This window comes from Snodgrassella sp. M0110 (assembly GCF_016101465.1).
Taxonomy (GTDB): domain Bacteria; phylum Pseudomonadota; class Gammaproteobacteria; order Burkholderiales; family Neisseriaceae; genus Snodgrassella; species Snodgrassella alvi.
In genome coordinates this window covers 173,015-288,357 of the sequence record NZ_JACFQM010000002.1, presented here as the reverse complement: position 1 = coordinate 288,357, position 115,343 = coordinate 173,015, and the positions used below count along the sequence as shown (strand labels likewise).

The 115,343-nt window shown below is 40.0% G+C and carries 121 protein-coding genes, 4 tRNA genes and 1 pseudogene (2 of these 126 running past the window's edge); 67 read left to right on the top strand and 59 right to left on the bottom strand.

Annotation, left to right across the window (positions count from 1 at the left end):
- The 25 genes from H3T84_RS04130 to H3T84_RS04010 all read left to right on the top strand — a co-directional run.
- Positions 1-569: the final stretch of a phage tail tape measure protein gene (locus H3T84_RS04130; protein ID WP_198218194.1), read on the top strand. Its footprint begins 1,957 nt before the window's first position; the window shows 569 of its 2,526 coding nt (coding positions 1,958-2,526); the start codon falls outside the window, past its left edge; the stop codon is at positions 567-569.
- The gene (locus tag H3T84_RS04125) at positions 569-1,465 is read left to right on the top strand and encodes a phage tail protein (RefSeq protein WP_198218192.1); all 897 of its coding nucleotides are present in this window, start codon (positions 569-571) and stop codon (positions 1,463-1,465) included. Before H3T84_RS04130 ends, H3T84_RS04125 begins: the two co-directional genes overlap by 1 nt.
- A 2-nt stretch (positions 1,466-1,467) precedes the next feature.
- Complete coding sequence (locus H3T84_RS04120) at positions 1,468-1,689, top strand: tail protein X (RefSeq protein ID WP_025330549.1); 222 nt, start codon at positions 1,468-1,470, stop codon at positions 1,687-1,689.
- Positions 1,677-2,774 carry a phage late control D family protein gene (locus H3T84_RS04115; RefSeq protein WP_198218190.1) on the top strand — a complete coding sequence of 366 codons (1,098 nt, stop codon included), beginning with the start codon at positions 1,677-1,679 and terminating at the stop codon, positions 2,772-2,774. The genes H3T84_RS04120 and H3T84_RS04115 overlap by 13 nt, the downstream gene beginning before the upstream one ends.
- Positions 2,758-3,387: a phage baseplate assembly protein V gene (locus H3T84_RS04110; protein WP_037475427.1), complete on the top strand. Its 630-nt coding sequence runs from the start codon at positions 2,758-2,760 to the stop codon at positions 3,385-3,387. Before H3T84_RS04115 ends, H3T84_RS04110 begins: the two co-directional genes overlap by 17 nt.
- Before the next feature lie 83 nt (positions 3,388-3,470).
- Positions 3,471-3,842 (top strand): GPW/gp25 family protein, encoded by a 372-nt coding sequence (locus H3T84_RS04105; protein WP_198218187.1) that lies wholly within the window; start codon positions 3,471-3,473, stop codon positions 3,840-3,842.
- The gene (locus H3T84_RS04100; RefSeq protein ID WP_037475423.1) at positions 3,839-4,984 is read left to right on the top strand and encodes a baseplate J/gp47 family protein; all 1,146 of its coding nucleotides are present in this window, start codon (positions 3,839-3,841) and stop codon (positions 4,982-4,984) included. Before H3T84_RS04105 ends, H3T84_RS04100 begins: the two co-directional genes overlap by 4 nt.
- Positions 4,977-5,555, top strand: a complete 579-nt coding sequence (locus tag H3T84_RS04095; RefSeq protein WP_037475421.1) for a phage tail protein — start codon at positions 4,977-4,979, stop codon at positions 5,553-5,555. Before H3T84_RS04100 ends, H3T84_RS04095 begins: the two co-directional genes overlap by 8 nt.
- Complete coding sequence (locus H3T84_RS12080; RefSeq protein ID WP_232346101.1) at positions 5,555-6,451, top strand: phage tail protein; 897 nt, start codon at positions 5,555-5,557, stop codon at positions 6,449-6,451. The genes H3T84_RS04095 and H3T84_RS12080 overlap by 1 nt, the downstream gene beginning before the upstream one ends.
- Before the next feature lie 9 nt (positions 6,452-6,460).
- Positions 6,461-7,099, top strand: coding sequence for a hypothetical protein (locus H3T84_RS04085; RefSeq protein ID WP_198218185.1), 639 nt, complete (start codon positions 6,461-6,463; stop codon positions 7,097-7,099).
- 292 nt (positions 7,100-7,391) lie between these two features.
- Positions 7,392-7,991, top strand: coding sequence for a phage protein Gp37 (locus tag H3T84_RS04080; protein WP_174833238.1), 600 nt, complete (start codon positions 7,392-7,394; stop codon positions 7,989-7,991).
- Positions 7,992-8,019: 28 nt separating this feature from the next.
- Positions 8,020-8,199 (top strand): DUF2635 domain-containing protein, encoded by a 180-nt coding sequence (locus H3T84_RS04075; protein ID WP_037475417.1) that lies wholly within the window; start codon positions 8,020-8,022, stop codon positions 8,197-8,199.
- The gene (locus tag H3T84_RS04070) at positions 8,199-9,629 is read left to right on the top strand and encodes a phage tail sheath subtilisin-like domain-containing protein (RefSeq protein WP_198218414.1); all 1,431 of its coding nucleotides are present in this window, start codon (positions 8,199-8,201) and stop codon (positions 9,627-9,629) included. Before H3T84_RS04075 ends, H3T84_RS04070 begins: the two co-directional genes overlap by 1 nt.
- A gap of 59 nt (positions 9,630-9,688) precedes the next feature.
- Positions 9,689-10,075, top strand: coding sequence for a hypothetical protein (locus tag H3T84_RS04065; RefSeq protein WP_037475410.1), 387 nt, complete (start codon positions 9,689-9,691; stop codon positions 10,073-10,075).
- Positions 10,075-10,452 (top strand): hypothetical protein, encoded by a 378-nt coding sequence (locus H3T84_RS04060; RefSeq protein ID WP_037475408.1) that lies wholly within the window; start codon positions 10,075-10,077, stop codon positions 10,450-10,452. The genes H3T84_RS04065 and H3T84_RS04060 overlap by 1 nt, the downstream gene beginning before the upstream one ends.
- A 44-nt stretch (positions 10,453-10,496) precedes the next feature.
- Complete coding sequence (locus H3T84_RS04055; protein ID WP_232346098.1) at positions 10,497-10,679, top strand: hypothetical protein; 183 nt, start codon at positions 10,497-10,499, stop codon at positions 10,677-10,679.
- 117 nt (positions 10,680-10,796) lie between these two features.
- On the top strand, positions 10,797-13,316 hold the full coding sequence (locus H3T84_RS04050; protein ID WP_198218181.1) for a hypothetical protein: 2,520 nt from the start codon (positions 10,797-10,799) through the stop codon (positions 13,314-13,316).
- Complete coding sequence (locus H3T84_RS04045) at positions 13,316-14,644, top strand: DNA circularization protein (protein WP_198218179.1); 1,329 nt, start codon at positions 13,316-13,318, stop codon at positions 14,642-14,644. Before H3T84_RS04050 ends, H3T84_RS04045 begins: the two co-directional genes overlap by 1 nt.
- A complete protein-coding gene (locus H3T84_RS04040) occupies positions 14,634-15,761 on the top strand; it encodes a phage baseplate assembly protein (RefSeq protein ID WP_198218177.1) in 1,128 nt (375 codons plus the stop codon). Before H3T84_RS04045 ends, H3T84_RS04040 begins: the two co-directional genes overlap by 11 nt.
- Positions 15,762-15,818: 57 nt before the next feature.
- Complete coding sequence (locus tag H3T84_RS04035; protein WP_037475399.1) at positions 15,819-16,499, top strand: phage baseplate assembly protein V; 681 nt, start codon at positions 15,819-15,821, stop codon at positions 16,497-16,499.
- An 86-nt stretch (positions 16,500-16,585) separates the two neighbouring features.
- Positions 16,586-16,936: a phage GP46 family protein gene (locus H3T84_RS04030; RefSeq protein ID WP_198218175.1), complete on the top strand. Its 351-nt coding sequence runs from the start codon at positions 16,586-16,588 to the stop codon at positions 16,934-16,936.
- Positions 16,937-16,956: 20 nt separating this feature from the next.
- Positions 16,957-18,009, top strand: a complete 1,053-nt coding sequence (locus H3T84_RS04025) for a baseplate J/gp47 family protein (RefSeq protein ID WP_174833242.1) — start codon at positions 16,957-16,959, stop codon at positions 18,007-18,009.
- Positions 18,006-18,572 (top strand): YmfQ family protein, encoded by a 567-nt coding sequence (locus tag H3T84_RS04020; protein WP_037475395.1) that lies wholly within the window; start codon positions 18,006-18,008, stop codon positions 18,570-18,572. The genes H3T84_RS04025 and H3T84_RS04020 overlap by 4 nt, the downstream gene beginning before the upstream one ends.
- A gap of 3 nt (positions 18,573-18,575) precedes the next feature.
- Positions 18,576-19,559: a hypothetical protein gene (locus tag H3T84_RS04015; RefSeq protein ID WP_037475393.1), complete on the top strand. Its 984-nt coding sequence runs from the start codon at positions 18,576-18,578 to the stop codon at positions 19,557-19,559.
- Position 19,560: 1 nt separating this feature from the next.
- Positions 19,561-20,004 (top strand): hypothetical protein, encoded by a 444-nt coding sequence (locus tag H3T84_RS04010; protein ID WP_198218173.1) that lies wholly within the window; start codon positions 19,561-19,563, stop codon positions 20,002-20,004.
- A gap of 385 nt (positions 20,005-20,389) precedes the next feature.
- Here H3T84_RS04010 and H3T84_RS04005 read toward each other — a convergent pair whose 3' ends face one another.
- Positions 20,390-21,121 carry a polymer-forming cytoskeletal protein gene (locus H3T84_RS04005; protein ID WP_198218171.1) on the bottom strand — a complete coding sequence of 244 codons (732 nt, stop codon included), beginning with the start codon at positions 21,119-21,121 and terminating at the stop codon, positions 20,390-20,392.
- A 1,264-nt stretch (positions 21,122-22,385) separates the two neighbouring features.
- Between H3T84_RS04005 and H3T84_RS04000 the strand changes: the two genes are divergently transcribed.
- Positions 22,386-22,724 carry a hypothetical protein gene (locus H3T84_RS04000; RefSeq protein WP_198218169.1) on the top strand — a complete coding sequence of 113 codons (339 nt, stop codon included), beginning with the start codon at positions 22,386-22,388 and terminating at the stop codon, positions 22,722-22,724.
- Between the two features lie 212 nt (positions 22,725-22,936).
- Here the strand turns inward: H3T84_RS04000 and H3T84_RS03995 are convergent, their stop codons facing one another.
- The 3 genes from H3T84_RS03995 to tsaE all read right to left on the bottom strand — a co-directional run bounded on the left by H3T84_RS03995 (position 22,937) and on the right by tsaE (position 25,811).
- A complete protein-coding gene (locus H3T84_RS03995; protein ID WP_198218167.1) occupies positions 22,937-23,410 on the bottom strand; it encodes a hypothetical protein in 474 nt (157 codons plus the stop codon).
- 635 nt (positions 23,411-24,045) lie between these two features.
- A complete protein-coding gene (locus H3T84_RS03990) occupies positions 24,046-25,338 on the bottom strand; it encodes an N-acetylmuramoyl-L-alanine amidase (protein WP_232346097.1) in 1,293 nt (430 codons plus the stop codon).
- Positions 25,339-25,340: 2 nt separating this feature from the next.
- Positions 25,341-25,811, bottom strand: coding sequence for a tRNA (adenosine(37)-N6)-threonylcarbamoyltransferase complex ATPase subunit type 1 TsaE (tsaE, locus tag H3T84_RS03985; protein ID WP_198218165.1), 471 nt, complete (start codon positions 25,809-25,811; stop codon positions 25,341-25,343).
- A gap of 234 nt (positions 25,812-26,045) precedes the next feature.
- On the opposite strand from tsaE, the gene murI reads away from it, so the two are divergent.
- The 6 genes from murI (at position 26,046) to upp (ending at position 30,522) form a co-directional block, all read left to right on the top strand.
- A complete protein-coding gene (gene murI, locus H3T84_RS03980; RefSeq protein WP_198218156.1) occupies positions 26,046-26,855 on the top strand; it encodes a glutamate racemase in 810 nt (269 codons plus the stop codon).
- Between the two features lie 19 nt (positions 26,856-26,874).
- A complete protein-coding gene (purN, locus tag H3T84_RS03975; protein ID WP_198218154.1) occupies positions 26,875-27,516 on the top strand; it encodes a phosphoribosylglycinamide formyltransferase in 642 nt (213 codons plus the stop codon).
- A gap of 17 nt (positions 27,517-27,533) precedes the next feature.
- Positions 27,534-28,208, top strand: coding sequence for a DUF3108 domain-containing protein (locus tag H3T84_RS03970; RefSeq protein ID WP_198218152.1), 675 nt, complete (start codon positions 27,534-27,536; stop codon positions 28,206-28,208).
- Between the two features lie 8 nt (positions 28,209-28,216).
- Entirely contained in the window at positions 28,217-29,479 is a 1,263-nt protein-coding gene (locus H3T84_RS03965) for an RsmB/NOP family class I SAM-dependent RNA methyltransferase (protein WP_037475588.1), read from the top strand.
- A 23-nt stretch (positions 29,480-29,502) separates the two neighbouring features.
- Positions 29,503-29,814 (top strand): Grx4 family monothiol glutaredoxin, encoded by a 312-nt coding sequence (grxD, locus tag H3T84_RS03960; RefSeq protein WP_037475540.1) that lies wholly within the window; start codon positions 29,503-29,505, stop codon positions 29,812-29,814.
- Positions 29,815-29,889: 75 nt separating this feature from the next.
- The gene (gene upp, locus H3T84_RS03955) at positions 29,890-30,522 is read left to right on the top strand and encodes a uracil phosphoribosyltransferase (RefSeq protein WP_037475542.1); all 633 of its coding nucleotides are present in this window, start codon (positions 29,890-29,892) and stop codon (positions 30,520-30,522) included.
- 283 nt (positions 30,523-30,805) lie between these two features.
- Here the strand turns inward: upp and H3T84_RS03950 are convergent, their stop codons facing one another.
- The 6 genes from H3T84_RS03950 to arsC all read right to left on the bottom strand — a co-directional run bounded on the left by H3T84_RS03950 (position 30,806) and on the right by arsC (position 36,379).
- Positions 30,806-32,194, bottom strand: a complete 1,389-nt coding sequence (locus tag H3T84_RS03950; RefSeq protein ID WP_198218150.1) for an ATP-binding protein — start codon at positions 32,192-32,194, stop codon at positions 30,806-30,808.
- Positions 32,170-32,832 (bottom strand): response regulator transcription factor, encoded by a 663-nt coding sequence (locus tag H3T84_RS03945; RefSeq protein ID WP_100115847.1) that lies wholly within the window; start codon positions 32,830-32,832, stop codon positions 32,170-32,172. The genes H3T84_RS03950 and H3T84_RS03945 overlap by 25 nt, the downstream gene beginning before the upstream one ends.
- 129 nt (positions 32,833-32,961) lie before the next feature.
- Positions 32,962-33,243, bottom strand: coding sequence for a hypothetical protein (locus tag H3T84_RS03940; protein WP_174833254.1), 282 nt, complete (start codon positions 33,241-33,243; stop codon positions 32,962-32,964).
- Between the two features lie 431 nt (positions 33,244-33,674).
- Positions 33,675-34,964: a glutamate-1-semialdehyde 2,1-aminomutase gene (gene hemL / locus H3T84_RS03935; RefSeq protein ID WP_037475546.1), complete on the bottom strand. Its 1,290-nt coding sequence runs from the start codon at positions 34,962-34,964 to the stop codon at positions 33,675-33,677.
- Positions 34,965-35,362: 398 nt separating this feature from the next.
- A complete protein-coding gene (locus tag H3T84_RS03930) occupies positions 35,363-36,022 on the bottom strand; it encodes a YdcF family protein (protein ID WP_174833256.1) in 660 nt (219 codons plus the stop codon).
- Between the two features lie 3 nt (positions 36,023-36,025).
- Positions 36,026-36,379: an arsenate reductase (glutaredoxin) gene (arsC, locus tag H3T84_RS03925; RefSeq protein WP_037475549.1), complete on the bottom strand. Its 354-nt coding sequence runs from the start codon at positions 36,377-36,379 to the stop codon at positions 36,026-36,028.
- Between the two features lie 268 nt (positions 36,380-36,647).
- Here arsC and H3T84_RS03920 point away from each other — a divergent pair, with 268 nt between their 5' ends.
- The gene (locus tag H3T84_RS03920; RefSeq protein ID WP_198218148.1) at positions 36,648-37,166 is read left to right on the top strand and encodes a TlpA disulfide reductase family protein; all 519 of its coding nucleotides are present in this window, start codon (positions 36,648-36,650) and stop codon (positions 37,164-37,166) included.
- Here H3T84_RS03920 and nadB read toward each other — a convergent pair.
- A complete protein-coding gene (gene nadB / locus H3T84_RS03915) occupies positions 37,161-38,699 on the bottom strand; it encodes an L-aspartate oxidase (protein ID WP_198218146.1) in 1,539 nt (512 codons plus the stop codon). The genes H3T84_RS03920 and nadB overlap by 6 nt on opposite strands.
- Positions 38,671-39,894, bottom strand: a complete 1,224-nt coding sequence (gene nadA, locus H3T84_RS03910) for a quinolinate synthase NadA (protein ID WP_174833260.1) — start codon at positions 39,892-39,894, stop codon at positions 38,671-38,673. Before nadA ends, nadB begins: the two co-directional genes overlap by 29 nt.
- A gap of 217 nt (positions 39,895-40,111) precedes the next feature.
- Here nadA and H3T84_RS03905 point away from each other — a divergent pair, with 217 nt between their 5' ends.
- From H3T84_RS03905 to H3T84_RS03895, 3 genes are all read left to right on the top strand, one after another.
- Entirely contained in the window at positions 40,112-41,077 is a 966-nt protein-coding gene (locus tag H3T84_RS03905) for a hypothetical protein (RefSeq protein WP_084554355.1), read from the top strand.
- A gap of 215 nt (positions 41,078-41,292) precedes the next feature.
- Positions 41,293-42,165 carry a carboxylating nicotinate-nucleotide diphosphorylase gene (gene nadC / locus H3T84_RS03900; protein ID WP_198218138.1) on the top strand — a complete coding sequence of 291 codons (873 nt, stop codon included), beginning with the start codon at positions 41,293-41,295 and terminating at the stop codon, positions 42,163-42,165.
- Between the two features lie 127 nt (positions 42,166-42,292).
- Complete coding sequence (locus H3T84_RS03895) at positions 42,293-43,654, top strand: FAD-binding oxidoreductase (RefSeq protein WP_198218130.1); 1,362 nt, start codon at positions 42,293-42,295, stop codon at positions 43,652-43,654.
- A gap of 109 nt (positions 43,655-43,763) precedes the next feature.
- Here the strand turns inward: H3T84_RS03895 and serC are convergent, their stop codons facing one another.
- Positions 43,764-44,867: a 3-phosphoserine/phosphohydroxythreonine transaminase gene (gene serC, locus H3T84_RS03890; RefSeq protein WP_198218128.1), complete on the bottom strand. Its 1,104-nt coding sequence runs from the start codon at positions 44,865-44,867 to the stop codon at positions 43,764-43,766.
- Positions 44,868-45,182: 315 nt separating this feature from the next.
- Positions 45,183-45,998, bottom strand: a complete 816-nt coding sequence (locus H3T84_RS03885; RefSeq protein ID WP_198218126.1) for a molybdopterin-binding protein — start codon at positions 45,996-45,998, stop codon at positions 45,183-45,185.
- A 133-nt stretch (positions 45,999-46,131) separates the two neighbouring features.
- Here H3T84_RS03885 and H3T84_RS03880 point away from each other — a divergent pair, with 133 nt between their 5' ends.
- Entirely contained in the window at positions 46,132-46,950 is an 819-nt protein-coding gene (locus H3T84_RS03880) for an META and DUF4377 domain-containing protein (RefSeq protein WP_198218124.1), read from the top strand.
- A gap of 101 nt (positions 46,951-47,051) precedes the next feature.
- Here the strand turns inward: H3T84_RS03880 and H3T84_RS03875 are convergent, their stop codons facing one another.
- The 5 genes from H3T84_RS03875 to H3T84_RS03855 form a co-directional block, all read right to left on the bottom strand.
- Entirely contained in the window at positions 47,052-47,480 is a 429-nt protein-coding gene (locus H3T84_RS03875) for a hypothetical protein (RefSeq protein ID WP_198218121.1), read from the bottom strand.
- Between the two features lie 160 nt (positions 47,481-47,640).
- The gene (locus H3T84_RS03870) at positions 47,641-48,129 is read right to left on the bottom strand and encodes a type IV pilin protein (protein WP_198218114.1); all 489 of its coding nucleotides are present in this window, start codon (positions 48,127-48,129) and stop codon (positions 47,641-47,643) included.
- Positions 48,130-48,159: 30 nt separating this feature from the next.
- Positions 48,160-48,495 (bottom strand): DUF2288 domain-containing protein, encoded by a 336-nt coding sequence (locus H3T84_RS03865; protein WP_198218112.1) that lies wholly within the window; start codon positions 48,493-48,495, stop codon positions 48,160-48,162.
- Between the two features lie 79 nt (positions 48,496-48,574).
- A complete protein-coding gene (locus H3T84_RS03860) occupies positions 48,575-49,447 on the bottom strand; it encodes a MetQ/NlpA family ABC transporter substrate-binding protein (RefSeq protein ID WP_370524016.1) in 873 nt (290 codons plus the stop codon).
- Positions 49,448-49,521: 74 nt separating this feature from the next.
- Positions 49,522-50,145, bottom strand: a complete 624-nt coding sequence (locus H3T84_RS03855; RefSeq protein ID WP_084554337.1) for a hemolysin III family protein — start codon at positions 50,143-50,145, stop codon at positions 49,522-49,524.
- 179 nt (positions 50,146-50,324) lie between these two features.
- Here H3T84_RS03855 and glyQ point away from each other — a divergent pair, with 179 nt between their 5' ends.
- From glyQ to H3T84_RS03825, 6 genes are all read left to right on the top strand, one after another.
- Positions 50,325-51,242 carry a glycine--tRNA ligase subunit alpha gene (glyQ, locus tag H3T84_RS03850; RefSeq protein WP_025330584.1) on the top strand — a complete coding sequence of 306 codons (918 nt, stop codon included), beginning with the start codon at positions 50,325-50,327 and terminating at the stop codon, positions 51,240-51,242.
- Between the two features lie 23 nt (positions 51,243-51,265).
- Positions 51,266-53,329, top strand: coding sequence for a glycine--tRNA ligase subunit beta (gene glyS, locus H3T84_RS03845; RefSeq protein WP_198218108.1), 2,064 nt, complete (start codon positions 51,266-51,268; stop codon positions 53,327-53,329).
- A gap of 51 nt (positions 53,330-53,380) precedes the next feature.
- Positions 53,381-53,830 (top strand): cell surface protein, encoded by a 450-nt coding sequence (locus tag H3T84_RS03840; RefSeq protein WP_180214728.1) that lies wholly within the window; start codon positions 53,381-53,383, stop codon positions 53,828-53,830.
- Positions 53,831-53,838: 8 nt separating this feature from the next.
- Positions 53,839-54,414 carry a D-glycero-beta-D-manno-heptose 1,7-bisphosphate 7-phosphatase gene (gene gmhB, locus H3T84_RS03835; RefSeq protein ID WP_025330587.1) on the top strand — a complete coding sequence of 192 codons (576 nt, stop codon included), beginning with the start codon at positions 53,839-53,841 and terminating at the stop codon, positions 54,412-54,414.
- Between the two features lie 6 nt (positions 54,415-54,420).
- Positions 54,421-55,182 carry a 1-acyl-sn-glycerol-3-phosphate acyltransferase gene (locus H3T84_RS03830; protein WP_084554333.1) on the top strand — a complete coding sequence of 254 codons (762 nt, stop codon included), beginning with the start codon at positions 54,421-54,423 and terminating at the stop codon, positions 55,180-55,182.
- Positions 55,183-55,382: 200 nt separating this feature from the next.
- Positions 55,383-56,081 carry a M48 family metallopeptidase gene (locus tag H3T84_RS03825; RefSeq protein ID WP_198218106.1) on the top strand — a complete coding sequence of 233 codons (699 nt, stop codon included), beginning with the start codon at positions 55,383-55,385 and terminating at the stop codon, positions 56,079-56,081.
- A gap of 168 nt (positions 56,082-56,249) precedes the next feature.
- On the opposite strand, the gene mfd is transcribed toward H3T84_RS03825, so the two are convergent.
- The 3 genes from mfd to typA form a co-directional block, all read right to left on the bottom strand.
- The gene (mfd, locus tag H3T84_RS03820) at positions 56,250-59,660 is read right to left on the bottom strand and encodes a transcription-repair coupling factor (RefSeq protein ID WP_198218104.1); all 3,411 of its coding nucleotides are present in this window, start codon (positions 59,658-59,660) and stop codon (positions 56,250-56,252) included.
- Between the two features lie 169 nt (positions 59,661-59,829).
- Positions 59,830-60,318: a DUF456 domain-containing protein gene (locus H3T84_RS03815; protein WP_025330591.1), complete on the bottom strand. Its 489-nt coding sequence runs from the start codon at positions 60,316-60,318 to the stop codon at positions 59,830-59,832.
- A gap of 367 nt (positions 60,319-60,685) precedes the next feature.
- Positions 60,686-62,500: a translational GTPase TypA gene (typA, locus tag H3T84_RS03810; RefSeq protein WP_025330592.1), complete on the bottom strand. Its 1,815-nt coding sequence runs from the start codon at positions 62,498-62,500 to the stop codon at positions 60,686-60,688.
- 236 nt (positions 62,501-62,736) lie between these two features.
- On the opposite strand from typA, the gene H3T84_RS03805 reads away from it, so the two are divergent.
- Both H3T84_RS03805 and H3T84_RS03800 read left to right on the top strand, forming a co-directional pair.
- On the top strand, positions 62,737-63,000 hold the full coding sequence (locus H3T84_RS03805) for a DUF1289 domain-containing protein (protein ID WP_037474560.1): 264 nt from the start codon (positions 62,737-62,739) through the stop codon (positions 62,998-63,000).
- Positions 63,001-63,049: 49 nt separating this feature from the next.
- Positions 63,050-63,925 carry a DMT family transporter gene (locus H3T84_RS03800; RefSeq protein ID WP_037474563.1) on the top strand — a complete coding sequence of 292 codons (876 nt, stop codon included), beginning with the start codon at positions 63,050-63,052 and terminating at the stop codon, positions 63,923-63,925.
- 55 nt (positions 63,926-63,980) lie between these two features.
- On the opposite strand, the gene prfA is transcribed toward H3T84_RS03800, so the two are convergent.
- Positions 63,981-65,063, bottom strand: coding sequence for a peptide chain release factor 1 (gene prfA, locus H3T84_RS03795; RefSeq protein ID WP_198218102.1), 1,083 nt, complete (start codon positions 65,061-65,063; stop codon positions 63,981-63,983).
- Between the two features lie 91 nt (positions 65,064-65,154).
- Positions 65,155-66,417 (bottom strand): glutamyl-tRNA reductase, encoded by a 1,263-nt coding sequence (gene hemA / locus H3T84_RS03790; RefSeq protein WP_096765398.1) that lies wholly within the window; start codon positions 66,415-66,417, stop codon positions 65,155-65,157.
- Positions 66,418-66,607: 190 nt separating this feature from the next.
- Between hemA and pdxH the strand changes: the two genes are divergently transcribed.
- The gene (gene pdxH / locus H3T84_RS03785) at positions 66,608-67,240 is read left to right on the top strand and encodes a pyridoxamine 5'-phosphate oxidase (RefSeq protein WP_198218412.1); all 633 of its coding nucleotides are present in this window, start codon (positions 66,608-66,610) and stop codon (positions 67,238-67,240) included.
- 14 nt (positions 67,241-67,254) lie between these two features.
- Here pdxH and H3T84_RS03780 read toward each other — a convergent pair whose 3' ends face one another.
- On the bottom strand, positions 67,255-68,064 hold the full coding sequence (locus tag H3T84_RS03780) for a lysophospholipid acyltransferase family protein (protein WP_198218100.1): 810 nt from the start codon (positions 68,062-68,064) through the stop codon (positions 67,255-67,257).
- A 6-nt stretch (positions 68,065-68,070) separates the two neighbouring features.
- Positions 68,071-68,898: a bifunctional DNA-formamidopyrimidine glycosylase/DNA-(apurinic or apyrimidinic site) lyase gene (gene mutM / locus H3T84_RS03775; protein WP_174833274.1), complete on the bottom strand. Its 828-nt coding sequence runs from the start codon at positions 68,896-68,898 to the stop codon at positions 68,071-68,073.
- A 331-nt stretch (positions 68,899-69,229) separates the two neighbouring features.
- Here mutM and H3T84_RS03770 point away from each other — a divergent pair, with 331 nt between their 5' ends.
- From H3T84_RS03770 to H3T84_RS03735, 8 genes are all read left to right on the top strand, one after another.
- Positions 69,230-72,079 carry a tetratricopeptide repeat protein gene (locus H3T84_RS03770; RefSeq protein WP_198218099.1) on the top strand — a complete coding sequence of 950 codons (2,850 nt, stop codon included), beginning with the start codon at positions 69,230-69,232 and terminating at the stop codon, positions 72,077-72,079.
- Positions 72,080-72,278: 199 nt separating this feature from the next.
- On the top strand, positions 72,279-72,896 hold the full coding sequence (gene lolB, locus H3T84_RS03765; protein WP_174833276.1) for a lipoprotein insertase outer membrane protein LolB: 618 nt from the start codon (positions 72,279-72,281) through the stop codon (positions 72,894-72,896).
- A 15-nt stretch (positions 72,897-72,911) separates the two neighbouring features.
- Positions 72,912-73,760, top strand: a complete 849-nt coding sequence (gene ispE, locus H3T84_RS03760) for a 4-(cytidine 5'-diphospho)-2-C-methyl-D-erythritol kinase (protein ID WP_198218097.1) — start codon at positions 72,912-72,914, stop codon at positions 73,758-73,760.
- A gap of 10 nt (positions 73,761-73,770) precedes the next feature.
- Positions 73,771-73,846 (top strand) — tRNA-Gln (locus H3T84_RS03755).
- A 19-nt stretch (positions 73,847-73,865) separates the two neighbouring features.
- Positions 73,866-73,941 (top strand) — tRNA-Gln (locus H3T84_RS03750).
- Between the two features lie 30 nt (positions 73,942-73,971).
- Positions 73,972-74,047 (top strand) — tRNA-Gln (locus H3T84_RS03745).
- A 557-nt stretch (positions 74,048-74,604) separates the two neighbouring features.
- Entirely contained in the window at positions 74,605-75,591 is a 987-nt protein-coding gene (locus H3T84_RS03740) for a ribose-phosphate pyrophosphokinase (protein WP_100115887.1), read from the top strand.
- Positions 75,592-75,653: 62 nt separating this feature from the next.
- On the top strand, positions 75,654-76,226 hold the full coding sequence (locus H3T84_RS03735; RefSeq protein ID WP_037391835.1) for a 50S ribosomal protein L25/general stress protein Ctc: 573 nt from the start codon (positions 75,654-75,656) through the stop codon (positions 76,224-76,226).
- Between the two features lie 382 nt (positions 76,227-76,608).
- Here H3T84_RS03735 and rnr read toward each other — a convergent pair whose 3' ends face one another.
- Entirely contained in the window at positions 76,609-78,942 is a 2,334-nt protein-coding gene (rnr, locus tag H3T84_RS03730; RefSeq protein WP_198218094.1) for a ribonuclease R, read from the bottom strand.
- An 87-nt stretch (positions 78,943-79,029) separates the two neighbouring features.
- Between rnr and H3T84_RS03725 the strand changes: the two genes are divergently transcribed.
- Positions 79,030-79,116, top strand: a tRNA-Leu gene (locus H3T84_RS03725).
- A 190-nt stretch (positions 79,117-79,306) separates the two neighbouring features.
- On the opposite strand, the gene H3T84_RS03720 is transcribed toward H3T84_RS03725, so the two are convergent.
- The 6 genes from H3T84_RS03720 to H3T84_RS03695 all read right to left on the bottom strand — a co-directional run bounded on the left by H3T84_RS03720 (position 79,307) and on the right by H3T84_RS03695 (position 84,619).
- Entirely contained in the window at positions 79,307-80,608 is a 1,302-nt protein-coding gene (locus H3T84_RS03720) for a threonine/serine exporter ThrE family protein (RefSeq protein WP_198218086.1), read from the bottom strand.
- A 215-nt stretch (positions 80,609-80,823) separates the two neighbouring features.
- Positions 80,824-81,045 (bottom strand): hypothetical protein, encoded by a 222-nt coding sequence (locus tag H3T84_RS03715; RefSeq protein ID WP_198218084.1) that lies wholly within the window; start codon positions 81,043-81,045, stop codon positions 80,824-80,826.
- A gap of 314 nt (positions 81,046-81,359) precedes the next feature.
- Positions 81,360-81,953, bottom strand: coding sequence for a hypothetical protein (locus tag H3T84_RS03710; RefSeq protein ID WP_198218077.1), 594 nt, complete (start codon positions 81,951-81,953; stop codon positions 81,360-81,362).
- Between the two features lie 238 nt (positions 81,954-82,191).
- The gene (locus tag H3T84_RS03705) at positions 82,192-82,785 is read right to left on the bottom strand and encodes a hypothetical protein (protein WP_198218075.1); all 594 of its coding nucleotides are present in this window, start codon (positions 82,783-82,785) and stop codon (positions 82,192-82,194) included.
- Between the two features lie 236 nt (positions 82,786-83,021).
- Positions 83,022-83,615 carry a hypothetical protein gene (locus tag H3T84_RS03700; RefSeq protein ID WP_198218073.1) on the bottom strand — a complete coding sequence of 198 codons (594 nt, stop codon included), beginning with the start codon at positions 83,613-83,615 and terminating at the stop codon, positions 83,022-83,024.
- 38 nt (positions 83,616-83,653) lie between these two features.
- Entirely contained in the window at positions 83,654-84,619 is a 966-nt protein-coding gene (locus H3T84_RS03695; protein ID WP_198218071.1) for an RHS repeat-associated core domain-containing protein, read from the bottom strand.
- Between H3T84_RS03695 and H3T84_RS03690 the strand changes: the two genes are divergently transcribed.
- Entirely contained in the window at positions 84,596-85,063 is a 468-nt protein-coding gene (locus H3T84_RS03690) for a hypothetical protein (RefSeq protein ID WP_198218069.1), read from the top strand. The genes H3T84_RS03695 and H3T84_RS03690 overlap by 24 nt on opposite strands.
- A 242-nt stretch (positions 85,064-85,305) precedes the next feature.
- Here H3T84_RS03690 and H3T84_RS03685 read toward each other — a convergent pair whose 3' ends face one another.
- The 6 genes from H3T84_RS03685 to H3T84_RS03660 form a co-directional block, all read right to left on the bottom strand.
- Positions 85,306-85,758, bottom strand: a complete 453-nt coding sequence (locus H3T84_RS03685; protein ID WP_198218061.1) for a hypothetical protein — start codon at positions 85,756-85,758, stop codon at positions 85,306-85,308.
- Positions 85,751-86,524 carry an RHS repeat domain-containing protein gene (locus H3T84_RS03680; protein ID WP_198218059.1) on the bottom strand — a complete coding sequence of 258 codons (774 nt, stop codon included), beginning with the start codon at positions 86,522-86,524 and terminating at the stop codon, positions 85,751-85,753. Before H3T84_RS03680 ends, H3T84_RS03685 begins: the two co-directional genes overlap by 8 nt.
- Before the next feature lie 138 nt (positions 86,525-86,662).
- Positions 86,663-86,956: a hypothetical protein gene (locus H3T84_RS03675; RefSeq protein WP_025315306.1), complete on the bottom strand. Its 294-nt coding sequence runs from the start codon at positions 86,954-86,956 to the stop codon at positions 86,663-86,665.
- A 7-nt stretch (positions 86,957-86,963) separates the two neighbouring features.
- A complete protein-coding gene (locus tag H3T84_RS03670) occupies positions 86,964-87,785 on the bottom strand; it encodes an RHS repeat domain-containing protein (protein WP_198218057.1) in 822 nt (273 codons plus the stop codon).
- Between the two features lie 374 nt (positions 87,786-88,159).
- Positions 88,160-88,609, bottom strand: coding sequence for an SMI1/KNR4 family protein (locus H3T84_RS03665; protein WP_025315295.1), 450 nt, complete (start codon positions 88,607-88,609; stop codon positions 88,160-88,162).
- A gap of 9 nt (positions 88,610-88,618) precedes the next feature.
- The gene (locus H3T84_RS03660; protein WP_269147127.1) at positions 88,619-88,900 is read right to left on the bottom strand and encodes an HNH/ENDO VII family nuclease; all 282 of its coding nucleotides are present in this window, start codon (positions 88,898-88,900) and stop codon (positions 88,619-88,621) included.
- Between H3T84_RS03660 and H3T84_RS03655 the strand changes: the two are divergent.
- Positions 88,896-89,228 (top strand): annotated as a pseudogene (locus H3T84_RS03655) (integrase core domain-containing protein); the annotation flags it as partial. The gene H3T84_RS03660 and the pseudogene H3T84_RS03655 overlap by 5 nt on opposite strands.
- 122 nt (positions 89,229-89,350) lie before the next feature.
- Here H3T84_RS03655 and H3T84_RS03650 read toward each other — a convergent pair.
- From H3T84_RS03650 to H3T84_RS03605, 10 genes are all read right to left on the bottom strand, one after another.
- A complete protein-coding gene (locus tag H3T84_RS03650; RefSeq protein ID WP_198218052.1) occupies positions 89,351-89,704 on the bottom strand; it encodes a hypothetical protein in 354 nt (117 codons plus the stop codon).
- Entirely contained in the window at positions 89,705-90,028 is a 324-nt protein-coding gene (locus H3T84_RS03645; protein ID WP_198218050.1) for a hypothetical protein, read from the bottom strand. It abuts the gene before it with no gap.
- Between the two features lie 42 nt (positions 90,029-90,070).
- Positions 90,071-90,364 (bottom strand): RHS repeat-associated core domain-containing protein, encoded by a 294-nt coding sequence (locus tag H3T84_RS03640; protein ID WP_198218048.1) that lies wholly within the window; start codon positions 90,362-90,364, stop codon positions 90,071-90,073.
- A 77-nt stretch (positions 90,365-90,441) separates the two neighbouring features.
- The gene (locus H3T84_RS03635; protein WP_198218046.1) at positions 90,442-90,945 is read right to left on the bottom strand and encodes a CPCC family cysteine-rich protein; all 504 of its coding nucleotides are present in this window, start codon (positions 90,943-90,945) and stop codon (positions 90,442-90,444) included.
- Complete coding sequence (locus tag H3T84_RS03630; RefSeq protein ID WP_198218044.1) at positions 90,942-91,874, bottom strand: RHS repeat-associated core domain-containing protein; 933 nt, start codon at positions 91,872-91,874, stop codon at positions 90,942-90,944. Before H3T84_RS03630 ends, H3T84_RS03635 begins: the two co-directional genes overlap by 4 nt.
- Positions 91,875-92,005: 131 nt before the next feature.
- Positions 92,006-92,365, bottom strand: a complete 360-nt coding sequence (locus H3T84_RS03625) for a hypothetical protein (protein WP_198218042.1) — start codon at positions 92,363-92,365, stop codon at positions 92,006-92,008.
- 98 nt (positions 92,366-92,463) lie between these two features.
- A complete protein-coding gene (locus H3T84_RS03620) occupies positions 92,464-92,826 on the bottom strand; it encodes a hypothetical protein (RefSeq protein ID WP_198218040.1) in 363 nt (120 codons plus the stop codon).
- Between the two features lie 64 nt (positions 92,827-92,890).
- A complete protein-coding gene (locus H3T84_RS03615; RefSeq protein WP_198218037.1) occupies positions 92,891-93,055 on the bottom strand; it encodes a hypothetical protein in 165 nt (54 codons plus the stop codon).
- Positions 93,056-93,090: 35 nt separating this feature from the next.
- On the bottom strand, positions 93,091-93,372 hold the full coding sequence (locus H3T84_RS03610) for an RHS repeat-associated core domain-containing protein (RefSeq protein WP_232346305.1): 282 nt from the start codon (positions 93,370-93,372) through the stop codon (positions 93,091-93,093).
- Between the two features lie 16 nt (positions 93,373-93,388).
- Positions 93,389-97,864, bottom strand: a complete 4,476-nt coding sequence (locus H3T84_RS03605; protein WP_198218035.1) for an RHS repeat-associated core domain-containing protein — start codon at positions 97,862-97,864, stop codon at positions 93,389-93,391.
- A gap of 665 nt (positions 97,865-98,529) precedes the next feature.
- On the opposite strand from H3T84_RS03605, the gene H3T84_RS03600 reads away from it, so the two are divergent.
- Positions 98,530-98,955: a hypothetical protein gene (locus H3T84_RS03600; protein WP_198218027.1), complete on the top strand. Its 426-nt coding sequence runs from the start codon at positions 98,530-98,532 to the stop codon at positions 98,953-98,955.
- A 440-nt stretch (positions 98,956-99,395) separates the two neighbouring features.
- Here H3T84_RS03600 and H3T84_RS03595 read toward each other — a convergent pair whose 3' ends face one another.
- The 5 genes from H3T84_RS03595 to H3T84_RS03580 form a co-directional block, all read right to left on the bottom strand.
- Positions 99,396-100,436: a hypothetical protein gene (locus H3T84_RS03595; RefSeq protein ID WP_198218025.1), complete on the bottom strand. Its 1,041-nt coding sequence runs from the start codon at positions 100,434-100,436 to the stop codon at positions 99,396-99,398.
- Between the two features lie 243 nt (positions 100,437-100,679).
- Positions 100,680-100,808: a hypothetical protein gene (locus tag H3T84_RS12295; RefSeq protein WP_255518363.1), complete on the bottom strand. Its 129-nt coding sequence runs from the start codon at positions 100,806-100,808 to the stop codon at positions 100,680-100,682.
- A 269-nt stretch (positions 100,809-101,077) separates the two neighbouring features.
- Entirely contained in the window at positions 101,078-101,509 is a 432-nt protein-coding gene (locus tag H3T84_RS03590) for a hypothetical protein (protein ID WP_198218023.1), read from the bottom strand.
- Positions 101,510-102,471: 962 nt separating this feature from the next.
- Entirely contained in the window at positions 102,472-102,903 is a 432-nt protein-coding gene (locus tag H3T84_RS03585) for a hypothetical protein (protein WP_198218021.1), read from the bottom strand.
- A gap of 479 nt (positions 102,904-103,382) precedes the next feature.
- A complete protein-coding gene (locus H3T84_RS03580) occupies positions 103,383-103,763 on the bottom strand; it encodes a hypothetical protein (protein WP_198218019.1) in 381 nt (126 codons plus the stop codon).
- Positions 103,764-104,124: 361 nt separating this feature from the next.
- Between H3T84_RS03580 and H3T84_RS03575 the strand changes: the two genes are divergently transcribed.
- Together H3T84_RS03575 and H3T84_RS03570 are read left to right on the top strand one after the other, a co-directional pair.
- Positions 104,125-104,358, top strand: coding sequence for a hypothetical protein (locus H3T84_RS03575; protein WP_198218017.1), 234 nt, complete (start codon positions 104,125-104,127; stop codon positions 104,356-104,358).
- Between the two features lie 344 nt (positions 104,359-104,702).
- On the top strand, positions 104,703-105,206 hold the full coding sequence (locus H3T84_RS03570; protein WP_255518361.1) for a WlaTC/HtrL family glycosyltransferase: 504 nt from the start codon (positions 104,703-104,705) through the stop codon (positions 105,204-105,206).
- A 357-nt stretch (positions 105,207-105,563) separates the two neighbouring features.
- Here H3T84_RS03570 and fabI read toward each other — a convergent pair whose 3' ends face one another.
- From fabI to H3T84_RS03550, 4 genes are all read right to left on the bottom strand, one after another.
- Positions 105,564-106,373, bottom strand: a complete 810-nt coding sequence (gene fabI / locus H3T84_RS03565; RefSeq protein ID WP_198218013.1) for an enoyl-ACP reductase FabI — start codon at positions 106,371-106,373, stop codon at positions 105,564-105,566.
- Between the two features lie 156 nt (positions 106,374-106,529).
- Complete coding sequence (gene trxB, locus H3T84_RS03560) at positions 106,530-107,486, bottom strand: thioredoxin-disulfide reductase (protein WP_198218011.1); 957 nt, start codon at positions 107,484-107,486, stop codon at positions 106,530-106,532.
- 134 nt (positions 107,487-107,620) lie between these two features.
- A complete protein-coding gene (locus tag H3T84_RS03555) occupies positions 107,621-107,812 on the bottom strand; it encodes a zinc-finger domain-containing protein (protein ID WP_198218004.1) in 192 nt (63 codons plus the stop codon).
- 92 nt (positions 107,813-107,904) lie between these two features.
- Entirely contained in the window at positions 107,905-108,828 is a 924-nt protein-coding gene (locus H3T84_RS03550; RefSeq protein ID WP_198218002.1) for a branched-chain amino acid transaminase, read from the bottom strand.
- 329 nt (positions 108,829-109,157) lie between these two features.
- Between H3T84_RS03550 and H3T84_RS03545 the strand changes: the two genes are divergently transcribed.
- The 3 genes from H3T84_RS03545 (at position 109,158) to pyrF (ending at position 111,636) form a co-directional block, all read left to right on the top strand.
- Positions 109,158-109,499: a lipopolysaccharide assembly LapA domain-containing protein gene (locus tag H3T84_RS03545; RefSeq protein WP_198218000.1), complete on the top strand. Its 342-nt coding sequence runs from the start codon at positions 109,158-109,160 to the stop codon at positions 109,497-109,499.
- Between the two features lies 1 nt (position 109,500).
- Positions 109,501-110,685, top strand: coding sequence for a lipopolysaccharide assembly protein LapB (gene lapB / locus H3T84_RS03540; protein ID WP_174833489.1), 1,185 nt, complete (start codon positions 109,501-109,503; stop codon positions 110,683-110,685).
- Between the two features lie 222 nt (positions 110,686-110,907).
- Complete coding sequence (pyrF, locus tag H3T84_RS03535; protein WP_198217998.1) at positions 110,908-111,636, top strand: orotidine-5'-phosphate decarboxylase; 729 nt, start codon at positions 110,908-110,910, stop codon at positions 111,634-111,636.
- Between the two features lie 75 nt (positions 111,637-111,711).
- Here the strand turns inward: pyrF and ubiM are convergent, their stop codons facing one another.
- Positions 111,712-112,926, bottom strand: a complete 1,215-nt coding sequence (gene ubiM / locus H3T84_RS03530; protein WP_198217996.1) for a 5-demethoxyubiquinol-8 5-hydroxylase UbiM — start codon at positions 112,924-112,926, stop codon at positions 111,712-111,714.
- Positions 112,927-113,093: 167 nt separating this feature from the next.
- On the opposite strand from ubiM, the gene H3T84_RS03525 reads away from it, so the two are divergent.
- The 4 genes from H3T84_RS03525 to prmB form a co-directional block, all read left to right on the top strand.
- A complete protein-coding gene (locus H3T84_RS03525) occupies positions 113,094-113,720 on the top strand; it encodes a Smr/MutS family protein (protein ID WP_174833486.1) in 627 nt (208 codons plus the stop codon).
- A gap of 419 nt (positions 113,721-114,139) precedes the next feature.
- Positions 114,140-114,463: a DUF2062 domain-containing protein gene (locus H3T84_RS03520; protein WP_198217993.1), complete on the top strand. Its 324-nt coding sequence runs from the start codon at positions 114,140-114,142 to the stop codon at positions 114,461-114,463.
- A 10-nt stretch (positions 114,464-114,473) separates the two neighbouring features.
- Entirely contained in the window at positions 114,474-114,980 is a 507-nt protein-coding gene (locus tag H3T84_RS03515) for a hypothetical protein (protein ID WP_084586806.1), read from the top strand.
- 77 nt (positions 114,981-115,057) lie between these two features.
- Positions 115,058-115,343, top strand: partial view of a 50S ribosomal protein L3 N(5)-glutamine methyltransferase gene (prmB, locus tag H3T84_RS03510; protein ID WP_078475784.1) — the 5' portion only. The gene runs 620 nt beyond the window's last position; only the first 286 of its 906 coding nucleotides appear in the window; it begins with the start codon at positions 115,058-115,060; its stop codon lies off the right edge, out of view.

The window sequence follows — 115,343 nt, the reverse complement described above, 5'->3', positions numbered from 1 at the left end:
CGGTTAAGACCAAATTTGAAGCCGGTATGAATTTTTTCAGAGAATTACCTGCTAAATTCAGTGAATTCGGGCGCAATATTATTGATAGTCTGGTCCGAAGCTTTACTGAAGGTATCAGTAAAGCTGTTAATGCTGTAGGTGAGTTTGCCAGTAAAATTATTAATAAGGCTAAATCAGTATTGGGTATTAATTCCCCCAGCCGGGTATTTAAAAGTATCGGCAGCTCGCTGATGGAGGGAATGCATCTGGGAGTTGATCTTGGGGCGGATAAACCTGTTTCGGCGATAGGTCAGGTAGCTGAGCGTTTACAGCAGAAATTTAAAGCCGGTTCCGGAAAGCTGACTGCACAGTTAAATGAAAAAATGCAGCTAAATGCAGCAGAGTTTGCACAGAACCGTTATCCGGCCGGACATGATTCAAGTGCTGTAACCATTAATTTTAATCCAACGATTCAGGTTAATGGTAATGCTGACCGTTCAGTCATTCAGCAGGCGCTTGCACTGAGCCAGCGTGAATTTGAACAGATGTACCGGCGCATGATGCAGGCAAAAGAATTGAGGAGTTACTGATGTATGCAATGCTAGGGGATATTCGCTTTGAAGTGCTGGATAGTTTCACCAGTTATGAAGAAACGCACAGTGCTGTTTTTGCCAAACATGATGTATTGGCCGGGCGACCGCGCCTGCAGGCTACCGGTAATGATTTGACTACGATACGTTTTGGTATGCTGCTGCATTGGAAACTGGCTAATCCGGATAATGCCTATAATGCGCTGATTAGTGCTAAAGAAGCGCAGCAGGCGCTGGCACTGGTGTTCGGTTCCGGGCGGTTTGCGGGCTGGTTTGTGATACAGCAATTAAGCAGTACAACTCTGATCCAGGATGCTAAAGGGCGTACGGCGGCGCGCGAAATTAGTGTTGAATTGCTTGAATTTGTTGGTGATCCGAATAATCCGTTACCAACACCGGGAATCATGACCGGACAGAATCCGTTGCTTGCTCTTTTACCAGAGTCGGTTAAAGGCGCGGTTAATAAAGTTTCCGCAGCGGTTCAGACTGGTGTGCGTATTTATCATTCTGTTGAACAGAATATTACTGATATTCAGAACCTGATTACGCGCGCGCGTACTGTTCAGCATAATACTGCTGGCTGGATGGGGTTGATTGCAGATGTATTGTCTATAGGTGGTCAGACTCTGGATAAACTGAATACTTTACCTGAGATTGGTGAATGGTTCGGAAATCTGGCCGGAGCAGCAGATTTTCTGTCTTACACGGGTCAGGCAGCCTGTCAGCTGCAAACATGTATTAATTTAATACAAACCGGTTACGATAGCGGAGAGTGGGGCGACTGGCTGAATACCAGTGAACAAGTGTTAGCATCGGTAGAAGACAGTATTGGAAATGCGACTGCAGGTACCCAGTCATTGACGGCATGGCTGGCCGCAAGAAAAGATGAGGTCTGATTATGGTTGATTCAGTCTTGCAATATCAGACCAGTGAAGGGGATCGCTGGGATTTGATTGCACATAAATACTATGGTGATGCCACGATGATTGACAGGCTGATTGCGGCCAACCCGCATTTAGCGCTGGCTGAACAATTTACGGCAAATCTGACTGTACTGATTCCGGTTATCCGGTCTGATACTCATGCTGCTCAGGAGGATATGCCACCATGGATGCGGTAAATATGCTAAAAGGATTATCCGGCTTAAGCAAAACACATCCGGTTACTATGCCGGATTTTATTATCGGATATGAAAAAAAAGACATTACATTAGCAATTAAGCCTTATCTTATCAGCATTAGTTATACGGATTATCTGGGGGAGCAATCAGATGAGCTTTCTGTGTCGTTTGAAGATACAGATGGCAGATGGTTGCGTAACTGGTATCCTGAACAGGGTGATTTGCTGTCATTTTCTCTCGGTGATCAGTTTACCGGTCTGGTGAATCTTGGTAATTTTGAGATTGCGGATATCGATTATGCATTTAAACCAAATGTGATTACTCTGAAAGCACTTTCTACGGGAATTACTTCGGCCAGCCGGACTTTACAGCCTAAGGCATATGAAAAAACCACTCTGGAAAAAATTGTACAGACAGTAGCTGCACGATTACAACTGGTGGTTAAAAATCCGATTGCCAAGCTGGAAATTGAACGTATCACACAGTATCAGGAAAGTGATGTTGAATTTCTGGCGCGACTAGCAAAACAGTTTGGCTATACTTTTAAAATTGTTGATAAGACTCTGGCTTTTATTGCCAATACGGAATTAACTGCACAGGAACCGGTACTGGTGTTGCTGCCAGAAGATATTGAGTCAGCCAGTTTTCGCGATCAGATCAAAGGCGTTCCTAATGAAGTTGTTGCTTCCGGCTACGACCCTAAGGCTAAACAAGTACGTACGGTTAAGCGTAAAGGACAGCCGTTACGCCCGCAAAGTAAACAGGGTGCAAGCGGTGACCAGCTGAAAATTGTGGCTAATAAAGGGGAATCACAGCAGCAATTAGCTGCACGTGCAGATGCTGCATTGGCCGATGCACGCAAGTGTCAGGTAACCGGCAGTCTGGATCTTTTTGGTAATGTCAAGCTGGTAGCCGGTCAGATTATTCGTCTGAGCGGTTATGGCAAAATGTCGGGAAATTACCAGATTAAGCAGGCAAGCCATAATTTGAGCCGCAGTTCAGGTTATGTAACATCTCTGGAAATAAATATGATTGAATATATTGCTGATGACGCAGATGGTGATAAACATGCAGAAACTGTATGAATTTGGTGCGACTTTACAGTTTGGTATTGTTGAATCCATTGATGCCGGACGGCATATGCTTAAAGTCAGTTTACCGGCATTAGAAAATATTCATACTGACTGGCTGCCAATGCTGACTGCTGCTGCAGGCGGAAACAGTTTTTATTCACTGCCTGACAGAGGGGAACTGGTAGCCTGTATTCTGGATGCACGGGGAGAAAATGGTGTGGTTTTGGGAGCCTTATACAATCAGGCTGATAGCACACCGGTAAATAATAATAATGTCTGGATGAAAAAATTCAGTAATGGTACGGTGATCAGCCATAATCGCAATAGTGGTGAAGTATGTGTTCAGACTGGTGGAGCAGTAATTGTAGAAGCAGATACGGTACTGGTTAAAGCAGGTGATATTACTCTTGATGCACCTACTACTACTGCTACCGGCAGCTTACTGGTACAGGGGCAACTGACCTATCAGGGCGGAATGGCCGGTTCCGGCGGTGGTGGTACGGCAGCCTCAATAACCGGCACAATTAAGGTTGAAAACGGAGATGTGGTAGCCGATGGTAAAAGTCTTAAGAGTCATACTCATCCTGATCTGACTTCAGGTGGAAATACGGGCAAACCAAACTGATAATCAGCGAAACGCTCTGCTAATTCTTATTTTTTATATCCCTGTTCATTCTGACAGGGATTTTTATTTTTTGGAAAACCGCTATGACCATAACACCGCGTACCCGCCACTGGCAGCTAGCGCCACTGAATAGTGGCTGCGATATTGTTACCGGTATTGATGATATTAATCAATGTATTTTGAATATTTTAATAACCCGTAAAGGGACAGATGTAACCCGGCCGACTTTTGGTTCAGACCATCTGGACTATCTGGATACACCAGAAGATGTCTTTATTCCGGGTGTAACCCTTGAAGTAATTCTCGCTATTCAAACCTGGGAAAAGCGTGTGGTAGTGGAGCAGGTATCTTTTACTGGTCACGCACCTAAACTGACGATAACTGTTCATTGGCGGATCGCAGAAGAGGTAGCCGGTGAAATTTATCAAACAAATATTGGGTTGGTACAAAAATGACAGATTTAACTAAGCTTTCACGAACAGATGTAAAAATAGTTGAGGACGATCTGGCAACGATTCTGGCCGATACCATAAATGATTATCAGAATCGTACGGGCAAAACACTACAGCCGGCGCATATTGAACGCTTACTGATTAATACTTACGCCTATCGCGAGGCATTAACCCGTCAACAGGTAAATGAGGCTTACCGGCAGCAGCATGTTCGTTTTGCTACCGGCCTGATGCTGGATTTATGTGGTGATGATGTTAACACTCCGCGATTACAGGCCCAGCCGGCACAAACAACACTTCGCTTTCAGGCTGTACTAAAAGGTAAAGAGCAGATTGTGATCCCGAAAGAAACCAGAGTTACAGTGGACTCGCTGATATTTACTACTACAGCAGCAGGTATGCTTACCGCAACTACTCCCAGCATTGAGCTCAATGCTGTCTGTCAGGCAACGGGAATCATAGGAAATGGCTGGTCACCAGGCCAGATAAACACTTTAGCTGATCATTTGACCGATATTGCTGAAATTAAGGTCAGCAATGTCACGATATCAAGTGGTGGAGTAGATGTTGAAAGCGATGATGCTTATCGGGTACGTATTCTGCTTGCTCCTGAATCATTTTCAGTTGCCGGACCTGTAGGAGCCTATGAATATTTTGCCAGACAAGTTAGTCAGGACATCATTGATGTTTTTGTAAGCAATGATACTGATAAACAAGGTAAACCCTTGGGAGGTGTTGTTGCAGTGAATTTGCTTACAAAAACCGGTTTGCCCTCAGCAGAACTAGTTAATCAGGTTCAGTCTGCTTTGTCTGATGAGCGGATACGTCCACTATGTGATCAGGTGATTGTACGGGCTCCGAAAACGTTTACTTATCAGGTAAATGCAATATTAACTTTGTATATTGGTGCCGATGCAAGAACTGTGCTTGCTGCAGCCCGAACTGCCTGGCAGCAATATCAGATTAGTCAGGAGCAACGACTCGGAGTAGATGTAGTTCCGTTAGTTATACAGTCATTATTAAAAGTTGATGGTGTTTATAACGTTGCCACACCGGATTTAGCGTTGACTAAGATTGCTGCTGATACATGGGCACACTGTACTGATCTGACTCTGAGCATAGCTGAGGAGGCAGTGGATGGCTAGGCTGACCTATGCAGCAGTAATTGAGCGTGATCAGCGGATGCGGGCACTGGCTGCTCTGGGATTGCGTCTGGATTTGGTGTCTACACCACAGCTTATGCCCAGGCTAGTAGAACTGGTATTGGCCGATCATCTTGAACTTCTGGCTGAAAGCCATTGTATTCTCGGAGTAAACGGATACTGGCTGGCAGAAAGCGATCAGGCCAAACGGCAATTGATTAAAGGTGCATACGAGCTTCATCGCAATAAAGGAACACCCTGGTCGTTACGGGAGATTGTCCGCCGCCTCGGTTTTGGTGAAATAACGATTATTGAAGGGCTCAATCACCAGAGGCACAACGGTAATATTCAGCGCGGTGGGATATATGTACACGGACATAATAGTTACTGGGCGCATTACTGTATTTTACTGAATCACCCGATTACTAATCAACAGGCAGCTTTATTACGTCAAACTCTGGCTGCTTTTGCTCCGGCACGCTGTGTGCTTTCCAGTCTCGACTATACTGCTGTACCACTACAGCATAACGGAAAGGCACAGCGGGATGGCTCATTTAACAAAGGAACTGCTTAATGGCAAATTTAAAAGAATCTTCGTTCTGGGAAGAAGGTATTTATCAATGGGAAACATCCGATCCGGTATTGGGCGGGGAAAATGGTATCGATAATGTACCGACACGACAGTTGGCCAACCGAACCAAATGGCTGAAAGACAATAAACTGGATAAATCAGCTACTGCTGCCAGTGCAGATTTGGCTAAAAAAGCACAGGTAGCTGACAAACTTAGCAAAGCCAGAAATGTGGGTGGGGTCGCATTTGATGGTTCAGCGGATATTGATTTACCCGGAGTAAATAAGCCCGGAAATCAGGATACATCGGGAAATGCTGCTACTGCTACCAGATTGCGAACAATATGCACAATAAATGGTGTGTCATTTGATGGTAGTGCAGATATTAATGCTACCCCAGCAGGGGCCATACAGTTTTTTGCCATGGAAACTGCTCCTGTTGGCTGGTTAAAAGCTAATGGTGCAGAAGTATCTCGTACACTCTATGCAAATTTGTTTGCCGCAATTGGTACTACATTTGGTGCAGGAGATGAGAAAACAACATTTAATTTGCCTGATTTGCGGGGGGAATTTTTACGTGGCTGGGATGACGGGCGTAGACTTGATAAAAAGCGTTTAATGGGTAGCACCCAAAATCAGCAAATTTTAGACCATTCCCATAATATGGAAGCATGGACGAGTAGTATAAATGGGCTAATATCTAAAGATACCACTATTACTAATTCTATATGGGGAGGAATTCCAGTCGTAATGGGAGATGGAGGAGTAATGTATAGTGATAAAGTAGGTATTTCAATTAATCCGAATTATAGGGTAGTTGGTACTAGGGGTGTACAGGATGGGGCTGGTGAGGAAAATCGTCCAAGAAATGTTGCATTATTAGCCTGCATTAAAATTTAAGGAATAAAGATGGTATCTTATAAAAAAAATCTTTCTGTATGTCAGTTAAACGAAAATAATTATTTTGTTGGAATGACTATCGCTGACTTAGATCCACTGGATAATAATCATTATTTGCTTCCTAGATTCTCTATACTGGCTAAGCAGCCAGAGTCCAAACATGGTTATATAGCCCAATGGACAGGTGATACATGGCAGTATATTGAAGATCATCGCGGAGAAACTGTTTATAGTAAAAAAAACAGGGAGGTATTTGTTATCAATGAATTGGGTGTATTGCCAGCTACTGTAACAACAATACCTTGCCCTGATAAGTATCATCAATGGTCTGATAAAACAAATAACTGGATAGAAAAAGCGGATGCTGAACAGTTACGCTTACAGGATAAGCGCAATAATGCGGGTTCATTATCTCGTACACAAATGCTTTCTCAACTGGAAATTAGTCTCGGTAAAGATAAGGAATCATTGATTGAAATTGCAGGAGCTACCTTATCTCAAATTGAATTGATTAAAACACGTAATTATATTTGTGAAACTTCACAATTTAGATTAGATAGCGAATTGTGGTGGAATTTTCTTATTGATATCTTGCAAATCAAACCAGGTGACATATTTAAAATATGGGAAGAAGCTAAAAATATTTAATATAAAATAAAATATACCTGTATCAATAGTTAAAAAATAATGTTTAATTAATTAAATTTTAAATTTAGATTATTAATAAAAATATATTACTGTTATGCGGATCTATAAATTCTTTTTATATAAATTGATTTAATATTTATAAATAAAATAATTAAATTCTAAAGAATCAAAGATTATTTAAACAATTTTAATTTATTATTTATGAGTATAAATTAATAAAAATAAATAGTCTTTTAGATAGAAAGTTTCATAATAAAAATTGTATGTAAGGAAAGGAGTAAATAAATTTGTTGTGCTAAAAAAAATTCAAAATAAAATCATTAAACGTCTGGAGCAGGGACTAGGTTCAATGGTATTTGAAATTAGTCCATATCCGGGTCCGATAGATAATAAAGAGGCTATAGTCGGATTAAAAAAAGCACCTGCTATTTTATTAACCTTCAATCAGGCACTGGTAAAAGTAAAAGATTCAGGGCGGCAACGTTATGAACTGATTGCCGGGTTCTATATAGTATGTGTATGTAATCGTGTTAAAGATACCACATCCCAGCTCTCTGTTGATATTAATGATTTGGTTTATTCGGTATTACGCCTCTTAGCGGGTCAAAGATTGAATGAAGAGTTAAATAGTTTGGGTTTACAGCCAAAAACGATACGTCCGGTTTTTATTAGTCCTCTTGATAGTAAAATTAAAAATCTGGATATTGTTGCTATCGAATTTGAAGCTGTCTGTGATATTTATGGGATTGATAGTGATGGCTATCCTGAATACACAACTGATAAAAATAATCCTGACTATTTATTCAGTCTCTTCAAAGGGCAAACTTCTGAACCGCCATCACAATTTAATTCTTTAATATTAAATATAAAAAATAAAAATATACCAAGCTGATTCATAACAAGCTTATATGAAAGAACAGATGAAAGTTAAAGCAGCAGACGGTTTACGCGTACCTAAGGAAAATCGTGTTAATTCTTACATTACAAATCAACCAGTTGAAGTACCAGAAAGTCTATATTACCGTCGATTGGTAAATGATGGAGACCTGATAATGGTAACGGAAAACTTAAAAGAAAATGAAATAGGAGTAAATGAATGATTGATAATATTCAGTTTGATACTGTGCGTAACGACATTCGTGTACCAGGCCGGTATATTGAATTTAATACTCGTACTGCAGTAAGAGGGCTACCGGCTAATCCACAAAAAATGCTACTGATCGCACCTATGTTGTTAACAGGTAAACAGCCGCCATTAACCCCGGTACAATTATTTAGTGATGTAGATGCAGCCACTTTATTTGGTGAGGGTTCCTGGGCTCATCACTGTGTTAAACAGGCATTTACCAATAATCCATATCTGGATCTGACTGTTATTGGTATTAATGATGCTGAACAAAGTATAGCAGCGACAGCAAGTGTAAAAATTACCATTTCGAATGCATCAACTAATTCGGGAATTTTTACTGTAAGTATTGGTGGCATTGATTGCCAGTTAGCAGTAAATGGTGGTGACACACCTACATCTATTGCAGAAAAAATGGCTAGAATCATTAATAATGCGGATACGCTTGCTGTTGCGCAAACGGATGGAGGTGTAATCAAACTTACATCTAGAAATCATGGTTTGATTGGTAATGATATTTCCTTATTAGCTTCGTTTAATGCTGATAGTGCCAGCACAGGTGAAGTATTACTCGATATAAATACTTTTCAAGGTGGTCAGATAAATCCGGATATCAGCCAGGCGCTTGAGCAAGTAGCAGGAAAACATTACCAGATTATTTGTAATGCATTTACAGATAAATCAAATGCTAAAAAATTGTCTGATCATATTGATCTGGTTTCTAATGCAATTGAAAAACGTGGTTGTATTGGGGTTATGGGATGGCGTGATACGCTTAGTACAGGGACTACTTTTGCTAATAGTATTAATAGCGGACGTATTACAATTGCATGGTACAAAAATGCTATTGAAGGTAATGCAATTATAGCAGCTGGTTATGCAGCAGTAATTGCCAGTGAAACTGATCCTGCACGCCCGCTCAATACCCTGGAAGTAAAAGGTCTGAGAGTAACCGCCGATGCTGACTGGCCATTATTTGCTGAGTTTAACAGTGCTTTATATAACGGTTTAACTCCTCTGCAGATAGTCAATAACCGTGTACAGATTATGCGTGCTGTATCCACTTATGTAAAAAATTCTACAGGTACGGATGATCCGGCTTTACTTGATATTACTACAATTCGCACACTTGACTATGTTCGCGATGCAGTTAATCAGCGTATTGCCTTGCGTTTTCCGCGTGAGAAACTCTCGGAAAGAACACCCTTAAGGGTACGTTCAGAAATTCTGGATGTATTGAATCAGTGTGAAAATGCAGAAATTCTGGAAGCTGTTCTGGAAAATAAAGATAAATTGATTGTACAGCGCAATCCGAATGATCCTAATCGTCTGGATGCAGTTATTCCTGCTGATGTAGTTAATGGTCTGCATGTACTGGCAGCCCGAGTGGATCTGTATTTATAAATTAATCAAAAAAGGTGTTAATTTAAAAGTTAACACCTTGTCTATATAAAGGAAAAATTATGGCAAATAAAACTGGTGCCAAATATGCCGGTGCGGTAATTATGGAAGTAAATGGCCGTGAAGTAGAAATTACAAGTTTTAAACCTGAAGTGACTACCGGTCGTAAAGTGGTTAAAACCATGAATAAATCAGGTAAAGTACGTGGTTATGCAGATGGTGTAACTGAATACACCATGAGTGTCAGTGCAGCTATTCCATTGGATGAGAGTGGAATTGACTGGGATAATATTACCAATGCAAAAATTACTATTTATCCGCGTAATGCAGATGAAGCCCGTGTTAGCTACATTGGTTGTACCAGCACAAAATGCTCGGAAGAATACAGTGTCGAAAACGAAGCCCGGCGTGATATTGAAATGTTTGCTTTGGATAAAGTGGTAGAATAATGTTAAAAGAGACTGGAAAACTGGTTTATGGTCTGGAATACAATGGCCAGATGTATTTTGATTATACGGTCAAACCATTGACTTTGGCTGATGAACTTCAAGCATTAGAAGTGATTGAGGAGACCAGTTTGATTAAGGATGCTTCTAATGCAAAAAAGGCAATTCTGACTACACTGGCTTACTGGGCTCAGCAGTTAGAGGTTTCTGGCATTACTGCAGAAAATCTAAGCGTTGAATTTTTGTTACACAATCTTGCATCTGAAGATTATCAGTCAATTTTAACAAGTATGGAAACTTTACGTTCAAAATCGATTGCCGCTGGCCAGTCAGACCCAGCGGCATCAGAGCAAGCAAACAGCAACGTAACTTTGAAGTAGCTCATAAAAATTATCGACAGGCATGTATTTTGCTGGCTAAATCGATGATTACACCAGACATGGTTAGTAAGATGTGTCATGCTGAAGTATCTGTCTGGATTGAAAGTGTTTTGGAAAGTATGGGCATAAAAAATGATGATGATAATGTTATTATTTCCTTACGGCAAAGAAAACCAAAACCATATCAACCAGATAAAAATAATTTAGTAGCTAAACAGTCTGATTGATTTAAAGCCCTGTCTGCGGACAGGGCTTTTTGTATGGTCTTGCTCTGGCTTGTTCATTTGAAAGTCTTTTAAATTATCCAGAACAAATATAATCAACAATTAAGCGAAAGTATTGACATGTCTTCAAATCAGGAGACCTCCATCATAAAAATGACTGAGGAGGTAAAAAAATTAGAGCAGCAAATAAAACGTACTTCTGCAGTTGCAATTCAAGAAGGTGAAAAAGCTGGAAAATCACAAATCAGAATTATTCAGCAAATTCAGCGTGAATATCAGCGGGCCGCAGATATACGATTAAGAAAGGAAGTTCGTTCCGAACAGGAAATACAAAAAGAAATTGGTAAAACTAAAAAAGCATATAAAGATTTCTCAGCTACAGCTAATGCAGCACAAAGGCAAATGCAGAATGCAACTAAGGCTTCTCGCAATAGCATTCGCGAATTAAATAAAGAGTTAGAAAAAAGTTCTAAAATTCAAAAAAATATTGCAGCACAACAAACAAAATCATCTAAACTGGGCGTTGCCAAAACTGTCGGAAGTGAGATTATCCGAGGTGGAAAGTCTGTCTATACGGCTATTAAACCAGCAATAGATGATGAAAAAAAATTACGTTCCAGCGTAATTCAGGCGGCAGAAAAAGCATATGGTACAGATAAAAATAAATCAGCTGACTGGATTAAGACACAGGGTGTAAAAGAAATTCAGTCAATGGTGCAGGGGCTTGTTGCACAGAATGGCGGTACATCACAGGCTGCCCTTGATCTGATTATCAATATGCTGCAGCAGGATATGTCTTTAGATCAGGTTAAGGCAACTATTCCTTATGCACACCGTACTATGGTCGGATCAGCTACCAATGCAGGGGAGTATGATTATGAAAATACGGCCAAGCTATATAAGTCATTTGCCGACTATGGATTGCAAAATAAAGATTATAGCACTATTTCAGATCATATTATTGCTGCCGGCAGTCAGGGTAAATTTACTATTGCCGAATTAAATGCAGAATTGCCGGATTTATTATTTTCAGGAAAAAATGCAGGAATATCAGGTGCCAGAGGAATTGATTATTTAATTTCAACTCTGCAAGCCAGTTCAAAAAAATCTGAATCGAATGAGGATGCCAGTAAAAGTGTTAAGGCTTTTCTGGATGTTCTGACTAATCCGGATCTGCTTAAGAGTCTGAGTAAGGTTAAAGATCCTAATAATCCGGGCAAATATCTTGATTGGAACAAAATCAGAGAGCAAGGTAACAGCCAAGGTTTAAATGATGCCCAGTCCTTGATAAAAATTTGTAGTGATATCCTTGCTCAAGATAAGAATTATCAGAATTTAAAGCTAAAAGCGGATGCCGGCGATATATATGCACAGCAACAGATGGAGGCTCGTCAGAATAAGCTATTGCCGTTCATTCCTTCTGAAGCAAGAGATGCGGTTAATGCAAATCTGAATAATAATCTGATGTTGCCACAGATGAATGCACTTCAAAATGATGCCGGTGGTCTGACAGCAAAACATTTAGCGGTATTGTCAGCAGATCCTGAACGTCAGCAGGAAAAAAACAAAGCTTTGGCAACATTAGGCAGAAGTGATGCTGTTGAACCATTAGTCAATTTTCAAACTAAATTAACCGAATTATCTGCTCAGTTCCCAGACCTTACTCTGGCTATAACCGCTTTAGCAGCTGCTGCCGGCAGTGCTATTACCGCATTGACAGCCCTTGGTTCTTTGTCTGGCAGCAGAGGTGGCGGAGATATTGATTTGCCGGATGATTTTGACGGGGAGAGAAAAAAATCCAATCGAAATAAAGGTAAAAAAACTGCTCCGGGCAGACGTAAACTTCGTTTGCGAAGCAAAGCTATTCCAGTTAAAACAGCAACTAGAGTACTTGGCAGAGCCAACTGGGCGCTTGCTGTAGCTGAGAATGCCTATAATATTTATGCCATTCAAAACGATGATAGTTTAACTCAAGAAGAAAAAAAGAATGCACAAATTAAAAATACCACCAATGCGGCTGGTGGTTTGGCCGGAGCCTGGGCTGGTGCACAGTTAGGCGCAGGTATTGGAACACTTATTCTTCCTGGTGTGGGGTCAGCTATTGGTGGAATACTGGGTGGTCTGATCGGAGGTATTGGTGGTAGTTTTCTGGGCGACAAAGTTGGCGATGCAGTAACTCAGAATAATAAAACTAATGAGTCGGATAACTCTAATGATGTCTTAAATGATAGGCGATCTTTTTCTTTACCATATCAGTATGCATATGGATTGAATAATGGATTGAGTGACAGAGAGTCGATATTTGCCTGCCAAAAAGATCAGATAATATCTACTGCCAATATGACACCAACTGCATCAATGATGCTTGCGTACAGACAGAATATGGCAACATTGCCTCCAATGGAAGGACAGCCGGGAGCAGTACAGCCACCGCTTATGCAACAAAATGTGGAATTTCAGAATGCTGTACAAATGCTGGTACAGGAGCTTGGTATTCGTTTAGATAAAGTAGCTAATATTCTGATGAGTCAACAGCAGATTATTCAGAATAATTTAACAGTAACTCTTGATGGCAGAGTAATAAGTAATGCGGTTTCACGCAATCAGCTGCAAATGTATAATCGTGGAGGTGCACAATAATGACAATGTGGAAAAATAATCTGCAAAAAGCCAGTTATAAAAATATTGCTTTTGATGTCATTTCCATTAGTGATAAAAATGAAAAAGCGCTGGTAAGGCATGGTCGCCCATTTGCAAATGGATCTGATATTGAAGATATGGGTACGTTTGGAAGACAATGTCAGGTTGCTGCTGTTTATTTTGGCAGCGGTTTTGATACGCAGTTATCACAGTTACTGGCCGTATTAGAAGAGCCAGGTGCCGGTACTCTGGTTCATCCTGTTTTAGGTTTGTTACAAAACATGATTGCTGCAAGCTGGTCGTTTAGAACTGAAGCAGATTCAGTAAATTATGTAGCACTAGATATAACATTTTACGAGGCAAAAGAATCTTCACCAATATTTTTATTTGAAAATCAATGGTTAGTCAAATTAGAACAGTTGCAGAATACATTAGACAAATATACACAACAATTATTAGGTTATTCCGATACGATTTTAAGTGTCCGGGATGGAGTCTCGTCTTTATGGGGAGGTATCAATGGTGTATTCGCCGCATTATGCGGTGTGGCTGGTAGTGTTCGTAGCTTTTTTGATTTAGACCCTGTTGAATATTTGTCAGGTAAAAATTTTTCTTCAGCTTCTTATAATCGTGATGTAAGTAAACTGGTTCAGTCCTTAGTCAGAATGGTAGCAAAAGGGATTGAAAGTGATACTCGTTATGCTACTGGTACTTTAAATACCAGACAGGTTTATGATTCTGTCAATAATCGGGTAAACATTCTCAATCAATTGCCTGATAATATTTTGCATAATCAGAATATACAAGATTCTGAGAAGGAAGTGACAAATCATGTTCAAAAGATTGCAGATATACAAATGCAACCTGTTGCACAGATTGTGAAGTTAATAAGTATCGGTTATTTAATTCAGAATATGGTTGGTGTAATAGAAATAAATAGTGATGTAGTAACAGCTAATGAGTTGCTTTATATTAATAACAGCCTTCGTAAGCAAATTCAGAAGTTGATAGATGATTTACGAGAAACTTATAATTATGCTGATAATATTAAAAGTTCTAATGCGGCAGCTATTTATACTCAGACAACCATAATAAATCAGATACTGGCGGATATAGCTGCACAATTTAATGATTATGTCTTGGCTATTATTAATCAGAAACCGCCAATGCGTACTAAAAAGGCGAATATGAATGGGACAATTCATCAACTGGCATATTTTCTTTACAAAGATATTAACCGAGTAAATGAATTAATGCGTCTCAATCCACATTTGTACCACCCATCATTTATCCAAAGTAGTGATTGGATTAATTATTATGTTAAATGAAAATAATATTTTTCCTTATCCTTATGGTAACGAGGTAGTAGTACGCATAGGAGGAAAAGAACATAAAGACTGGCTCAGTTATGATATTGATAGTGATTTTCTGATTCCTGCTGATGCCTTTAGTTTTGAAACTAACGTTTCACAAGATCAGGGTGTTTTAGCTGATTATAGCTCTTTACAGTGTGAAGTTTTAATTAATAATCAGTTAATTATGACAGGAATTATTGGTCATCAAAATGAAATGGTTGACAAAAGCAATCATAGTATTACCTTTAATGGCCGTGATCTCGCCGGTTTGCTGGTTGATTGCAGTGTTAAACAAATTAATGTTAAAGGAATGAATGTTTTAGCTGCAGCACAAAAAATAGCTGAGCCATGGAAACAAATTAAAAAAGTTATATTAAAGGCAGAAAAAAATCCCGTACTTGATAAAGTGGATATCGAACCGGGAGAAACTGCATGGCAGGCACTCAGTAAAATTGCTTACAAGGCAGGATTACATGTCTGGCTGGAACCTGATGGAACTTTGGTTATTGGCGGTGCTGATTATTCCAGTCCGCCAGTAGCAACATTAAGTCACAGTAAATATGATAACAGACGCAATATTCAAAGTATCCAAATTGAATACAATACTGAAAATCGTTATTCGGAAGTTACTTTTCTTGGTCAGAGCCATACTCGGTTTGCAGATTCATCGAAGCACGATTTGAAATGGGTCTATAAAGACGAAACGATGACTTTATACAAACCGAAAACAGTGGTGATCGGTGATGCAGAAAATCTGGAACAATTGAAGGTTCAGGCAAAGAAAATGTTGTCAGACTGGCGGCTGGAAGGATTCAGTTTAACTATTACTGTGGCAGATCATAAAACACAGGATGGTGTTTTGTGGCAGCCCGGACAGCGTGTTCATGTCATTGATGAAGATCAGCAGATTGATGCTATTTTTTTTCTGATGGGGCGGCGTTTTTTTCTTAATCGTAATGGTGGCACGCTGACTGAGCTGAGATTAAAAGAAGATGGTATCTGGACTCCGGATGCCTATGTGAAAAAATCTGCAGCGGCGCGTTCACGTAAAGGTAGGCGTAAGGGTGTGACTAACCGGAAAATTAAATAGGTAAGAAAATAATCAGTTGTTTATTTAAAAATAAAATTCAATTAATCGGTGAAATAGATGAGTTATGTTGCGAAGTTAGTAAGTAAAACAAGAACAACAATTAACAATACCACAAGTTCAGTCAGGCAGGCTTTTCGGGGCAAACTGACAAAGGTAAATGCAGCTCAGGCAATACAGTCTGCTCAGGTAGCAGCTCTCGCAGATGAGGTATTACAGGATGTTGAACAGTTACAGCAATTTGGTTTTACAAGTAATCCGCCAGTAGGCTCGGAAGCAATTGTTCTTCCTTTAAGTGGTCAGACTAGTCATGGAATTATTATTGCAACTGAACATGGTGCATATCGCATAAAAGCTCTGGCTGCCGGAGAAGTAGCTGTCTATAACCAGTCAGGTGCTTCGATTACTTTAAAAAATGGCAGGCTGATAGAAATTGATTGTGAAATTCTGAATATTAAAGCTCCGTCGGGAGTCAAAATTGAGGCAGCAGCCGGAATTAATATTGATGCTCAGGCAGGTGTGAATATAAGTGCAAAAAACGTTAACTGCTCTGAAGAAATTACTGCTGCCGGTCAAATTAATGGAAATGGCGGAATGGATATTAAAGGAGGGCAAGGGGCAACATTTTCAGGAAATATTGTACAAACTAATGGTAGCTATACTACTGTTGGGGATGTTACGGCCAAAGGTATAAGTCTTTCTGGCCATGATCATGAGTACAGAGTGGGTAAACCCGTCTGATATTTGAGCAGGCATCTCTAACTTATTTGAAATAGCTATTTTAGTAAACTACAGAATTAATTATAAATATTATAAAGGAGTAGTTTATGGATAGAGAAATAGATACTAGAACCGGTGATTATTCCGGAAAAATTATAAATTATTTGCAAAATGCAGTCTATCTGCGTCTGATGACTCCGTTAGGTAGTTACTGGGCTGATAAAAAATTAGGTTCTTTATTGTATACACTTGAGCGCGAAAAAGATTTGCAATCTGTCAGTTTGCTTGCCAAGCAGTATGCACAACAGGCTTTACAGCCGATTCTGGATGACGGGCGGGCAGTGGATATCTCTGTAACTACTATGCAGGCACATAACGGCATGCTGAATTTGAATATACAGGTGACTCAATTAACCGGAGAAAAATTTGTAGTTGAATGTCCGGTTAGAGTAATTTAAAAAATAAATGGATTTTGAATATGCATAATATTCCAACATTCGAGGAAATACGCAATGCTATTTTGCGTGATACGGTTTCTTTAAACCCGGAAGCTGATATTTCTTCAGATAGTGATAATTATATACGTGCTAGTAGTTTAGCCAGTTGTGCAACAGGACAGTATGCTCATCAGGCTTGGATATTAAAACAGTTTTTTCCAGATACAGCAGATTCTGATTATCTGGAAAGACATTGTAATCTTCGTGGCATACGACGAAAAAATGCTACCTTTGCCAGCGGCACAGCTAGAGTTTATGGGATTCCAGGATCTTCTGTAGAAGCAAAATTGCAAATTAAATGTGGTGATTATTTGTATTCAGTTCAGGAGGATGCAGTAATTGGAGAAGATGGAACTGCTGTTTTATCAATAATAGCCGTTTCGGCCGGTTCTGAGTCAAATCAGTATAATAAACCAGCACAGTTTATGGCTTCTCCGGTAGGCATATCTACAGATGTTAATCTTATACAGGCAATTGGTGGCACTGACATTGAAAGTGACTCTTCATTATTAAACCGGCTACTGGATTTATTACGTCGTCCTCCTGCTGGCGGAAATAAATATGATTATCGTGCATGGGCTCTGAGTGTTGATGGAGTGACCAGTGCTTATGTATATCCTCTGCGTCGTGGACTGGGTACTGTAGATATTGTTATTACCAGTAGCAATAATGTACCTAGTGATGAGATTGTCAGCAAAGTTCAGGATTATATTGATTCAGTACGACCTGTTACCGCGAAAAACAGTTATGTAATCAAGCCGGACGTAACCCGAGTGGATATTAAGGTTAAGGTAAGCTTATCCGGAATAAGTCTTGATACTGCAACTACAGCTATCAGACAGGCCTTGCAGGAACATTTTAGTGCATTGAAACCTGGTGATAGTGTCATTATTTCTCAGCTGGAAGCTGTTATCAGTGATGTATCCAATGTGACTGACCGGAAAATGACTCAGCCTACTACTAATCTCGTAGCCGAAAAAAACACGAAAGTTGAGTGGTTTATGCTGGGTAATGTAGATGTGAGCTTACTATGAGTTACATAAATACTCTTTTGGGATTGTTTCCGCCAGTAGCCTACAATCGTACCGGAACATCCGTGAGAAATGCGGCTACTATTGATGGTAATTGTCTGGATGAAGTGCAAAATGCTGCACGCCGTAAACTTGGTGTCATTGATCCGCGCACTTCTGGAAACTATCTTATACGTTGGGAAAAATTACTGAATCTGGATAGTTCAGGCAAAAACGGACAACAGAGAATATTGGCTGTCATAACTAAAATTAATGAAACCGGTGGTCTGAGTATTCCTTATTTTAAACAAATGGCTGCTTCAATTGGTTATGACATAAATATCACTGAACCTCAACCATTCCGTGCAGGAGTTAATCGTGCTGGTGACAGGCTGGCTCGTGAAGACATTATGTGGGTATGGTGGGTCAATGTTAAAAATGCTGACAGCCGTGCAACACGGTTTCGCGCCGGCATGTCAACAGCAGGAGACAGATTAACAGCATACGGTGATGTCATTATTGAAAGTGTTTTAAAAGATCTGAAACCTGCATTTACCGATATAAAATTTACATATAAGGACAAATAAATAATGTACCCTATTGATACACAGGACGGGCTTTTTCATGATGGTAATGGTATAAATGAATTAGGTACCATTTTACCGGCAAGTTGGCTCAATCAAGTACAGGCTGAATTAATTGCTATTTTAACAGCGGCAGGAATAAAGCCGGAAAAAGCTAGCTATAATCAGGTAATAACGGCAATTAAAATGTTAATTGCATCAAGTGCTCCTGCTGCTGCGACAGCAGAAACAGCTGGTGTGACCAAGATAATTGATACATTGGATTCTGATGATGCAGGTTCTGCATTGTCTGCCAAACAGGGTAAAGCATTAAATCAAGCTAAACTGGATAAGAATGGTACTGCTCAAACAGCCTTGTATGCAGCACAAATTGCTGCCCGTAAAATTGGTGGTATAGTTTTTAATGCGAAAACAGATATTGATTTACCTGGTGTTAATATCCCAGGTAATCAAGATACATCTGGTAATGCTTATACGGCATCCAGATTACGTAATGCAATTAAAATTGGTGGTATTAACTTTGATGGTTCTAATAATATAGATTTGCCGGGAGTAAACATAGCAGGAAATCAAAATACAAGTGGCAATGCAGCATCGGCTACAGTTTTAAAAAATTCGCGTCAAATTATTTTAAATGGAGATGTTTCAGGTAGTTGCTGGTTTAATGGAGATGGTAACGCTGTCATTTCAACACGTCAGGTTAATTCACTGGGTGTTAATCAGAATTGGTCGGATGTTACAGGGGCGCGTGGATATTCTACAACTTATACAAATCAGAGTTCATCGCCAATTGCAGTAGCCATTAGTTTTTATCATACAAACAATAGATCAGCTGAACTAATTGTCAATGGTGTATTACTGGGGGAAGTAAATACAAGTAATGAAGATTCGCAACGTAAGCCATTATTTGGCATTGTACCCCCCGGACATGGTTATTACCTTAATGGTAATTTGCCAATCAGAGTGTGGGCAGAATTGAGAAGAGGGTAAAATGAAATATTATTTAAACAGTAATGATAAAATGGTGTATGCCTTTGATTCAGAAGAATTAGCAAATAAATGGCTCGAACAATTGCCTGAGGGGAAAGGGGCATTCAGGATAATGACAGATGAAGAAATATCCAGACACCTTCAACCAGAAAAATACATGACAAAAAGTGAAAAATTATTGAGAAAGCGTAAAGATGCTATTTGTCTTGCTCGTTATCAGTTTTTGACTATGGCTGAATTATCATTTGATAAAAATAAAGATGCTTTAATCTCAGTAATAGAAAAAAACTTTAATGGAAAATCATTAATTAAGCTACGTAATTACTTACAGGAAAGTCAGTCTTTCAGTTTAACCTCTGAAGAGTTATGGAATCTTTTAACTAATATTTTACAGATTGATCCTGATAAATTGTTTAATTCATGGGAAGAGGCTCAGGAGTTTTAAATAGTTTATTTGAGAAATTATAAATAATGAGAATATTCTAATTAAGAAATTTGAGTAAAAAGCTAAGGCTGCCTACAGTAAGGTTATTGGCAGTCTTGGTTTTTAAATTCACTCTTAGATTATTTTTAATCAGACGAATAAAATAACTAATTCAAATTAATAGTGTTGTTTTATCTAATAAAAAATATAAATTGTAATTTGTTTATTCCGCATTTCTTTTACTTGTTCCGTAATTGGTTACATCATCATTTATTGTTACTAACCATACCTTCCCCAAACGACACTTTCTCACGATTCTTTCTAATATATCGCTCATATTAATTCTCCAATAAAAAACCAGCTAAAGGCCGGCTTTTTATATTCATTACGATTTTTAAAGATATTGCTAAGGAAAATGCAAAGTGTTAATTTTTCTTGATATTGTTCCACCATTAATAATTGTAATTTCATTAGCTTTCACATCTCCAGTTATACAACCCCGATTATTGGTTAAATTATCACTCACAACATCCCCATAAATTTCACCACCTGTGAGATTAATACTCTCAGCCTTAATATCGCCACTAATAATTGCACTATCGCTTATGGTGAGATTCAAAGCTTTGATATTAGAACGAATCCTTGCAGAATTATTAAGCTTTATTTCATTAGTATTGATACATTCGGCTGTTATGCCTGCCATGGCGCTAATATTAATTCTTTCAGCATTGACCATATTAGCACGAATATCTAATATACCATTCATATAAATTTCATTGGCATATACACATTTTGCGTAGATATTTCCCTTGCCCCTAATAATAAGTTTCCCGTCAATCTTAAGTTCACCTTTAATGAAAATTATTCTATTATCAAGATTAACATCATTTTTAATATATACATTACCAGGGTAATAAAGGTTATCTTTTGTATTTTGAATCTCTAAGGATGTTTCACAGAAAGGCAATTTACCTATCAACCAAATTCCTAAAGTTGTATGCCCCCAATCTGCACACATTTTTAATACTTTAATAGCATTCTCTCCATCGGGGAAATGCTTGTCAAAAGCTTCTATATCATTATCATAGGCGCCTTTATCTCTTAACCAATCATGAGTAATAATAAATTTATTTTCCATATTATTTGTATATAAAGCCAGCTATTACTTGGTTAGAAATTGGTCTTTAAAAATATCAATTGATTTTTACATCTATTATTTTGGAATAAACCAACAAGGTATTTGTTAGATTGGATTTTCTGGTGATTTACAACCATTCTGCATTCATCCTTTGGATCCATCTTTTTAGTTTACTTATTATATCAAGAATACTATGGACATTTGATCGATATTTTTTTAGTTCTGTTTTGGCAAGACTTCTTAGGGCGGCGTAGCATTACTTTTGCCTGATATTTTTTCTGCTGCATTTGTCTGGCCATATCACTGTGCTGCATCTCTATTAACAGACAAAGCAGGGGACACTGAAAGAGCAGCAGACATTAAAAAAACAGCAATAAATACAGTTATAGAATTTTTAATCATGATCTGCATGTAAAGCAAATGGTTAAACAAATGGGGTATATAAGCTTTTAGGGGTTGCGCCAACAGCTACAGTGGCAAAGATGGTAAAGGCAATGCGGTTGTTACACAGCTTCAATTGGTATCTTTAGAATATCTAAGCTTTGTAAAGATACCCTGTTAAATCCTGAGGAGCGCAAAAAGTATAATGCGCAGCTATTTACTGAATATCCAGAGGTATCAAAGGATTTAAATAGCAAAAAAAAATAAAGAATTAACCAAATACTCAAGAAGTAGAGGAAAATAATGCTATTGAAGAAATGCATTAAATGAGCTTGGTCTAAGAAAACTGTTATTAGCCCTGAATTCAAAAGCAATACCTATTTATAATGAAAATACTGGTGAGGTTAAATTAACATTTGTTGGTCAAAATTTTTTCCCTTTTACGGTTGGTTGTTTATTTCTGAAAAGCGGTAATAGTGATTTGATTATGTAATAGATTCAAGTCAGCAATATGCCGGCTTTTTTATGTCAAAAAAATACCCTCACGACGGGAGTAGTCTTTGAGGGCGTTAAATTAATTAAAAGAGAAATTTAATAATACATCAATTAATTTAAATTATCTATACAAATAAGCTATTTTTATGCTCTTTTTATGCATAAAGGATTTAAGAAAATTAAGGAGAGATTGAAATACTATGAATTAGTTATGCATATAAGTATATCGGTATTCATGGGACTAAAGGTGTTAAACACAACCTGATAATTTTTATATGACTTTATACTATTGCTATTACAACAAGGCACGCAAAGCATGGTGGCGTGAAAAATAACGCTTTGATGTGGCTTATTTGTCGGGCACTGATTGAGTTAAACTGGGCGGTATGTGCCCAAAAGCTGGTTTAGAACCAGAGAGTGTGATAATGCTCAATTAGTGACTAAGCTGGATAAGCCTGCATATGGCTTTATTGTTACTTTTACACGACAAGATGGCGGTCATGTTGATTTTTTTATTGTAGAGAAAGATGCAAAAGACAATCTGATGGTACTGGGTGGCAATCAGAGGGACGAGGTCAAAATTGCCGCTTTTTCACGCGGTAGAGTAACACGTTGTTACTGGCCAAGCATATGGGCAGGTAAGACAGTTAAATCATCTCCTTTACCCAGTCGATATGCCCTTTCTGTTTTAATTTCTTCCAGAAAACTTAGTACTAATGAGAAGTAGTTATTAGAAAGCAAAGCCAGTTAGTTGCTGGCTATGTCTAGTAATCCACACAAGCACACTTGTTTAAATGTGCTTAGATTGATTAGTTGTTAATTTGTTTCTAGTACTGATGGGTTAATTTTCTGTAGAATTTTTTCAGCTGAAGGTAGTACGTGCTTTTTTTAAAAAAAGACATCCTCTTTTTAGAAGAGAACATGACTGGATATTTTAGCTCAAAGTTTGCATTTAGATCTTTTCTTTTCCAGAGCTAAAGCTTCGGTTATTAAGTTCGCTGCCTTTTCTAAATCATCAGAAGTTCTATAAAGCAGAGATAGATTTAATAATTTCTGTAGATACCCATTCTCAGGATTAAAATTTATAACCTCAGGATAAAAATCTATAACTTTGTAGTCGTCACTAAAACCATCCATATCTAATCCATACCATAACTTGGTACTATAAATAGGAAAAGATGTTAAACAGTTTAGCTGTTCCTTATGCGATATTAAATAATTCTTTAGAAATTCAGCAGCTTTTATAACATCTTTTTTAGTTGGATAAAGTCTATGATTTTTAAGCCATGATTGTTCAAAGTCTTTACCTTGCCACTTAAATAGTGAATAAATGAGGTTTTCCCTAACATATAAATAATAATATTCCTGACCTAATTTAGGAGCCTTTTCTAGATAATTAACTTGTCCACTCATTTCAAATTCCTTTTTATTGCAGATTATAAATCTTAAAATAAAGCTATCAGATATTAATTTTGTATTCAATAGTTGTGATCTCCACAACAACTAGATTTTATAATATTGATTGCATTTTTCTATTCCGCAGAAAAAACAGAATTTGATTTTTCAGTATTTATTTGTGAGGTAAAAATATATGTTTGCGGAACGAGAAATAAGCAAAAACTCCCATAAAATGAGAGTTTTTTCTATGCTTAAAGGAGCATTGGATGATGAGCAATAAAGACGAATATTGATCATTTTAATTTTGATGGTTGCTAGTGTGGCAAGCTTTTTTTGTGGGAGACATACTATAAAGCAAATTAACCACTGACTTTATACGACAATGTCGATATTAGGAAAGTCAAGTAGGGGTTTCGGCAGCCCGATCGTTTATTATCGATGAAAGTGGAATAGGGGAGCAGTTTAAGCTCAGTATATATAAAAAAGGTATAAATATAAAATATTTTATTTTTCGATGACATTTTTTAAGCTGCCTGTGGCAGCTTTTTTATCTTTATATCCCATGTTTTCTTACAATCTGAGTATTTTTTATGGAAATAAACAGATTAATTCGGATAATAACTGTATTGTTGTGTCGTTGAACATTCTCATCAGCGGCGTGCCAGTACAGCTGTCGATAGATAAATTTTAATGCCATTAGCAACAGAATTTGCTACTTTTTTTCTGAAATCACTACCTGAAAGTAATCGTTCTTCAGTTGGGTTGGAAATAAATGCTGTTTCAACCAGAATTGATGGAATATCTGGTGCTTTCAGGACAGCAAAATTTGCCTGATCGACACTGCCTTTATGCAAGTTGTTAATTTTGGCCAGTTGATTCAGCACGTCTTTACCCAATTTCAGACTATCATTGATGGTTGCTGTCTGAGTCAGATCAAACAGAGTATTGTTAACATTTTTATCACTTGAATAATTTACCCCGCCAATAGAATCAGCTGCATTCTGCGTTTGTGCTAGATATTTGGCTGCTGCACTGGTAGCACCCTTAGGATTAAGGGCATATACACCGGTTCCTCTTGCTGATGGATTGGTAAAAGCATCAGCATGGATCGAAATGAATAAATCGGCTTTGAGTTTACGTGCTTTAGCAACACGTACACCCAATGGGATAAAAATATCTTCATTTCGGGTCATGTAAGTTTTGTAACCATACGAATCCAATATCTTTTTTACTTCACGCCCTATGGCGAGTACCACGTCCTTTTCACGCAGACCTGATGGTCCTATGGCTCCGGGGTCTTCGCCGCCATGTCCGGGATCAATCATAATCACTGGCTGACGGTTAAGTTTATTTGGTGTACCGGGTACTGCAGGCGGCTTGGTTTTCACGGGTGGTGTTGGCACGGTTGCTTGTGGACGTGTCGTACCGTCACTGTTTACTTTACCGTGGCTATAGTCCTGTAAAAGTGCCATCAGCGGATCATTTTTTTCCTGTTCTATAGCTACTGTGGCGGTAGGATATAAATCCACTACCAGCCGGTTTTTGAAATTAGCAACCGGTGCAAGGGTAAATACCTGAGGATTAACGGTGGTTTTTAAATCCATCACTATACGGATGGTTTCAGGATTAAATTGTCCGACGCGGACACTGGCGATATAGGGATCCAATGGGAGAACTTTATTGCTCAGTTCACGTAAAAGCTGATTGGTAGCAGAACCCTGAATATCAATAACCAGCCGGTCAGGATTTTTAAGCTGAAAATATTTAAATTGGATGGGTGTTGTGGATTCTAATGTCATCCTGGTATAGGCTGTGGCCGGCCAGATGCGTGAAGCCACAATATCGGCGCCTGCCTGAGCTGCGCGTGCTATCGGGGTAAGGCTGATTAAAAGCGTGCCGGTTGAAGCAATCAAGAGTTTTCGGCGACTGATATGGTTTGACATGGTTATTCTATAATCTTATTTAATATATTTATTCCGTGTGCAGTAACTGCATTGATCTGTACGGTGCGACCACTACTGCTGACGGTGATATTCAGGATAATGTCAGCCGGAGGTGCCAAATCACCGCCGAGCTGTGGCCACTCAATCAAATTAATACTGTCTGCAGTAATCAGTTCATCCAGTCCCGCATCCAGCCATTCCTCCGGACTCTGAAAACGATATAAGTCAAAATGATTCAGGTTGAATCCATTAAAAAAATAGGTTTCAACTATATTATATGTAGGGCTTTTGACCGCACCGTTGTAACCAAGAGCATTAAGTAAACCTCTGGTAAAGGTTGTTTTACCTGCACCCAGATCGCCTTCCAGCCAGATGATTAAAGGCGAGCTTATATGCTGTGCAAAACACTTGCTCAGTTGTAGGGTGTTATTTTCATCAGCCAGAAAAAATTCTCGGATTTCAGATGCAGGCATAATGTTTTTAATTAAACAAAACGGGGTTATTATGCGATAAAGTTTGTAATAACGAAAGTAATAAAATTCCGTCTGTATGTATTGTTGCCGAGGGACAGCTTTATTTTATGTATATATTGTAGGGATGAAGCAATAAGTATAATTTCAGGGAATGCTATAATTATACTGATGACGGGTATTTGATTAATTCAGTTTATGGTGAACTGAATGTCATAGTCAATAATGAAGAGACAAATGACTGCAATACAACAACAACCAATAGGTGTATTTGATTCCGGCGTAGGCGGACTGACTGTAGTTCGTGCACTGATGGAACGGTTACCTAATGAAAATATTATTTATTTTGGTGATACAGCGCGTGTACCGTATGGTGTGAAATCCAGACATACAATAGAAGTTTATACTGAACAGATTGTGTCTTTTCTGCTAGAGCATGATGTTAAGGCACTGGTAGTGGCCTGCAATACTATAGCTGCGGTGGCGAGAGAAAAAGTGCGGCAGCTGGCCGGTACAATGCCGGTGCTGGATGTGATTGCCGCAGGTGCTCAGGCTGCTCTGGAAACTACTCAGAATAATCATATTGGTGTAATTGCTACCAGCACTACCGTTAACAGTAATGCCTATGCACGGGCAATTCACGATCAGAATGCACAAACACGGGTTTTTTCACAAGCCTGTCCGTTGCTGGTGCCGCTAGTGGAAGAGGGCTGGCTGGATCATGAAGTTACTCGGCTGACTGCACGAGAGTATCTCAAGCCGATTCTGGCAGAAGATGTGGATACGTTGGTTTTGGGATGCACTCATTATCCGTTACTGAAGCCATTAATCCGGCAGGAGGCTTCTGAGCTGAAATTAGTTGATTCGGCAATTACAACTGCTGAAGCCACTGCATTAGTACTGGAGCAGCATCATCTGGTTAATCCTGATCATTCAGGCGCACAATACCGGTTTTATGTCAGTGATATACCATTACGTTTCCAGACAATTGGTGAGCGGTTTCTGGGCAGAAGTCTGGAACAACTGGAAATGATTTCTTTAGGCTAGGTATTTTTACAGGTGTGCAATGAGTATTAAAAAAAGAATTGTGATTCTGATTTCAGGTCGTGGCAGTAATATGCAGGCTTTGGCAAAAGCCAATATTGCACAGGCAGAAATAGTGGCAGTAATTAGTAACCGGGCTGAGGCAGCGGGTTTACAGTGGGCTACGCAACACGGGCTGGTAACTGAAGCAATCTGCCACCATGATTATCCAGGTCGTGAAGCATTTGATGCGGTACTAATAGAGCATATTGATGCTTATCAGCCGGATCTGGTGGTACTGGCCGGTTTTATGCGTATTTTGACACCTGAATTTTGCAGGCATTACACAGGCAGACTGATAAATATTCATCCGTCATTATTGCCTGCTTTTACCGGATTGCATACTCATCAGCGTGCACTGGACAGTGGCTGCCGGGTTGCAGGTTGTACAATTCACTTTGTCACACCCCAACTGGACTGCGGTCCGATTATAGCTCAGGGTGTGGTACCTGTTTTGAACGGCGATACAGCCGATACTCTGGCCCAGCGGGTTTTAGAGCTTGAACATCAGCTTTTACCACAAGCAGTGACGGATTTTGTTGCCGGTAATCTGGTGATAGAAGGTAACAGGGTGAATAATCTTGCCGTAGCAGGTACAGATGGTGCAGTTTTCCTGAAAAATTAAAATGTTATGAGCGCAATATGAAATTGAAAGTATGGGCAGATTTATTGCTAGTGTGGGTAAATTTGCTGTTAATACCAATTGCACAAGCTGAAGACCTGCCTCAGCAGGCACAACTTCAGTTTGTTGACAGTTATGGTTTGCCGGTGAGTATGGATTTTGTGCAAAAGGATGGTCACTATCAGATTAATACACAAATTGATTTGATTTTTTACAAAATGCAGTTTGTTTCTTCCGGTACCATAAAAGGTACTATTTTAAAACCGCTTTCCTATACCGACAGCCGTTCTGGCAAGCCGTATGCACAAGCTCGTTTTTCCGGGGAGGGTGTTGATTATGGTAAGGTGTCAGAAGCTATTAAGCATATGTCAGTGAACGGGTCAGTGTACGATATGTTTGCTCTTGGCTGGCAGCTGGGTTTTAATCACGGCAAATTGCCCGCAAATACTTATCTGACTAATGGTAAGAAAGTGTATCAGCTTAATGCTGTTCAAAGTCGTGGAATGGCTCAGATGATGGTAAACGGACGGCAAATTGATATCAGACAGTTCAGTATCAGCCGTGGCGATGACTTGGTAGAATATGCTTTTGCACCCCAGCTTGATAATATTCCGGTACGGATTAGCTATATGGACAATGGTAAAGTATATACATTGCAACTGAAAGGCGGCCAGATCAACGGGAAGGTTTTTTAAATATTATGATAAATGCACAACAACTTGATTTAACTACTTCTGCACTGGCACAGGTATTAACATTCAGACAGCCTGCAGATGTTGTGCTGTCAGCTTTTTTCAGGCGTGAACGTAAGCTGGGTATGCGTGACCGGCAGGAAATAGCTGAAACTGTGTTTGCTACTATCCGCCATTTGCAAAAAATTCAGAAGATGCTGCCAAAACCGCATCAAAAACCACGTCGGGCAGCTTTGGCTGCACTGGTTTTAGGGCGGGGAGTAAGTGTACACAGTGTGGAATCACTTTGTGACCCAGAAGAAAAGCAGTGGCTGATTGATGTTAAAGAGCAAAAATCTGCTTTTTCTTCTGAGCTCACTACAGCCGCTGAGCTGCCCCAATGGTTAATTGAATGTCTGCAACAGCAGGGCTGGGATGACAATCAGATTGTCACTTACGGTCGCAGTGTTATGCAACCGGCACCGCTGGATATAAGGGTAAATACCCTGAAAGGTAAACGTGATAAGATTTTGTCTATGTTACAGTCAGAAGGGTTGCGTGCTGAGGCTACGCCTTTTTCACCCTGGGGAATACGGCTATATGATAAGCCGGCTTTAAACCGACACCCGCTGTTTCTTGACGGTGTGCTGGAAGTCCAGGATGAGGGCAGTCAACTACTGGCTTTAATAACAGGCGTTAAACGTAGTCAGATTGCTGTCGATTTCTGTGCCGGAGCCGGTGGTAAAACATTGGCAATGGGCGCCATGATGGCTGGTAGTGGACGGTTATATGCTTTCGATGTGGCTGAAAAGCGTCTGGCTAATCTGAAGCCGAGAATGGTTCGGGCAGGTCTGACTAATATTCATCCTCAGCGGATTGATAATGAGCATGATACCCGTATTGCCCGATTAAAATATAAGGCAGATTGTGTGCTGGTTGATGCACCTTGTTCCGGAATGGGCACGTTACGCCGTAACCCTGATTTAAAATATCGTCAGAGTAATGACAATATCCGGACATTGCTCGAGCAGCAACAATCAATTTTACAGGCAGCTTCTGAACTGGTACGTCCGGGCGGGAGGCTTGTGTATGCAACGTGCAGTATTCTGGAAACGGAAAATCAGCAGCAGTTAAATCATTTTCTGGCTGCCAATACTGGTTGGCATATAGAGCCGGTGCAGACTTTGCTTAAAGATAATACCTTACCTGTCATGCAGGGTGACTATCTGCAGCTGAGCACCGGTGAACATCATACAGACGGTTTTTTTGCCGCTGTACTAACACGTATTAAATAAAGTGATATTAAGAAGGAATGTACATGAGTACTCAGGAAAGAATTAAAACGCTTGTTACTGAACATCCGGTTGTGTTGTTCATGAAAGGCACTAAGCAGTTTCCACAGTGTGGTTTTTCATCCCGTGCTGTGCAAATATTGCAGGCGGCCGGATTAAAAGATTTCTATACTGTTAATGTGCTCGAAGATGAGGATATCCGGCAGGGTATCAAGGAATATGCAGACTGGCCTACAATTCCGCAATTATATGTAAAAGGTGAATTTATCGGTGGTTCTGACATTATGATGGAGATGTTTGAAGCAGGTGAATTACAGACTTTGCTAGCCTCTGTCTGACTGAATTCTGTTCGGAAAAGTTTTCCGGTAGCTGTTTTATTCGGATTTTATAGTAATTATTTTTTGGAACAGACTATGAATATTAATGTAATTGAGCATCCACTGGTAAAGCACAAGCTGTCATTAATGCGTGAAGAGGATTGCAGTACTTATCGATTTCGTACTCTGACTAAAGAGCTGGCACGCTTAATGGCTTATGAAGCCAGTCGTGATTTTGATGTAGAAATTGTCAAAATGCAGGGCTGGTGTGGTGAGATTGATGCTTACCAGATTAAAGGCAAAACAGTTACTGTTGTACCGATTCTGCGGGCAGGGCTGGGTATGCTGGATGGTGTGCTGGATTTGATTCCTACAGCCAAAATCAGTGTTGTGGGTTTACAGCGCGATGAAGAAACGCTGGAACCGGTACCTTATTTCGAAAAATTTGTCAGTCAGATGGATAAACGCCCGGCATTGATAATTGATCCAATGCTGGCAACAGGCGGATCTATGAATGCAACTATTGAGTTACTTAAGAAAAAAGGTTGTAAGGATATTAAGGCGTTGGTTCTTGTGGCAGCTCCGGAAGGTGTAAAGGCTGTCAATGAGGCACATCCTGATGTGACTATTTATGCGGCAGCACTGGATGATCATCTGGATGATAATGGCTATATTATTCCAGGTCTGGGCGATGCTGGTGACAAGATTTTTGGTACAAAACACTGGTGATTTAAATCCGGTTTATTTCATGCAGCCTGATCGCTGAAATAATCTGCTAATAAAAAACACAGAATTTTCTGCATGGAAAATTCTGTGTTTTTTATTATGCTGAATTAAATTCAGTTTTGTTTTAAGCAAATGGATATAAATGTCAGAGAATTACTCTAAATAGAATTATCTGACCCGATTAGAAATAAAGAAATGTTTTATAGGATAATAAATTGAATAATTGCTGGATAAATAGAATCTGATGTAATCATTTTACATGTTACAGGATGAATATTTTTTATGTTTACAGTTTATCCGATTTGAATATCAGACTTACTGCTAGTCCTGGTTTCTGTTCAGAATTTTGCAGGCGGGAGTCTGCCAGACTAATACTGATGCGCCACTGATCACACAGGGTTTTGACGATTGCCAATCCGAGACCGCTACCGCTTTCATTATTGCCTAAAATGCGGTAAAACGGTTCAAATACCAGTTGACGTTCAGTTTCAGAAATTCCCTGACCATTGTCTTCTATGAGTAAAATTGTTTTGTTATCCGTGGTTGGTCTAATGCAAATGCATATTTGTCCATCAACAGGAGTATATTTGATGGCATTACCCAAAATATTTTTCAAAATGGTATATAAATCATTACTGCAGACAGGCAGATAAACATTTTCGCTGATATCAAAACTTAAATTTTGTTTTTTTTGTTCCACCAGAGGCAATAATTCAGCAATCAAACCACGCAGTAATGGCATTAAAGCGGTTTGAACATTATCCGTCATAAGATGTTGCTGCTGATGCTGTACTCTGGCCATCGATAATAACTGGGTAAGCAGTTGTTCGGTACGGGCAATACCTGCTTTGATCTGTTCAATAAGCTTATGCTGTTCCTGAATAGTCAATTCCGGTTCATCAAAACGGGCTATTTGCAGGGTAAGTGCGGTGATCGGGGTACGTAATTCATGAGCTGCATAACTGATAAATTTTTTATCATGTTCAATTGCAGCCTGTAACTGACTGAATAAGCGATTAAGTGCGGTAATGAAAGGGCGGATTTCTGTCGGTACGTGTTTGGTATCCAGAGGTGACAAATCATTGGCGTTGCGCGCGGTTAATTCGCTACTCATTTCCTGTGTTGCCCGAAACAGGCGGCGAATCCAGATAGCTGTAAATAGCCATAAAATAGGCATCAGAATAAGAAATGGCCAGACTACACTCAATGCACTGTCTTTAGCTATATGATTGCGGTATGCGGTGCGCTGAGCAATGATTATCCGCTCACGCTCCCGGGTAAGGATATATACCCGCCAGTGCCGGGCTACCGTAGTAAAGTTATGGAAGCCATCCGGTAGTTGCTGTAGATTCTGGACAGCATTTTCATCTCCCATCAGTATATTGAGATAGGGTGAGTCAAGTGTCTGTGCCAGTACACGCGGTTTGGGCAGGGTTCTGGCACTTTCAGGAAAATTAAGGTCTTCCTGTGTATCTTTGCGCAGAATGGAACTGCGCGGATCAAGTAAATGAGCAATTTGCTCCAGCTGAGCATCCTGCAAGTCCTGAGTTTCCCGAAAAGCAGTCTGATAGGCAAGAATATCACCAATGATAGCAATTGAAGTTACTACGATGGTTAAAACCAATAATAAACGCCATTGTAGCGATGAGACTATCCGTGCCGGTCTACCAGCCATCCCAATCCCCGAACATTTTTAATCACATTACTACCCAGTTTTTTTCGAATTCCGTGAATGACCACTTCTACGGCATTGCTTTCGACTTCTTCATTCCAGCCATAAAGTTTTTCTTCAAGTTCCTGCCGTGACAATATCGTACCCGGTTGCAGTAATAAACTGTACAGTAAAGCATATTCTCGTGCTGACAGCCGGGTAACCTGTCCGTTGGCACTTACTTCACGAGTAGCGGGGTTCAGGGTAATGGTGCCATTGCTCAGCACCGGAGTTGCATGTCCGCTGCGGCGGCGTAATAAAGCCCGGATACGCGCTAGTAATTCGGAAGGCGCAAAAGGTTTAATTACATAGTCATCGGCACCACTGTCTAGACCATTAATGCGTTCTTCCACCGTGTCACGGGCAGTAATCAGAATAACAGGTAAATCACTATTTTTAGCACGCAAGTGGTGTAATACACACAGACCATCCTGCCCCGGGACACCAATATCCAGTAAGGCAATATCGTAAATATCTGGTTGTAATACCCGTTCAGCTGCCAGCCCGTCAGTAACACAATCAACTGCAAAACCGGCAATATGCAGCATATCGCTTAATGCCTCTGCAATCATTTTGTCGTCTTCAAGAAGTAAGATTCGCATGGGTTAACATTTTTCCGCATAGACTTGTCAATCAGTCTGTTTAAACTCAGACTGTAAAATATCTATGATAACAAAAACCGTTTCAGTATTCCTGAAACGGTTTTATTTAAATGTTAACCGATAAACTGATTAGTTATATTCAGTAGTAGTGGTTTGTTTGGTTGTAGTAGTGCTAGCGGCTGCTTTTCTGGCATGGGATTTTTTAGCATGTACTTTTTTGGCGTGTACTTTTTTAGTAGCTGGTTTCACAGTTGCAGCAGGTTTTACAGTTTTAGCAGCTGGTTTAACGGTACTAGCTGTAGTGGTGGTTGTAGTGGTAGTAGCTGCAGCTGGTTTGGGAGGTGTAGCAAAGGCAGCAGCAGTAGTTAAACCAAAGATAGCACTTACAACAGCAGCAGTAATTTTTTTCATGATAGATCTCCATTTAAAGTAGTTAAAGACAATAACCATCTCGGTTCTTGTTAATGCACAGTATGACTTTAAATACTTAGGCAAGACTTAGCTAAATGTTTTTTATTGTTAAATAAAAGTAATTAAATGTTAATAAATATAGTAAGTATAAAATTGGTTATTAGTTTAGAATTTAAAATAATACTATATTAGAATTAGATGGCTTTGATGTTTTAAGTGTTAATTAATAATAAAATATTAATTATTTCCTTGCTGTGATAATAAATAAAGTTTTTTAAGAATATAAATGTTTATATGGTTTAATATGTGATGGACACTGATATAAATATAAAATATTTAAATTATTTCTTCATGATTAAGATTTAATTTAATACAACTTAAGATACCAGTGTATGTTTTACTTTTGACATACACTGGTAAGAATAAGTTTCTCAGACAGTACGCGCAATTTCCGTAAATGCTTCGGCAGCTAAACCCAGTGTATCTGCAATGATTTCACTGCTATGAGCAGCTGAAACAAAACCCGCTTCATATGCTGATGGTGCAAATGCAGCACCGCGTGATAGCATGGCATGGAAAAACTCTTTAAATAGTATCTGATTAGTGTTTTGCATATCTGCAAAACAGGATGGCAGATTATCAGTAAAGTAGAAACCAAACATACCGCCTTCACTGCGGCTGCTGAAAGGGATATTGGCTTCACGTGCGATTGCCGTCAGACCATCACTAAGCTGTCGGGTATGTTTGCTGAGTGTAGTGTAAAAATCGGGTCGTTGTATGATTTCCAGTGTTTTCAGTCCGGCCGCCACGCATACCGGATTACCGGAAAGAGTACCTGCTTGATAAACAGCACCTAAAGGCGATATATTGGCCATGATGTCTGCACGACCACCGAAAGCTGCTACTGGCATGCCTCCGCCAATTACTTTGCCAATTGTCGTTAAATCAGGCTTAATACCATGGATGGACTGTGCTCCGCCTAGGGCAACACGAAAACCGGTCATTACTTCATCGTAAATAAGAACACTTCCGTATCGTTCTGTAAGTTCCCGCAGTGCCCGAACAAACTCTGTTGTAGCAGGTATCATGTTCATATTACCGGCAATTGGTTCGACAATAACACAGGCAATACTGTCGCCTTTATTGGCAAACGTTTGTTGCAAAGCCTCAACGTTATTATAAGGTAATACCAGTGTATGGCGGCTGAAATCTTCAGGTACACCTGCTGAGCTAGGGTTACCAAAAGTTAACAGACCGGATCCGGCCTTAACCAGCAGACTATCTGAATGACCATGATAACAGCCTTCAAACTTAATAATATTGTCCCGTCCGGTAAAACCTCTGGCCAGACGGATAGCGCTCATGGTTGCTTCTGTACCTGAGCTGACCAGCCGAATCTGTTCCATACTGGGCATGATATGGCGTATTTCTTCAGCAATACGAATTTCATTTTCTGTCGGGGCTCCAAAAGATAAGCCATTTTTGGCCGCCTGACAGACTGCCTGAACAACTTCAGGATGTGCATGTCCGACAATGGCAGGTCCCCATGAGCCGACATAATCAATATATCGTGTTTGATTTTCATCCCATACATACGCTCCCTGAGCTTTATTAATAAAGCGGGGTATGCCTCCGACACTTCCAAACGCCCGAACAGGAGAATTTACTCCCCCGGGAATAATGGTTTTTGCTTTTTCAAAAAGCTGCTGGTTTCTATCCATGATTATGACCTCTGCTTTATTGGAATATCAGATACCTTGCATTCAGGGATTAATCATACTATCGATTACACTTAAAGGTTAATTGTCTTTAGCCTTTGGACAGGTATCCGGGAGATAAAATAAATTATCATTACAGCATTAAATATACTCAATTAAGAAAATAAATTTTTATTACATATTAATATAATAATTTTTACTACTGATATCTGATTAAGCAATACTCATCTTATTTTTCTGAAAATATAAAGAGTCTATAGCAAATTGTAAAATCATAAGTTATATACAAAAAATCGAGCTAAGATTTTTTAGATTTAAAATAGTATAACTATATGATAATTATGTTTTTAGCTAAAATAATGGTCTGAGTTGTCAGATTTTGGCAATAAAAGGATAAATTATTAAATAAGCGTACGCAGAATGCGAATTAGACGCGGAAAATTTGCCAGATGCTGCACCCACTGATAAATCATCAAGGTATAACTCTCCTGTACAATGAAGCGTAATTTCGACTGAGTTGCAGTATATCGGGTAGTCGGAGTAGGAGAAACCTGTACATTTAAACCCAGATCCCGAGCCATAAAACACGCACGTGCCAGATGGTATGGATCACTGACTATAATAAAACTTTCTAAATCATTGTCTTCTGCTATGGCTTTTGCATTAACCAGATTCTGCCAGGTATCACGCGAATGATTTTCATAAATAATATCATTGGCATCTACGCCGTTACGGATAGCATAGCGTCGTCCGACGGCTGCTTCTGTCATGAAACCGGCTCTGGGGCTGCCACCAGTAAAGAGAATTTTTTTTACTATGCCGGCACGATACAGATTAATGGCATGATTGATACGTTCACGGAATACTGGTGAAGGACGTTTGTCCCATGCTGCTGCACCAAGCACAATAGCAGCATCGGATTCTGTTAATAATTTTTGTGGATGACCAAACTGGTAGACGGTGGCAACACTAAAAGCATAATTGGCCACAACGAACAAACAACATCCGGCAATCACCGTGCGCAGACAATACCAGAAACCGAAACGTGAACCAGAGCTCATTTATTATTCGAGTAAAGCTTCAATATTCGTTAATGGGCGGCCGATAGCGGCATGTTCGCCGTATACAGCTATAGGACGTTCGATCAGAATCGGGTGTGCAGCCATCGCGGCAATCAGTGTATCTTCATCCGCCTCGCGCAAATTCAATTGTGTAAACAGATCATCTTTACTACGCATCATTTCCCGAGCTGAATTGATGGCCAGTTTTTGTTTAAGTGAACGAATTTGTGCCTCAGATAAAGGCTCGGTCAGGTAGGGAATGACTTTGGTATTTACATTGCGTACCCGAAGTAAAGACAGGGCTGCCCGCGATTTAGAGCAATTCGGATTGTGGTACAGTATGACGGTATTTGTCATGATTATCCCTGAACTTCTAAAAATAAAAAATCTAAATTGGAAGTGTGGACGAAACTTCAAATTTTGACAAGTATTATTAATTATTCTAAAGCTAAAGCTGAATTAATGTGCCGGATGTAAATAAATTATCTGTTTTTAAATATGTGTTTCAATTGATTTATACAAAATAAAAATAAATAAACCCCTTAACTGCTAATGTTTTTGCTGCAAAATTGTATATGAATTATTCTATAATAATTGCTATTAAAAGTAATATTAAGGTAATGATATGTTTCCGTCTGCCGGAGTCTTAAAAAAAATATTTTTAATTAGTGCGCTGTTTCTGAGTTGTATTCATGTACATGCTGCAGAATTACAAAACTGGCCTCAGCGTACACCGGCCACTTTACCAACTAATTCCCCGATACTGGTGGTTAATGTCTGGGCAACATGGTGTAAACCTTGTCGTAGTGAAATAGCTATGCTTTCGCGCTGGTATCAGCAACAACGAACTTCAGGGAAGAAAACCATTGCTGTCGTTGGTGTATCTTTAGATAATGATGCAAATTTACAACGCTTTACTCAGCAGATGTCAGTACCGTATCCGTTATACCGTTATACAGGTTCGGATAGCCGCGCATGGATGCAACGTTTAGGCAATAATATTGGCGGAGTACCTTTTACTCAGGTTCAGGCACCTAAATGCGGTTTTCATCGGGCATTGATAGGTACACTGAGTGAAATAAAGCTGAATCAAGTGATTGCTGAAGCCAGACAGCAGTGTAAACAGCACAAGGTTCGTTTATAGATTTTCCTGTAGGTCAAGATTAAAGTGGGTGCCACGGTTCATTTGCTGATTCAGTCCGTCCTGTACCATTAATAACGCAGTTACCAGTGACAGCTTATGTTGCTGATTTATGGTTTGCCGATACCAGTATTGTAATATTTTATGCAGCGTGAGCATTTCATCAGTTCGCCGGCAAATTCCAAAATAACGGCTCATGGAGTGTTGCAGTGCTTGCATGCTGAAAGAAGGGATATCCTGAATCGGATGAGGTTGTTCCGGGAAAATAATTTCCTGCCAGGTTAATTCTGATGAATTCATCTGCTGATTGATTGGCCATATTTGCGGATGTTCTTTAGAAGCAACTATCGATGCCGCGGCATTGCGTCCGGTTACGACACATTCAAGTAAAGAATTACTGGCTAGACGATTGGCACCATGTAGCCCGGTACAGGCAGTTTCACCTATAGCATACAACTGAGCCATATCGGTACGCCCATCGGTGTCTGTAACAATGCCACCACAGGCATAGTGTGCTGCTGGTGCTACCGGAATTAATTCACGAGTGATATCCAGACCCTGTTGCAGACAATGTTGATGAATTTGCGGGAAATGTGCGCGGATAAAGCTTTCAGGTAAATGAGTGATATCCAGATACACACAGTGATGGCCGGTTTTGGCTATTTCGCTGGCAATGGCGCGTGCAACAATATCACGCGGAGCCAGCTCGGCACGGTTATCGTATTCAGGCATAAAGCGCCGACCTTGCTGATTACGTAAAATACCTCCTTCACCGCGTACAGCCTCAGAAATTAGAAAACACGGATTTTCGGGTAAGGCAAGTGCTGTGGGATGGAACTGTACAAAAGCCAGATTTTGCGTTCTGCAACCAGCCAGAGCCGCTAAAGCAACTCCCTGTCCATTTGCTGTTACCGGATTGGTGGTCAGAGTGAATAATTGTCCCAATCCTCCGGTTGCCAGTACAGTATGCTTAGCCTGAATAGTTACGGTCTCATCAGTTTGTGCCATCTGTACGACTGCTCCGGTACAAACTGAATTTTCATACACTAAATCGATAACACAGCTATGCGGCAAAATATGAATATTTGGTCGTGCTGATAGCTGTTGTTGGAGTGTATGAGTAATACTGTGACCAGTATGATCTGCCGCATGTACGATACGCCGCCGGCCATGTCCGCCTTCATGTGTCAGATGCAGGCGACCATTCTCACGGGTAAATTCCACGCCATGGGCGCATAACCATTCAATAGCACTGTTGCCTTCAGCCAGAATTTCGGCAGTTTGTTTTTCATTGCAGCAGCCGGCACCGGCTATAAGCGTATCCTTAATATGTTCGGCTACACTGTCTGCCTGATCAATAATAGCTGCTACTCCGCCTTGTGCCAGATTACTGGCACAGGTTGATAAATCTTCTTTTGCCAGCAAAGTAATGTGAAAATTTTCCGGTAAAGATAAGGCCACCGTCAGCCCGGCCAAACCGGCACCAATAATCAAAACATCAGTAGTATTAACAGAGCAGGGTGTGATATTGGTCATGTTGGCTAATCCAGTGAGCAAAAATATCGGGTGAATGGTTTTCTGTATGGTGAAGATTGGTCTTATCAGTATGAAATTCCCGCCATGCAGTTGAAAAATCAAGCATACGCTGTATGGAAATACCAGCCTGTTTACCTAAAGCAGAAGGTAGATCAATTTTATGATGTTCTGGTTTGCTTAAAGCATCTATACAGGCTTGTAATCCGTTCATAGCCATCCAGGGGCAGAAAGCACAAGACTTGCAGGTGGCACCATTGCCTGCAGTAGGCGCAGCCAAAAAGGTTTTTTCCGGAGCATGTTTATGCATTTCATGTAATATGCCCTGATCTGTCGCTACAATAAATGTATCTGCCGAATCGTGAATTGCTGCCTGCAACAGACGGCTGGTAGAACCTACTACATCAGCTAAAGCAACTACAGCAGCCGGTGATTCAGGATGAACCAATATTTTGGCATGCGGATAGCGTGCTTTCATTAAAGCCAGTTCCTGACCTTTAAATTCATTATGTACCAGACAGGAACCTTGCCAGAGCACCATATCTGCACCAGTCTGATTCTGAATATATTCTCCAAGATGTCTGTCCGGACCCCAGATAATTTTTTTTCCTTGGGCATGTAAAAAAGAAACAATTTCCAGAGCAATTGACGAAGTAACGACCCAGTCAGCCCTGGCCTTAACTTCGGCACTGGTATTGGCGTAAACCACAACTGTCCGATCCGGATATTGGTTGCAGAAAGCAGTAAATTCTTCTGCCGGACAACCCAGATCAAGAGAGCAGGTGGCTTCAGTATCGGGCATAAGAATAGTTTTTTCCGGACTGAGTATTCGTGCTGTTTCGCCCATAAATTTCACTCCGGCTACCAATAATGTCTTTGCCGGATGCTGTGCTCCGAAACGTGCCATTTCCAGTGAATCACCAACCATGCCGCCAGTAGCCAGAGCCAGATCCTGCAATTCCGGTTCAACATAGTAATGTGCCAGCATCACAGCTTGCTGTTGCTGTAATAAAGCTTTTACCTGTTCAATATATTTTTGCTTTTGCTGCCGGTCCAATTGCTGTGGAATTTTAGCCCAGGCACATTGCAGCACAGCAGATTCATCTTTAGTAGTTTGTGCAGCATTCTCAGTAGCTGCAACTGATGACAATTGTGGTTTTTCGTAATCGAATGCACGCCATTGATTGGTACTTTGCATAATTGCTCCTGAAAGGAATAATTAATTATGCTCATAATGAGTATATAAGGCAATACGAAAAAACCAAAAACTCGAATAAACTCGACTGAATGAGATAATTAGTTGAATTCAGTTAGATACAACGGTGCTTTTGCGGTAATGTACTCAATCAGTGAATTTTGTTTTTTTGCGACAAATTCTTTACAATTAGCCAGCTTTAATAAAGGAGTTTATCCGCATGCACTCTTCAGCTGAATATTCATCTTCAAGTTATAGCGACAGTGCAGCTGAACTCGTGGCGGTATTGTTTGCTGTTACCGATTTTAGTGCGCGGGTACTTACCATAAACGATGGAAAACTATTGCCATATGGTCCGCTGAAGCCTGTACATCATTCTTTACAGGCTGGTGCCAGAACTTGGGTACATCAGCAGACAGGTCAGCCATTAGGCTATATGGAACAGTTATATACATTTGTTGATGTCAAACGCAGCCATCATTGCGGCCATGCTGTAATTAATATCAGCTATCTCGGACTGGTAAAAGAAGCTGCTGAGAGTGGTTTAAAGCTGGAAGCCAAATGGCATGACTGGTATGAATTTTTTCCTTGGGAAGACAGCAGACTGCCTCAGCATAAGCATAAGCAGATACTTGATCAATTAATCCTGCCGATGCAGAACTGGGTAGATGCTGCTCCGAATCAGGAAATCCGCAATCAGCGTCAGCAGCGTCTGAATTTATGCTGGGGGATAAACGGGCAGCAATGGCTGGCAGAAAATGCTCTGTTGCGTTATGAATTGATGTATGAAGTTGGCATGATCACTGAATCTCCCTATTTCGACGGTCGTCTGCCGGCTATGCTGACCGGTCGCTCCATGCAGTTTAATCATCGCCGTATTCTTGCTACTGCTGTATCTCGTTTACGAGCTAAATTACAGTATCGTCCGGTAATTTTTGATTTAATGCCGCCTCAATTTACTCTATATCAGTTGCAGAGAAGCATAGAGGCGCTGAATGGCGTAGATTTACATAAACAGAATTTTCGCAGATTAATCAACAATCAGCAGCTGGTTGTGCCAACCGGAACCACAGTAGTGGCTGAGCGCGGACGTCCGGCACAGCTGTACCGTTTTAATGAAAATGTTTTACAGGAAAGTCTGCTCTCCGGTTACAGATTACCATTAATTAATAACCATATACAGTAATTCAAATAGCGTAATTGTCATCAATTCCGTTGATAAAATAGAAATTTTCTGATTAAAAATTTTTGATTCTTGGTTTTAAACAAATAAATCTGATTAATTTGCTGAATTTAAAAACTACCGCTTTTCAAATTTATCTGCTTATTATTTGTTAACGTATTTTCAGACTTTGACTACTAATATATACTCTAAAAGAGTATATATCCGGGCTTAACAATATGATTAGCGATTTACCAGAAATAATTACCCGTCCAATAGTACAGGCTGCACTGTCAGAAGATTTAGGCAGACGCGGAGATGTTACCTCACAGGCAGTGATACCGGCAGACAGGATGGCCGCATTCAGTATTGTAACCAGAGTACCCGGTGTGGTATGCGGTTTAGAGCTGGCCCGGCAGAGCTTCGCTCTGATGAATGAAAATCTGGAATTTACTGCATACAAAAATGATGGTGATATTACCGCCGCCGGTACAGTGCTGGCTAGGGTTGCCGGTAATGCGCGTGCTATTCTCGCTGCCGAACGCACAGCGTTAAATTTTCTGACGCATCTTAGTGGAATAGCCACTACAACTCATGAAATTCAGAAATCAATAGCCCATACCGGAGCTCAGTTGACGTGTACACGTAAAACCATACCTAATTTGCGTATAGTCCAGAAATATGCAGTAAGAATGGGCGGGGGACGTAACCATCGAATGGGTCTGGATGATGCCATACTGATTAAGGACAATCACATTGCGCTTAGCGGAGGAGATATTATTACAGCTGTTAAGCAAGCTAAATCATATGCCGGCCATTTGATTGCAGTGGAAGTAGAAGTTGACACATTGGAGCAACTGCGTCAAGTTCTGGATGAAGGCGTCAGTTTGGTATTGCTGGATAATATGTCAATAGAAGAAATGCGAACTGCTGTGAGCTGGTGTAAGGGACATTGTCAGACTGAGGCTTCAGGTAATTTGCGGCCTGATACTGTGGTAACTGCTGCAGAAACAGGCGTAGATTTTCTGGCGATGGGCTATCTGACCCACAGCGCACGTTATCTGGATATTGGTCTGGATTATGCAGATAATCAGAATATTCTGAAAAAGTGAAAATAATCAAAATTTTGTTTTAGAACAAATATTATATCATCATTAATTAGTACAATAATATGTCTTTTATAAGAATAAATATTATTTAATAATGAAAAAACTAATTATTTGGTATAGCTGTTTTTGTTTGTTGCTGCCATTAACTGCGTATGCGGTGGTAGTCAATGATGTTACCGGTATGACGCCGGTACAGATGGCCTCTGTGATACAGCCGGAATCAACCGAAGAGGTTGCAGAGCTGGTTAAGCACACAACCGGTCCTATTAGTATAGCTGGTGGTAAATACAGTATGGGCGGGCAAACTGCAGTTCAGAATGGCGTACAAATAGATACTCAAAAACTCAATCATGTAATTGCTTTTAATCCTGAACAAAAACTTTTAACTATAGAAGCAGGTGCAAACTGGCGTCAGGTACAGGAGCTGATTGATCCATATGGATTATCTGTGAAAATCATGCAAAGCCTGGCTGATTTTAGTATTGGTGGTTCTTTAAGTGTTAATGTACATGGTCGATATATGGGGGCAGGTCCTATTATCCTGTCTGTCGAACAAATTAAAATAGTACTGGCAGATGGTTCAATAGTTTTAGCCAGTCCGCAAGAAAATTCGGATATTTTTTATGGTGCTATTGGTGGCTATGGTGCACTGGGAGTTATCACAGAAGTAACATTACGCCTTACTGAAAATGTAAAAGTAAAACGAATTAATGATGTGATGCCGATTAGTCAGTATTCTTCTTATTTCTCTGAGCAGATTCGTTCTGATAGAACGGCCATATTTCATAATGCCATTATTTATCCTCCTGATTTCAAAAAGGTTAGAGCAGTGACTTTTAAGCAGACTGATGAACCATTAACTATTTCTGCCCGTTTAAGACCACTTTCTGCACCTACACGCAAACGCCAAAGACAATTGAAAATTGTTGCTGCATCAAATTTTGGTAAAGAATTGCGCAAATTATATGATGATGCCTATTTTGTAAAACAGCCAGTAATGATGCGTAATTATGAAGCCAGCTTAGCAGTAGCGCTTTTAGAGCCTATTTCCATGCAAGATAAAAGTTTTGCTTTGGAAGAATATTTCATACCGGTAGAAAAGTTTGATGATTTTTATCCGCAGATGATAGACATCCTGAAAAAGCATCAAGCAAATATTATCAATATCTCTATTCGCCATGCTAATCCTGATAGTGGTTCTTTGCTGGCATGGGCTCAAACTGAGGTATTTGCTTTTGTGATTTACTATCAGCAAGGAACTGATGAACAGAGTAAAAAGCAGGTAGGGATATGGACACGGGAATTAATAGATGCGGCATTGGCAAACGGAGGTACTTATTATTTACCTTATCAATTGCATGCAACTGAGGAGCAATTTCAGCGCGCATACCCACGGGCAGCAGAATTTTTTAAGCTTAAAGAGCGCTTAGATCCAGAGAATAAATTCAGTAATCTATTTCTGGAGCGGTACCGTCCAGCAACGGCTTACTAGACATAGGGTTTGAACTTAGCTTTGAGAGAATTGAATATTTCCAGAATAGAGATGAAAAACTGGTGTGGTATAGTATTGCCACACCAGTAATCAGAAAAAAATAAGTTGATTATCCGTAGCGGCGCTGAAATTCCTGCATGAACTCCACTAAAGCTTCAACCCCTTGTATAGGCATAGCATTATAAATACTCGCCCGCATCCCGCCCATTGATTTATAGCCTTGTAATCCGCTTAAACCATGAGCACCGGCTTGCAGTACAAATAATTTATCCAGCTCTTTTGTAGGTGTATGGAAAATAACATTCATCTGTGAGCGTGCATGCTGTTTCACATTATTGATATAAAATCCATTGCTGTTATCAACGGCAGAATACAAAGTTTCAGCTTTAAGGGTATTAATGGCTTCCATCTGTTCTACACCCCCGTGAGTTTGCAGCCAGCGAAATACCAGACCTGAAATATAAATCGGGTAAGTTGCCGGAGTGTTGTACATTCCCTGCCGGCTGATATGACTTTGATAATTCCACACATCAGGTATTCGTTCAGAACAACGATCAAGCAGATCTTCTCGAATAATCACAATAGTAGCACCTGATGGTCCGATATTTTTTTGTGCACCGGCATAAATAACGCCAAAATCTGCCACATTTACTGGTCGTGATAAAATTTCGCTCGACATATCGCAGATGACAGGGGGCAAACCATCTGGTTTGGGAATGTTGCGATATTGCAGGCCATGTACTGTTTCATTAATGCAGTAATGAACAAATGCAGAATTTGGATCCACATCCCAGCTTTCAACCGGCGGTACATCTGTGTAGTTATATAAATCACCACCATGTGCTGCCAGATGTATTTCTGCATCGGAAAGTTTACCCATCTGGCTGTGTGCGATACGGCTCCAGTTACCGGAGACTACTGAATCAACCCGCTTAAAACCATTGGCCAGATTCATTACGACCATATTGAACTGGGCACTGGCACCGCCCTGCATGAACAAAACTTTATAGTTGTCCGGAATATGCATAAGCTGGCGCAGATCCTGCTCGGCATGGTGCAGAATACTAATAAAAGCATCTGATCGATGGCTCATGGTCATGACTGAGCAACCAGTACCATTATAATCCAGCATTTCAGCCTGTGCTGTTTCTAATACGGCCTCTGGCAGTATTGCAGGACCGGCAGAAAAATTGTATGTGTTCAGTGTTGTCATGAATAAATTTAAACCTGTTACAGAAATATACTATTGTTGATTAATTTCAGTCCGTTTGATGGTTGTGTATACACCGGCAGTCTGTTTACAGATTAATGTTGCAATCTGTCAGTGAACTGGTGAAATTCTAGTTGCTTGATAATGGGAACGCAAATACAAAACCGTTTTGCATGTAAAGTAGCAAAAGTATGGTTATTTCTGCCTGTTAGTATAATGGATTTAGTTTAAACCACTTTTTTTTTACGTTTGAACAGGTAATTTTTCTATAAATAATCGGATTTATTCTGAGATAAGCCATCAGTCATATCTTTATATTCAGCCCTCACTGCTTTTATCCAGCGGGATAATATTGGTTGCTCCCAGTTTTTGTAGTTCCTGTAATACATATTCCCAGGCTTCTGGCAAAAAAGCAGAATTTTCACCATGAGTTTTCAGACCGAATTCGAGACGGTAATAATGTATTTGTTCTTCTGCCGGTAAATCATCACGAATGGTGGGTAAACTAAAAGTTTTAATCACAGGCCAGCTGTGTTCAATTGCTTCCATCAATGGCGTAATTTTGGACTCAGGCACACCATCAACCAGAGCTGCTTTAGTTACCAGTTTTTGCCGGAAAAAATTCTGCTGGTAATATTGGCTCAGTACCCACTGCGCCATAGGGTGTGCCATTTGGGGAAAGCCCGGGAAAAAATAATGCTCATTGATTGAAAAACCGGCAATGTTATTGAAAGGATTAGGTATCAATGCTGAGCCCAGTGGAAACTCAGCCATTTTTGTCCGTTGCAAATGTGCAGGGCTGTCAAGAGTATCTCCCTGTTTCAGTGAAATAGCTTCAATTGCTTTTAGGGCTTCCGGATGAGCTGTTAACGGTAGGTTTAATGCCTTTGCACAGGCCTGGCGAGTATGGTCGTCTGGTGTGGCACCTATGCCGCCGGTAATAAAAACAGGTATTTTTTCTTTAAATGATTCAATAAGCTGTCTGGTAATGACTGCCTGATCATCTGGTAAATATTGCGCCCAGGCCATATATAAACCGTGTTGTTGTAATAATTGTTTGAAAAAAACAAAATGGCTGTCCTGACGCGAACCATTCAGAATTTCATCACCAATTATAATGATACCGAATTGCATAAGAATACTCCTGTATTTGCGGCAGTTGTTGCATGATAGCTATATCTGTCTGCCGAATAAAACATGACTGTTGTTTTATGTGTTGAATTATTTTAATGTGTAAGTGTAGTGTTATTTTAGCAAGGATGTACTTATGAATATCAAAAAATTAGCAGTTTCCGCTCTGATTGCCGGCAGTCTTGCTGCCTGTGCACATACATCTGACCGTAAGGTAAGTATGCGTGCCGTCACTGTTCCGCAGTTAAGTGCCTATGACTGGCAGCTGGCTGAAGCTACTGACCGGCAAGGCCAGCCGTTACCAGGTTTTGCAGCCGGCTCATCTATGATATTGAATTTTTCCGGTCAGCGGCTGAATATTTCCGGTGGCTGTAATAATATCAGTTCTAACTATCAGTTAAATGATCAGGATATGCAAATTCAGGCTCCGGTAAGCACTATGAAAGCCTGTGCGCCTGATATTATGGCGCAGGACTCTGCAGTTGTGGCTTTTATGAATGGTCAGATATTACATGTAGGGCTGCTTAATGCTGAAAACGACCAGAATGCGCAGCCAGAATTATGGATTGAAAACCGGCGCGGGGAACATTTGCTCTGGCGCGGTTTTCCTGCTGCCGTTGCTCAGTATGGTCAGCCTACTGTGGTATTTTGGGAAATAAGTCCGCAAACCCAAACCTGCCAAACTGCACAGGGCGCAGCCCAGTGTTTGAAAGTCAGAGAAGTTAGCTACAATGATCAGGGGGTTAAGGTTAAAACTGGTGTGTGGCGTAATTTTGCCGGCAAGATTGATGGCTGGCAGTTTAATCCGCAGGAAAATCAGGTATTACGTCTGAATGTATATGAAGTTAAACCGGATGATGTAACGGGTACAGCTACAGATAATCAGTATGTTTATAAGCTAGATCAGATAATCGAGCGCTCTGTGGTGACGTCACCGAAACGTAAATATAAATAGATTTTTATATTTTTATAATAGTTAAATAAAAAGGCAATGATTTTTCATTGCCTTTTTATTTATCGGATATTTTATATTCTATACTTTTGAAAGTTGAGAATTTACTTTTGTAAATAAACATCTGGTTCGTTGTATGCATTATTCAGTATTAAAGTTTGTCTGTTATTACGCTGAGTAATTTTACCTCTACGGGTAACTGATTTGCTTTGTCCGTCTTTACTAATCTGATTCTGATAAGTGAAATTCTGATTCGGATCAAGATGGAAGGATGTTGTTTCCCTATATTGATGGCACTCCGGCTGTTTACAGTTTTTAAACAGCTTAACCTGATTATCATTCTGAATAGCTGAAGCGGATAATCTGTCGATTTCCTTTTCAATTAGCTGTTGCTGATAGTACATCTGGGCTATGATTTTTTCAGTTTCATTAAATTCATTATTATTAATAACTTCTTTATGACTAGCAGCGAGTGCAGAGTTTGTGAAAATCAAAGTAACAGAAAGTAGTAAAACAGATTTAAGTGTATTCATATATTTTTGTTAAGCAAGATATCAATCCTTTGATTTGAATCTGATATCTTGCTTGGTCTTATAGATATTAAAAAATAACAATCATTTGTATAAATTGTACATTTAATAGATAAAAATATTCTCCAATAAACACCAGTCATTAACTGTATGTGAAAGTAAATTAAAATGGTTTACAGTTTGCCCAATGGCTGAGATTACTGGCGCCTGCACTACTGTTATTGGCGTCTGCATTACTGTTATTGGCGTCTGCATTACTGTTATTGGCGTCTGTACTACTATTATTCTCTCCCCAGCACAATAACATACCACGAACACTATCATAAACAATGGATTTTTCTTCCCCGCTGTTTGCTGCAGTAGGAGTGGCTGTCAGGGAATAATTATCAGATTCATATGTGCCGGAAAAGGTGAAAAATTTTGCGCTTTTATTTTGTTTGAGCCCTTCAGAATATCCACTGTATGTATAGTTTTTAGCATAATACTTTTCCAGATTGCTAACATTTTGCATTAGGTCGGCACGGGCATTTTGTTCGCGGGTTTTTATTTGATAGTTTTTGTATGATGGGAAGACAATCGCTGCCAATATGGCAAGAATGGTAATAGTGACCATCATTTCAATCAATGTAAACCCCTGATTTTGACGTTGCATTATATTCTCTTTCTTTTAAAATGCTTATGATTAATTGTTTTCAACAATAGTATTGTCAGGCTGTACCAGCACATATGGCATAACAACTACTGCCCACATTGGCTGGTTACAATCATAATATTGTTGCGCCATTATATCGCTTACTTTACCAATTTTACCTTCTTGAATCAAAAGTGCAATGGCAGCGGAGTTATCAGTAGCTATCATGTGGGCTATATTGACCAAATCCAGTTCTGGTGCAACATATATGCAAACACCCCGGGCAAAGTGAGTTTGTAGTTCATACCAGTTGATACGGGCAGTTTCCAGATTGAGTTTCTGTTCTAATGGCAGAGGAAGGTTGGAAGTAAGATTATTCGAATGCATGGGTAGATAAACATTATTTGTAAAAGCATTCCGTTTTGAATTCGTATACGGAATGCCTGCTGATGATTAATTGATTTAATTATTTAGTAGGTGCGGATGCGGGTTGAGTAGCTTGAATACCCCATGATTCAGGATATTTATAGCCGGCAAAGCGCTTGAATGCATATTGTTTAAATGCAGCTGAATTATATGCGGCTGTTATGTCTTTTACCCATTGGCTGTCTTTATCAGCAGTGCGGATTGCTGACCAGTTAACATAAGTATAGCCGGGTTCCAGATACAGGGCAGATGTAAATTTTAAGCCAGAACTGGTCGCAAAATTACCATTGATCACTGCAAAATCAACATCATGACGCGAACGAGGTAATTGAGCAGCTTCCAATGGTACCAGTTTGATGTTTTTATTATTACCGGCTATGTCGGCAAGTGAAGCTTTAAGAGGATTAATATCGGTTTTCAGGGTAATCCAGCCTAGCTTGTCCAGCATAACGAGAGCACGTGCCAGATTGGACGGATCATTGGGTACAGAAACACTGGAGCCTTCTTTTACTGCACTCAGTTCATGCATCCGGCCGGCATATATTCCAAGCGGACCAGTAGGAACCTGAAATGCCGGCATAATATCTAAGTGGCGTGATTGGGCAAAATCATCCAGATAGGGTTTATGCTGGAAAATATTGATGTCAATAGATTTATCTGCTAATGCCAGATTAGGGCGCACATAATCAGTAAATTCGAGTAATTGTACCTGATATCCCTGCTTTTCCAGTTCTGGTTTTACTTGATCTCTGACCATATCGGCAAAATCGCCTACAGTGGTGCCGATAATAATTTCTTTTTTATTTTGTTCAGTGGAAGCTGCAGATTGAGTGGTTTTTTCGCCGCTACAGGACGCCAGAGTGAGGATACACAGACTTAATAACAGGAATTTCAGATAACTTTTCACTATGATTCTTTCTTTTTTATGTTTTAAAAATTGAAACGGATATTGACTATATTGATACTGTTTTCTCTTTACTATTACAGTCAGATATAGGCGTAAACACATATATACTGGGCCAGGCTGCCCAACAAAACAAATAAATGCCAGATACCATGTCCATGACGGATTTTTTCATCATTGATAAACCAGTATATGCCGATGCTGTATGCAAGACCGCCGGCAGTCAGCCAGAATAGCCCTGGTGCAGACATCCGGTGAATCAACGGATAAATAGCAACAATAATCAGCCAGCCCATAATCAGATACAGGACTAATGACAGGATACGGGTTTCACTTTTACGTCCGATAGTCACTTCCTGAATAATACCAAATATTGCCAGTCCCCATGATATGCCAAAAATTGACCAGCCCCAGCCTCCGTGTAATGTGGTAAGGGTAAAAGGTGTATAACTGCCTGCAATTAACAGATATATCGCACAATGATCAAATTTTTGTAACACCGCTTTGGCCCGATGAGAATAAATTGAATGATAAAGTGTAGATATACCATATAAGAATATCAGACTGGCACCATAAATGGCTGAGCTGACAATACGGTAAGCATCTCCGTACATAGCGGATTTAATTAATAAAAATACGGTGCCTGTAATGGCAAGAATAAAACCGATAAAATGAGAGTACGCATTAAAGCGTTCACCGCGATACATATTTTGCTTGCTAAAGTAATTTGTGAGATGACTATCGTTTCACTAGCGCCCTAAAGGTGCAAGTGTTTTTTATTTTTATTATTGTGCCGGTATTTATCCGCGTGCAGGTCTATGGCTGTTCAACTGCTTACAAGCACAGTAAAATAGATAATTTTGCAGACTATCAGAAATTTCTCGTCATGCTGACTTTTCAGGAAATTATTTTTACATTACAAAACTATTGGGCTAAACAGGGCTGCGTGGTGTTACAGCCATTGGATATGGAGGTAGGAGCGGGTACCAGCCATCCGGCAACCTGTTTGCGTGCACTGGGGCCGGAACCATGGTTTGCAGCCTATGTGCAGCCGTCACGTCGTCCTAAGGACGGGCGTTATGGTGAAAATCCAAATCGTCTGCAACATTATTATCAGTTTCAGGTCGCTCTGAAGCCTGCTCCTGATAATATTCAGGAGTTATATCTGGCATCTTTACAGGAACTGGGTATAGATCCCTGTCAGCATGATATCCGTTTTGTTGAAGATGACTGGGAAAATCCGACTCTGGGTGCCTGGGGACTTGGCTGGGAAGTCTGGCTCAATGGTATGGAAGTGACTCAGTTTACTTATTTCCAGCAGGTAGGCGGTATGGACTGTTCGCCTGTATTGGGTGAAATTACCTATGGTATTGAGCGGCTGGCAATGTATCTGCAGGGTGTTGAAAATGTCTATGATCTGGTTTGGGCTAAAACTCATGACGGCCGGATTGTCACCTATGGTGATGTATATCATCAGAATGAAGTCGAGCAGTCTACTTATAATTTTGAATTCAGTAATGCAGAATGGTTACTGGCACAGTTTAATTATTATGAAACCGAAGCTAAACGTCTGCTGGCTGTAGAGGATATCAGTCTTGCATTACCAGCCTATGAATTAGTACTTAAGGCAGGACATACGTTTAATTTACTTGATGCACGCGGCGCTATTTCTGTAACCGAGCGGGCTGCTTATATCGGCCGTGTTCGTGCTTTAAGCCGTGCAGTTGCACAAAAATATGTTGAAAGCCGTGAAAAACTTGGTTTTCCGTTACTGAATAAAAATACTACTAATCAGACTGCCTGAAACTGAATGAAAGTAATACTTGCATGAATGCTCCTTTATTAATTGAACTGCGTACTGAAGAGTTGCCGCCAAAGGCACTGAATAATCTGGGTGAAAGTCTGGCTGTCGGAGTTGTTGAGGGTCTGGAAAAAGCACAGCTGATTAATGGTGTGGCTGATTATCAGGTATTTGCTGCACCCAGACGGCTGGGTGTTCTGGTGCAAAATGTTAAAGCGGTGCAGGCAGACCAGCAAATTGTGAAAAAAGGACCCAGTGTAACAGCGGGTATGAAAGATGGTGAGCCTACCAAGGCTTTGCAGGGATTTGCCCGCAGTAATCAGGTAGAAATCAGTCAGCTTAGCCAGATTAATGATGGCAAACAAATGGTATTTGCCTATGAATATACTCAGGCCGGTTTACCACTGAATGCCTTGTTAAGCGATATATTGAATCAATCTATCAAAAAACTGCCTATTCCGAAAGTGATGCACTGGGGTAGCAGTACCTTTACTTTTGTCCGGCCTGTACATGGACTGGTGATGATGCATGGTACTGAAACGGTTACTGGCAGTGTCTTGGGATTAAACAGCCAGAACTGGACTTTAGGTCACCGTTTTCTGAGTAAAGACAGAATTATTTTTAACCATGCTTCAGATTATGAAAAAGTATTATTAGAGCAGGGTAAAGTAGTAGCCAGCTTTGCCGAGCGCCGAGCCCGTATTGAGCAGGGTTTAACTGTAGCGGCTGATGCACTTCATGCTCAGGTAGCCTATGCAGAAGGCTTGCTGGATGAGGTTACAGCATTGGTTGAATGGCCGGTAGTTTTACAGGCAGGTTTTGATGAGCGCTTTTTACAAGTACCGCAGGAATGTCTGATTTTAACCATGCAGCAAAATCAGAAATATTTTCCACTGTTAAACAGTGATGGCAAACTAATTAATCGTTTCCTGCTGGTATCTAATCTGCAAACAGAAAATCCGATACATATTATTTATGGAAATGAGCGTGTATTACGAGCCCGTCTGGCAGATGCCGAATTTTTCTACCGTCAGGATCAGAAAACGACTCTTGAAAGTCGTCTGCCTCGTCTGCAAAACGTGGTTTATCATAATAAGCTGGGTAGTGTTGCAGAAAGAGTTCAGCGTATTACTCAGCTGGCAAAAGCTATTGCACCGCTACTTAATGCTGATGTAGATAAGGCTGTACGTGCTGCTGAGCTGGCTAAAGCTGATTTACTGACCGACATGGTAGGGGAGTTCCCTGAGCTACAGGGAACGATGGGTAAATACTATGCTTTGCATGATGGTGAAAATGCTGATGTTGCTGTAGCAATTGAGCAACATTACTGGCCGCGTTTTGCTAATGATGCTTTACCGGACAGTTTAACTGGTACAGTGGTTGCTCTGGCCGATAAACTGGAAACTTTGATTGGTATCTGGGGTATCGGACTTATTCCGACTGGGGATAAAGATCCGTATGCGTTGCGCCGCAGTGCACTGGGTATTTTACGAATGCTGATGCAGCATAATCTGGCACTGATGCCATTATTACAGGCAGCATTTGATACATTTGCTTCAGGCAGACTGGCTGAAAATACTGTCAGTGAAGTGGCCGGGTTTATGCAGGCCAGACTGGCAATTCTGTTACAGAATTCCTTTGCACAGGATGTGGTGGCTGCTGTACTGGCCGGTAAAGTAGAAAATCTGGGTGAGCTGGAAGCCAGACTTGCCGCAGTAACCCGCTTTAAACAGCTGGATGAAGCTACTGCACTGATTGCTGCTAATAAACGTGTTCATAATTTACTGAAAAAAGCAGATATTTCTGCTTTATCCGCTGTTAATCCAGATCTTTTGCAGCAGCAGGATGAAAAACAGCTCTATCAGGCAACTGAGCAGGTTGCAGAAAAAATTCAGGCTGTGCTGAAACGGCAGGATTTTGCTCAGGCATTAACTGAGCTGGCCGGAATTAAAGAAAAAGTGGATGCATTCTTTACTAATGTGATGGTAATGGATGAAAATGAAGCTATTAAGAATAACCGTCTGGCTTTGTTACTGTGTTTATCGCAGCAGATGAATGCTGTGGCCGATATTGCCTTATTAAGTGAGTAAATAATAGCAGACATCTCTGCTCATTCTTAAATAGTGGATGAAAGCTAAATTATGATATTTGATAATATAGTATTCCATACAGAAGAAGATTATCCGCCTGCGTTGTCACTGGCTAATGCTGCTACACATATGGGTTATTACTGGTCATGGGCTGTACGCCGCGGTTTATATAATCCGCAATGGGATGAAGCGGCAGAAGAAGATATGGCAGCACTGAAAGCTCAGGTTATGAGCGGAGCTGAATTTGTTCTGAATAATATGGCCGGTTGTCTGGAAGACAGTGACTTTAACGATGAAGGACGACGGTTCTCACTTTATTACTATGAAGATGAAGATGAGGGCTATGGTCGTTTTATGGAAGATTATGTGCAAACATTAAATACGCCGGCCTTGCAAAGTTTTTATCATGTAGAAATTAATGATGAAAATCAGTCTTTACTTGATGGTGTATTTGATAGTGCTTTGATTCAGTGGCGGCAAAGTTTGAAGCCGGTGCAATAAGGTTAATTATGGCATTGAATGGAAAAGGCAAATTAATCATACTGGATCGCGATGGTGTGTTGAATGTTATGCAACCGCAGCCCATCAGCGATCCTGATCAGTGGCTTCCCTTACCGGGTAGTATGGATGCTGTTGCCTTTCTGACTCAAAGTGGTTATACCGTTGTTGTGGCGGAAAATATGTCTGGTATCGGGCGTAATCAGGTCAGTATGCAGCAGCTGAATGAAGTACATAGCAAAATGCATACTCATATACAGAAAGCTGGCGGCCGCTTAAGCGGGGTTTGGTTTTGTCCGCATACCGGTAATGCTAAATGTAAATGTCGTAAACCTGAACCGGGTTTGCTGCTGGATATTCTGGATCGTCTGCATATGAAAGCAGAAAATACCTGGCTTGTCGGAGATGGTATTCGCGATATGCAGGCAATTGCCGCAATTGGCGGTCATCCTGTACTGGTTTTAACCGGTAAAGGCAAGGAAACATTAAAAATGGAAGAATTGCCGGAAGATACTCAGGTGTACGATGATTTGCTGGATTTTGCCAAATATTGTCGTACTCTGGCTGAACAGGCAGCCGAGGAATAATATAACATGCTGTTGTTGCGTAATTTGATTTACTGGTTTTGTTTGTGTGTATTTTCATTAATCTGGCTGGTGGTAGTAATTGTTTCCATGCTGGTACCAAAAGGGGTTACATGGACAACCACTGTATGGGGAAAAACTCTTTTCTGGATGCTGGAGCACATTATCGGATTGAAATACGAAGTAACCGGCCGGGAAAATATTCCGCGCGAACCCGGAATTGTGTGCTGTAAACACCAATCCGGTTGGGAAACGCTGGCTATGCTGGTATTTTTCCCTGATCTCGCCTTTGTGGCTAAACGTGAACTTTTTCGTATACCGGTTTTTGGCTGGGCACTGAAATGGCGCGGCACAATAGGTATTGATCGTAAAAACCCTAAAGCGGCAAATGCCCAGATTATCAGTCAGGGGAAAATATGCAAACAAAAGGGGATGTGGATTTGTATTTTTCCGGAAGGTACACGAATTAAGCCGGGTTTCCGTGGCCATTATAAAAAAGGTGCTGCCCGAATGGCACAGGAACTACATATGAATCTGGTTCCGGTCGCATTAAATAGTGGCGAATTCTGGCCTAAAGATTCCTTTTTTAAATATCCGGGTAAAGTAACAGTAGTGATTGGTGAACCGATTCATTATGAGTCAGCTCATAATCCGGAAGAATTAATCAGAATCTGTGAGCAATGGATAGAATCCGAGCAAGTAAAAATTCAGGGGGTAGGGCCATTTGCACCAGAGCATCCGCAAGTACCAACGCCGTTCGTGCCGCACTAATTGATATTAGTTGAATATTGATACTTTTTTATTTGTGAAATAGTGTTTTGCTGAATCCTGAGCAGATAAACAGATAGCCTATTTAATTTTTTTTAAAGCTGAATCTGAAACGGGATATGAATGATATGGTGTGCTGGTTAATAGAAGTGTCTGCTTGTCTCAGATAGTAATTTATTTACATTTTTAACAGATTAGTTGTCATGTCGGAATTTCTTCACACAACTACAGATGGCGATACCATCAGGCTGAAATTACGACGTACAGCAAAAAAAAATATTATTGTACGTCCAGCATCAGGTTGTTTACTGGATATTAACGTTCCGCCATTTGTATCAATGAAATCTTTGTCTGAATGGCTGAACGTTAATGAAATCGCTATTAAAAAACTGTGGCAGCAATCAGAAAAAATAGCGGCAGCATTACCTGAATTTATCTGGTTTCGTGGTCAGGCATATCCTTTTACTCAGATATCCGTACTAACAAGAGTGCAATGGCATAAGCAATATGGCTTTTTAGTACCACTGGTAAATTCACAGTCGCCCTATGTACTTTTAAAAACATGGTTAAAACAAAGTGCCAAAAAGGAATTGTTGCTACGCTTACAATATTGGGCAAATGTAATGCAGTTGCAGCCAATGGCAATGACATTAAGTCAGGCTCGAACTTTTTGGGGAGTATATCGCCGGCGTAGTGGAATCCGTCTGAACTGGAGATTAATTGGCGCACCTGCTGACGTGGTGGATTATGTCTGTATTCATGAGTTGTGTCACTTTCGCCATGCCAATCATGGTAAAGCTTTCTGGGCAATGGTTGCAGAATACTGTGCTGATGCTGATAATGCTCGTAAGTGGCTGAAAAAATATGCTAATGAGCTGTTTGCTCTGGATAAATTCAGCTAAAGTATCACTCTGGAAAATTTGGTAAATTCCGGCTGTTTTTAATACTGATACCAACATAAAAAGCAGCCATACTTTTTTCATCGTATGACTGCTTTTTGTTATTCAGCTTGAAATGCTGATTTTTATTTCCGGCTGTCAGTTAAAAATGCTTACCTGTTATTTTTAAGTTTAGCCGGCATCAACCGCAAGTTGTTTCATAATATTTTTAATAATCTGGACACGTTGCATAACGTCTTCAATACCAATGCTAACTCTGAGTTTATCTGCTCCAATCAGACGGTAGTTTTTATCACTTTGCATAATGGCAACAATAGTTGCGGGATTAATGCGATGATGTTTGCCAAAAGTAAAAGTAATGGCTTCACTACTGGCGTCAATTGTGTCTATGCCTAAGCTGGCAGCTTCAATGCGTAAATGATGGCTGGCAATCAGCGTGGAGACGGCCGGTTCAGGAAGTCCGAAACGGTCGATCAGTTCTTCGTGTATCTGGTCTATCTCTGCTTCCGTTTCACAGCTGGCCAGGCGTTTATACAACACCAGTCTGGCATGAATATCCGGGCAATAACTTTCCGGCAGCAGAGCAGGGCTATGCAATTTAATGTCACTGGTAATACCCAGCGGGGCATCCAGATCCGGCTCTCTGCCTTTCTTCAAATTGCGCACGGCCTGCTTGAGCATTTCGGTATATAAAGTAAATCCGACCTGAATCATTTCACCAGACTGTCCTTCACCCAAAATTTCGCCGGCACCACGGATTTCTAAATCCTGCATGGCTAATGTAAATCCGGCTCCCAGATCATCAGCCATTTCTATGGCTTCCAGACGTTTCTGTGCATCTTTGGTCATTGCATCCGGTATCAGTAGATATGCATATGCCTGATGATGAGAGCGGCCTACACGGCCACGCAGCTGATGCAACTGGGCAAGACCAAATTTATCAGCTCGCTCAATAATAATCGTATTGGCATTGGGAATATCAATTCCGGTTTCAATAATGGTTGAACACAGTAACACGTTATAACGCTGCTGAAGAAAATCCCGCATAATCTGTTCCAGTTCGCGTTCACGCAGTTGTCCATGAGCGATACCGATACGGGCTTCAGGTAATAAAGTAGTTAATTTTTCATAAGTGTTAGCAATGGTATCAACTTCATTGTGCAGAAAAAACACCTGTCCGCCACGTTTCAGTTCACGTAATACGGCTTCTCGTATTAAACCATCGCTGTAAGGACGAACAAAGGTTTTTACAGCCAGCCGGCGGCTTGGAGCTGTGGTAATCAATGAAAAATCACGCAGGCCTTCCAGTGCCATACTTAATGTACGCGGAATTGGTGTTGCGGTCAGTGTAAGCACATCTACATTAGCACGCAGGCGTTTAAGCTGTTCTTTCTGACGTACGCCAAAGCGATGTTCTTCATCTATAATAACCAGTCCCAGATTTTTAAAATGGACATCCGGCTGAACCAGTTTATGGGTACCAATCACAATATCTACTGTGCCGTCAGCCAGTCCGGCAAGTGTGGCCTGTGTTTGTTTACTGGTATTAAAGCGGGAAAGCTGGGCAACTTTGATCGGAAAGTCTGCAAAGCGATCAGCAAAATTTTGTGCATGTTGCTCAACAAGCAGTGTAGTTGGTGCAAGTACTACCACCTGTTTACCAGCCATTGCTGCTACAAAAGCGGCGCGTAGCGCAACCTCAGTTTTACCAAAGCCGACATCTCCGCAAATCAGTCTGTCCATGGGCTTTTCAGCACATAAATCTTTTATGGTCGCAGCGATTGCCGCAGCCTGATCTTCGGTTTCTTCATAGCCAAAGCCATTGGCAAAAGCCTGATAATCCATTTCATTCAGACTAAAGCGGTGGCCTTGCTGAGCTTCACGCTGAGCATATAGATTTAATAATTCAGCAGCTGTATCTCTGGCTTTTTCCGCGGCTTTATGTCGTGCTTTATCCCATGCTCCATGACCCAGTTTATGCAAACTGATGTTATCATGAGCACTGCCTGCATAGCGGGAAATAAGCTGGAGCTGACTAACAGGTACATATAACTGAGAACCTTCAGCATACTCCAGTAGCATCATTTCACAGGCACCTTCACCTAAATCCAGGGTTATCAAGCCCTGATAGCGTCCGATACCATGTTGTTCATGTACCACCGGATCACCAATTTTAATTTCAGCCAAATCGCGCAACATGCCGTCAGAAACAGCACTATGCTTGCGTCTTGTACGCCGGCCGCGAATAACATACTGGTATAAATCAGCCTCAGTAATAATGGCCAGTTGCTGATCTGTCAGCAGGCAACCGTAACTTAACGGCGCAATAGTCAGGCACAAGCTGGAATTACTGTTCAGAAAGTCCTGCCAGCTATTGACAATATCTGGCTGTAAACTGTACTGGCGCATAAAATTGAGCATGGTTTCCCGGCGTCCGAGACTTTCTGCGCAAATCAGTACCCGTCCTGACCATTGTTGGAGAAAATTTTTCAGTGTGTGCAGCGGATCATCAGCCTGTCTGTCTACTGCGACACTTGGCAGCGTATAAGTAGTGTCTTCACTGATTTGCGGAACAAGACGCGCATAAGATTTAATACGTGCCCCGAACTGGTCTTCACTAAGATAAAGATAATCTGGTGCCAGAGGTGGATAGGCCGGATCGCCCTGTGCCAGAATGTAGCGTTGTTTGACATCCTGCCAGATGCGGGCAGATTCTTGATGAATATCACCCAGACAAACCAGAATGGCTTCATCATCAGTGTAATCAAAGATACTGACACATTCTTCTTCAAAAAATAAAGGCAGGTAATATTCAACACCCGCCCCGAAATGTCCTTCAGATACTGCATTATAAACAGTTGCTTTTCGGGCTTCGCTATTGATTTCTTCCCGAAAGCGGCTGCGGAATATTTTCTGTGCATCACTGTCGGTTGGAAATTCATGTGCCGGTAACAGACGAATTTCATCTACTGTGGTTAATGTACGCTGGCTGTCTGCATCAAATGTTTTAATGGTATCAATTTCATTGTCAAATAAATCCAGACGAAACGGTGTGTCACTGCCCATTGGAAAAATATCGAGAATACCGCCACGCATGGCGAATTCTCCGGTCGCCACCACATGAGAAACATGGTTGTAGCCGGCTTCAACCAGGCTGTGTTTCAATGCTTCAATATTCAGTTCCTGCCCGGTTTTCAGCCAGAAAGTATGTCCCAACAAAAATGAAGGAGGGGCAATTTTTTGCATGGCTGTTGCCAGCGGTAACAATAAAACGTCAACCAGTCCGTTTTTTAGTTGCCACAATGTACTTAGTCGCTCTGATACTAGCTCCTGATGAGGAGAAAAATGTTCGTAGGGCAGAGTTTCCCAGTCCGGGAAAAACATGATACGTGCAGCAGGATCAAAAAATTGCCATGCTGCCTGAATACGGATTGCCTGTTCGGCATCTGCAGTTAAAATAATTTTCAGTTTTTTTTCAGGTAAATGCTGGCTAAGTAATAATGGCAGACTACCAGCATTTAAATCAGACCAGATTACAGTCTGTCTGGTTTTAGGCAATGCGAATGAAGCAGCGGCGGGCATAATTTTAGTTTTACAGATAATAGAAATTGATTGCCAGTACTTATGGGCAAGCTATGATAAGACAAGCCCTGATAAGCAGACAATTGAAACAGAATTGTTTGGAATGGGTGAATAACAAGTCAGTTTCAGACACAGTCCTGAAATTATGGCTATTATTACATAATAATAATTAATATAGCGAATACAAATACATCACAGCGATAGTAATCAGAATGGCAAATGCACAGCCAATTTTGGCAACCACACCAACAACCAGACCAATCAGTGTGGCAAAACCTACCTTGCCAGCAGCGACCAGATTCCGTCTGGCAATAAATTCACCGGTTGCTGCACCAATTAGCGGCCCCAATACCATGCCCGGTAAGGCAAAAAACATGCCAATAATCGCACCAATAAAAGAACCCCAGATAGCTCTTCTGCTTGCACCACTATGTTTAGCACCCAGCATACCGGCCATATAATCCAGAAAACAACCTAATAAAGTCAGTATACCTAAAGTAATTAATGTGGGTGCCCCCATAATCTGATAATTGCTGCTCAATGCCAGTAACCATGCGCCTCCGAACATGAGAGGCAGACCAGGTAAAGCAGGCATAAATGTACCTAATAAACCAATGAGTAATAAAACAATAGCCAATATTACCAATACTGCATTCATGGCAAATTAGTCCTTAATAAAATTCATAATATAGAATAGTAAAATGGGGGATGCGGTTGTCACATACAAGGATAAATTTTGTAGTGTAGATAAAAAATATGTAATCAACCGGTGATTAATACAGATAATTTTATCAGTTTGGCATGGTATCTGTATATTAGTGAGCAATTGCAGTACAGACAATCTGTATAAAATATAAATGATAAATAAAGCTGTGCTATTTGTTGAGACTGGATGATTCAATAGCAATACAATAACCAGATTGAATAACAATACTATTTATTAAGAAATATTGTTCTTAAAGAAAAATATTCGATATTGAAAAAAGGCAGCCTTTAAAAAGCTGCCTGTGCCAGATAAACTTTAATTAATCTAATTTTTTAAAGTGTTTGCGGCGTTCCTGTTCGCTCAGGTAGCGTTTACGCAGGCGAATGGTTTGCGGAGTAATTTCTACCAGTTCATCATCATCGATAAACTCTACCGCAGCTTCCAGAGACATCAGTACCGGCGGAGTCAGACGCACTGCTTCATCTGTGCCGGAAGCACGGACATTAGTCAGTTTTTTGCCTTTAAGCGGATTAACAACCAGATCATTGTCACGGCTGTGAATACCGATAATCATGCCTTCGTAAATTTTTTCGCCCGGATTGATAAACATACGACCGCGGTCTTCCAGATTCCATAAAGCATAGGCTACGGCATCACCTTGTTCTTGTGATACCAGTACACCATTGCGGCGGCCGGGTATTTCTGCTTTTACTGGTGCGTAATTATCAAATACGTGGCTCATCAGTCCCTGACCACGGGTCATGGTCATGAATTCACCCTGAAAACCAATCAGACCGCGCGCAGGAATACGGTATTCCAGACGGGTACGGCCTTTGCCGTCGCTTTCCATATTGGTCAGTTCACCACGGCGGCGACCCAGTTCTTCCATTACAGCACCCTGAGTATTGTCTTCTACATCGACAGTCAGGTTTTCGTAAGGTTCGCATTTAACGCCGTCAATTTCACGGAAAACCACACGTGGTTTGCCGACAGCCAGCTCGTAACCTTCACGGCGCATATTTTCAATCAGAATAGTCAGATGAAGCTCACCACGGCCTGAAACACGGAATACATCTGCGTCTGCTGTGTCTTCAACGCGCAGGGCTACATTGGTCAGCAATTCTTTTTGCAAACGCTCGCGAATCTGGCGACTGGTAACAAATTTACCTTCTGTACCGGCTAGCGGGCTGGTATTGACCATGAAATCCATCGTCAGGGTAGGTTCGTCTACGCTCAGCATAGGCAGCCCCTGAGGTTGTTCACGATCAGCAATGGTAACACCGATACCTATATCTTCCAGTCCGGAAACCGTAACAATATCACCGGCTTCTGCTTCTTGTAACGGAATGCGTTCCAATCCTTTGAAGCCAAGCAACTGATTAATGCGTCCCTGACCAATCTGCTTATCTTCATTCATGATAGCTACTACCTGACCGGGTTTAATTCGTCCGTTCAGAATACGACCGATACCCAGCCGGCCTGTATAGTTATCATAATCAAGCTGAGAAATCTGTAATTGCAGAGGTTTATCTGCATCACCGGCTGGTTCTGGGGTATATTTCAGAATGGTTTCAAACAGCGGACGCATATCGGTAGATTCGTCTTCTTCATTCAGCTTAGCAAAGCCAGACAGACCAGAAGCATAAACGATAGGGAAGTCGAGCTGTTCATCGGTTGCGCCCAGTTTATCGAACAGTTCAAAAGTCTGGTCAATTACCCAGCTCGGGCGGGCACTTGGCTTATCAATTTTATTGATCACTACAATCGGTTTCAGCCCTAATGCCAGTGCTTTTTTGGTAACAAAGCGGGTTTGCGGCATCGGGCCTTCCTGTGCATCCACCAGTAGTAGCACACAGTCTACCATTCCCAGTACACGTTCTACTTCGCCGCCAAAGTCGGCATGTCCGGGTGTATCAACGATATTAATATGGTAGCCTTCGTATTCGATGGCGGTATTTTTGGCAAGAATGGTAATGCCGCGTTCTTTTTCAAGATCGTTGCTGTCCATTACTCGTTCGTCTACCTGCTGATTGGCACGGAAAGTACCGGACTGGCGTAATAACTGGTCTACCAGTGTGGTTTTGCCGTGGTCGACGTGTGCGATAATGGCAATATTACGAATTTTTTTACTCATAGGAGTGTGTAACCTAGTTTATTAGCTATTTGTAAGGAAAATTAACCTTGAATTATAACATTTACTCTGCTTTTCGTGGAATTTTTAGCAAAATCAGATGTTCTTTCTGTATTAAAGAGGCTGACTTACATCTGTGTATGTGTCATAGTTAACGTTTTTCCGGTGTTATTCCGGCTGGGTTGTTTAAGGCAGTCTGTTGTAATTGTGGTATTGAAGAGGGATGCAAAACCTAGGCAATGGAACAGTTAGAATTTTTTGTTATTCCCAGTCCCTGTAAAGGTATTTGTGAAAGCAATCAAAAGGGATATTGCAAAGGCTGCCTGCGCAGCAGAGACGAGCGTCTTTACTGGTTACGTATGTCTGATACTCAGAAACAGTATGTGCTGCGTTTGTGTGCATTGCGCCGGCGCAAGCTGGAACAAATGCAATCACAACCAGCAGACCAGACAGAACAAAATCTGAGTGAGCAAATATGGCTGCAGGCAGATTTTGATTTTTAGTTTTTAATAGCTGATAAGTCAGTTCGTAAATTTTGATTTTGGGGGAAAAATGCATTTTCTGATTATTAGTATTCTATGTAGTGTCTCTGTGTCAGTATTACTGAAACTGGCACGCAGAAACGGTGTTAATATTGCTCAGGCCGTAGCGATTAATTACCCGGTAGCTGCTGCCTGCACCTGGTTTTTTTTACGTCCGGATTTTTCTGATTGGCATACTTATAGCAGTCACTGGATTATTTTTCTGGCTTTAGGTATTGGTCTGCCGCTCGGCTTTATTGTGCTGGGGCGGGCTATCGAACAGGCGGGAATGGTAAAAACAGATGCTGCACAGCGCCTGTCGCTATTTATGCCTATAGTGGCCGCATTTGTGCTCTTTGGAGAAACTTTAAGCACTAACAAAATTATCGGAATTGCACTGGCACTGATGGCCTTGCTTACCTTGCTGTACCGTGAGAATCCGGCTAAAGGCAAAGGAAAAGGCGATTTTTTAAGTACTGCCGGCTACTTATTCGGTGTGTGGCTTTGTTACGGAACTACAGATATTCTGTTTAAACAGATGGCGAAAAGCGGAACAGCTTTTGCACCGACCTTGCTGGTGTCATTTATACTCGCTGCCATTCTGATTATATGTTATCTGTGTTTACGCAGAACAGTCTGGAATGCGGCCAGTATTCTGGCAGGTCTGATATTGGGTGGTTTGAATTTTGCCAATATTCTGTTTTACATTCGTGCACATCAGTATTTTCAGCAAGATCCTTCGCTGGTGTTTGCCGGTATGAATCTGGGTGTAATAACACTGGCCACTATTATTGGCGCTTTTGTGTTTAAAGAAAAAATCAATGGCTTTAATGCTGCCGGAATTGTACTGGCGATTGCTGCAATCTGGTTTCTGTTTTATGGCAGCAGGCTTAATTCTTTGTTGTAGCCGATTTATATTGAAAAGCTGTTCTGAAAATCAGAACAGCTTTTTTTTGATGAGCTTAGCCGACATTACTTAATTGTGCCAGCTGCTGAGCCTGATGCTCGGCAATTAATGCCTGTGTCAGCTCAGATAAATCACCATCCATAATAAAATCCAGTTTATGCAGAGTAAGGTTGATGCGATGATCGGTTACTCTGCCTTGCGGATAATTATAAGTTCGAATACGTTCACTGCGGTCGCCGCTGCCAATCAGGCTTTTACGTTCAGCAGCCTCTTTGGCATGAGCAGTATGTTTCTGCTGTTCATACAGTCGGGAAGCAAGTACTCGCATTGCCTGTGCTTTATTGGCATGCTGTGAACGCCCATCCTGACACTCCACTACCATACCCGTTGGTAAGTGAGTAATACGTACGGCAGAATCCGTCTTGTTAATATGCTGACCGCCGGCACCGGAGGCGCGGAAAGTATCAATGCGTAAATCGTTCGGATTGAGCTGTACTTCAGCAACTTCATCGGCTTCCGGCATAATGGCAACAGTACAGGCTGAGGTATGGATTCTGCCCTGACTTTCTGTAGTTGGTACGCGCTGAACACGATGGCCGCCAGATTCAAACTTGAGCTGACTGTAAACATTCATGCCTACAATTCGTGCAATCACCTCTTTATAGCCACCCAGATCACTTTCACTGGCGGATACAATTTCTACCTGCCAGCCCATACGTTCTGCAAAGCGGGTATACATGCGCAATAAATCGCCGGCAAATAAAGCTGCTTCATCACCACCGGTTCCGGCACGAATTTCTATGAAAATATTCTTGTCATCGTCTTCGTCTTTTGGTAACAAAAGTTTTTGTAGCTCGCCATCTAGCTGAGTAATCTGATTACGGGCAGTATTGATCTCTTCAGCCGCAAATTCTTTTAATTCCGGGTCTGCCAGCATTTCTTCTGCGGCAGCTAGATCAGTTTCTGCCTGTGTATACTGGCGATAGGTTTCTACTACCGGTGTAAGCTCGGCATGTTCACGGGTAAGGCGACGATATTCGTCAATATTGTTCGTGACATCAGGAGAAGCCAGCAAAGCGGTTACTTCTTCCAGACGCTCAGTCAGGTGCTGTAACTTGTCTATCAATGAAGGTTTCATCTGGTATTCCGTATTAAATAAAAGCTATCAGTCCATTGAGACTATATTAGATATAAAGAGTTAAGGATTATGAATAAGTTGGAGGCAGTAGCTAATGCTGCTGATTTTTTCCATGCAGCTGGTAAATCTGACAAATGGCCTCGGCCAGCTCAGGATATTGCTGACTGTCTTTATTTAAAGCTCGGGTAGGTGCATGCAAAAGGCTGTTGGTTAACTCACGGCTTAAACGCTGCAATACTTCTTCAACTGGTGTACCTTTACGCAGACGGCGCAGAGCTTTATTGACTGCTTTGCTGCGCTGCTGTTCACCCTGATCGCGCAATTCACAAATTAAAGGAACGCTATTGCGTGTCTGTTGCCATGCAATAAACTCAGCAACTTTGCCTGCAACCATCTTTTCAGCTTCAGCTGCAGCCTGTTGCCGTGCTGCCTGACCATGCTGCACAATATGCACCATATCATCAACACTATACAAATACGCATCGTTCAGTTCGCCTGCTTCGGCTTCAATGTCACGCGGTACGGCCAGATCAAGTAAAAATATCGGCATGCCGCGCCGCTGCCTGAGTGCGCGTTCTACCAAACCTTTACCAATAACCGGAAAAGGGCTGGCAGTAGAAGAAACAATTACGTCGTATTCAGCCAGAATTTCAGGTAAAGCAGTTAATATGCGTGCATCTGCTTCACAGCTTAATTTCTGACATAATTCCTGAGCCCGTTCCAGCGTACGGTTTAGAACAGTCAGGCGCCGCGGACATTCTGCGGCAAAATAGGTGGCCACCAGCTCAATCATTTCACCGGCACCCACCATTAAAACATTCAATGCCGAAATATCGGGAAAAATCTGTGCGGCCATTTTGACTGCCGCCGCTGCCATGGATACAGAGTTTTCGCCGACTGCACTTTCATTGCGAATTTCTTTTGCTGCTGCAAAAGTTTTTTCAAACAGAGCATTCAGCTGCTGATGCAGCGTATTCCGGCTGCGGGCAACGCGTACGGCTTCTTTTAATTGTCCGAGAATCTGCGGTTCACCTAAAACCATTGAATCCAGTCCGCAAGCCACCCGAAAGGCATGCTGCACAGCCTGTTTATCATGGAATTGATATAAATAGGGAGCAAATTCAGATAATGGCAATTGATGGTAGTCGGCCAGCCATTGTATAGCTGTGGTTGCATTACCAATACAGTAAATTTCTGTACGGTTACAGGTAGACAGAATCATTGCTTCTGCTATTTCTTCCTGATTGCCAAGCGCAGTCAGTGCTTCTGCCAGTTCTATGGCAGGGAAAGCCAAACGTTCACGTACAGAAACTGGCGCAGTTTGGTGATTAAGTCCGATAACGGTTAAAGACATACTACCTGAAGTAATTTGCGTTTGCCCGCTACCGCGGGTAGGATAATTGCCAGCCAGACTTTATATTCTATATAAATATAAAGTTATTAAATCGGGCAATTATACGCTATCAGTGCTGAAAAAGCAGTAAATCATGCCTGAGAGTGATGTAAATAACTTTTTTCGCATGCATAAATAAAAAATGAAGAATCTGGATTTACACGATATTCGCGAGGATTACAGCCAACAGTCACTTAGTGAAGCTGATTGCGGTGAAGAGCCTTTGGAGCAGTTTCAAAAATGGTTAATGGCTGCCATGCATGCCAAAGTAAATGAACCGACAGCTATGAATGTTGCTACTGTTGATCAAAACGGACGACCTAATGCCCGCATTGTGCTGTTAAAAGAAGTGACAACGGAAGGCTTTGTATTTTTTACTAATTATCATAGCCGTAAAGGTCGTTCTTTAAGTCTGAATCCGCATGCGGCACTCACATTTTTCTGGCCGGAACTAGAGCGTCAGGTACGGGTGGAGGGAAGTGTACAACAATTACCTACAGCAGAATCAGATGCCTATTTTCAGTCCCGGCCTTACAGCAGCCGTATTGGCGCATGGGCTAGCGAACAAAGTGCCGTAATTAATAGTAAAACCGAGCTGATGGCGCGCGCAGCAAAACTGGGAGCAAAATATTTGTTCAATGTACCCAGACCGCCGCATTGGGGCGGATATCTGGTTAAACCCGAGCTGGTAGAATTCTGGCAGGGAAGACCAAGCCGTTTACATGACCGTATTCAGTATACACGACAAAATAATCTCTGGATTAAACAGCGCCTATCGCCTTAAACATCTTTTTGTGCCTATATTGAATCGGAAGTTGAAGGTGCGGTTGCTGTAGCCGGACTGTCCATAAGAACTTTGTTTTGAATAAAATCTTCAGCCTGAGTTTTCAGGCTGAAACGATCATTTGTTTTGTTTTCAGCAATATTCAGCAACGCAGAAAAATCTACTTTTACTATAATTTCCGGCATAGATACTATATTCCACAGACTACGAAATAAACTGGTTTTGCCGGCAAATGCTACTTTAGATGTACGCTGTCCCTGAGGGTTGTAATAGCGCATGGCTACTGCCATCACGGGTGTATCTGTATCAATTGCTGCCTGAAACAGTGCTGCTTTAAATGGCAGGGTAGTCATTCCCTCAGATGTATATGCTTCGGGAAAAAACAGGACGTTTTTACCTTCATGCAATGCCAGCACTATGGCTTTGATAACCGGATTAATATCTTGCCTCGACTGACGATTAATATAAACAGTCCCCCCGTTTGTAGCCAGTCTGCCGATTACCGGCCATGATTTGACACTTTGTTTGGCAATAAAACCACCAGGGATATAGGACATTAATACGAAAATATCCAGCCAGCTAATATGATTGGCTACAGTAAGCCAGGGCATACTTGCTGTGTTTGGTAAGGATTGTTCAGAGTTTACCTTTACGTGCAGAATATCAAGTAAATTATGTGCAATTGAAATTAATTCCTTATTTCGCTCTGTTTCATTCAGGGTCTCAAACCGATTTACCCGTCTGATTGTCTTAACCAGCCATAAAGCCAGTCTGAAAATACGCGAAAAACGGGTAATTAAAGAAGTATGTTCTGATTTTGTCATTTTTATTTATCGTTTTTTCTGGCATAGAGGACAATAAAAACTGCTTCTTTGTCCTAAAACCATTTTTTCAATCGGATGCCCGCATTGCGGGCATGGTTCTCCGGCTCGCCCGTATACCTGATGTTGTAGCTGAAAATAGCCACTTGTGCCAGCACTATTTACAAAATCTCTTAAAGTACTGCCACCGGCCGTAATGGCCTCCTGTAATACCTGTTTAATTTCTGCAGTTAATGCACTAATCTGCTGTTTATTCAGCTTCATAGCCGGAGTGGCCGGATGGATACCAGTGCGGAATAATGCTTCGTTAGCATAGATATTGCCTACACCGACAACAATTTTATTATCCATAATTGCTGTTTTAATCGCACGTTTATGGTTTGAAAGTTTTTGTTGCAAATAATCAGTATTAAAATCCTGGCTGAGTGGTTCAGGCCCGAGGTTAACTAATAAAGGATGTTGTTCAATGAGTCCGATAAACCATAAAACAGCTCCGAAACGTCTCGGGTCATGAAATCGTAAGAGCGTACCATTACTGAAATTAATATCTACATGATCATGCTTTTGTACCGGCGGTGCAGTAAAGTCAGTAAAGACGCGTAAACTGCCCGACATACCCAGATGAATAATTAATGTACCTGAAGCTAATTCAATCAGCAGGTATTTAGCTCTGCGTCTGACTGATAATACTTTTTCGCCGCCAAGCTGTTTCCCAAGATTATCTATTATCGGCCAGCGTAAACGCGGCTGACGCACCTCTACCCTTGAAATAGTTTGATTGACAATAAAAGGGGCGATTCCGCGCAGCGTTGTTTCTACTTCGGGTAATTCGGGCATAATTTATTTATATTCTTCAGAATAGAATCGTTACAATAGCATCATGAAAATAAAATTTAAAGCACATACAGTATCCGTTTTAATTAGATAAAATTGGCATAGGTCATACGCAGCTAAAATTGTCTGTGTTAAAGTAGCAAATTATTTTACCCTTATAGTTTATTCTTTAAACGGCTGCAAATTTTATCGTGCCAGTTAAAGTATTTAATAACTTAACACGTATTGCCTAATAGACCGCGATTAGTAAAAAATTTCCTGCACAAGTACAGAATTGTTATTTATTTATGATTCAGTGTCTACGTAAACTGATTTGCATATATGGAGAAGTTTAATGCCTCATTGGATTCATCGTATTACCCCGATTGTTTTAAGTTTAATGGCTGTACATATGGCCAATGCCAACAGTGTGTCAGAGCAGCATAAACCAGTACCATTGATTCAAACTAAAATTGAGCGGATAAATAATCAGATTACAGCACCGGATGATGCGGCTTCGCTGCAACGGCGTCTGGCTATTGCCGGCCGTGCCAATGATATTTTTACTTTGTTTGCTAATGAACTTATTTATTCTGGGGGTAAAACTGATTTCGCTCTGACTGCAGATATGCGAATGCTTGAGCATACACAGGAACCGGAGGTAGCTGAACGGGCAATGGAAATGGCTCTTGATGCAAATAAAATCACTGAAGCGCAAACCATTGCCAATCGCTGGCAGCAAATCGAGCCGACAGAGACGCCGATCAGACAGCGTTTAATGTTAGAGTTGGCTATTGCCAAAAATGATATGCCGCAAGTACTGAAAAATATAGATGCAGTTTTATCTAATGTTAATGATTATCAGCTGCGCCGGTTGTTTTTAAAACTGGCACAGCTGCGGGTAAATAATCTGAATGCCACTGATGAATTGAATGCACCGATACACAAAACAGCAATTTTACATCCTCAAATGGCAGAAGCGTTAATTGCTGATGCCATTTATGGTGTAACCGGTTCACACAAAGAACAAACTATTAAAGCATTGCAGTCATTGGTTCGTCTGGATACCGATATTTTTCCGGCCAGTCAGCTGACACTAAATCTGATTAACCTTAAGCAGCCGCAATATTTACTGGATTTCTATCAGCAAACCGGTGTAGATACTATGCCGGCTAAATGGCAAAGTCTTTATATAGAGTTGCTGATTAAAAATAATCAATTACAACAGGCATATCAGCTTATACAGCCGTTACTTGAAAACAGTAAAAGCGCGGATCTGTATTTGCAGGCGGTTTATCTGGCTGTCAGTCAGAAAGCTGCTACAGATACCATTGCCTCATATGCAGATAAAATTGTCGAACTGGGTGATCCTACTCAGCGCAGTAAAGCGGCCATGATGGTGGCTATGCGCTATTATGATGAACATAATTTGCCGGCTTCCCGTACATGGGCAACTAAAGTCAATGACCCGCAGTTTTTCTTTGACCAGGCACTTATGATGTGCTCACTTGAGGCTGAAGAAAAACACTGGAAATCAGCTCAGCAATGGCTGAATAAAGCTCAGACAACTAAAACACCGGCAGGTACTTTTTTCAGCGCTTCGGATTTACTTCGTCTGCAAACATTTATAAATAGTTCTTCACTCACCAACCAGAAATATGAACAATATCTGAATAGAGTGATTAATGAAGCAGAACATGGTGATGCCAGAGCGCAGACTGTAGATGTTCCGCCGTTATTACTCCTGCGCGGACTATTGTATGCAGATAATCTTAATGAGCCAGTAAAAGCAGTAGCAGATCTGCGCCGGTATGTGAAAATGCGGCCTAATCAGGTGGAAGGACTTAATGCACTGGGCTACACCTTATTAAGCCTGCCTAAAGATAACTGGCAGGAGGCTCAGCAATTACTCGAGCAAGCTTATGCATTAAGTAGCCAGTCTCCGGCAATTAATGACAGCCTTGGCTGGGCTTATTTTCTTAATGGTGATGCAGAAAAAGCGTTGCCTTTACTAGAGTATGCATTTCATAATCAGCCGGAGAGTGAAGTGGCTGCCCATCTGGGTGAAGTTTACTGGCAGCTGGGGCGTGAGGATGAAGCTCGTCAGATATGGGCTCAGGGCTGGATTAATAAAGCCAGTGATCATAAGATTCTGAGTGAAATATTGAGTAAATATCAAATCGTTCCGGCCAGTCTGCCCTTAGCTACAGCGAAAACAGCAGAAACTCAGGCTAAGGCAGATGTCTATTTGCAACAGGCAGCAGTTTTATTTAGCAACGGAACCAATGAACCGGCTTTGATTGAAAATATTAACAAAGTCATTCAGACAGGTAACAAACTTCAACAAAGCCAGGCAGCACTTCTCGCTGCAACTCATTATTTTTCTAATCAGGATATGACCTCTGCACGTAAGTGGCTGGATAAAGTGACTGATAATGAATTAGCCAGAGATAAAGCCTATCTGATGGGGATGATTGAAGTAATCCAGAATAATATACCGGCAGCAAAGCAGTGGTTAGATCGGATGAATCAGAATAAAGAATCACCTGTTTTCGATGGTATCGATACTATTATGTTATCAGTTTCAATTGATAATAAAACCCTTGATCCGAAAGCTTATGTGCAAAAGCTGACACAGATGCTAAAAGATGCAGACAAAAAAACTGTTACATCTGAAGATAATAATACAGACCTAAAAGCATTCCTTCTGTATTCGCGAGCAACAGCTTATAGTGACAAATTGGATCAGCCGAAAAAAGCAATAAAAGATATTCGCGCTTTTATTGAATTAAAACCTGATGATGCGGAAGGATATAATGGGCTAGGCTATACTATGCTGAGTATGCCAAAACGCTACTGGGCAGAGGCTTTATCGATTTTGCAACATGCAAGTCAGCTAGATAATCAGTCCTGGGCGATTCAGGATAGTCTGGGGTGGGCCTATTATCTGAATAACCAGCCTGAAAAAGCATTACCGCTTTTACGCTCAGCCTATCAGATTCGGCAGGAAAGTGCCATTGCAGCACATCTGGGTGAAGTATTGTGGCAGCAAGGAGAGCAGGAACAGGCGCGCCAAATCTGGGCACAGGGATTGGCTAATAAAGACTCAGACCAGAAAGAATTACAGCAAATTTTGAAGAAATTTAATGTAAATCCGTCGAGTCTTACAGTAACTGCCACACCGAAGATACAAAACAGCAAATAATTAATAGTTACTGATTTTGATGCAGAATTATTGAAATTGATTGGAAAAGCTGCCGTATGCACTAGTATAAACGGCAGCTGATTATTTATTTTAAAATTGTAATTATAAATTTAATTTTATATTGTAGATACAGTTACTACTTCTAACATTACAATAATCACCATTATTGAAATTAAAGCGAAAAATGATATATTCATATTTGTATACAAAAAAACGTTATCTGGCTGTAGTTATTTTTAGTTTGGCTTTAAGTGCCTGTGGCAGCCTGATACCGGACAGAATAACATCAGCATCAGACTGGCAGGCCGGTAATGAAAATGATGTTTCCGGTTTTGACAGTTCCGGACGTCTGGCTATCAAGGATCAGGGTAAAGGAAGCTATGCAAATTTTAGCTGGCAGAATACCGGTATGGTACAAACAATTGAAGTCAAAACACCATTGGGTAATAGTGTAGGGGTTTTATGTACTGATAGCTCAGGAGTAATTGCAGAGGACAGTAAAGGGCAGGTAATTACTGCAGCCAGTATTGAGGAATTAAGTCAGCGTATGCTTGGTTTTGAGCTTCCGTTTGATCATTTAAATCAATGGGTGCAGGGATACTGGATTACAGGTGAGCCTTATCAGTTATTGCCCGACGGCAAGCTTAAACAGTCTGGCTGGATTATCCAGCGTCAGCAACAAAACGGAAGCCGTAATCCGCGTATTGTACTGTTAAATAATGCACGCTTTAATATCAGACTGGTGTTTGATGAATATACAGATACTGATGAGAGTCCGAAATCAGCACAATGCGAATTGCGTCAAAGATTATCCTGATTAATTATTTAAAATATGAATAAATCTCCAGCAGCTGATGCACGGCATTTTCTGGCGCCGGCCAAGCTGAATCTTGATTTGAGAATCGTCGGACGGCGCGCCGACGGCTACCATTTACTTGAAAGCATTTTTACTCTGATTGAGCTGTATGATCATATCTGGTTCAGCGTAAATCAGACAGGCTGCATAAAGTTACATACGCCAACTGACGGCATTACTGAAGAACAGGATTTGTGTGTGCGTGCAGCCCAGTTATTATCCGGCCATACCGGTACTGAATACGGAGTAGATATCTGGCTGGAAAAACAGATTCCTGTAGGTGGCGGACTAGGTGGCGGCAGTGCGGATGCGGCAGTCGTATTAATGGTGCTTAACCGTTTGTGGCAGCTTAATCTCAGTAAGATAGAGCTATTACAGCTTGGCGTGCGCTTAGGTGCAGATGTACCGTTTTTTATTTTTGGACAAAGTGCATTTGCCCGCGGCATTGGTGAGCAATTAATCCCGATATCTTTGCCAAAACAATGGTATGTGATTATCAAGCCCCCGGTGCATGTCAGTACGCCGAAAATATTTGCACATAAAGACTTGACACGTGATTCCAAGCCACGGATAATGCCAGACTTCCAAGCAGGACAGCACTGGCGCAATGATATGCAGAGCGTTGTTTTAGCTGAGTATCCAGCAGTAAAAGCGGCATTTGATGTTTTGGCTGAATACGGTTCACCAATGATGAGTGGTTCTGGTGCATGTGTATTTTTGTCATTTAATTCTGAAAGTGCAGCAAAAGCTGTTTACAATAAAGTTTCTTGCGCGCATCAGGCATATTGTGTTGCTTCCCTGACGAGGCATCCGTTTTATCAATGATGTGTGTAGTTGGGGAGTCGTCAAGTGGTTAAGACACTGGGTTTTGATCCCAGTATGCGTAGGTTCGAATCCTACCTCCCCAGCCAGTTGCTTGATAAAGAGCATTGGGGAGTCGTCAAGTGGTTAAGACACTGGGTTTTGATCCCAGTATGCGTAGGTTCGAATCCTACCTCCCCAGCCACATTTCGAGTAAACAGACAGTAAACCCTATTGGGGAGTCGTCAAGTGGTTAAGACCCCGGATTCTGATTCCGGTATGCGTAGGTTCGAATCCTACCTCCCCAGCCAATTCAGATAAGCGTGTAAGTTTACTTACACGCTTATTTAATGTGTAAATGACAAATTGTTATTTTAGGGCGCGTGTTGATGCCATAAGTGATATAATTTGTCTAAATTTCAGACGGGCAGGTTCCAGTCGGAAAACAGGCATAAATATTGTAAGTTTGTATTATTGTATTCACTTTTTAGTGATACATAGCATGATTGAGTCTGCAAAAATGTAATACAGTTTTAATCATAGTAATAGAATAGTGTTACTATTTTGCTGTGTTTCTATTAAATATCAGTAAAATAATTGATTAAATCTGTTTCAACTATGATACTTGCAGCTATTCAGTACAGACTGGAAATATTTTTTAAAGAGGTGATCATTGCTTTTGAGTTTAGAAATAACGTAAACGGGTTAACAACGAATTGAGCACAAAATTTCATAACGTTGAAAGCCATTACTTGTTTATATGACAGATACACTACAGCGTAAGTGGTGATATGAAAGCCTTGGATTAATGTTTAATCTACCTCACACAAATCAAATCAAACCAAAACAGGACTCAGGTACAACAGAAATGGCAGCATACGACAGTTTGATGGTTTTTACCGGCAATGCAAACCCGGAACTGGCAAATAACGTGGCCAGACATTTGGATATTTCTCTGGGACGTGCTTCAGTTGGAAAATTTTCTGATGGCGAAATAGCAATTGAATTACTCGAAAATGTACGTGGTCGTGATGTATTTATCGTACAGCCTACCTGCGCACCGACTAACGATAACTTAATGGAAATCCTGACAATGGCTGATGCACTCAAGCGTGCTTCAGCCGGACGGATTACTGCAGCCATTCCTTATTTCGGCTATGCACGCCAGGATCGTCGTCCGCGTTCAGTACGTGTGCCGATTTCTGCCAAACTGGTAGCCAATATGCTGTATTCTGCCGGTATCGACCGTGTACTTACAGTTGACTTGCATGCTGACCAGATTCAGGGCTTTTTTGATATTCCGGTAGACAATATTTATGCTACCCCCATTCTGGTGCATGATATTGAGAAGCAGCGCATCGATAATCTGACAGTTGTCAGCCCTGATATCGGCGGTGTAGTACGCGCCCGTGCCGTAGCAAAAACACTGGGTACTGATCTGGCCATTATAGATAAACGCCGGCCAAAAGCCAATGTGGCAGAAGTAATGAATGTAATCGGTGAAATTCAGAATCGTACCTGTTTGATTATTGATGATATGATTGATACAGCAAACACCTTATGTAAAGCTGCATCAGCGCTAAAAGAACGTGGTGCGGAACGCGTGCTGGCTTATGCTACTCATCCGGTATTTTCCGGAGCGGCGATTGAGCGTATTGCTTCATCAGAAATCGATCAGGTTGTAGTTACTGATACTATTCCTTTATCTGAAGCTGCACAGAAATGTGAACGCATTCGTCAGGTGAGTATTTCAGGCCTGCTTGCAGAAACTGTACGTCGTATCAGTAACGAAGAATCTGTGTCATATCTTTTCAATGAAGATGTGGCCATACCGGGAGCAATGTTTCTCCCTTAATACCCCCAAGCCGTCTTAAGCTGGTCGCGGCCGATGACGGCATTATCAACTTTGGAGTAGTTATGTCTTACGAAATTAAAGCAGAAATCCGTGAAGCTCAGGGCACTGGTGCGAGCCGCCGCCTGCGTCGCGAAGGTAAAGTACCGGCTGTATTGTACGGTGAAGGTACCGAACCGGTAGCCATTACAGTAGATCATCGTACTTTATGGTACGCACTGGAAAAAGAATCTTTCCATACTGCTATCATCAAACTGGATGTTAATGGCAAAACCTACGACGTTATTGTACGTGATTTCCAGATGCATCCGTTTAAACAACAGGTACAGCACATTGATTTCCAGGCCGTTGATGCAAATAAAGCCATCAATATTCGTGTTCCGCTGCACTTGCTGAATGCTGCTATTTCTCCGGCAGAAAAATTGCAAAGTGGTCGTGTGTCTCTGCTGGCTACCAGCGTAGAAGTAAATGCTTTACCGAAAAACATTCCGGCTGTATTGGAACTGGATGTTTCTACCATCAGTGCCGGTGAAATTCGTCACCTGACCGATTTAGTGCTCCCGGAAGGTGTGACCAGCGTTGCGTTAAATCGCAATGAAAATCTGGCTATTGCTTCTGCTACAGGTAAAAATAAATAAGCAGTACAGATCAATACCTGCATCTGATTAGTATTTTACCTAAAAGTAAAATGCCATTGAAAACTGAAGTCTGTAGTAACAGACTTCAGTTTTTTTATAGTAACCAGAGTAATAATTCCTAAATTGAAATAATTGCAATTTAATCTATATATTAAAAAATAAAGTTAAATTTGAAAAATCAGAAACAAACGGCCTGCACAAGAGAAACATATAAAAATATTTTATTTCATTAAAATTACTTTTTATAAAATAAGTAACGCATACTGATTATTTTATAAATATATTAATAACATAAAAAGTCAAAAATATAAAAAAGCTTTTATCTGATTTAACACAGATAAAAACCTTTTTAGAAATTGATTTAATCAATTATAACGCAGCATCAGGACTTTTTACGGCCTGGTTTTTTGCGTGAACCATTACTACGTGACTTCTGAATGGCAGCCGTTTTTGTTTTGTTTGACTTAGTTTTCTTACCGGGTGCTTTGCGCGGCTGTTTAACAGTGGCTTTAAGCTGTTTCTGAATATTTTGCGCATTATTTGTCCGGCGACGCTTACCACTATTCGTGCTAATCAGCACCAAATCAATCCGGCTCGTATCCAGATCCGCGCGAGCAACTTTGACTACAACTTTATCACCCAGCTTAAAGCGGATACCACTGCGCTCTCCGACAATGGCCAGCATTTCAGGATGATAATTAAAATAATCTTCACCCAGATCGCTGATATGAACCATACCGTCAATATAAACATTATCTAAAGTAACAAACAAACCAAAATTTGCCATACCGGAAATCGTACCGGAAAAAACCTCACCGATTTTGTCCTGCATATAGTAAGTTTTAAGCCAGTTTTGCACATCACGGCTGGCATTATCAGCTCTGCGTTCTGCCAGTGAACAATGCACACCCAGTTCAGACCACGACTTTGGCTGATATTGTTTATGCTGTAAAATGGCCTTAATGGCTCTGTGAACAGTCAGATCAGGATAACGCCTGATTGGTGAAGTGAAATGTGTATATGCCGGATAGGCCAGACCAAAATGGCCAATATTTTGTGGTTCATAAACCGCCTGCTGCATTGAGCGTAACAGCATAATACTGATTACATTCTGATCAGGCCGTTCTTTGATTTTTTCGCTTAGTTCTGCATAATCTTTTGGAGTAGGGCTATTACCGCCATTTAGGTGTAAACCAAGTAGCGATAATTGCTCACGTAAAGTATTCAGACGCTCACTGGTCGGACCGGCATGATTACGGTATAAAGCAGGATGTTTATGATGCTTGAGAAATTCTGCAGCACAGACATTCGCAGCCAGCATACATTCCTCAATCAGACGATGAGCTTCATTGCGCTCAACCGGTATAATACGTTCAATTTTACCCTGCTGATTGAACAGCATCTGTGTTTCTATACTTTCAAATTCCACGGCACCACGTTGCAGGCGTTTTTTCAGTAAAATCTGATATAGCCGGTATAAACTCAGTACATGTGTTTTCATCGGGTCATCAAACTGGTCATTACTAATCCAGTCCCATGCCTGTGTATAGGTAAGTCGTGCATGTGAGCGCATTACCGCCGGATAAAATTCATAGCTTTTAATATTGCCTGCATAAGTAATCACCATATCACATACCATGCACAGGCGATCTACATTCGGATTAAGGGAACAGATGCCATTAGATAAATTCTCCGGTAGCATCGGAATAACCCGCCGTGGAAAATAAACACTCGTAGCACGTTCCTGTGCATCCTGATCAATAGCATCATCAGGATGGACATAATGGCTAACATCAGCGATAGCAACGACCAGGCGGTAATTACGACCAATTTTTTCTGCATATACCGCATCATCAAAATCGCGTGCTGTTTCGCCATCAATAGTAATAAGCGGTAGCTCGCGCAGATCTTTTCGGTTTTTTCGCTCATCAGCTTTAACATGATCAGGTATTTTAGTGGCCTGAGCCATACAGGCCTGACTAAACTGATAGGGTAAATGATGTTTGCGTACTGCAATTTCAATTTCCATACCACTGTCAGCATAATCACCAAGAATTTCTGTAACACGTGCCACAGCTGCCTGAGTTGCATTCGGATAGGACTCAATTTTTGCTACCAGAACCTGACCGGCTTTAGCTTTACCCAAAGAGTCAGGCTGTAGCACAATACTTGCTCCCAGACGTTTATCTTCAGGCACCAGCATAGCTATGCCATGTTCAATTGTGAGTCGTCCTACCACATCTTTATTAGCTCGTTCGATGACATCCAGCACCTGACCTTCACGCCGCCCGCGACGGTCAGAACCAGCCGGTCTTACAGTGACAATATCTCCGTTCATTAACCCGCACATCTGGCGAGCGTAGAGAACAAAATCACTACCGTCAGCAGGGTTTAACGGTACAGCAAAACCAAAGTCGTCTTTGTGTACTTCAATCCGGCATTTAACCAGTGCCAGTTTATTGGCTACACAAACGGCACCGCGGCGATTAATTAGAATCTGTCCGTCTCGTGCCATGGCATTTAAACGACGCTCAAAAAAAGCTATTTCTTCATTAGTAATATTAAGTTTCTGTGATAATTCAGTCATTTTGACCGGAATACCGACTTTATCTAAAACAGCAATAATCCATTCCCGGCTGGGTAAAGGATTGGAATAACGTTGTAATTCACGTTTTAAATATGGATCTTGATGGCGTAAATCTGATTTTTTTTTCATAGAGTATTGACAATCTCTTTAGAGAATATATAATGCACTTCCTCAGTTAAAGACATACTTTAACTGAAAGTTGCAATATATGCAAAAGCCCAGGTGGCGGAATTGGTAGACGCGCATGGTTCAGGTCCATGTGCCAGCAATGGTGTGGAAGTTCGAGTCTTCTCCTGGGCACCAGAATTCCAAAAAAAGATATCTAATGTTTAGATATCTTTTTTTATTTTGTAAAACTTAAAATCACTAATAATCATTTTTTAGAGATTTGCAGATTAGCATAAAATTTGCATACTCAATCTACATTTGACTTATTAATTCAAATATCAATTTATTTTGTATCAAACATATAAATAATTTTCAAAATAAAAAACTATTTATGTTCCGTAGCAGGGAGCTGATTAAATGCCCATTCTTTATCCGTGCATACCCGTGCGAGTACTAAGCCTAATGGTAAAGCCAAGACAATAAGCATCGCCTGTGCTCCCCAGTTAATAGCATTAATAATATCGTTTTGCTGTAAAAAATACATAGCGCGAAACATATAAATGCCCGGTACCATAATACAAACTGCCGGTACCGATAAAGCAATACGCGGACATTTACTATGGTGGCTGAAATAAAATGCACTGATACCGACAATAAAAGCTGCTATCAAAGAAGCTGCCTGAATAGGTATATTAGTCAGGTCTATCATTTCCAGCCGTAAAGTATTGGCATACATGCCGATAAAAGCAGTCATTAAAGCAGTTTTTACCGGACTGTTAAAAAGCAGGGAAAAACCAAGTACACCAAAAAAGCTGGCAATCAGACGAAAAAAAGCTGTCCATACCGGATAGAGGTTAGGTGAGAGCATAGCTTCCGGTGCCATATGGATTCCGGCTGCAACTACCCATGCGGCAAAAGTGGCGCAAAAAATTACAGTTATGGCATAACCTACACGCTGAATACCAGATGAAAAATCCAGCTTGGCTAAGTCCAGCACTCCGGTTATCAAAGGAAAGCCGGGTATCAGAAACAGCATAGAAGCTATATAGCCGGCAGTATGCTGAATATTCACTTTCAGCAAAAGATGGCTACCGCCAATAATCAGAAAATACACACTAGAAGCGACAGCAGCGGCCAGCATGGTAACAACAAACTGATTCAGATGTTTATGTAACAGGGTTTTTCTTAGCGCCTGGCCAGAACCAGAGGCAAAAAATACACCCAGCATTTCAATCAAACCACCACCGATTAAAAAAGTAAAAGATGAACACGCAACCGCAGCAAACAAAGCTGACTGCCGTAAACTGTATAGGGCTGGTTGATTTTCAATTTCTGACAAAGATTTATCAAGAAAGCGAATCAGCTCGCTTTCACTCATCTGCTGATAACGAGCCTGTGTATCTATCAGCAGAGTTTCAAGCAATTGGATATTATTAGTATTAATTCCAACACCTTGAATCGTGGTAACCTCAGTTTTAAACTGTTTACCATTACGGCAGGTAGAGTTGATTTCAGTAAGCGTAATATGTGCCTGATTTTCCACGCCGAGCATATAAGCAACATGACGCATTGACTGTTTAATGCGATAACTCCCGGTACCTGCTGCCAGACAAATTTTACCAACGCGTAAAACCAGATCCGATTTGATATTTAACTGAAGCTCATCAGAAGAAAGAGGCAAAGACATAATACTTTTTTATAAAAATAGTAGGCAAGTATTATAACGCTTGTAAGTAGGTGTTGCTTAATAAGAAATATTATATAATTCAGTTCCCGTCTACTGTAGCAAATGAATATACTCGGCGTTTCAGATTTAATTATCTTCTAAAAAATAATTATTAAAATATCTCTTAGTCAAATAGTTCTAAGATAATCAACCCCATGATAATACGTTATATATTATTAATTGAGCTCTTCAGGCTTAATTTCTGGATGTTTTGTAAATAATGGAACTAGTACATCAAAGTACATTTTACCTAACATTACTCCTACAGCACGTCTATATTCATTAAATTCTTCCGCAGAACAGCAATTTTGAGCCTTAATTAATGATTCATTCAGTTCCGAAGTTATATTAAGCATTAAATCTGTCACTTCTTTTGCAAATTTTCGATCTTTTATCATATTTATACTTTTGAAGTATTGAAAAAATTAAATGTGTATTCTGATACATGCAATTATAAATTGTTCTGAACCAGAACAAATAGATTAAAAATTACTATTTTAACGATTGAAAATAATAAATTAATTATTAATAAATAAGCAATTTAAATTAGGCCGGACTTAAAATTAGCTAATAAAATCAAATTATTCAGACTATCAAAAATAATTAGTGCAAAAATTTTAAGTAAATTAATGTTTTGCAAACAATTATGTTTATTTGTGCTACTAGATTGTCAGAATAAAAAATCAGCAATAGCTATTTTATTTGGATTTTATTACACGTCTTTGGCCACAAAATAGGCAAAGGCATGATTAGTTAAATAATGTCCATCTTCCCCATTAAATTTCTTCGCAGCGTCCGGCCAGGCAAAAAAACGTGTCTCAGGTTTATCCGCAATCTGCCCCGTTTCCCGATTAATTAAATAAACCTTCTTGGCGCCTTTTTTAAATATTTTCCATACGGCTTTTACAAATTTATCGGTCTCAGGTTGTTTTACCACATCATAAGAAGCAGTTAATCGACCGTTCATTAAAGATCCGGGTGCATAACCAGCTATGCAGGAACATGAAAAACGGACAAGACCTTCTCCAACCATAGCACCATCATAATTTGACCCTGGATAATGTATAACATATTTTTTTTTATAATCTTCAATACTTAAAATATCGGTATTTATAATACTAAAATTTATATTTTTAGCTATTTCCATATCCAGTACATCTGAAATTGGTATATTTAGATCAGGCCAAATATATTGTGTAATAAATTTAACCGACTCAATCTGATCTTTTAAAACTTTGGAGAACTCTACTGCATCCACTGCAGTCATAAAGATTTCTAAAGCAGGCAGTTTAATTTTACCAGTCATATAATTTCACTTTAATAATTAGAGGAAATGTTAATCTACTACCATCTTTATATATATTTCCGCTTTCCATTTTCGATATATCAAGCACTCCCGGAGAGGGTATAGTTCCTTTTGGTACGGTAATCACAATTGCATTAGGATCTTGCTTAAGAATGCGTTTGGCATTTTATAAATAAAATCAAAATCATTTAGATCGTCAGAATAAAAAATCAGCAATAGCTATTTTATTTGGATTTTATTACACGTCTTTGGCCACAAAATAGGCAAAGGCATGATTAGTTAAATAATGCCCATCTTCCCCATTAAATTTCTTCGCAGCGTCCGGCCAGGCAAAAAAACGTGTCTCAGGTTTATCCGCAATCTGCCCCGTTTCCCGATTAATTAAATAAACTTTCTTGGCGCCTTTTTTAAATATTTTCCATACGGCTTTTACAAATTTATCGGTTTTAGGTTGTTTTAATAAATCATAAGTAGCAGTTAACTGACCATTTTTTAAAGATCCGGGTGCATAATCAGCTATACTGGAACATTCAAAATAGACAATACCGTCTCCTGCTACAGCACCGTTATAACAATGTCCTGGATAATGTGTAACATATTTTTTTTTATAATCTTCAATACTTAAAATATCGGTATTTATAATACTAAAATCTATATTTTTAGCTATATCCATATCCAGTACATCAAAAGTCGGTATATTCAGATCAGGCCAAATATGTTGTGTAATAAATTTAACCGATTGAATCTGATCTTTTAAAACTTTGGAGAACTCTACTGCATCCATTGCAGTCATGAAGATTTCTAAAGCAGGCAGTTTAATTTTACCAGTCATATAATTTCACTTTAATAATTAGAGGAAATGTTAATCTATTATCTTGTATTTATAGTTCCGGGTTTCATTTTCGATATATCAAGCACCCCCGGAGAGGGTATAGTTCCTTTTGGTACGGCAATCACAATTGCATCAGGATCTTGCTTAAGAATGCGATTGGCATTTTATAAATAAAATCAAAATCATTTAGATCGTCAGAATAAAAAATCAGCAATAGCTATTTTATTTAGATTTTATTACACGTCTTTGGCCACAAAATAGGCAAAGGCATGATTAGTTAAATAATGCCCATCTTCCCCATTAAATTTCTTCGCAGCGTCCGGCCAGGCAAAAAAACGTGTCTCAGGTTTATCCGCAATCTGCCACGTTTCCCGATTAATTAAATAAACCTTCTTGGCGCCTTTTTTAAATATTTTCCATACGGCTTTTACAAATTTATCGGTTTCAGGTTCTTTTACCAAATCATAAGTAGCAGTTAACCGACCATTTTTTAAAGATCCGGGTGCATAACCGGCTAATTCAGAACATGAAAAGCGGACAAGACCTTCTCCTGCTATATCACCATTATAACCGCATCCTGGATAATGTGTAACACATTCTTTTTTATAACGTTCAATACTTAAAATATCGGTATTTATAATACTAAAATCTATATTTTTAGCTATTTCCATATCCAGTACATCAAAAATCGGTATATTCAGATCAGACCATGGACATTGCTTAATAAATTTAACCGATTCAATCTGATCTTTTAAAACTTTTGAGAATTCTACTGCATCCACTGCAGTCATAAAGATTTCTAAAGCAGGCAGTTTAATTTTACCAGTCATATAATTTCGCTTTAATAATTAGAGAAAATGTTAATCTACTACCATCCTTTATATATATTTCCGCTTTCCATTTTCGATACATCAAGCACTCCCGGAGAGGGTATAGTTCCTTTTGGTACGGCAATCACAATTGCATCAGGATCTTGCTTAAGAATGCGTTTAGCATTTTCCCACTCTCTTCGTGTCATACCATTTACATGACCTTTATCCACTGTCTGGATATGAATTCTTTGTCCATTATGAGTTTCAAAAGTCATATCTGCATAGGATCCTCCTTTTCGGCCTTTTTCAAGTGGTTTGAAATAACGTTCTGATTTCTCTTTACCAGTTAACGCATCACGGCCACCATGAGTATGTGTTACTTTACCATCATTTTCACTTAGGAACTTATCCCTGACTTCATCCATATGTTTTTTAGTCTTTTGATTACCTCGTCGACATAATCCATATGGATCAATCCACATAAACGCATTGGGCGCATACTGATACAGATTGTATCCGCCGGCTAATCCAATCGGGTCAGGTTGGGTAAAGCGGCCTATATCCGGATCGTAATACCTGAAAGTATTGTAGTGCAGTCCAGTTTCTCTGTCTAAATATTGTCCCTGATAACGCAGGTTCTGTTGTATCTCTCTATGAGCACTTTCCTGTATCGGTTTGCCCCATAACTGGTATGAACATTCCCACACAATTTCACCGGCTTCATCCGTCAGCTCCTCCGGCAAGCCGTTCAGGTCGGTGTGGAAGTAGTAGATGTGTTGTTCCTGATTACCGGTCCGGTCTATCCGCGCCAGCGGTTCATAGCTGCCTTCGTCAGTATACAGATACAGGCTCTGCCGTTTGTCTGCACTGTTTTCCTGAATCATCTGCATCCTGTCCCACAGGAAGGTGGTGCGGTTGCATGGCTTACCGTCACGGTCCAGCCGGTGTTTTTCAATCCGCCGGCCGAGGGCATCGTAGACGTAGCCGTAGCGTTCTGTATGGTTCAGCTGTTCGATACGCACTTCGCTCAGGCGGTGTTCAGCATCGTAGTGGTAGTGCTGGGTTGTGCCGATGCTCTGTTTGCTGGCAGTTCTGCCGTGCTCGTCGTAGCGGTAGTGGTGCCCTCTGAAATGCAGGAGCTGGTTACAGCGAATCAGGTTGTGATTGCTGTAGTCTTCTCTGTATTTGCTGTCCAGCAGGTTGGCAGCGGCATCGTATTGCAGGGTTTCCCAGTATCTTTGATTGCGACAGCCTTCGATTCTGCCGGTGTGATCATAGCGGTAATCGGTCTGCCCGTGTTTGCTGTGTTTTTTGCTTACCAATCGGTCGAGGTTATCGTACTGGTAGCTGCGTTCGATGAGGATATCAGGCAGGATGGGATTCTGATTGCGCTGTATCTGTTTGCGTTGCAGCCGGCTGTTGCGGTCGTATTTGAACTGGGTGTTCAGGCGTCCCTGAGTGCGTAATATTTCGCGGTACAGGTTGTCGCGTTCAGTTTGGTCGGTGTTGCCGTCACGCTGTGCTTGTTTGATTTGGGTGACGTGCTACGGGCATTTATTCTGTTCGCTGGTCTAAACAATTAATTTTTTGTGGGTATAATGGTGGACGTAAGTAGATTGATTATTACACTCAGGTTGCAGTTTTACTTAACTATAATCTGCTAAAATAAAGTTGGTAACATCAGCAACTGGTATTTTCTGAATCTTTATCAAAAGGATATATTTGCGTAAAAAAATGTTTTTTCATAAGAGAAAATCATTTTATTTCCATTGGGAATTAAAAGAATACTTGTTTCATCACTTGGGTAAAAAAAATCATCCCATGATTTTACAAAAATATCCACTGGTACAATAGCACTCGCTTTTTTCCCCCAAAAGAAAAAGGCAAATGAAATGTCTGTTAATTTATTTTTGAAAAATAAAGAAGATTCGTTAGGATGATCAAAATCCAAATTAATTTTTTCTACAACAGAACAAAATGACGAATGCATTTTCATTAAATGGTTAAATGGGAATGTCACATCCCAAAAATTACTAGATTCCTCCGTATCAAGAAAAATAATCTGTCTTTTTTCATCAAAAGATAGCAAGCAATCTTTAGAATTAAATCTCCATGCAATAGGATATTTTTTTTCATCAATGGTTAATAATTTTTTATTCATAAAATATATGCCCAGCTCCACCAGATTTTTTACCCAAACTCCAATCCTTCCATTTTATGTGGGGTATATTATTCTCTGGTGCATTTATTGTATGCGATTCATTAGGGTGATGTTCATAACCTTTTTTGTATGGAATTTCAGAGTAAGTAGGCTGAATCTCTATCTTTCCTCTAGCATCTTTTAACAGTTGTTCAGCAGTAGCTTTATCCTTCACTCTAAAATTGGATTTACCACCTCTCTGAATTATTTCAATTGCTTTCTTCCATTCAGGGCTACCACGCTTAATGATAGGTAAGTTAGTTGCATTACCAACTTCCTTCCCTGTAAGGCCACATTTCATTAACCCCCACGGATCGACCCAAGTCAACCCATTAGGCGCATACTGATACAGATTCAAGCCACCCAGCAACCCAATCGGGTCTGGCTGAGTAAATCTACCTATATCCGGATCATAATACCTGAAAGTATTGTAATGTAAGCCAGTTTCCTTGTCTAAATATTGTCCCTGATATCTGAGGTTTTGCTCTATGGGTTCGTGCTCAATTTCATGAATCTGTTTTCCCCATAACTGAAAGCTGCATTCCCACAGTATTTCGCCGTTGGCATCGGTAAGCTCTTCCGGACAGCCGTTCAGATCGGTGTGGAAGTACATTACCCTTTCTGGGTCATTACCTCGTTTATCTATCCGCGCCAGTGGTTCGTAGCTGTTCTGGTCGGTATAGATATACAGGCTGGTGGGGTGATTCGGGCCGGTTTCCTGAATCATTCTTAACCCGTCTCATAGAAAGCGGGTACGGTTGTACGGTTAACCTTCGCGGTCTAACTTCCGTTTTTCAATGCATCTGCCAAGGGCGTCATAGTGTTAGTACCATTAGTCATCCTGATTTAATTTCAGTTTTTCTTTTTAACTTAGAAATATTTTTTCAATATATTCGCTTACTTTTGAATTAATATTACTTATATACTCCATGTCTTCATAAGAGCCAAAGTTTAAAGCACCTTCTAAATTGTCATGCAGGACTAAAAGATTATATGCTAATTCCTTTGAAATAAAATTTTTTTCTTTATAATTAGTTACCATCTCATCCAGTGAAGTATAGAGATCATTCATTGTTTGTTCATCTAACTTATCTAGTAATCTAATTTTTTCAACTACACCGATAATCTTTTCATTAACATCAGAATTTATAATTTTCATAAAATACCTAATTAATTAGTTTTATTGCATTTGCTGGAATAGGTGCGTCAAATAGCACCTCCGAAGAACCTTTAGCTAATCGTCTTGCAAATTGATTACCTAAGAGGTCAAGACCTTTAGTAGAAGATATATCAATTGCCCCACCCGAAATTTTACTCAAGTCTATTTCAACTATTCTATTTCCAGTTTTACTAGCCCATTTTTCAGCGATACTTAAATCTTTGGTTGCAGATATAAACTGAGATGGAGAACGACTTCCTGATGTTACATGTCCTGCAACCGTTTTTATATTATTTGGGTTTAGTGAAAACAATCCAGAAGATATGTTTTCATCTTGTCTAATAACTCTATAGACTTTACCACTTTTTATACGATCAAACTCACTTACTTTAGCACATGGTGCTAATCCTAATGGATCAATCCACATTAGAGAATTAAATGCATACTGATACAGATTCAAGCCACCCAGCAACCCAATCGGGTCTGGCTGAGTAAATCTACCTATATCCGGATCATAATACCTGAAAGTATTGTAATGTAAGCCGGTTTCCCTGTCTAAATATTGTCCCTGATATCTGAGGTTTTGTTGGATGGGGATATGTTCGATTTCATGAATCCGCTTTCCCCATAACTGAAAGCTACATTCCCACAGTATTTCGCCGTTTTCGTCGGTCAGCTCTTCCGGACAGCCGTTCAGGTCGGTGTGGAAGTAGCGGATATGTTGTTCTTGGTTGCCGTCTGTGTCTATCCGCGCCAATGGTTCGTAGCTGTTCTGGTCGGCATAGATATACAGGCTGGTGGGGTGATTCGGGCCGGTTTCCTGAATCATTCTTAAGCCGTCCCACAGGAAACGGGTAAGGTTGTAGGGTTGGCCTTCACGGTCTAACTGATGTTTTTCGATACGCCGGCCAAGGGCGTCATAGAGGTAGCGGTATCGTTCGGTTTTGTTGAGTTGTTCGATGCGTACTTCGCTCAGACGGTGTTCGGCATCGTAATGATAGTGCTGGGTTGCGCCGATGGTCTGTTTGCTGGCAGTTCTGCCGTGCTCGTCGTAGCGGTAGTGGTGTCCTCTGAAATGCAGGAGCTGGTTACAGCGAATCAGGTTGTAGTTGCTGTAGTCTTCTCTGTATTTGCTGTCCAGCAGGTTGGCAGCGGCATCATATTGCAGGGTTTCCCAGTATCTCTGGTTGCGACAGTCTTAATTTACGTCCGTAAGTTTACATATTCTTCAAAAAAAAATCTGAATGACGGTGCAAGAACGTTTGATATTTTTCTTGAGAAAAGATCATAATTAACTATTTGTCCATAAGTATTTTTCCTACAATCAACACACCAACATACATCGTCATCTTTAAAATAAATAACTGCCATATCTGATGGTAACGAGTATTCCTTTCGACACTGACAAGTATCATAATAAATAGCTCCTCCAGACTCAGCCAAGGCATCATTATCAACTATGCCTGATATTTCTTCACCAACAACACCTCCGCCACCAACCAATAAAATAAATTCTTTTAATTCATTTGGTAACGACAAATTTAGCTTATTTTCAAGTATGTTAATTTGTGATTCATCACAAGCTCCAAGCCAATATACTTCGTCTTGAGCGCCATGATTTAAACGCGTAACAAGATTTTTAATATCACCCATATAGTTACCTCACATAAAATCCAATGCTCTTAATTTCCAATATTCTTTTCTGAATTTATTATACTGCCTATCTAGAGCAGATGTATTTCTAAAGCTCCCTCCATTTTCAATTAATCCATGAATTTGCTTATGATATTGTTTGTGAGTTGAGGAAACTAACTCGACCATTGGGCCGGGTTCTTTTCCTAATATATGATGAAGGTTCATTTGTTTTCCATCTGGGCCTATTGGAGCATATCCATTCTTCATTAAGTCTAAGTTTGTCCACCCCTCATTTACTTTTGACTTAATATTGGAGGATATAGAGCATACGAAAACAAAAGCCTACAGTCCGCAAACGAATGGTATATATGAGCGATTCCATAAGACGATAAAGACCGAATGTTATGATATTATGTTTAGACGTAAAATATATACAGAATTGAAAGAGATACAACAAGATATTGAGCTTTGGCTAGAGTTTTACAATCGGGAAAGAGCACATTCAGGGAAATACTGTTATGGTAAGACACCTTGGCAAACTTGGGTAGAGACAAAAGGACTGGCTAAGGAAAAGCAGCTAGAAAATTTATTTTACTCATCAGACAGTCATTGTGTTAGAACGAATGCCGATGAGTAGATAGTGTCTGTCAGATTAAGTTTAAGCTAGTACAAATTAAACTGGATATTACTAATACGTCAAGAAAGTAAAAAGCCAAAATAATCCAAGGAGAGTTTTTACTACAACCTATCAAGTATTGATTAATTTTCTTCAATATATTTGTCACTTATCATCGATAGTATATCGACCTGATTAAGTACATTTTTTAAAAACTTATATTTACTTAATTTATCAGAATTTTTTCCATTAATAAAAGATACTTCTATTAATGTACAGAATTCTTTATTTTCTTCATCTAACCACTCGTCGGATAGCGGGATATAATTATCTGTAATAGTTAATCTGTCCGCATAAAGACCACAGTAAGAGAAGTACTCCCCAAAATAATAGCTATCATGTTCAGAGCAAGTTATATCCCATTTATTATTCAACAATTCACTTATCTCTTTTTTAGATTTATTACTGCCGTATTTTAGAAAATAAAATTTTTTCATTTATCGCCCGCCACATTTCCCTGGAATTCTGATTCCTTTTCCTTTAGCTTTGATTTCAACTGAAGACTTAAAAATCATAGCATTTACAGGTCTACCTCCAGACATTCTAGATAATCTTTGTAGAATATCATCTATACCTAAATCTTTAGCCATATTACTACCCATCTTAATTGGTCCAGTTCGTCCACCTTTTCCTATCCCTAAGGATTCTGCTTTCTGATATAGCTCTGGATGTGATATAGCTACATCAAAATCACTAACACGACCAACATCAAAAGGTTGTCCTGTAGAGAAGCTTACACCAGATACAGAACTTCCTTGCATGTATGAAACTGAGCTAGGATATCCTAATTTACTCAGACCAGCCTATAATGTTTGACCAAATTGCTTAAATTGCCCATAGCTCTTAAAGCCATGTGGTACCCCTTTCTTTGAGAATCCTAAAGGATCAATCCAAGTCAACCCATTAGGCGCATACTGATACAGATTAAACCCACCCAGCAACCCAATCGGGTCTGGCTGAGTAAATCTACCTATATCCGGATCATAGTACCTGAAAGTATTGTAATGTAAGCCGGTTTCCCTGTCTAAATATTGCCCCTGATATCTGAGATTCTGCTCTATGGGTTTGTGTTCGATTTCCTGAATCCGCTTTCCCATAATTGAAAGCTACATTCCCAGAGTATTTTGCTGATGTAAGTATATTTATAGCAGGTAAAGTTGGTATAGCTCTATATCTACTCAGCAATGCTACTTGCTAATTTATATGGTATATTATTTAATTCAAGTTTTCTCTCTTCAAATTTTTTTCTATATGCTCTAAGAGTCGAATGATTTACATAACTGTAATTATCTAATTCATTAAATGATTTTCCATCATCTTCCCAATAGCATAATGGACAAATGTCATAATTTCCTCGACTGGTTAAAGTTAAATAACGACAACAAGGGCATATTTCCAAAATATCTTCATCCCCGACAATAGAAAAATTTTCTTTGTATAAGGCGGTAAGAAATTGTTGTAAATATTTATTAGAATATCCCTTTAATCTTACATCAATAAAATAATTTAATAGAAACTCCTGAATAGAATCATTATAAATATTTGTATATTCTATATGCTCGCCTTCTTCATTAAGGTAATCAGCAAAAAGAATATTATCAATATCTTTTTCTGAACATTGTGTAATTTCATTTATAGCCAAATGAGTTAATGCTAATTTTCTACTTATTATTTTCATTTATAAATAACATCCGTTGTTGAAAGTCCTGTTTTCCGTAATGCTTCATTGATAGCATCGGTGAAAGGGTCATTTTTAACAAGACTTGATTGAGCTTTATAAAATGAAAGAATTTCTCTATCTTTCGCATGACCAATAAGTACTCTATTTGTATTTGGATCAAATTTAATGAGTTGGTTACCAATTTTTGCTTCTTTAAAATTGTGAGATGATTCAATTAAGAATTTTTCCATTTGCTCGTGATATTGTTTCATACTAATATTACCAAATTCGCCCTGTTTTACAACATGCTTATTATAGTGTTCGCTTAACTTGCCTTTTTTCCAAATACTTTGTCCTTTTTTCCATTTGACACTACTAAAACATAATCCAAGTGGGTCAATCCACATCAACCCATTAGGTGCATACTGATACAGATTAAACCCACCCAACAACCCAATCGGGTCTGGCTGAGTAAATCTACCTATATCCGGATCATAGTACCTGAAAGTATTGTAATGTAAGCCGGTTTCTCTGTCTAAATACTGTCCCTGATATCTGAGGTTTTGCTCTACTGATTCGTGTTCGATTTCATGAATCCGCTTTCCCCATAACTGAAAGCTACATTCCCACAGTATTTTACCGTTTGCATCCGTCAGTTCCTCCGGTATGCCGTTCAGGTCGGTATGGAAGTAGTAGATGTGTTGTTCCTGATTACCGTTTCTGTCTATCCGCGCCAGCGGTTCATAACTGCCTTCATCGGTATACAGATACAGGCTCTGCCGTTTGTCCGCGCTGCTTTCCTGAATCATCTGCATCCTGTCCCACAGGAAGGTGGTGCGATTGCATGGTTTGCCTTCTCGGTCTAGCCGGTGTTTTTCAATCCGCCGGCCGAGGGCATCATAGACGTAGCCGTAGCGTTCAGTATGGTTCAGCTGTTCGATACGCACTTCGGTCAGGCGGTGTCCGGCATCGTAATGGTAATACTGGGTACCGCTGGCGGTTTGTTTGCTGCGGGTGCACCCGTGTTCGTCGTAGCTGTATTTCAGTCCGCGGAAGCTGAGCAGCTGATTAAAGCGGATCAGGTTCTGATTGCTTTCTTCTTCACCGCGTCTTCTATCCAGCAGGTTAGCCGCAGCATCGTATTGCAGGGTTTCCCAGTAGGATTCGTTGCGGCGCTTTCGATGCGTCCGGTCACGTCGTAGCGGTAATCACTTTGTCCCTGACGATTGTGTTTTTTGCTTACCAGCCGGTCCAGATTGTCGTAGCTGTAGTTGCGGTCTAGTATGGTATCCGGCAGGATGCCTGCTCCCGGACGTTTGGTCTGTTTACCGGTTAGGCGGCCGGTGCGGTCGTATTGAAAACTGGTATGCATTCTGCCCTGGCTGCGCAGGGTTTCTCGATACTTGAAATTAAAGTACTCTTCATTAGTTCCATGCACTGGCTTAGCCGTGGTTGCACGAAGATAGTAATAAAAAATCGGAAGAATAAAATCTAGGCATCATTTCTATTTTTTCATTTATTCCCTACTAATAACTTTTAGCTACCAGCGTTTTTTTCATCATTACTATATCTACTAGATTCATAATCTTCAATATATTCAAGTTCTCTTGTTAATTTACAACACCATTTGTATGCTTTAAATTCATATGGATTAGGAATAACAAACCCTTCAGAGAAAACATACTCTGGCAAAATTTCATCAACTGGCATATACAAATAAACGTAATCACCTTCTTTTAAGAAGATAGTTTCCCCCATATAGTTTTTTATTTCATCTGTCTGAGTTAAACCAACAATATCTGAATCTACAACTCTCTCATTATCAAAATCTGCAAATATTCTACTATTTAATCCTTTATCTATTTTTTGACAATTAGCTTGTGCTTGTTGGGCAACCATGTGTAGTTCCTTCCTTTGCTTTCCCTGGATTTTTTGTGTTGGAGTGAATAACTGTTCAAGTTGTTCAGCAGTAAAACCCCTCAACAGTTGCGTGATTCATACTATTTTTACCCTTGCTTAAATTTAACCTATCGTCTAAGGTTATTGTATCACCTGCTTTCTCAATTTCACCAACTGTGGTTACGTCTATTTGACCATAATTACTAAAAAATTTTGCCAGAGTTTCCAAATCAGTACCTGGTTTTGCTTGAGTTGATACTTCTCTTAATTTTCTGTTTGCATCAGTCTTACACCACTTCCTTTCTTAAAATTTTCAGCTTTACATGTATCACCTCTACATACTATATCGTTGTCAGATAAAGTTTCATGTAATCCCAAAGGATCAATCCAAATCAGTGCATTGGGCGCATACCGATACAGATTAAATCCGCCGTCCAACCTGATCGGATCAGATTGGGTAAAGCAACCTATATCCGGATTATAGTGCCTGAAGGTATTGTAGTGCAGTCCGGTTTTTCTGTCTGAATACTGTCCCTGATACCTCAAGTTCTGTTGTATCTCTCTATGGACACGTAGATGTTTTCTTTGCTGGATTTTTCTGTGTTGGAGTGAATAACTGTTCAAGTTGTTCAGCAGTTAAACCCTCAACAGTTGCGTGATTCATCTTATGTGGACCGCCTACATTTGACTTACCGTCTAAGATTATTGTACCACCTGCTTTCTCAATTTCACCAACTGTCGCTATGCCTACTTGATTATGATTAAAAGCTTTTGCCAGAGTTTCCAAATCAGCACCTGGTTTTGCTTGAGTTGATACTTCTCTTAATTTTCCGTTTGCATCAGTCTTAACACCACTTCCGTTCTTAAAATTTTCAGCTTTACATGTACCACCTCTACATACTATATCGTTGTCAGATAAAGTTTCATGTAATCCCAAAGGATCAATCCAAATCAGTGCATTGGGCGCATACCGATACAGATTGTATCCGCCGGCTAACCCAATCGGATCAGGCTGGGTAAAGCGGCCTATATCTGGATCGTAGTATCTGAAAGTATTGTAGTGCAGTCCGGTTTCTCTGTCTAAATACTGTCCCTGATACCTCAGGTTCTGTTGTATCTCTCTATGAGCACTCTCCTGTATCGGTTTGCCCCATAACTGGTATGAGCATTCCCACACAATTTCACCGGCTTCATCCGTCAGTTCTTCCGGCATGCCGTTCAGGTCGGTATGGAAGTAGTAGATGTGTTGTTCCTGATTACCATTTCTGTCTATCCGCGCCAGCGGTTCATAGCTGTACTGGTCAGTATACAGGTACAGGCTCTGCCGTTTGTCTGCACTGCTTTCCTGAATCATTTGCAGTCCGTCCCACAGGAAGGTGGTGCGGTTGCATGGCTTGCTGTCCCGGTCTAGCCGGTGTTTTTCAATCCGCCGGCCGAGGGCATCGTAGACGTAGCCGTAGCGTTCAGTATGGTTTAGCTGTTCGATACGCACTTCGGTCAGGCGGTGTTCTGCATCGTAATGGTAATACTGGGTACCGCTGGCGGTTTGTTTGCTGCGGGTACGTCCGTGTTCGTCGTAGCTGTACTTCAGTCCACGGAAGCTGAGCAGCTGATTAAAGCGGATCAGGTTCTGATTGCTTTCTTCTTCACCGCGTCTTCTGTCCAGCAGGTTGGCCGCAGCATCGTATTGCAGGGTTTCCCAGTACGCTTCGTTGCGGCAGCTTTCGATACGTCCGGTCACGTCGTAGCGGTAATCGCTCTGTCCCTGTCGGTTGTGTTTTTTGCTTACCAGCCGGTCCAGATTGTCGTAGCTGTAGCTGCGGTCTAATATGGTATCCGGCAGGATGCCTGCTCCCGGACGGCTGGTCTGTTTGCCGGTCAGGCGGCCGGTGCGGTCGTATTGAAAACTGGTATTCATTCTGCCCTGGCTGCGCAGGGTTTCCCGGTGCAGGTGGTCGCGCTCGATGTCACTGATAATCTGACCGTCCAGGTTAATCTGGTGCAGATGGCCGGAACCATAATACAGTTTGTTGATGGTGCGTCCGTCCGGCAGGGTGGTGGCGATGCGGTTGCCCAGTTTGTCATACTGATGCTGCAGAACACCCTGTGCAGTGGTTTCGCTCAGCAGGTTGCCCATTATGTCGTAGCTGAAGCTGATCAGTTCCGGTTCGGCTTCCGGCGGTAAACCGGCGGCTTTAAAGCCGACTTTGAGTAGGTTGTCGACTTTGTCATACTGGTAGGCGGTGGTGCCGTCGGGGGTGTATTTGCCAATTAAGCGCCCGACGGCATCGCGTTTGAAACGATGTTCGATCTGATGCGGGCTGCCAGCAGCAAAGCGTACGCTGCTGACGTTGTCGAGCGGGTCGTAGCTCAGCTGCTGTCTGCGTCCGTCCAGATCGGTCTGTTCAATTAAGCGGTCGCCGGCATCATACTGAAACCGGTACTGTTCGCCGTTTTCGTTGGTCAGGGCGGTAAGGCGTCCGTAGGCGTCGTAGCTGAAGCCGAGCTGACGGCCGGCAGCATCGATGCGGGTATGTACCAGTCCGCGCTGGTCGCGGCGGTAGCGGGTAGTATGACCTGCCGGATCGGTATAGCTTTGTAGTTGGCCGGCGGCATTGACGTTGTAGTGTTCCTGCCTGCCGTCCGCCAGGGTAGCGCCAATGAGCTGGCCGGCTGCATTGTACTGGTATTTGCTGCTGTTACCGATGGCATTGGTGATGCTGGTGAGGTTACCAGCGGTATTGTAATAGAAATGGGTGATGGAGCCGGAACAGTCTACATGCTGGATAAGCTGGCCGTTTTCGTTCCAGCGCAGGTGTTTGTTGCCGCCGCGTACATCGGTGATACAGACAACCTGGCCGTGTCGGTCGTACTGGTAGTGGGTATGCTGCTGTAACGGGTCGGTGACGGTGAGCAGGTTGCCGCGCTCGTCGTAGTAATAGCGCCAGCTGCTGCCGTCGGGGTCGACGCTGATGGTCGGCAGTGCCCAGTGCGGCAGCCACTGAGTCTGGGTAGTTCTGCCCAGTGGATCGGTTTCTTCGGTTAACCGACCCTGTTCATCGTAGCTGTAGTGCCATTGTCCGCCTTGCGGGTCGGTTGCACTGACCAGCTGCTGGTTATCATTCCATTCAAATTCGGTGGTCTGACCAAGGGCATCGGTGTAGCGGGTAATCTGGTAAATTTCATTCCAGTAATGTTCGCTGACACGACCCAGGCTGTCTTCTACTGTGGTCAGACGTTTGTCCAAATCATAATGGAAGTGATAGTCTTCCAGTCGCTGACCGTCGGCTTCGCTCCAGTGCCGGGTCACACGCCATGCAGTCTCTACATCTGCTGTGCTGAAGTAGCTCCACTGATAATAACACTGCAAGCCAGTGGGCAGACGGTGATAGGTCATGCGCCGGTCGCTGTTGTAGGCAAATTCGCGGGTCTGGCGGTTCTCGGCATCAAAGACCTGTTGTAGGTCACCCTGTTCGTTGTACTGGTAACGATTCAGTAAGCGGTTGCTGCCATCGCTCAGCTCTTGGCGGATTTCGGTCACGCGCTGCGGATGGCGTTGATCCTGATAGTGCAGGCTGATGCGGGCGGCGTTGTCGTTATCGGCAATTTCGACGATGCGGCTACGGGAATCGCGGTAGATAAGTAACTGGTTGTCGTTACGGTCCTGCAGCATGCTCAGCAGCAGACGTCTGGGGTTGTTGGGATCGGGCTCGAACAGGCGGTAGAGGCCGTCATCATCTTCAATTACCCAGCGGTCCTGCTCACCGCGGCGGATGGTGAGGTTTTCATTGATGCCACGCATGCCGTGGTTAGGAAGGAGGGCTTCAATCTCAAGTTGTCGCCCCTGTTCATCGGTATAGATGGCAGAGCAGGAACCGTCGGGCTGCGGGTCGATTTCCATTTCGATTTCATAGCCAACACTCCAGCCGGCACCGAACATGTTGTGGGTACGGGTGTCGACGCTGTTGTAAAAGCGCTGCCATTCGAAAGGCAGGTGAGCGGGCAGGGAGAAGTCGAGCTCTTCAGAACCGTCAAGTATTTTGGCACCAGTAGGTATATGAACAGGATGACCAGCTTTTATTGCGTTGATCAAGGCTGTGGTAATCATGCTACTACCAGCACCAATCATAGAATCTGTAGCGAAACAGAATATTTTAGTACAAATTTTACCGGGACGCCTTGCTGCCATGATGACAGAAAGTATCAGGCCGATTGGGTGTTTGCCACTTTTGATTTCGCGGACAACAACAGACTCTCCGCCGATACGTACATTGTTGGAAACTTTAACGCTGCCTTCGCAATCTTCGGTGACTTTGGCTTCGCAGGTACTGCGGTCATTGCTGCGTACCGCCGGCTGACTGTTGATGTAGACTTTTTTAGAACCTTCGGCCATATATTCGGCTGCACCTGTAATCGATCCTATTGCGGCAGTGGTGACACTAATCCCGAGCTCCAGAACACCCAGTGCAGGTGAACTTGGCATACCTATATCGGAGAAAGAAGACGGGTGTTTTTTACAACTAATTTTGTCGTCATCTCTGGGTTCGGTTGTATTCGGATCCGGCGAAGCAACGGTCGGTCTGACCATTTGTTTTAGGGTTTTTCCTATTCCTTTCAATATATTGCCAGCTGTATCGATAAAACTTTCCGGTTGTTGCGGTTGTTCATTATTTGCTATTTCTTGAGCTGGTTTTACTATGCCGGCAGCACGGGCGGAAGGTAAACTATTGGTACGAGTATTTTGGGAACCGGTTTTAATCTTACCATCTTCGGATAGCGGAAATATGCTACTGACTTTTTCTGCTAACCCTGATATTAACTTATCACCTCCTGTAAGGCCCATGCCTACGCCAACAACTACGCCTATGGCAAATGCAGCCAGTCCGCCAGTTGCTACCGTGCCAAGGATTGCCAGGCTTACTGCGGCTGTTATGGCCGCATAACAGGCTATTTCAACGGCAGCCTCCACAAGATCTGCGAGCATGGATGTATGTAAAAGTACATCTCCCTTTCGGGCTGCCCAGTATGCTTCCCCCATATTGAATTTCCCTGTTTGTAAATTAAAATAGAACAAATTATGTAAATTTATTAATATTAATATAAATAAAATAAAATAAATAACTTAAATACACATAATTTGATATAAATTAATATTTTTCAGTTAATGTTATTTTTATATAATTTAACTAAAGATATTATATTTTTTAAATATATGAATTATTTGAAATAGTGATAAATGGACAAACAGACTGTATTTACTGTGTTAATTTATTCGTCGGGATAGAGTAAGCAGATTTTTGGAAAGGATACAAAATTGATTTGTTGAAAATAGTGTAAACTATCTGGATGAGAGTCAATACTGCTGTTAAAGGTTGGGATATTAGTTTATAAAATATGGGTGGATAAAAGTCAAAAAGAATTATTAAAAAGGGAATATTAAAAAGTTAATTTTTTATCAGAAATTAAAATAATGAAGATAATTTTACTGTTTATATTAATATTTATAAGTAACGATGTTTTAGTAGAATCAACCCAATAGATGAGATATCAAATAATCTAGATAATAAAATAGAAGCTAATTTTACTACTATAAATCAATTATCTGAAATTCTTTTAAAAAGAGATATTGATGTTTTTTAGAAAGAATGGGAAAAAGAAGTTAATAAAAAATGTAAGTGGGTATATTCTAATATTGATATTTATTTGTTTGGGCAGGAAGATAAATTTAGTTATCCGTTATGTTTACTGAGTGAACAAAATTCTATAATCAATGAATTAATTTTACTGATAAACCATCAAAAAATATTAGTGAATACTGAATTACAACAATTTATGACTAACATTCCAGAACAAAAACAGTACAATATTTATTTTAATCTATTAACAGAAAAAAATGCTTTAAAATTTTGTAGTTCATTTTATACTTCAACTGATATCAAAGATTGTATAAAACGTTTTTTATTGGCTCAATATATTTCAGAGGAATATGGATTTAAACTTACAGTAGATAAAAGTTATTTATATGATTCACAGAATTTGGCTGATAAAACAAAAATATATTTAGTTAGAGGAGATAAAATAGAATTATTAGGTTATGAAAATAATTTTTATAAAATCGAATATATGTAGCAAAAGAAAATAAGATAATAAAAAAATGGCTGCACTGCTCTGCTATTAATGCTTATATCTCAGATTAATAATGCAAAAATTTTAAGTCTTAATTTGTAATCGGTTTTATACTAAGTAACTTAAATCAAAAAGAACATATATCTATGTTTAATTAAAATTTAATAAGAAAATTAAATGAGATTAAATAAATAAAAATTTATAGAAAAATGATGTATTTAGTAAAAGGTTAAGCAAAACCAAACCAGCAATTTATAATCAAAAAATCATAAAAACATTTCTGTAAATAGAAATTTTTGGAATCAAATGGTTGTCAGTTGTTTGATAAGATTTTCCATCGTTTATACACTCAAGTTTTTAAATTTATTCTATTAGATGTTTTTTGATTTTCATGCATGGTTCCTTTTTGTCATGTTATCATATTTTGGGACAATTGCATGAAATTAATTAAGATTGATGACAATATGAGTATGCTGATGCTTCAAGTCATTTGGTAAATATTTTTCTAAAATATTTTCATCATCATCAACTAAAATAACATGAATAGAACAACTCTCTTTTAATGAAAAAAGTGCTGATGCTAACTCAGTGAAGCGTTGTTTTTGTAGTTTAATTGATAAAGGGTCATCATCTTCATAAATTTTTGATTCCGATATCTTTAATTCCTGCAAAGATCGCAACTTCTGTATTTTTGTTAAAGTTAATGGTTTTACTTGAGTATGATATAACTCTAATTGCTTAACTTGATTTAAGAATCCTTGATCTAACCATTGATTAAAGAGTGTATCTTCAATAGACCAGATAGATAGATTATTGGCAAAAATATTCTGCTTTGCTAGTAAATGATTAAAGGTTTTAAAATCAATCTCCAAATCATCGCGAGGAACTAAGCATGATACATAAGCATAATCGCCTTTTACAATCACTTGTTGAATTTGATTTTGAACATTAAAAAACAATTCTAATTCACCTGTATGATGTGTGCCTTGATAATCTAAATAGCGCGATTGAATTTTTTTAAATGAATTATTTTCCCATTGCAAAAACCATTCTCTGTCGCCCGTGGTTTTAGTAATATCAATATGTTTTTCTTCGTATTGTTTTAACCTACCCGTACCGTCAGGATAAAAACTGATATCTTTTACAATCCAACCATTAATACAAAGTGATTCACCAGATACAAATCCTGCAAAATAATCATAAAATAAGCCAGTAAATGGCTTACCAAGATAAGTATTAGGAATATCATTCATCTCATAGTCAAAATCTCCACCATGGATAAGTCCAGAATCTACTTTTATCATACTGTTAGTTTCAAAAAAACCATAATCTCGACTGCCAGTAATCTTTCCGTTGGTTATTTCATAGACTTTATAGAGCTGATTATCACGATGATCGTACGCCTCGCCGGTAAATAAAATGTCATTATAAAAATAGTAATTACTATGATTTTCTAGTTGATTGAGTTCTATTCTGACTATCATGTTATTAACTCCATAATCTTTTAATTATCAACGCGACCAGTAGGAATATTAATTCCTTTTAATTTAGCGAGAATATCGCTACAATGTCGACAGGCAGGGAAGGCTTTACCTTGCTCGTATTCGGTTAACTGTGGTACAGACCGTATTCTCTGTCTGAATACTTTCCTTGATACATCAGACTCTGTTGTACTGGGATATATATTCCGTTTCCTGTATCAGTTTCCCTGGCTGGAACTTTGTTTCTTAAATAATCTCACCGACTTTCTTTGTCTGCTTTTCTTGTGTGCAGTTGCTAATTACTGATTCTGTGTCTGTACGCATTAGCAGTTCAAAACTGTCTGCTTCGCGATATATATGTACAGACATTCCCATTTGTCAGCGCCGTTTTTCTAAATGATTTGCGGTCTGTCCTGTATTAAAATGGTAAAGTAGGCTATCTTTGTCATCGGTGTATTTCTATCCTCCAGCTGAGTTCATCAATGTATCCGTAGTGTTACGATAGTCGAATTAAACTTAAGGGCTTAAGTAAAAGAAGCGAGTTATTTGGTGGATTAAACAGAAATTTAATAATAAACTTAGAAATATTAATTTCTTTCACGGTTTATTAAATATATTGTAGTTAATCATTTTAAATATATTATTCATAATGTTTGAAATTTTGATAAACAATAATTTCCTTTTTCATAAATACAACTAATTAAAACATTTCCTTCTGTTTGAATAGCTGCTACACGATCACAGCAATATTGTTGATTAACAGACCATTCTATATTAGCAATATCAAGATAATTTAAAATAAGTTCGAAACTGGTTTCTGGATATAAAATAATATTGTCTAGTAATGAAACTGGATAATGAGTTAAATCAAACCCTAATGAATATATTTTGAAATTAATGATTTTTATTTGTAATGCTTTAAAAAAATAAGAAAATCCTCTATTTTTGTTCAATTTGTCAAAATAATGCTTCTTTCCTAAATCCTTTTTTTTGAAATAAGAATATATGTCTTCTTCTGCTAATCCAACTTTTAACTTCAAATACATTCCTGTTCTAAGAAAATTAGTTAAGTCCATTAAATCTCCAATATTATTGAGTATCGAACTATAATATAGTTCAAATACAATAAGTATAAATATTAATAATGATATATTTATACTTACATTACTAATTTGGTTAGTCATTTTATTTATAATTAAATACTATTCACCTACATGTATTCATCAAATATTTGAAACTTTGATAATCGATAATCGCCTTTATCGTATACACAACCAATGAGAGTATTTCCTTCGGTTTTAATTGTGAGTTCACGGCTATAACAATACTTTTGGTAAAAAGACCATTTTATATCAGCGATATCAAGATATTTTATAATGAGTTCAAAACTCGTTTTTGAAGATATAGTGATATCATTAAGTAACGTGACCGAATGACAGGCCGGATCAAATTGTAATGAATATATTTTAGAATTAATCACCATTATTTCTAGTGCATTATAAAAATAAGAAAATCCTTCATTCTTATTCAATTTATTATAATAGTGTTTTTTACTTAAATCTTTTTTTTTAAAATGGAATATATTTTTTTTTCTTTTAAGCCAACTTTTAGTTTTAAATATACTCCAGTTCTAAGAAAATTAGTTAAATTCATTAATTCTCTCCAATATTGTTGAAAACCTATTCTTGCAACACTCCGGTTATTCTAAATTAATTTTATAATAATTTAATACATTTTTAAAGGCAATCCAAAGATTTAAATATTTGTACTTTAACTTGCCTCATAAATTTTATTCTCATTCAACCTTATATAAATTTATCTGCTTGATTAATTTATTTTTTACTCTCTATATAAATCATACTAACTGAAAAATAGTATAGAGTAGCCTGGTTTTTCTATTTAAATAATGTCTCTGAAATCTCATTACTCAACGACAAGCTTATTAGTAATAGTAATATGAAAGATTTAAGCTAAAATTATCAATAGTATTAAAATTTCTAAGCTATTTTTTAGACTACTAGGATAATTTAAAAATATTCTAAAAAATTTTATGTAATTTTTTTTTAGATATTTTTAAATCTTTAGCAATTATTTCAATATAGAATTTATTACTTTGAATGATATAGTGAAAATATTCTCCCAAGTCATATTTTTCCCAATCAGGAAAAAAAGAATATCGTTCTTTTTTAAGTTTTTCTAACCATGAAGAATCAGGAATAATCCAATAGCATGCACGATAATTATCTTCTTCACTGTTAATGTAGTAGTATAAATTTTTGTTTCGTTCAAAACGCATTGCCCAAACATAAGAGAATTTAAATATACCTGTATAAACTGAGTATTTAGCCGGTGAAACCCATATTTTAAAAAAAGCACTTAATGAATCATTTTGGGATTTAATAACAATATCATCATTTGGAGCTTGCCAATATGGAAGCTCGATAGCATAAGCAAAGTCTTTTTTTATCATAATATTTAATTCTTATCTACTTTAGAGAAGATTAGATGTACCTTTTTAATTAACAGAAATTAAAAAAAATTGATATCATTAATTTTAACAAGAATTTTACTTTTCTCAAGTTTTAAATTTTCATTTAGCAATCTCTACAGATCAATCCAAGTTAATCTGTCAAACGTATACTGATACAAAATTAATCTATTTCACAGTCCAATCGGGTAAATGATCTTTATCAGAAATCATAATACCTGAAAGTATTGTCGTATAGTCACATTATGCTTTCTAAATATTATCTCTAATATCTTAGGATTTTGTGGCATAGTATCGCGCAATATTGCCTTGTCTGTATTGGTTTAAGCCACAACTATAATGAACATTCATTCACGTTATTTAGTATTTACTTTTCCGTTTTATCATATTATGTTTCCATAAAGGAAAATTTTTTTCTATTCATGTGGTTTCTGGCATGCTATAGCTGTCTAATTCTTAATTTATAGCTCTATTGGATAAAGCCTGACATTATCAGGAATGGTAAAAAAACATATGAATTTATTTATTTCACATGTGCCGGATGCTTCTATAAGAACAATATCATTTCCAAAAGATAAAACCCAGACTCCATTACCTTCACATGATATTACTTTTGCACTAAAAAAAATTTTATTATCAAAAAGATGAATACTTGATTCACTTCTTTTTTCAAGAGTAATATTTTTTTCCCATTCAAAAAAATCATCAATATCCAATTCAATATTATAAGAGTTATTTAATATTGGCAGTTTATTATTTTCCCAAGTAGCAGCTCCATAACCTAGATTCGATTCAAATTCTACGATATTATCATTTAAATTTGTTTTTAAAATAATTTTCATTTTTGTAATGGCACCCTAATCATCGTATTATCAGCATTTTTCACAACTTTAATTACAAGATCATAAGTTTATGTTTCTTTATGATAGTGATATTCAGGTAACTTATTATTCATTTCATACTCACTGTAACATATCTTCTTTTCCATTAGCCGACAATATTCTATCAGTGTTGAATATACCTGTTCTAGGTTGTTCAATTAAATAAGACTCCAGCCCAAGAAATTTATCACATTTTTGTAAGGCGTTTTTAGCTTTACCTGTCATTGAGCTAGAGTACTTTATTGTACTCACGTTTTGTAGATTTTTTGCGTCAGATACTGAAGACAAGTTCCAAAGATATCAATCCATATCAGCACAAGATGTGCTGTATCTGATTGTCGATTATGGCTATCTGTGTAAAGGTATACTTAATTTAAACAAAGAAAGAATTGAAAAAGGAAATTTATATAAAATATTATTAATAGAACAATATGATTGGAATCAAATTAGAAATGCAATAGGTGAAAAACTTGCCTGTATTAATCCTGATGAAGGACAACAAGCTTATGACAGTTTAGCTAATATTTTTTATTGGGAGTATGAAGGTATGAAGTAATATTAAATATTTAGTGTTTTTAATATAGGTAATTCTCATAATTATTTTAATAATTTTTTTAGTTATATACTATATATAATAGAAAGCAAACTTCTAGCAATGGTGCGAATTAATATAAAAAATCGCACATATTTCGATACAACAGATTAAATGTTAAGTCATAGTGATTGAATAATACTGGAATCGGATTTAAGTGGTTTATCTAATACGAACGATGGTACTATAGTGGATCATGTAAAAGAGAAAAACACAGGATATATTTTAGTTTCTGAAAATATATCCGGAACTACTAAATATAATTCAAAAAATGAACTAGTAAAAATAGATATAACTAAGTAGTATTAATGAATTTAAAGTATCACTTTATGAATCAAGTACAGAAAATTATACCTAAAGCTATAGATGATATTCTTGCATGGGTTGATTTTGGTTATTGTCGTCGGCATTCAGTGCTTAATGGTGCTACTATGTGGAATCATCCGTTTGAAAATAATTTTATACATCTATTTTCATTTAAAAAATCGTTAGAAATGAAAAATGAAGATGTAATGCTTCAAAAAGCATTACATAATGACGCATACTTTATTGGAGGGGTGATGGTAGGTTCTGTAAAATTGTGGAGACAATTCTACTTACTTACTACGAGTTTGCAAAAAAAATATCTGCGTCAAAATATTTGTGATGATGATCAGGGAACATTATTAATGGCCTTCTGGAAACAACCTGAATTATTTAAAATTCATAAAATAAAAGATTGGTTCAGCGTTTTTAAAAAATATAATAAAGGATCGAAGTATCGTACAGTTTATTGGCGGTTGAAATCTTCAATAATTAAGCTAATTTACTAAGCTCTTCTTTAAGAATAATGGTCTTTATGTATATAAAAACCAGGATTTTAGTTTTAGATTAATAAAATGTGTAATGCTGACACCCAACATCATCTGAGAAATAACTTATGCCAAAAAATCAAATTTAGCGAAGAAATCATACATTTTAGGGAAAATTGAAAATTAAATTTTTGAATTGATATGTAATTTTTATTATATAAAATTTTGAGTTAAAATGGCTATGAAATAGTTAATAAAAAGAAGAGTATATATCTATAGATAACATCTATTGGAATATTAATAAAAAAGTCAAATCTATTTGGATTTGACTTTTCTGACTTAAAGACACTATTTATACTACTAAAATTTATTTGCAGTTTAGCTATTATGAGTACTTACCAGATCTTCCGGTACGCCCAGAGCATTAATACTGTAACCGCCATCAACATATGTGATTTCACCAGTGATTCCTGAAGCCAGATCAGATAACAAGAAAGCAGCAGTGTTACCAACTTCATCAATAGTGATATTACGACGAATTGGATTTTGTGCGGACACATGAGCTAGTAAACGACTGAAGTTTGCAATGCCTGAAGCAGCAAGTGTTTTAATCGGACCTGCTGAAATACCATTGCATCGAATTCCTTCCTCCCCGAGGCAGGCTGCTGTGAAGCGGATACCCGCTTCTAATGATGCTTTAGCCATGCCCATTACATTATAGTTAGGTATGGCACGTACTGCACCTAGATAGGTCAGAGCAAGAATAGAGCTGTTATGGCCACTCATTAACGGACGGGCAGCTTTAGCCAGTGCAGGCAAGCTATAAGCAGACACTTCATGAGCCGTCATAAATGCTTCGCGTGTAATACTATCCAGAAAATCCCCGTTTAAGGCTTCTTTTGGTGCAAAAGCAATAGCATGTACTAGACCATCAAGTTGTGACCAGCTCTTCCCCAAATCAGAAAACAACTGGCTGATTTCATCATCACTTTGTACATCACAGCGATATACCAGTTCTGAACCCAGTTCGGCAGCCATTTTGCGTACCCGGTCTTCTAGTTTGTCTACAACATAGGTGAAAGCCAGTTCTGCTCCCTGTTCACGACAGGCTTTGGCAATGCCATAGGCAATAGAGCGTTCAGAAATCATACCGGTGATGAGGATTTTTTTGCCTTGCAAAAAGCCCATAATTATTATCCTTGAACGTGATTTGTGTTTAGCTTAAAGGTCGCATTATAACTAATATTTACTTTTACGCGAAATATAGCGCTAGAGTAGAAACTTTAAAACCGGCTGATGTGATGACATTCAGCCGGTCAATATATAACTAAATATAACTAAAAATTATTCAGTTAATCCGGATAAATAATGGTCTGCATCCAGTGCAGCCTGACAGCCTGATGCCGCGCTGGTAATAGCCTGACGGTATATGTGGTCTTTCACATCTCCTGCGGCAAATACGCCAGGAATATTTGTTGCGCCGACGTTGCCATCATTACCACCTTTGGTAATGAGATAACCTGTTGCATCCATATCCAGCTGACCTTTAAAAATTTCGGTGTTGGGTTGATGGCCAATAGCAATGAATATGCCGGTTACTGCCAGAATTTCACTTTCATTATCGGCATGATTGATGCGTACTGAGTTTACTCCTTTATCATCACCAAGAATTTCATCAACTGTAGCATTAAGTTTAAGAATGATTTTGCCTTCTTTTACCCGCTCCAGTAATCTGTCAATCATGATTTTTTCAGCACGAAAGTTGTCACGGCGATGTATCAGGGTAACGGTACGTGCGATATTTGCCAGATACAAAGCTTCTTCAATCGCTGTATTACCGCCGCCGACAACAGCTATATCCTGATCTTTGTAGAAAAAGCCGTCACAGGTGGCACACGCAGAAACGCCTCTGCCGGCAAAAGTTTCTTCACTGGGTAATCCCAAGTACTTGGCAGAAGCACCTGTTGCAATGATTAATGCATCACAGCTGTAACTTCCCATATCACCAATAAGAGTAAACGGGCGATGTTGTAAATCCACCTGATTGATATGGTCAAAAATCATATTGGTACCAAAGCGTTCGGCATGTTCCAGAAAGCGCTGCATCAATTCAGGACCTTGCACACCATTGACATCAGCCGGCCAGTTATCTACTTCAGTTGTTGTCATCAACTGACCACCCTGTGCCATACCGGTAATCAGTGTAGGTTTCAAACCTGCACGAGCTGCATAAACCGCAGCTGTATAACCGGCTGGTCCGGAACCAAGGATAATTAATCGGCTGTGTGTGAGTTCGCTCATGACATTTCCTTATTATTTGGGCAATACTAAGTAGGATAAATGGAGGTAACTGTACCACAATATCAAAAAAGAATTAAATTCTCCAATTTCGATTTAATAGAGTAGTTATTGGTTATGTATACGCCTGAACAAAGTTAGTGATGATTGTCAGCAATACCTTCCAGATGATATTGTTTGCCACAATAGGGACACTCAATACTACTATTAGATTGAATGGGTAAAAACACACGAGGGTGACCATTCCAGGTTTCATGTTCCGGGCCGGTACATATCAATGGCAAATCATGTGGGGTAATGGTTGTAACTGATTGGGCAGTATTACTCATAATTATTTCCCTTGGTTGAGCTGAGAGCTAATCATACAAAACAGACCTGATTACAGCAAATAATGTTGTAATCAGGTCTTTTATTCAGATAATTAAATGATATAAGTCAGCCAGGATTCATATTTGGTATTTTTGCCATGAACAATGTCAAAATATCGCTGCTGAATCTCTGTAGTCAATGTACCGCGAGAGCCACAGCCAATTACGCGACCGTCAACTTCACGGATAGGTGTGACTTCAGCTGCCGTGCCTGTAAAGAATACTTCGTCTGCGCAATAAACTTCATCACGGGTAATATGCTTTTCAGTAACGGTTAAATTCATATCAGCTGCGATAGCCATTACTGTACGCCGGGTAATCCCATCTAAAGCTGCATCCAGGGCCGGTGTGTAAAGTTTGCCATCATTGACGATAAATATGTTTTCCCCGGATCCTTCAGCAACAAAACCGTTTGAATCCAGCATAATGGCTTCATCATAGCCATTACGGGTAGCTTCGGTATTAGCCATAATAGAATTCATGTAGTTGCCATTGGCTTTAGCTTTAATCATGGTGATATTGGGGTGATGACGGGTGAACGAGCTAATTTGCACGCGAATACCCTTTTGTATACCTTCTTCGCCAAGATAGGCTCCCCATGGCCAGGCAGCCACAATTACCTGTACATCATTTTGATCTGGAGCTACACCCAGTTTGTTTGAACCATAAAAAGCCATAGGTCGAAAATAGCAGGAAGCCAGTTTGTTGGCTTTAACTACTTCAATGTGAGCCTGATTGATTTCTTCCATTGTGAATGGCAGATGCATGCCAGTAATTTTAGCGGAGTTAAACAGACGTTTAGTATGATCCTGTAAACGAAAAATAGCTGTTCCGTTTTGCGTTTCATAAGCACGTACGCCTTCGAAAACCCCCATACCATAATGCAATGTATGAGTTAAAACATGAGTTTGAGCTTTTCTCCACTCAACAAGATTACCATTAAACCAGATAAAACCGTCTTGGTCGGCCATAGACATAATAAAACTTCTCCAAAATAAGACATTAAGCTGCGGTGGCCGGAACCCTGTGTTGCAATGGATAGAGCAAGGCAGGATTGATGACTAGGCAGTACAAAAAATAATGGTAACAACAGCTGTTGGTCTTATCTTTAGCCAATAGCTGCTGTTACTTTATGTAAAAGTAAATATTATCACTGCCAGTTTTGCTTGCCAATGCTGAAAGCAGGGGGCAGTTTTTGCTAAAAAGGCGTGAAATCGTTTAAACTGTGTTGCTTCCTCAATAATCCGGCTTGTATTTGACGTATGATTGAATATTCAGAAAACAGTACAGTGTAAGGTGAATAAGTATGAAAATTATTTATGCATTAATAAAAATAGCGGTGTTGCTGATATTGTTGCTGCTTGCTGTAAGCAATACACAAATGATTGCATTCAATTATTTACCCGGACAAATTGTCAATTTGCCATTAATTGTCCTGTTAATGATATTTTTTATTATTGGTGCTGTGTTTGGTGTGTTTGCCATGTTTGGGCGATTATTACGTCTGCGCAGTCAGGTCAATCAGTTACAGGCTAAGCTTGATAAACAAATTAAGGCAGCCGCTCAGGCTGTACGTACTGAAAATCTTGCCGTTACTGCCACTCAGCCACAATCCGATAATTCTGATCAGAAGAAAGTAAATAATTAATATGGATAGTAATGATTTCTGGATGTGGCTGGCGCCGGTTGTTTTGTTACCTGTATTTTTTGCTATGGGCTGGTTTGCTGCCCGGGTAGATATGCGGGCAGTGCTCAAGCAGGCGAAATCCATTCCGGAAGGATTTTATAAAAGTCTGGATGCTCTGGCTGAGAACAAAAGTGCAGTAGCAGTGCGCGAACTGGCTGAAGTTGTCGACCAGCAAAATGATGCCCGTCAAAGCACGTATGAACTGCATCTGACATTAGGGAAGTTGTACCGTCAGCGTGGTGAAAATGATAAGGCCATTGCTCTGCATCAGAAATTACTGGAGTTGCCGGAAACTATTGCAGAACGTCGTGATATCGTTGCTTTCGAGCTTGGACAGGATTATCAGGCCGCCGGTTTGGTAGACCGTGCTGAGCAGATTCTGGTTGGTTTGCTTAATGGCAGTAAAGCCAGACAGGCACGGCAGATATTGCTTAATATTTATCAGCAGGATCGGGACTGGGAAAAAGCCATTAAGCTGGCAGAAGAGCTCAGTACCGGAGATCAGACTTATCAATTTGAAATTGCTCAGTTTTATTGTGAGCTAGCTCAATTGGCTTTGTATCAGTCTGAGTACAATAAAGCACGTGAATATATTTTTCAGGCTTTGGCTGTAAACCGAAAATGCAGCCGGGCTAACATGATCCTTGGCGATGTAGAACTGAAACAGCAAAATTTTCAGGCTGCTGTAGATGCTTATAGTGCTATTGAAAAACAGAATTATGAATACCTCAGTCTGGTGGGTGAACGTTTATATGATGCCTATGATGGTATGAATAAAGCAGCAGACGGTCTGGAAGTTCTGATTGGTTTTGCTCAGACGTTTCCGCAGCTGGATTTATCTGGTGTAATTTATGAAAAATCCATTCCTGTATATGGTGATGACAGGGCTACAGAAATCGTTATTGATCTGGTGAGACGTAAACCTACTCTGACCGGGACTTATCGTTTGCTCGGAGTTTTACAAAATAATATTGCTCCGAAATGGAAAGCTGAAGTTGATATGATGCGTTCAGTAGTAGGCATGCAGATGCAAAAATCTGTGATGTATCGCTGTCGCCATTGTCATTTTAAATCTCAAGTTTACTTCTGGCATTGCCCGGCCTGTAATAAATGGGAAACATTTACCCCCAATCGTATTGATGTATAGCAGCTGAGTAATTTTATTAATTGCTAAACTATTTACTCTGTTTTATAAAAATTTTGCCCGGGATCAGTTAAGAAGATTTTTTGAATTCACATAATTGAATATCAAAAATAAAATGATATTAAAATTAGAGTTTAATATCATATTTGAATATTTCGTTCAGAGATCCTTTAGCAATCGATATATGCATTGTTAAAGCCAATATTGAAAAATAATTGCCAGAATATGAATCCATTAATGCTTGATACTACTATGATAAACCGGACAACCAAACCAGTAATTGTGGCACTGGATTTTGCCAATGCTGAAACAACGCTGGATTTTGTTCGTCAGTTGGACCCGGATTTGTGCCAGCTTAAAATAGGTAAAGAACTATTTACTGCTACTGGCCGCTATCTGGTTGAGCAGCTTGTATTACAAGGCTATCGGATTTTTCTTGATTTAAAATACCATGATATTCCCAATACCGTAGCATCTGCCTGTAAAGTGGCTGCTGATATGGGAGTGTGGATGGTAGATATGCATGCATCGGGTGGTCGAAGAATGATGGAAGCTGCTGCTGAAGCTGTTAGTAATTGCAGCCAGCCGCCATTATTAATTGCAGTAACGGTATTAACCAGTATGACTCAGAATGAACTGGTAGAAATCGGTATAAACTCATCTATAGATGAAGCAGTTATTCGTCTGGCTGAATTAACCCGGCAATCCGGTCTTGATGGCGTGGTTTGTTCTGCTCAGGAAGCATCTTTATTACGCAGACAGCTCGGGCAGGATTTTTTACTGATTACGCCCGGTATCCGATTACAAAATTCAATTACAGATGATCAGCGGCGCATTATGACTCCAAAAGCAGCTTTAGCAGCAGGCAGCAGCTATCTGGTAATGGGCAGACCGGTAACGCAAAGTAAAAACCCGATTGAGCTATTGCAACAAATTAATAACGGTCTGATTTAAGCAGAAAAGTTTTGATAAAAAATAGCTGCTAACACATATATAGTTAGCAGCTATTTTATTGGTGGCATGAAAGGATTATCCGGTTAACTGTTTACTAATCAGTTTTTTCACCGGAGGCAGATTATTGCTTATACGCAATACCAATGAGCGCATCAGTCGGGCAGGGTGGCTGTCGTTAGTAAATAAAGACACCATAGCGTTAGTTCCGTGATACAGAATCCGGGTATGAGGCATATGCTGTCTCTGGTATTGAGCCAGTAAAGTCTGACTTCCAATATCTTTTCCTTTAGATACGGCTTCGTTAATCAGTTTCGATAATATGCCTACTCCGCTTAGTCCAAGATTAAAACCATGAGCTGTTACTGGATGCATACCAACTGCCACATCTCCAATCAGAGCACTGCGCTGAGCATAAAATGCATTGGCATGGACGCCGACAAGCGGGTAATGATGAACAGTGCTAACCAAATGCATCTCACCTAGTTTACCTTTGAGCTGTTGGGTAATATCTGCGGCCAACTCAGCGGGAGACATGGCCAGAATGTCACCTGCATGTTCATTATTAATAGTAACAACACAATTAGTGAGATTTTCTTCAAGTGGCAGCAAAGCAAGAGTACGCCCGTAATGGAAACATTCCAGCGCAGTATGCTGGTTACTCAATGTATGCTGCATCCGGAAAACAATTACTGTACGCCCGAAATCGTGAATCTGGGCAGAAACTCCCAACTGGCGGCGTGTATTGGAAAAACGGCTATCGGCAGCAACAAGTAGTTTCCCATTGATTAGCCGGCCATCATCCAGCTTGGCTTCAATTTGATTTGCATGTTCATTTTTTACATCAATAATACTATGGCCAGTAATTATATTTACATTATTAAAGGCCTTGACTGCTTCGTATGCAGCACGCCGGATATTATGATTACTGATTAAAAAACCCAGTGTATTGGCCGGTTTGCCGCGAGCCATAGTTGGCTGTTCAAAATGGAGCTGATAGTTAGAATAGCCGTTAATTACTTTAGCATCACGCAAAGGATAAATTTCATCTGGTGCAACTTTGTCCCACATATCCAACTGCTGCATTAATTCCTTTGAATAATGTGTCAGAGCAATTTCCCTGCCATCAAAAGGCGGGTGCGCTACTACAGCCATTTCCTGTTTTTCAACTACAGTAATTGAAAGTCCTGATGGAGCTAAAGCGCGTGCCAGACTTAAACCAGCAGGTCCGGCTCCGACGATAATGACATCAGTTTCTTTATCTGAGTGTGAAGACACATTATTTGCTGCCATAAAATCCATTCCTGAATGAATATATTCAATACAGCGTTAGAATAACTGAAAATGAACTTGAATCCTATATCCGTTTGAAAGAAAGTTAATAAACGTCAAGCTTAACTCTTAAATTATTGCTCTGTTAAAATCATGGTAATAGGATTTATATATGAATGATTATACAAATGGTTAAAAACTCATTTCAGGATCAATTGCAGCAACTGGGTAAACAGGCTAAAGCGAAACGTCTGGCAGAAGAGCAGCAGGCAAAAGAAGTACAAAAGCGCCAGACGGATGTTAATTTTGCTGAAGCGATCGGAAAAGATATTACGCCATTAAAGGCAAGAAATCAGTTTCAGCATCCGCGTGATACCAGCCCGATCAAGCTGCGAGTACAGCAGAAAGAATTAATTAACGACGTTACCAGCTATTTTTATATAGGTGAAAGTCAGGATAATACGGCTCCGGCAGTTTTTAGTAAAAATGGTCGTGGTAAGGCTGATATTAAACGCTTGCAGGCGAAGCAATGGCCAATTGTGGCTTATGTAGATTTACATGGCTATCGTCAGGATGAAACCCAGGAAGTATTGAATGAATTTATAGATTATATTCAGCAATACGGTGTAGTTGGTGAAATAGTCCATGGCAGCGGACTAGGATCAAAAGATTATCAGCCTGTATTGAAAACGCTTGTACGCCGCTGGTTAATGGCACACCCTGAAGTGCTGGCTTATGCCCAGCCAAATGAACGTAATGATGGTGCAGTATACGTGCTGGTTAAAAAGAAACATCGTAGATTTGAACAGGAATAATTTGTGATTAATTACTTGTCTTAAACATTTTGCTTAAAAATAAAGGCAAAAATAAACAGATAATCAGGTTAAACTGAATTCGGATTTTTAGTTATTATAAATAATCGAATTGTTATTGTTTTATCTGTAATTAATGAATTGATTATATTTAATTCATTATGATTATTTGTATTGGTTATTTTTTGAATTTTGTCATGCCGAGACGATAAACAGTAGTCTGACCAAATGGATTCAGTATATGCGGCAAAAAATGCCAACACAGGCATCATTATTTACTTCTTCATGGTTTAAACCATTTGCGCGCTGTTTTGACCGGTCATATAACTGGCAGCTCTATTGAGAAAGTGCTGCCTCTGCTGTAGCTGTTGGCATGTTTTGTGGTCCCATGCCCGGACCTACCCAGATGCCTACCGCTCATAGTGGCCTATTTGATACGCACACACTTACCCGTGGCACTTTTAACTACGCTGTATACGAATCCACTAATTTATATACCTTTATATTACTGTGCATATCAGATTGGTGAGGGTTTATTATATGGTCAGTGGGGTAAAGCCATGCCTGAATTGCCAGAGTTTAAATTAGGTCATCTCGGGACTGAATTATGGCAATGGCTGATTCAGTTTGGTAAGCCTTTACTTTTGGGTATGCCGGTATTGGGTATGATACTCGCAGCTCTCGGATACATTGTGGTTTGGAATGGCTGGCAGTGGTTTGCCCGCAGACATACAACCATCAACTAGAAATAAAGACATGCAAAGATCATTAACGGATAACGAGTTAAGGTTGGTTAGAAAGTTTCTGGGTAATGCAGCAGACTGGACAAAAGTACAGATAGTACGTGATGCATGGTGGCTAGTACATCCGCATGCTGCCATAACATGCGGAAATCATATTATTTTTCCGGCGGCATATTATGTTGATGATTTTACTCAGTCGGATTTGAGCATGCAAGGCTGGCTGATGCATGAGCTTATGCATGTCTGGCAAAGCCAGCATGGTTTTCCAATTTTATTTGCCGGAGTCTGTCTTGCACTTAAAGCAGGCTACTATCAGGCTCGTGCCTACCGGTATCCGCCCCCAGAAACAGTTATCAGCCTTAATCAGCTGAATATGGAGCAACAGGCGAATATAGTACAGCATTATTTTCTGGCATTGAGCGGTGATAAACGGTATCAGCACTCTCTGGTAGATTTTCGTCGCTTGCTTAAACCGCTTATCAGACATCCGGATAATCGTAGTCTGTTACCGCATTATTAACAGCTGGCTTTGGCCGGTTATTTTAGATAACTTTTTAACTGTTATAATTCACACTTGTTTTATTGCCGGAGTAATACATGTCTGTATTTGAAGCAGCAGCGCAGCAACTGCATACTGTACGTGATTTTTTACGCTTTACTGTGAGTCAGTTTCAAGAGGCAGAATTATTTTTTGGTCATGGAAATGATAATGCCTATGATGAAGCTGCCTACCTGATTTTACATACCTTACATTTGCCACTGGACACATTAGAGCCGTTTCTTGATGCCCGTTTGCTCGACACAGAAAAGTCACTGCTGCTACAGCTTGTTCAACGCCGTACCAGTGAACGCATACCAGTGGCTTATCTTACCCATCAGGCAT

Bases quoted from the DNA above. Each gene is read 5' to 3' on its own strand.
- H3T84_RS04125 (WP_198218192.1), top strand. From the start codon at position 569: ATGTATGCAATGCTAGGGGATATTCGCTTTGAAGTGCTGGATAGTTTC.
- H3T84_RS04120 (WP_025330549.1), top strand. From the start codon at position 1,468: ATGGTTGATTCAGTCTTGCAATATCAGACCAGTGAAGGGGATCGCTGG.
- H3T84_RS04115 (WP_198218190.1), top strand. From the start codon at position 1,677: ATGGATGCGGTAAATATGCTAAAAGGATTATCCGGCTTAAGCAAAACA.
- H3T84_RS04110 (WP_037475427.1), top strand. From the start codon at position 2,758: ATGCAGAAACTGTATGAATTTGGTGCGACTTTACAGTTTGGTATTGTT.
- H3T84_RS04105 (WP_198218187.1), top strand. From the start codon at position 3,471: ATGACCATAACACCGCGTACCCGCCACTGGCAGCTAGCGCCACTGAAT.
- H3T84_RS04100 (WP_037475423.1), top strand. From the start codon at position 3,839: ATGACAGATTTAACTAAGCTTTCACGAACAGATGTAAAAATAGTTGAG.
- H3T84_RS04095 (WP_037475421.1), top strand. From the start codon at position 4,977: ATGGCTAGGCTGACCTATGCAGCAGTAATTGAGCGTGATCAGCGGATG.
- H3T84_RS12080 (WP_232346101.1), top strand. From the start codon at position 5,555: ATGGCAAATTTAAAAGAATCTTCGTTCTGGGAAGAAGGTATTTATCAA.
- H3T84_RS04085 (WP_198218185.1), top strand. From the start codon at position 6,461: ATGGTATCTTATAAAAAAAATCTTTCTGTATGTCAGTTAAACGAAAAT.
- H3T84_RS04075 (WP_037475417.1), top strand. From the start codon at position 8,020: ATGAAAGTTAAAGCAGCAGACGGTTTACGCGTACCTAAGGAAAATCGT.
- H3T84_RS04065 (WP_037475410.1), top strand. From the start codon at position 9,689: ATGGCAAATAAAACTGGTGCCAAATATGCCGGTGCGGTAATTATGGAA.
- H3T84_RS04060 (WP_037475408.1), top strand. From the start codon at position 10,075: ATGTTAAAAGAGACTGGAAAACTGGTTTATGGTCTGGAATACAATGGC.
- H3T84_RS04055 (WP_232346098.1), top strand. From the start codon at position 10,497: ATGATTACACCAGACATGGTTAGTAAGATGTGTCATGCTGAAGTATCT.
- H3T84_RS04050 (WP_198218181.1), top strand. From the start codon at position 10,797: ATGTCTTCAAATCAGGAGACCTCCATCATAAAAATGACTGAGGAGGTA.
- H3T84_RS04045 (WP_198218179.1), top strand. From the start codon at position 13,316: ATGACAATGTGGAAAAATAATCTGCAAAAAGCCAGTTATAAAAATATT.
- H3T84_RS04040 (WP_198218177.1), top strand. From the start codon at position 14,634: ATGTTAAATGAAAATAATATTTTTCCTTATCCTTATGGTAACGAGGTA.
- H3T84_RS04035 (WP_037475399.1), top strand. From the start codon at position 15,819: ATGAGTTATGTTGCGAAGTTAGTAAGTAAAACAAGAACAACAATTAAC.
- H3T84_RS04030 (WP_198218175.1), top strand. From the start codon at position 16,586: ATGGATAGAGAAATAGATACTAGAACCGGTGATTATTCCGGAAAAATT.
- H3T84_RS04025 (WP_174833242.1), top strand. From the start codon at position 16,957: ATGCATAATATTCCAACATTCGAGGAAATACGCAATGCTATTTTGCGT.
- H3T84_RS04020 (WP_037475395.1), top strand. From the start codon at position 18,006: ATGAGTTACATAAATACTCTTTTGGGATTGTTTCCGCCAGTAGCCTAC.
- H3T84_RS04015 (WP_037475393.1), top strand. From the start codon at position 18,576: ATGTACCCTATTGATACACAGGACGGGCTTTTTCATGATGGTAATGGT.
- H3T84_RS04010 (WP_198218173.1), top strand. From the start codon at position 19,561: ATGAAATATTATTTAAACAGTAATGATAAAATGGTGTATGCCTTTGAT.
- H3T84_RS04005 (WP_198218171.1), bottom strand. From the start codon at position 21,121: ATGGAAAATAAATTTATTATTACTCATGATTGGTTAAGAGATAAAGGC.
- H3T84_RS03995 (WP_198218167.1), bottom strand. From the start codon at position 23,410: ATGAGTGGACAAGTTAATTATCTAGAAAAGGCTCCTAAATTAGGTCAG.
- H3T84_RS03990 (WP_232346097.1), bottom strand. From the start codon at position 25,338: ATGTCAAACCATATCAGTCGCCGAAAACTCTTGATTGCTTCAACCGGC.
- tsaE (WP_198218165.1), bottom strand. From the start codon at position 25,811: ATGCCTGCATCTGAAATCCGAGAATTTTTTCTGGCTGATGAAAATAAC.
- murI (WP_198218156.1), top strand. From the start codon at position 26,046: ATGACTGCAATACAACAACAACCAATAGGTGTATTTGATTCCGGCGTA.
- purN (WP_198218154.1), top strand. From the start codon at position 26,875: ATGAGTATTAAAAAAAGAATTGTGATTCTGATTTCAGGTCGTGGCAGT.
- H3T84_RS03970 (WP_198218152.1), top strand. From the start codon at position 27,534: ATGAAATTGAAAGTATGGGCAGATTTATTGCTAGTGTGGGTAAATTTG.
- grxD (WP_037475540.1), top strand. From the start codon at position 29,503: ATGAGTACTCAGGAAAGAATTAAAACGCTTGTTACTGAACATCCGGTT.
- upp (WP_037475542.1), top strand. From the start codon at position 29,890: ATGAATATTAATGTAATTGAGCATCCACTGGTAAAGCACAAGCTGTCA.
- H3T84_RS03950 (WP_198218150.1), bottom strand. From the start codon at position 32,194: ATGGCTGGTAGACCGGCACGGATAGTCTCATCGCTACAATGGCGTTTA.
- H3T84_RS03945 (WP_100115847.1), bottom strand. From the start codon at position 32,832: ATGCGAATCTTACTTCTTGAAGACGACAAAATGATTGCAGAGGCATTA.
- H3T84_RS03940 (WP_174833254.1), bottom strand. From the start codon at position 33,243: ATGAAAAAAATTACTGCTGCTGTTGTAAGTGCTATCTTTGGTTTAACT.
- hemL (WP_037475546.1), bottom strand. From the start codon at position 34,964: ATGGATAGAAACCAGCAGCTTTTTGAAAAAGCAAAAACCATTATTCCC.
- H3T84_RS03930 (WP_174833256.1), bottom strand. From the start codon at position 36,022: ATGAGCTCTGGTTCACGTTTCGGTTTCTGGTATTGTCTGCGCACGGTG.
- arsC (WP_037475549.1), bottom strand. From the start codon at position 36,379: ATGACAAATACCGTCATACTGTACCACAATCCGAATTGCTCTAAATCG.
- H3T84_RS03920 (WP_198218148.1), top strand. From the start codon at position 36,648: ATGTTTCCGTCTGCCGGAGTCTTAAAAAAAATATTTTTAATTAGTGCG.
- nadB (WP_198218146.1), bottom strand. From the start codon at position 38,699: ATGACCAATATCACACCCTGCTCTGTTAATACTACTGATGTTTTGATT.
- nadA (WP_174833260.1), bottom strand. From the start codon at position 39,894: ATGCAAAGTACCAATCAATGGCGTGCATTCGATTACGAAAAACCACAA.
- H3T84_RS03905 (WP_084554355.1), top strand. From the start codon at position 40,112: ATGCACTCTTCAGCTGAATATTCATCTTCAAGTTATAGCGACAGTGCA.
- nadC (WP_198218138.1), top strand. From the start codon at position 41,293: ATGATTAGCGATTTACCAGAAATAATTACCCGTCCAATAGTACAGGCT.
- serC (WP_198218128.1), bottom strand. From the start codon at position 44,867: ATGACAACACTGAACACATACAATTTTTCTGCCGGTCCTGCAATACTG.
- H3T84_RS03885 (WP_198218126.1), bottom strand. From the start codon at position 45,998: ATGCAATTCGGTATCATTATAATTGGTGATGAAATTCTGAATGGTTCG.
- H3T84_RS03880 (WP_198218124.1), top strand. From the start codon at position 46,132: ATGAATATCAAAAAATTAGCAGTTTCCGCTCTGATTGCCGGCAGTCTT.
- H3T84_RS03875 (WP_198218121.1), bottom strand. From the start codon at position 47,480: ATGAATACACTTAAATCTGTTTTACTACTTTCTGTTACTTTGATTTTC.
- H3T84_RS03870 (WP_198218114.1), bottom strand. From the start codon at position 48,129: ATGCAACGTCAAAATCAGGGGTTTACATTGATTGAAATGATGGTCACT.
- H3T84_RS03865 (WP_198218112.1), bottom strand. From the start codon at position 48,495: ATGCATTCGAATAATCTTACTTCCAACCTTCCTCTGCCATTAGAACAG.
- H3T84_RS03855 (WP_084554337.1), bottom strand. From the start codon at position 50,145: ATGTATCGCGGTGAACGCTTTAATGCGTACTCTCATTTTATCGGTTTT.
- glyQ (WP_025330584.1), top strand. From the start codon at position 50,325: ATGCTGACTTTTCAGGAAATTATTTTTACATTACAAAACTATTGGGCT.
- glyS (WP_198218108.1), top strand. From the start codon at position 51,266: ATGAATGCTCCTTTATTAATTGAACTGCGTACTGAAGAGTTGCCGCCA.
- H3T84_RS03840 (WP_180214728.1), top strand. From the start codon at position 53,381: ATGATATTTGATAATATAGTATTCCATACAGAAGAAGATTATCCGCCT.
- gmhB (WP_025330587.1), top strand. From the start codon at position 53,839: ATGGCATTGAATGGAAAAGGCAAATTAATCATACTGGATCGCGATGGT.
- H3T84_RS03830 (WP_084554333.1), top strand. From the start codon at position 54,421: ATGCTGTTGTTGCGTAATTTGATTTACTGGTTTTGTTTGTGTGTATTT.
- H3T84_RS03825 (WP_198218106.1), top strand. From the start codon at position 55,383: ATGTCGGAATTTCTTCACACAACTACAGATGGCGATACCATCAGGCTG.
- mfd (WP_198218104.1), bottom strand. From the start codon at position 59,660: ATGCCCGCCGCTGCTTCATTCGCATTGCCTAAAACCAGACAGACTGTA.
- H3T84_RS03815 (WP_025330591.1), bottom strand. From the start codon at position 60,318: ATGAATGCAGTATTGGTAATATTGGCTATTGTTTTATTACTCATTGGT.
- typA (WP_025330592.1), bottom strand. From the start codon at position 62,500: ATGAGTAAAAAAATTCGTAATATTGCCATTATCGCACACGTCGACCAC.
- H3T84_RS03805 (WP_037474560.1), top strand. From the start codon at position 62,737: ATGGAACAGTTAGAATTTTTTGTTATTCCCAGTCCCTGTAAAGGTATT.
- H3T84_RS03800 (WP_037474563.1), top strand. From the start codon at position 63,050: ATGCATTTTCTGATTATTAGTATTCTATGTAGTGTCTCTGTGTCAGTA.
- prfA (WP_198218102.1), bottom strand. From the start codon at position 65,063: ATGAAACCTTCATTGATAGACAAGTTACAGCACCTGACTGAGCGTCTG.
- hemA (WP_096765398.1), bottom strand. From the start codon at position 66,417: ATGTCTTTAACCGTTATCGGACTTAATCACCAAACTGCGCCAGTTTCT.
- H3T84_RS03780 (WP_198218100.1), bottom strand. From the start codon at position 68,064: ATGACAAAATCAGAACATACTTCTTTAATTACCCGTTTTTCGCGTATT.
- mutM (WP_174833274.1), bottom strand. From the start codon at position 68,898: ATGCCCGAATTACCCGAAGTAGAAACAACGCTGCGCGGAATCGCCCCT.
- H3T84_RS03770 (WP_198218099.1), top strand. From the start codon at position 69,230: ATGCCTCATTGGATTCATCGTATTACCCCGATTGTTTTAAGTTTAATG.
- ispE (WP_198218097.1), top strand. From the start codon at position 72,912: ATGAATAAATCTCCAGCAGCTGATGCACGGCATTTTCTGGCGCCGGCC.
- H3T84_RS03740 (WP_100115887.1), top strand. From the start codon at position 74,605: ATGGCAGCATACGACAGTTTGATGGTTTTTACCGGCAATGCAAACCCG.
- H3T84_RS03735 (WP_037391835.1), top strand. From the start codon at position 75,654: ATGTCTTACGAAATTAAAGCAGAAATCCGTGAAGCTCAGGGCACTGGT.
- rnr (WP_198218094.1), bottom strand. From the start codon at position 78,942: ATGAAAAAAAAATCAGATTTACGCCATCAAGATCCATATTTAAAACGT.
- H3T84_RS03720 (WP_198218086.1), bottom strand. From the start codon at position 80,608: ATGTCTTTGCCTCTTTCTTCTGATGAGCTTCAGTTAAATATCAAATCG.
- H3T84_RS03715 (WP_198218084.1), bottom strand. From the start codon at position 81,045: ATGATAAAAGATCGAAAATTTGCAAAAGAAGTGACAGATTTAATGCTT.
- H3T84_RS03710 (WP_198218077.1), bottom strand. From the start codon at position 81,953: ATGACTGGTAAAATTAAACTGCCTGCTTTAGAAATCTTTATGACTGCA.
- H3T84_RS03705 (WP_198218075.1), bottom strand. From the start codon at position 82,785: ATGACTGGTAAAATTAAACTGCCTGCTTTAGAAATCTTCATGACTGCA.
- H3T84_RS03700 (WP_198218073.1), bottom strand. From the start codon at position 83,615: ATGACTGGTAAAATTAAACTGCCTGCTTTAGAAATCTTTATGACTGCA.
- H3T84_RS03690 (WP_198218069.1), top strand. From the start codon at position 84,596: ATGGTTCAGCTGTTCGATACGCACTTCGCTCAGGCGGTGTTCAGCATC.
- H3T84_RS03685 (WP_198218061.1), bottom strand. From the start codon at position 85,758: ATGAATAAAAAATTATTAACCATTGATGAAAAAAAATATCCTATTGCA.
- H3T84_RS03680 (WP_198218059.1), bottom strand. From the start codon at position 86,524: ATGATTCAGGAAACCGGCCCGAATCACCCCACCAGCCTGTATATCTAT.
- H3T84_RS03675 (WP_025315306.1), bottom strand. From the start codon at position 86,956: ATGAAAATTATAAATTCTGATGTTAATGAAAAGATTATCGGTGTAGTT.
- H3T84_RS03670 (WP_198218057.1), bottom strand. From the start codon at position 87,785: ATGATTCAGGAAACCGGCCCGAATCACCCCACCAGCCTGTATATCTAT.
- H3T84_RS03665 (WP_025315295.1), bottom strand. From the start codon at position 88,609: ATGGGTGATATTAAAAATCTTGTTACGCGTTTAAATCATGGCGCTCAA.
- H3T84_RS03650 (WP_198218052.1), bottom strand. From the start codon at position 89,704: ATGAAAAAATTTTATTTTCTAAAATACGGCAGTAATAAATCTAAAAAA.
- H3T84_RS03645 (WP_198218050.1), bottom strand. From the start codon at position 90,028: ATGCAAGGAAGTTCTGTATCTGGTGTAAGCTTCTCTACAGGACAACCT.
- H3T84_RS03640 (WP_198218048.1), bottom strand. From the start codon at position 90,364: ATGGGAAAGCGGATTCAGGAAATCGAACACAAACCCATAGAGCAGAAT.
- H3T84_RS03635 (WP_198218046.1), bottom strand. From the start codon at position 90,945: ATGAAAATAATAAGTAGAAAATTAGCATTAACTCATTTGGCTATAAAT.
- H3T84_RS03620 (WP_198218040.1), bottom strand. From the start codon at position 92,826: ATGGTTGCCCAACAAGCACAAGCTAATTGTCAAAAAATAGATAAAGGA.
- H3T84_RS03605 (WP_198218035.1), bottom strand. From the start codon at position 97,864: ATGGGGGAAGCATACTGGGCAGCCCGAAAGGGAGATGTACTTTTACAT.
- H3T84_RS03595 (WP_198218025.1), bottom strand. From the start codon at position 100,436: ATGATAGTCAGAATAGAACTCAATCAACTAGAAAATCATAGTAATTAC.
- H3T84_RS12295 (WP_255518363.1), bottom strand. From the start codon at position 100,808: ATGGGAATGTCTGTACATATATATCGCGAAGCAGACAGTTTTGAACTG.
- H3T84_RS03590 (WP_198218023.1), bottom strand. From the start codon at position 101,509: ATGGACTTAACTAATTTTCTTAGAACAGGAATGTATTTGAAGTTAAAA.
- H3T84_RS03585 (WP_198218021.1), bottom strand. From the start codon at position 102,903: ATGATAAAAAAAGACTTTGCTTATGCTATCGAGCTTCCATATTGGCAA.
- H3T84_RS03580 (WP_198218019.1), bottom strand. From the start codon at position 103,763: ATGAAAATTATTTTAAAAACAAATTTAAATGATAATATCGTAGAATTT.
- H3T84_RS03570 (WP_255518361.1), top strand. From the start codon at position 104,703: ATGAATTTAAAGTATCACTTTATGAATCAAGTACAGAAAATTATACCT.
- fabI (WP_198218013.1), bottom strand. From the start codon at position 106,373: ATGGGCTTTTTGCAAGGCAAAAAAATCCTCATCACCGGTATGATTTCT.
- trxB (WP_198218011.1), bottom strand. From the start codon at position 107,486: ATGAGCGAACTCACACACAGCCGATTAATTATCCTTGGTTCCGGACCA.
- H3T84_RS03555 (WP_198218004.1), bottom strand. From the start codon at position 107,812: ATGAGTAATACTGCCCAATCAGTTACAACCATTACCCCACATGATTTG.
- H3T84_RS03550 (WP_198218002.1), bottom strand. From the start codon at position 108,828: ATGTCTATGGCCGACCAAGACGGTTTTATCTGGTTTAATGGTAATCTT.
- H3T84_RS03545 (WP_198218000.1), top strand. From the start codon at position 109,158: ATGAAAATTATTTATGCATTAATAAAAATAGCGGTGTTGCTGATATTG.
- lapB (WP_174833489.1), top strand. From the start codon at position 109,501: ATGGATAGTAATGATTTCTGGATGTGGCTGGCGCCGGTTGTTTTGTTA.
- pyrF (WP_198217998.1), top strand. From the start codon at position 110,908: ATGAATCCATTAATGCTTGATACTACTATGATAAACCGGACAACCAAA.
- ubiM (WP_198217996.1), bottom strand. From the start codon at position 112,926: ATGGCAGCAAATAATGTGTCTTCACACTCAGATAAAGAAACTGATGTC.
- H3T84_RS03525 (WP_174833486.1), top strand. From the start codon at position 113,094: ATGGTTAAAAACTCATTTCAGGATCAATTGCAGCAACTGGGTAAACAG.
- H3T84_RS03515 (WP_084586806.1), top strand. From the start codon at position 114,474: ATGCAAAGATCATTAACGGATAACGAGTTAAGGTTGGTTAGAAAGTTT.